Origin of the sequence: Frigoribacterium sp. CFBP9029 (assembly GCF_034045305.1) — a bacterium.
In the GTDB taxonomy this organism is placed as follows: Bacteria; Actinomycetota; Actinomycetes; order Actinomycetales; family Microbacteriaceae; genus Frigoribacterium.
In genome coordinates, this window is record NZ_JAXCWB010000002.1 from 1 (window position 1) to 113,904 (window position 113,904).

Here is a 113,904-nt window from a genome sequence, read left to right on the forward strand (position 1 = left end):
GCCCGCGCCTGCGCCCGCGCCAGCCCGCGCCTGCGCCCGCGCCGGCCCGGCCCGCCGGCCCGCCCTCCCGCGGTCGGGCCCGTCCAAGCTGTGTCCCGTCCCGCTCCCGCTTGCTCGCAGCCGTGCTGGGGTCGGTAACTCCTCCTCTTTGCCGCGTGGCGCCGTATCCGCTCGGGTCCCGACCCCTGCCTCGGCACGGGGCAGGAGTTCCCGACGGCGCGGCCCCGCGACCGGGCGCATCGGCGACTCCTCCTCCCTGTCCCGCCTGGCGCAGTCCGTCGGCCCGGCGCGTCGGCAACTCCTCCTCCGTGCCGCGCGCCACGCCAGCGCAGGCCGCCCAGCCCGCCCGCGCGCACAGGCGAGGAGTTCCCGACCCGGCGCGTGAGTGCTCCTCCTCCCGAACGCGCAGGCCCGCGGCCCGGCGCGTCGGCGACTCTTCCTCCCGCGCAGCCCGAGCCCTCGGCCCGTCCCGGTCGGCAACTCCTCTTCCGTGCCGCGCACCAGGCCAGCACAGGCCGCCCAGCCCCGCCCGCGCGCACAGGTGAGGAGTTGCCGACCCGGAGCGCAGCCGACGCACCCGCGGGAATGTTCCACCGCGCCCCGCCGTTCCCCCAACTGCATACATACGCATGAACAACAGGTAAGGTGGTCCGCATGCAGTTCGGAATCTTCTCCGTCGGAGACATCACGCCAGATCCCACCACGGGCCGCACGCCCACCGAGCACGAGCGCCTGCTCGCGATGGTCGCGATCGCCAAGAAGGCCGAAGAGGTCGGCCTCGACGTCTACGCCGCCGGCGAGCACCACAACCCGCCCTTCGTCAACTCGAGCCCCACGACGCTGCTCGCCTACATCGCGGCGCAGACCGAGCGGATCATCCTCAGCACCGCGACGACGCTGATCACGACGAACGACCCGGTCAAGATCGCCGAGGACTTCGCGCTGCTCCAGCACCTCGCCGGCGGCCGCGTCGACCTGACGCTGGGTCGCGGCAACACGGGCCCCGTCTACCCCTGGTTCGGCAAGGACATCCGCCAGGGCATCAACCTCGCCATCGAGAACTACGCGCTGCTGCACCGCCTGTGGCGCGAGGACGTCGTCGACTGGAAGGGCCATTTCCGCACACCGCTGCAGAGCTTCACGTCGACGCCGCGCCCGCTCGACGGCGTGCCGCCCTTCGTCTGGCACGGGTCGATCCGCAGCCCCGAGATCGCCGAGCAGGCCGCGTACTACGGCGACGGGTTCTTCGCCAACCACATCTTCTGGCCGGCCTCGCACACGAAGCAGATGGTCGAGCTCTACCGCTCGCGCTACGAGCACCACGGTCACGGTCGTGCCGACCAGGCGATCGTCGGCCTGGGCGGCCAGGTCTTCCTGGCGAAGAACTCGCAGGACGCCGTCCGCGCCTTCCGTCCGTACTTCGACGAGGCGCCGGTCTACGGCCACGGTCCGAGCCTCGAGGACTTCACGAGTCAGACCCCCCTCACGGTCGGCAGCCCGCAGGAGGTCATCGACAAGACACTCGGCTTCCGCGACTACGTGGGCGACTACCAGCGCCAGCTGTTCCTGATCGACCACGCGGGGCTGCCCCTGCAGACGGTGCTCGATCAGCTGGACATCCTCGGCGAGGAGGTCGTCCCGGTGCTGCGGCGCGAGTTCGCGACGAACCGCCCCGAGCACGTGCCCGACGCACCGACCCACGCCGCCCGGCTGGCACGTGCCGACGGGTCGGTCGACGTCGCGGCGGCTCCGGCCGTCGCCACCCGCTGAGCCGAGGAGGCGCACCATGGCATCCAAGAGCATCGTCGTCGTCTCCGCGGGGCTGGGTCAGCCCTCCTCCACGCGCCTCCTGGCGGACCGTCTCGCCGAGGCGACCGCCCGGTCGATGCTCGAGTCGGGCGTCCCCGCCGAGTTCGAGGTGGTCGAGCTGAGGGACCTCGCGCACGAGATCACCGACGCGATGCTGACGGGGTTCGCCTCGGAGGCGCTGGCCGGCGTGATCGACCGGGTCACCCGGGCGGACGGCCTCATCGCGGTGACCCCGGTGTTCACCGCGTCGTACAGCGGACTCTTCAAGTCGTTCTTCGACGTGATCGACAAGGAGGCGCTGGCCGGCACGCCGGTCCTCGTCGGGGCGACCGCGGGCACGGCCCGGCACTCGCTCGTGCTGGATCATGCGCTCCGGCCGCTCTTCTCGTACCTGAGGTCCGTGGTCGTTCCGACGTCGGTGTTCGCGGCGTCCGAGGACTGGGGTGCCGGCGACGAGACGACGACGGGGCTGCCCGAGCGGATGAGCCGCGCCGCCGGCGAGTTCGCCGACCTCGTCGCGATGCGCTCGACCGAGCGCGGCGACCCGTTCGCCGACGTCGTGCCCTTCGAGCAGCAGCTGAGCCGACTCGCCGGCGACGATCCGCTCTGAGCGGGCATGCCCGCACGGTGCGCCGTGTTGGACCCGCAGACGAGAGGAACGATCATGAGCAGCGCATCACCAGGACATGAGACGGGCGCGTCGCCGTCGGTCGAGTCGACGAGGTTCCACGCCCTGCGCCGCGCCCGGGTGACGTCGCCGACCGGGCCGCTGGCTCTGGTGAACACCCAGTGGGTCGACGGTGAGCAGCCGATCTGGGGGGTCGCCGGGGTCTGGGCTCCCACGCCGGCGGGCGTCTCGGGGCTGACGGTCACGGCCCGCGCCGCCGACGGGGTGACCGTCGACGACGTGCTCGTCGACGGCACGGCCCTGGTCGCGGGGGACGACGCGATGACGCCGGGCCGGGTGTCGTTCGCGGATGGTGCGACGGGCACGGTGATCGCGAACGACGACGGATCGTCGTACGCCCTCCGGGTGTGGGACTCCCGCTCCGACGCGGCCACGGCCTTCGGGTCGATCGACGCCTACCCCTACGACCCGTCGTGGGTGGTGACCGCGGAGTTCGTCACGACCGAGCCCGGCACCGAGATCGACATCCGGCACCAGAAGGACCTCGACCTCAGTCGGCCGAAGCCGCTCCCGGGACTCATCCGATTCCGCCGCGACGACGTCGACTACGAACTGGCGGCGTTCCCCAGCGGCGACCGCGATCGCCTCCAGCTCGTCTTCGCGGACGGCACGACGGGCGACACCACGTACTCGGTCGGGCGCTTCCTGTTCCCGACCCCGTCACCCGACGGCACGATACTCCTGGACTTCAACCGCGCGGTCCTGCCGCCCTGCGCGTTCTCGTACCAGTTCAACTGCCCCATCCCGCCCGCGCAGAACCGTCTGCGCGTCCGGGTGGAGGCGGGGGAGAAGAACGTGCTCGACCGGTCGGGCGCGCTCCTCCACTGACGCCCGCGGGGGGATGACGTCGCAGACACCCGGGTCGCCCTCTCCGACGTCGGTGGCCGGTGGCATGATCGACATCGTGTTCATCGTGCTCCGTCGTCTGCCCGACGGTCGAGTCGAGTTCACGCCCGTCGACCGTTACGCCTCCGACAGGGCCCCGGTGGCCGCGGCACCGATCGTGGTCGCCGAGAGCGAGCTGGGGATGGCCGTCGCCACGCGCGAGGTGGAGGAGTCCCCGCGCTGGGTCTGGGACGACACCCGCAGCTGGTACCCGCGCCTCCTGGGCCTCGGTGTCCGCGTGGCCCGCTGCGTCGACCTGCGGCTCTGCCACGCGATCCTGCGGCGCTCGGCCGCGACGACGGGCGGCGAGCTGCACGGGGCCCCGCCCGGGCCGTACGACGGCCCTCAGGCCGAGCTGACGCAGGGCGACGGCTTGTTCGACGTCGTGCCCGAGTCGCTGCCCGATCCGCTGGGCGAGTTCCTGCGTCAGCGTCGCGCGGTGGAGTCGAGCGCTCACCGCGAGGGGCTCGAGCTGCTGACGACCGCCGAGTCCACCGGTGCCCTCGTCGCCTGCGAGATGCACCACCGCGGCATCCCGTGGTCGGCTCGGGTGCACGACCGCCTGCTGACCGAGGCGCTGGGGCCCCGGCCCGCGCGCGCCGGAGACCGGCCGTCCGCGATGGCCGCCGACGTCGTCGAGATCCGCGGGGCCCTCGCCGCCCCCGACCTCAACCCCGACTCGCCCGCCGAACTGCTCAAGGCGCTCAACCGGGCGGGGCTGCCCGTCGCGTCGACGAGCAAGTGGGAGATCCAGCGGCACGAGCACCCGGTCGTCGAGCCGCTTCTGCGCTACAAGCGCCGACAGCGCCTCCTTGTCGCCAACGGCTGGGCCTGGGTCGACGCCTGGGTGCGGCAGGGCCGGTTCCGACCCGACTACGTGCCCGGCGGGGTCGTCACGGGCCGGTGGGCGACGAGCGGGGGAGGCGCGCTGCAGCTGCCGAAGGCCGTCCGCGCGGCCGTCGTGGCCGACCCGGGCTGGAAGCTCGTCGTGGCGGACGCCTCTCAGCTCGAGCCCCGCATCCTCACGGGGCTCTCGCGCGACGCCGCGATGGCGGCGGCCGGCGACGGAGACCTGTACGAGGGCATCGTGTCCAGCGGCGCGGTGGCCTCGCGTGCCGAGGCGAAGGTCGCGATGCTCGGGGCGATGTACGGCGCGACGCAGGGCGAGAGCGGTCGGCTCGTTCCCCGACTCGCCCGGCGGTTCCCGCGGGCCATGGAGTACGTCGAGGCCGCCGCCCGGGCGGGCGAGGCGGGCGGGGTCGTCAGCACCCTGCTCGGGCGCAGCTCGCCGCGGCCGGGCGACGATGTCGCTGCAGACCTCCCTCCGGAGATGGACCGGGGCCCGGTGGGTCGTGACGCCCGGGCCTGGGGTCGCTTCACGCGCAACTTCGTGGTGCAGGGCACGGCGGCCGAGTGGGCGCTCTGCTGGATGGGCGCCACGCGCGCCGAGCTGCACTCGCGGTTCGCAGGGGTCGGTGACGGGGCGCCGCACCTGGTGTTCTTCCTCCACGACGAGATCGTCGTCCATTCGCCGGCCGAGGTCGCCGACGAGGTCGTGGCGATCGTCGAGCGGAGCGCCGCCGCCGCCGGTCGGCTGCTCTTCGGGCAGGCGCCCGTGCGGTTCCCGGTGACGATCGCGGTCGTCGACGACTACTCGCAGGCCAAGTAGGGGCGCCAGGGCGAACTGGCAGGAGTTACACAGTTGTGATCCCGTGCATCCGTCTGCGATGATTCAGCGAGCGGACCAGTCCGCCCACACAATCTCATACAGCACGAGAAGCCACCGTTTCGCTCGTTCACCAGGTCGATGGGGAAGTCGCACCTAACCGAATGGAGTAATCGTGGCTGCTGCAATGACTCGGGGAGTGCTCTACGTGCACTCGTCCCCTCGTGCACTGTGCCCACACGTCGAGTGGGCGGTCGGTCGTGCCCTCGGGCACGCCGTCAACTTCGCGTGGGTCGACCAGCCCGTGCTCGGCGGTTCGCAGCGCACGGAGTTCTCGTGGCAGGGCGACGACGGTGCCGGTGCCCGCATCGCCTCGGCCCTCCGCGGCTGGGAGCATCTCCGCTACGAGGTGACCGAAGACCCCGATTCGCAGCACGACGGCGGTCGGTGGATGCACACGCCCGATCTCGGCATCTTCTTCGCCCAGACCGACACCGCGGGCAACACCGTCATCCCGGAAGACCGCGTCCGCTACGCGATGGAGGTCGCCGGATCGAACGCCCTCGAGCTGCACCGCGAGCTCCGTCTCGCCCTCGGTCAGGCGTGGGACGACGAACTCGAGCCGTTCCGCTACAGCGGCGAGGGCAACCCCGTCGTCTGGCTGCACAAGGTCGGCTGACCCGAGCGCGCGGCGGTCGGTGCGGTCGCGGCGCACGAAGGAGGCGCGGGTCGTGATCGTCACGACCCGCGCCTCCTTCGATGGTTCAGACCGAACGGAACCCGATGACGGCGTTGTGGCCGCCGAAGCCGAACGAGTTGCTCAGCGCGACGATCTCGCCGTCGGGCAGCGCACGAGGCTCGCCGACCACGACGTCCATGTCGATCTCGTCGTCCATCTGGGTGACGTTGATCGTCGGGGGAGCGAGGCGCTCGTGCAGGGCCTTCACGGTGAAGAGGGCCTCGATGCCGCCGGCGCCGCCGAGCAGGTGCCCGGTGGCCGCCTTCGTCGCCGAGACGATCAGCTTCGGGGTGTGCTCGCCGAAGACGCGCTTGATGGCGTGGTACTCGGCGATGTCGCCCACCGGGGTGCTCGTCGCGTGGGCGTTGACGTGCACGACCTGGTCACGGTCGACGCCAGCGTTCTCGAGGGTGGTGATGACGGCTCGGGCGGCCCCGTTGCCCTCGGGGTCGGGCGCGGTGATGTGGTATGAGTCGCTGGTGACTGCGCCGCCGATCAGCTCGGCGTAGATGCGGGCGCCGCGGGCGAGCGCGTGCTCCTCCGTCTCGAGGACGAGCGCCGCGCCTCCTTCGGCGAGGACGAAGCCGTCACGGGTCACGTCGTACGGCCGGGAGGCGGTGGCCGGGTCGTCGTTGCGCTTAGACAGCGCCTGCATGGCGGCGAACGATGCGAGCGGCATCGGGTGGATGGCCGCCTCGGAGCCGCCGGCGATGGCGATGTCGGCGAGACCGGACTGGAGGTGCTCGTAGGCCATCGCGATGGACTCGGTGCTGGAGGCGCAGGCCGAGACGACCGTACGGGCGCCGGCGCGGGCTCCGAGCGTCATCGAGATCGCGGCGGCGGGGCCGTTCGGCATGAGCATGGGGACGGTCATCGGGAGGACGCGGCGGGGCCCCTTCTCGCGGAGGGTGTCCCAGCCGTCGAGGAGGGTCCAGACGCCGCCGATGCCGGTGGCCCAGTCGACGATGAACCGCTCGGGGACGACCTCGGGCGAACCGGCGTCGGCCCAGGCCTCGCGCGCCGCGGTGAGGGCGAACTGGCTGGAGGGGTCGAGGCGCTTGGTCTCGCGACGGTCGAGCACGTCGGCGGACGGCACGCGGGCCTGCCCGGCGAAGGTGACGGGCAGCTCGTACTTGGCGACCCACTCCTGCTCGAGGGTGGTGATGCCCGACTGGCCGGCCAGCAGGTTCTGCCAGCTCTCGGTGGCGGTGCCGCCGAGGGGGGTGGTGGCACCGAGGCCGGTGACGACGATCTTCTTGGTCATGACTGTTCTCCTGAAGGGACTGCCCGGGACGGGCGTGCGGCCTGCCTGACGGGCGGTCCCGTCGACGTGGGCGCCCGGTCGGTCCCGGGAGGGAACGACCGGGCCGCTGACGTCTAGTCCTGTGCCTTGGTGATGAAGGTGACGGCGTCGCCGACGGTCTTGAGGTTCTTGACCTCTTCGTCGGGGATCTTGACGTCGAACTTCTCTTCGGCGTTGACGACGATGGTCATCATCGAGATCGAGTCGATGTCGAGGTCGTCGGTGAACGACTTGCCCATCTCGACCGTGTCGGTCGCGATGCCGGTCTCGTCGTTGATGAGCTCGGCCAGGCCGGCGAGGACTTCTTCGGTGGACAGTGCCATGGTGTTGTTCTCCTTGTGGGGTGTCGGTTGACCGGGGTAAAGCCTATACAGGCGGAAAGCGGGGGGAGGCGCGGCGCGCTACGGGAGCACGACGACCTGGGCGCCGAAGACGAGGCCCGCGCCGAAGCCGATCTGCAGGGCGAGACCGCCGCTGAGCTCGGGGTGCTCGTCGAGGAGGCGGTGGGTCGCCAGCGGGATGCTCGCGGCCGATGTGTTGCCCATCGTCGCGATGTCTCGGCCGATGACGACCGACTCGGGCAGACCGAGCTGCTTCGCGAACTCGTCGATGATGCGCATGTTCGCCTGGTGGGGCACGAACGCGGCCAGCTGGTCGGAGGTCACGCCGGCGCGCTCGAGGGCGAGCTTCGCGACCTTGACCATCTCCCAGACGGCCCAGCGGAACACGGTCTGGCCCTCCTGGCGCAGGGTGGGCCACGGCACGTCGCCGTTGCCCTCGCGGTACTCGACCATCGTGTTCGTCATGCCGATGGCGTCCCACTTGGAGCCGTCGGAGCCCCAGACGGTCGGCCCGATCCCGGCTGATTCGGCGGGGCCGACGATCGCCGCGCCCGCGCCGTCGGCGAGGAGGAACGAGATCGTGCGGTCGGTCGGGTCGATGACGTCGCTGAGTTTCTCGGCGCCGACCACGAGCACGTACTCGGCGAGACCCGACTTCACGAACGAGTCGGCCTGCGCGATGCCGTAGGTGTAGCCGGCGCATGCGGCGGAGATGTCGTAGGCCGCCGCGGGGTTGGCCCCGACGCGCTCGGCGAGCAGCGACGCGACCGACGGGGTGGCCACGCCGCCGCCGATGGTGGAGACGAGGACGGCGCCGATCTGGTCGGGGCGGATGCCCGACTTCTCGATCGCCTCCTTCGCGGCGGTCTCGGCGAGGTCGACGACCTTGACGTCCTTGCCGGCCCGACGGCGGGTGACGACGCCGGTGCGCTGCTGGATCCACTCGTCGGACGAGTTGATCGGCTCGACGATGTCGGCGTTCGGCACGACGTTCTCACCGCGGGCGGCGCCGATGGCGTAGATGCGGGTGAACTGCGCGCCGGTGTTCTGGCTGAGCTGGGGGGTGGTCATGCTGCTCCCTCGATGAGGTCGACGGCGGCCTGGAGGTCGTCGGGTGTCGTGATGGCGACGGAGGGGACGCCCCTCAGCGCGCGCTTGGCGAGTCCGGTCAGGGCGCCGGCGGGTGCCAGCTCGATCAGGCCCGTGATTCCGGCGGCGGAGAACGACTCCATCGTGGCGTCCCAGCGGACGGGCGACGACACCTGACCGACCATGAGGTCCACGAATCGTGCGCCCTCGGTGACGACGCTGCCGTCGTGGTTCGTCCAGAGCGTCAGATCGGGGTCGGCCGTGGTCACGGCGGAGGCCGCAGTGCGGAGTCGCTCGACGGCGGGCTGCATGTGACGGGTGTGGAACGCACCGGCGACCTGCAGGGGGATGACGCGCGCCTTGGCGGGCGGCTGCTCGGCCAGGGCAGCGAGGGAGGTGAGCTCGCCGGCGACGACGATCTGACCGCCGCCGTTGTAGTTGGCCGGCTCGAGTCCGAGCTCGTCGAGGCGGGCGAGCAGTTCGGCCTGGTCTCCGCCGAGGACGGCGCTCATGCCGGTCTCGGCCTGCGTGGCGGCTTCGGCCATGGCCCGGCCCCGTTCGGCGACGAGGGCGACGGCGTCGGTGTCGGTGAGGACCCCCGAGACCGCGGCGGCGGTGAACTCGCCGACGGAGTGCCCGGCGACACCGGCCACGCGTGCGCGGTCGACGCGGTCGAAGAGGGCGCGGGCCGTGAGGATGCCCGCGGCGACGATGAGGGGCTGCGCCACCGCGGTGTCGCGGATGGTGTCGGCGTCGGAGGTCGTGCCGTGGGCGACGAGGTCGACGTCGGCGGCGGCCGACAGGCTGCCGAGCAGCTCGGCGAGCTGCGGGTCGGCGAGCCACGGTTCGAGGAATCCGGGTTTCTGGGAGCCCTGGCCGGGCGCAACGACAACGATCACTGATCCATCATGCCGCCCCGAGGGGCCTCGCAGGTGTAGCAACTCGACCAAAGATCGGGGCGGGGCTTGTCGCTTCTCGCCAGGACGACTGCCGAGGAGGCGCGGGTCGGCCTCAGCGACGCCGCCCCGCCTGCCCGTCGTGGTCGGCTATCGACCCCAGGATGAGCGCCGATTGCAGGATGAGCGCCTCACGGGCGCCGGTGGCGTCCCAGCCGATGACGTCGGAGACCCGCTTGAGGCGGTATCGGACGGTGTTCGGGTGCACGAAGAGCTCGCGAGCGGTCGCCTCGAGTGACCGCCCGTTGTCGAGGTAGCACCAGAGCGTGGTCAGGAGCTCGGTCGAATGGTTCTTCAGCGGCTTGTACACGCGGTTGACGAGTGTCGAGCGGGCGACGGGGTCGCCGGCGAGGGCGCGTTCGGGCAGGAGGTCGTCGGCGAGTGCGGGGCGGGGGGCGTTCCGCCACGACCGGGCCACCGAGAAGCCGGCCAACGCGGTCTTGGCGCTCTTCGAGGCGTCGACGAGGCTGGGCACCTCGTGTCCGAGCACGAGGTGACCGTCGCCGAAGCCGGGCTCGAGGGCCTTCGCGATGTCGGTGAACGAGGGTCGGCTGGTGGAGGTCGGGGTGCCGTTCTCGTCGAGGGTCTCTTCGGCTCGGCCGATCACCAGCACGAGTCGTCGACCCTGGACGCCGATGAGCACGTCGGCGGCCAGGTGGCGCGCCGTGCGGCGGAGCATGTCGACGTCGAGCATCCGCGGCGTCGTCCCGACGAGGACGGACACCTCGCCGTGCCCGTGCCACCCGAGCGCGGCGATGCGGCTGGGCAGCTCGTCGTCGTACTCGCCGCTGAGGATGGAGTCGACGACCAGCGCCTCGAGACGGGCGTCCCAGAGACCGCGCGCCTCGGCGGCACGCGCGTAGACGTCGGCCGAGGCGAAGGCGATCTCGCGCGAGTAGAGCAGGATGGCCTCGCGCAGCGAGTCGTCGCCGTCTTTCACCCGTTCTTCGACGACCTCGACGGTGACGCGGATGAGCTGCAGCGTCTGCTGGAGGCTGATCGAGCGAAGCAGCTCGCGGGGCGCGGCCCCGAAGACGTCCGCCGCGATCCACGGGGTGGATCGAGGGTCGTCGAACCAGCTGATGAACGACGTGATGCCCGCCTGGGCGACGAGACCCACGGCCGAGCGCCGCCCCGGGGGCATGTCGCCGTACCAGGGCAGCGTCTCTTCCAGTCGCTTGATGGTCTTGGTCGAGAGTTCGCCCGAGACCGTCCGCAGCCACGCGAGCGTGCGCTCTTTCGTGGCTGCGGACGGCTCCATGGGCGAGCTCGGAACCCGCTCGGCGCTCACGGGGCCGGTCAGCTCTCCCCGCCGGCGTTGCCGCTGGTGCCGGCGGTCACGTCGTTCAGCCGGTACTTGTCGATGGCCTGCTGGACGACGCCCGGCTCGACGTCGCCGCGGCGGGCCAGGGCCTGCAGCGTGCGGACGACGACCGAGGGTCCGTCGATCTTGAAGAATCGACGAGCGGCGGCCCGGGTGTCGGAGAAGCCGAAGCCGTCGGCGCCCAGCGTGAGGTAGTCGCCGGGGACGTACTCGCGGATCTGGTCGGGCACGGCGGCCATGAAGTCGCTGGTCGCGATGAACGGACCCTCGGCTCCCTGCAGCTTCTCGGTGACGTACGGCGTGCGCTGCTCGGCCTCCGGGTTGAGGAAGTTGTGCTCTTCGGCGGCGAGGCCGTCGCGTCGCAGTTCGTTCCAGGAGGTGACGCTCCACACGTCGGCGGCGACGTTCCAGTCGTCGGCGAGCAGACGCTGGGCTTCGAGCACCCACGGCACACCGACGCCCGAGGCGAGCAGCTGGGCGCGGGGCCCCAGGTTCTCGGCGCCCTTGAGCTTGTAGATGCCGCGGACGATGCCGTCCGCGTCGACGTCGTCGGGCTCGACCGGTTGCTGCATCGGCTCGTTGTAGACGGTCACGTAGTACATGACGTTCGGGTCGGCGTGCGTCGGGGCGCCGTTCTCGTCGGTGCCGTACATGCGGTCCATGCCCGACTTGACGATGTGACCGAGCTCGTAGCCGAAGGCGGGGTCGTACGAGACGACCGCCGGGTTCGTCGAGGCGAGCAGCAGCGAGTGGCCGTCGGCGTGCTGCAGGCCCTCGCCGGTGAGCGTCGTGCGACCGGCCGTGGCGCCGATGATGAACCCGCGGGCCATCTGGTCGCCGGCCGCCCACATGGCGTCTCCGGTCCGCTGGAAGCCGAACATCGAGTAGAAGACGTAGACCGGGATGAGCGGCTCGCCCTGCGTCGAGTAAGACGTGCCGACCGCGGTGAACGCCGCGAACGCGCCGGCCTCGTTGATGCCGACGTGCAGGAGCTGACCCTGGGGGCTCTCCTTGTACGCCAGCAGCAGCTCGCGGTCGACCGAGGTGTAGTGCTGCCCGTTGGGGTTGTAGATCTTGGACGTCGGGAAGTAGGCGTCCATGCCGAACGTGCGGGCCTCGTCCGGGATGATCGGCACGATGCGGTGGCCGAAGTCCTTCGAGCGCAGCAGGTCTTTCAGCAGTCGCGCGAAGGCCATCGTGGTGGCGACCTCCTGCTTGCCGGAGCCCTTCTTGACGACGTCGTACGACGTCGACTCGGGGACGGAGATCTGCGTGTACTTCGAGCGACGCTCGGGCACGTAGCCGCCGAGGGCGCGCCGACGCTCGTGGAGGTACTGGATCGCCTCGTCGTCGTTGCCGGGGTGGTAGTACGGCGGCAGATACGGGTTCTCGTCGAGCTGCGAGTCGGAGATCGGGATGCGCATCTCGTCACGGAACTGCTTGAGGTTGTCGAGCGTCAGCTTCTTCATCTGGTGGGTCGCGTTGCGGCCCTCGAACGACGGCCCGAGACCGTAGCCCTTGACGGTCTTCGCCAGGATGACGGTCGGCTGGCCCTTGTGCTCGGCGGCGGCCTTGAACGCGGCGTAGACCTTGCGGTAGTCGTGCCCGCCGCGCTTGAGGTTCCAGACCTGGTCGTCGGTGAAGTCCTTGATGAGCTCGAGGGCGCGGGGGTCGCGACCGAAGAAGTTCTCGCGGACGTAGGCGCCGCTCTCGGCCTTGTAGGTCTGGAAGTCGCCGTCGGGCGTCGTGTTCATCAGGTTGAGCAGCGCGCCCTCGGTGTCGCGGGCGAGCAGGTCGTCCCATTCGCGACCCCAGACGACCTTGATGACGTTCCAGCCAGCACCGCGGAAGAAGCTCTCGAGCTCCTGGATGATCTTGCCGTTGCCGCGCACCGGGCCGTCGAGTCGCTGCAGGTTGCAGTTGATGACGAAGTTCAGGTTGTCGAGACCCTCGTTGGCTGCGACCTGCAGCTGACCGCGGCTCTCGACCTCGTCCATCTCGCCGTCGCCGAGGAACGCCCAGACCTGCTGGTCGGAGGCGTCTTTTATGCCGCGGTTGGTGAGGTACTTCGCGACCTGCGCCTGGTAGATCGCGTTGATCGGGCCGAGACCCATCGACACGGTCGGGAACTGCCAGAACGACGGCATGAGACGCGGGTGCGGGTACGAGCTCAGCCCGCCCGACGGGTGCGACTTCTCTTGGCGGAACCCGTCGAGCTGGTCGGTGCCGAGACGGCCCTCGAGGTAGGCGCGGGCGTACATGCCGGGGGAGGCGTGGCCCTGGAAGAAGATCTGGTCTCCGCCACCGGAGTGGTCCTGGCCGCGGAAGAAGTGGTTGTAGCCGACCTCGTACAGGGCGGCGGACGAGGCGTAGGTAGAGATGTGACCGCCGACCGAGACACCGGGGCGCTGGGCGCGGTGCACGGTGATCGCGGCGTTCCAGCGGATCCACCGGCGGTAACGGCGCTCGAGCTCTTCGTCGCCGGGGAACTCGGGCTCGTCTTCGGTGGCGATGGTGTTGACGTAGTCCGTCTTGGGGACCATCGGCACGCCGAGGTGGAGTTCGCTCGACCGGCTCAGCAGGCTCTTCATGATCTCGCGAGCCCGTTCGTGCCCCTGGGCCGCCACGAGGGAGTCGAGCGACTCCCGCCATTCGGCGGTCTCTTCGGGATCGCGATCGGTCGTGTCGACCGTGTACGGGTCTTGGTCGTTTACCGTCACCCTTGACCTCAATCAATCTCGTGGTGTTGATAGCACCGTGTGTGGGTCGCACCGTATGTGGTGGACAGACGAGTGTCAGGTCGTCCGCGTCCGGGTTCCGAACACGTTGCCACCTGACTCGCCAGAGTCTAGTGACCCCGACTGACACCGACCCTGCCTGAGAGAGTCTCCGCACGCGCTGAGAGCGGTCCTTGCGCTCGCCCGCGTGCGGCGTAGGATCACTGATCGTGTTTGTCGCCGGCCGCCCGGGCCGACGCGGAAGGATCGCACCATGGCACTGGAGAACGACATCCAGGCTCCCGACTTCGATTTGCCGAACCAGTTCGGCGAGCACGTCAGGCTGTCGGACTACCGAGGTGTGAAGCCCGTCGCGCTCGTGTTCTTCCCTCTCGCGTTCTCGAGCACCTGCACGAAGGAGCTGTGCACGCTCCGCGACAACCTGGCGATGTTCCAGGACCACCGCGTCGAGCTGCTCGTCGTCTCCGTCGACTCGAAGGCGACGCTCCGGGCCTTCGCCGACGAGAAGGGCTACGACTTCACGCTGCTCGCCGACTTCTGGCCGCACGGCGAGGTCTCGAAGGAGTACGGCGTGTTCCTCGAGCACAAGGGCTTCGCCACGCGGGCCACGTTCCTGATCGACGTCGACGGCATCATCCGCGAGCACTTCGTCACCGAACCCGGTCAGGAGCGCTCGATCGACGACTACCGCGCCTCCCTCGACACCCTGGTGCCGGCCACCGTCTGACGGGACACCGCCCAGGAGGCGCGACTCGCGCCTCCTCAGCCGCTAACCTGATACGACCCGCCCGGCCAGACCGGCGCAGGGGCCTTTAGCTCAGTTGGTAGAGCGCCACGTTTACACCGTGGATGTCATCGGTTCGAGCCCGGTAGGGCCCACCGGAGTAGTTGCCGGTCAGAGGCAAGTCTTTCCGAGAGCAATGCCTCGTATGCCGTTGCACAAGCATTCTCGTGTCGGTGTGGTGTTGGTGAAGGACGACCCACTTTCCTACGTCGTGGACGCCAATCGCATCTTGCTTGAGAGGACCCTCGCTCAGATCGTGGGTCTGGCTCCGGGCTTCCGCTGGTCAGTTCGGCTGAATGAGCTGCGGGCCGTGTCCCGGAGAGACAGAGCTCTGCAAGACCAGCGCTGCTGCTCCGATCGCGGCTGAGTCTCTCGGGTTGGTGGCCAACTCGACTCGGACGTCGTGCGATTGCCGAGCGAATGCGCTCTCCGTGAGACGTTCTCGGACGGCCCGGGCGTACACGGAACCCGCGACCGCGATGCTCGGACCGGAGAGCACGAGCCGGTCGACGTCGAGGACGTTGACGAACGACACGACGGCGGCGGCGAGATAGCGCGCGGACGTGGCGATCAAGCTCTCGGCGACTGGGTGCCCGCCCACAGCAGCGCGAGCCAGACGGTCGAAGTCTTGGGCAACGGTGTGATCCTCGAAGGCGAGCCCGAGGCCGGTCAAGCGTCCTGACTGCTCACGGGCTTGAAGCAGGACGGCGGCGGGCGCCGCATAACGTTCCACGCATCCTCGGTTGCCGCAGAAGCAAGGCTCGCCATCGAGGTCGACGGACGTGTGCCCGAGCTCGCCAGCGTTCGAGCTCGCACCGCGGTACAGGGCCCCGTCGATGATGATGCCGGCGCCGAGGCCCGTGCCCATGTAGATGCCGGCGAAGGTCTCGGTGCGGGGGACACGACGCGTCCAGAACTCGCCCACGGCCGCGGCCGCGGCGTCGTTGTCGATCAGGACGGGGACGTCGAGGCGTTCCGAGAGCCTGTCGCGGAGCGAGAAGCCCTCCCACCTGCGGAGCGTCGGCGAGCGGAGGATGGCGCCGTGGTCGGCCGACAGCGGGCCGGGGGCGACCACGGCGACACCAGCGATCGACGCCCGTGAGATGCCAGCGGCGTCGACGAAGGCGTCGAACTGCGCCACGAGGCGATCGGTCACCTCGTCCGGCGAATCGAGCGACGCACCGTCCACGAGCTGCCGAGCGACGATCCCCCCTCCCGCACCCGTCGCCACGAAGGTCATCGACTCGAAACCGAGCTGGACGCCCACCGCGTAGAGGGCCCCGGGATTGATCTCGACGAGGGTCCGAGGCTTGCCGCCGCCCGAGGCCACCCGACCGCTCTCTCGCACGATGCCCTCGACGAGCAGCTTGCGGACGATGTTGGAGATGCTGGGCTGGGTAAGACCGGTCGTCTCGGTCAGCTCGACCCTGCTGATGGGGCCGGACGAGCGGATGACATCGACGACGAGTGCCCTGCTGCCCGGACCGGACGCGGAGGACTCGGGTCTGGCCACGTCGTCCTCCGCACCTCGGGCGAGCCCTGGTGTGTTGCTGGCCCGCGTCGGTGACACGATAGCGGTCACGAGAGAGCGCACGGCACCATGATCGGGGCCGAGGAGGACGAGGCGATGAGAGACGCGACCCTGACCGAGAGCGACCGCCCGTCGCGCCTCCCGCGGCCGATCGGCCTGACCCTGGTGCGTCCCAGCGAGATCTACGGGGCCGAGCCGTACTTCCACGAGCTCACCGCCGGCCTCGACCGTGTCGTGCGGCCGCGCGGGCATGCGGTCTTGCTCCGGGTCCTTCCCGACCGTGAGGCCGAACTCGACCTGTGCCGCCGGTGGTCGGCCGGGGGCGTCGTGGACGCCGTGGTGCTCGTCGACCTGGGCGTGGACGACCCGCGGGTGTCACTGGTATCCGAGCTCGACCTGCCCGCGATCTCGGTGTCGTCGCCCGCCATCTCGAGCGGGCTCCCCGCCGTCTGGACGAACGACGACGTCGCCGTCGAGGAGGCGGTAGATGCGCTAGCACTATTGCACCACGTCCATCTCGCCCACGTGAGCGGTCCGCTGCGCCTCGCTCATTCCGTCGCCCGCCGGGACACCTTCATCGCGGTCTGCGAGGAGCGGGGCCTGACTGCGTCGACGATGACGGGGGACTACTCATTCGAGTCGGGTGAACGCGCCCTGTCGGCGCTCCTCGACGGGCAGGCCTGCCTTGACGACCCGACCATCGTGGGCGCCCTTGCTATTCCGACCGCGGTCGTCTTCGACAATGACCTCATGGCGCTCGGTGGACTCGCAGAGGCGCAACGCCGAGGTCTCAGCGTGCCTGGTGACCTCTCGATCGTCGCGTGGGACGACTCGGCCCAGTGCCAGCTCTCCGAGCCGCCGCTCTCCGCCCTCAGCCACGACGTCCAGCGCATCGGCGAGATGGTGGGCGAGACAGTGCTGGCAGTTCTCGACGGCCAGAGACCGCCCACCCTCGAGGCGCCTCCCATCGTCTTCGTGCCCCGGGCGACGACCGGCCCGCCCGCGCGCTGACGTCCCCGAGAGCGGACGCTCCTTGCCCGCCTGTCCGCTTCGGCGACAGTAAAGTGCATAAATTAATAATCAAAGTCTTGACACGGCATGATGCCGCGGGCGAAGCTGAGGCACCCGACCAGCTCGCACCCGCCGAGACCTGCCGGACAGAACGGCCGAGGCACCTCGCCGGCACCCACGAACGAAGGAGTTCGCACGCATGAAGAAGACAGCACTCATGGGCATGGCGATGGTCTCGCTCACCGCGATCAGCCTCAGCGGCTGCTCGTCGGCGTCCAACGACGACGGCGACCCCTCGGGCGAGATCACCGTGCTCACCAACCGCACCGACCTCGTCGACACGACCTTCGCCGACTACGCGAAGACGTTCGAGGACAAGTACCCGGGCACGAGCGTGAAGTTCGAGGCGCTGACCGACTACGAAGGCGACGTCAAGATCCGCCTGAACTCGAAGGACTACGGCGACGCGCTGCTCATCCCCAGCTCGAACGTCACGAAGGACCAGTACTCGAGCTTCTTCGAGCCACTCGGCACGGTCGACGAGATGAGCGAGAAGTACCGCTTCGTCGACGCAGGCGCCTACGACGGTCAGGTCTACGGCATCTCGACCTTCGGCTCGGCCATGGGCATGGTCGTCAACAAGAAGGTCTGGGCCGACGCAGGCGTCACCGAGGCCCCGACCACGCAGGAGGAGTACCTCACCGACCTGCAGGCCATCCGCGACAAGACCGATGCCGACCCGTACTACACGAACTACGCCGACGGCTGGCCGCTGGCGACCCTCGAGGGCAACCTCGGCGCCACCCAGGGGCCCGAGGTCCGCATGGAGATGGCCGAGGACGACGCCCCTTGGACCGAGGGCACAGACCAGTACAAGATCGACGACCTGCTCTTCCAGACCGTCGAGGCCGGCCTCAGCGAGGCCGACCCGACCACGACCAACTGGGAGGAGTCCAAGAACCTCCTCGCCCAGGGCAAGATCGGCTCGATGGTCCTCGGCTCCTGGGCTGTCAGCCAGATGCAGGACGCCGCCGAGGCCGCCGGCGCCTCGCGCGACGACATCGGCTTCTGGCCGATGCCCTGGCAGGTCGACGGCCAGTTCACCTCGGTGACGGCCAGCGACAAGGTGCTCGGCGTCAGCAAGAACAGCGACAACAAGGCGACCGCGAAGGCCTGGGTCGACTGGTTCACGAACGAGTCCGGCTACGCCGAGAGCCAGGGAGCCATCAGCCCCGTCAAGAGCGACCCCGAGCCCGACACCCTCTCGGACTTCACCGCCCTCGACGTCCAGTACCTCGAGCTGGCTCCGGACCCGGTCGGCAAGGAGGCGCTGCTCACCGACATCGCCAACGAGGCGGAGATCGACATCTTCGGCAACACCTACCGTCAGAAGCTGATCGACACCGCCCGCGGCGCCGCCGACGGCGACGAGGACTCGTTCTTCTCCGACCTCAACGACCGCTGGGCCGCAGCGCAGGAGAAGGTCTCCGAATGACCCAGCTCGCCTCGCCTCCCGAGGTCGCGGCGACCGTCACCGACGACGGCCGGCGCCGGGGCACCCGCCCCGGCGCCGGCCCGGCCGGGCGCGTGGGCCGTCGCGGCCTCCGCGTCACCCCGTGGCTCTTCCTCGTCGTGCCGCTGGCGTTCCTCGTCGTCCTGACCTACGTGCCGGTCGCGAACCTGCTCTGGTACAGCGTCACCGACTGGGACGGCCTGTCGCCGGTCAAGGAGTTCGTCGGCCCCGAGAACTTCGTCGAGATCTTCACCCGGCCCGAGATCTTCCAGGTCTTCTTCGTCAGCCTCTTCTACCTGGCCGGCGCCATCGCCCAGCTCGTCCTGGCCCTGTACTTCGCGACCCTCCTCAGCTTCAAGACCCGCTTCTCGAACCTGTTCAAGGGGATCATCTTCTTCCCGTACCTCATCAACGGGGTCGCGATCGGCCTCGTCTTCCTCTACTTCTTCCGCCCCGGCGGCACCCTCGACGCCCTCGCCGCCCTGGTCGGGGTCGAGAACACCCCGCAGTGGCTCGGCGACCCCGGCGTCGTCAACACCTCGCTCGCCGCCACGAGCGTCTGGCGCTACATGGGCCTGAACTTCGTGCTCTTCCTGGGCGCGATCCAGTCGGTCCCGTCCGAGCAGTACGAAGCGGCCGTCCTCGACGGCGCGACGTCGTGGCACAAGTTCCTCTACATCATCGTGCCCAGCATCCGACGCATCCTCGGCCTGTCATTCATCCTCGCGATCGCGGGCGCCCTCTCGGCGTTCGAGATGCCGTACATCATGACCGGAGGCGCCAACGGGTCGGAGACGTTCGTCATCCAGACCGTCGACACCGCGTTCCGCTTCTCGAAGGTGGGCCTCGCCTCTGCCATGGCCGTGGTCCTGCTCGTCATCGTGCTCGTCATCACCGCGGTGCAGCGGCTGCTGTTCCCCGACGAGAAGAAGGAGGAGGCCTCGTGACCACCGAGTCGCTCACCCGCTCGCGCGCGCTCGCCCGCACCGGGACGACCGTCAAGTACGTCAGCCTCGTGCTCGCGTGCCTCGCGGCCCTCGTCCCGCTCGTCACCATCGTCATGCTCGCGTTCAAGACGGACGAGGAGTACCGGACCACGACCCCGCTCACCCCGCCCGGCAACTGGCTCAACCTCGACAACTTCGTCACCGCCTTCACCCAGGGCGGCATGCTGATCGGCTTCGTCAACACGGGGATCATCCTCGTCGTGTCCGTCGTCGGGACCATCCTGATCGGCACGATGGCCGCCTACGCCATCGACCGGTTCCGCTTCCGCGGCCGGAAGCTCGTGCTCGGGGGGTTCCTGCTCGCGACCCTCGTGCCGTCGGTCACGACGCAGGTCGCGACCTTCCAGGTGATCAGCGCCCTCGACCTCTTCAACACTCGGGGCGCGGCGATCCTCATCTTCATGGGGACCGACATCGTCGCGATCTACATCTTCCTGCAGTTCATGCAGTCGATCCCCGTCTCGCTCGACGAGGCCGCGATGCTCGACGGCGCGAGCCGCTTCACCGTCTACTGGCGGATCGTCCTGCCGCTGCTCAAGCCGGCCATCGCGACAGTGGTCATCATCAAGGGCATCGCCGTCTACAACGAGTTCTACATCCCGTTCCTCTACATGCCCTCGCAGGACCTCGGCGTCATCTCGACCTCCCTGTTCCGCTTCATGGGCCCCTTCGGCGCGCAGTGGGAGGTCATCGCGGCCGGGACCTTGCTCGTGATCGTCCCCACCCTCATCGCCTTCCTCTTCCTCCAGCGATACATCTACAACGGCCTCACGGCAGGAGCCACCAAGTGACCACCACCCTCCCCACCACCGCGACCGAGACCCGCCGCCCGTTGCACGACGGCTGGTCCGTCCGCTCGACCCGCGGCCCGGTGCCCGCCGACATCGCCGCGGCGACCGTCCCCGCGACGGTGCCCGGCCTCGTCCACACCGACCTCCTCGCCGCCGGCCTCATCCCCGACCCCTACCTCGACCGGAACGAGCAGAAGGTCACCTGGATCGGCGAGAGCGACTGGGAATACCGCACCACGTTCGCGTGGAGTCCCGACGGCCACGACCGCCACGACCTCGTCTTCGAGGGCCTCGACACCGTCGCAACGGTCACCCTCAACGGCACCGAGCTGGCACGCACCGTCAACCAGCACCGCGCCTACCGCCTCCCGGCCGACGGGGTGCTCGTCGACGGCGACAACGACCTCGTCGTCCACTTCGCCTCGCCCGTCGCCTACGCCGACCAGGCCAGCCTCGACATCGGCTACCGGCCGCACACCTACTTCCACCCCTTCAACGCCATCCGCAAGGCGGCCTGCAACTTCGGCTGGGACTGGGGCCTCGACGCCGCCTCCTCGGGCATCCACAAGCCCGTCATCCTGCACTCCTGGTCGGGCGCCCGCGTCGACAGCGTCCGCCCCGTCGTGACGACCGACGGAGGCGCGGGCCACGTCCGTGCCCACGTCACGATCGAGAGGGCGGCCGGGTCCGACGCCGCGGTGACCGTCTCCGGCTCCGTGACGAGCCCCGACGGAGCCGAGGCAGCCACGGCCAGCGTCGACGTCTCCCCGGGCGCGACCGAGGCCGTCGTCGACCTCGACGTCGCCGACGTCGCGCTCTGGTGGCCCCGCGGCCACGGCGACGCCGTCCTCTACGACCTCGCCGTCGACCTCGGCGTCGACGACCAGCCCGCAGCCGCCTGGTCGACCCGCATCGGCTTCCGCACGGTCGTCGTCGAACTCGAGCCCGACCCAGAGGGCACCAGCTTCCGGGTCGTCGTCAACGGCCAGCCGGTCTGGACCAGGGGCGCGAACTGGATCCCCGACGACGCCTTCGTCACCCGCGTCACCCGCGACCGCGTCGCCGCCCGCCTCGACCAGGCCGAGTTCGCGAACATGAACCTGCTGCGCGTCTGGGGCGGCGGCTACTACGAGTCCGACGACTTCTACGAGCTGTGCGACGAACGCGGCATCATGACCTGGCAGGACTTCCTCTTCGCCTGCGCCTCCTACGCCGAGGAGGAGCCGCTCCGCGGCGAGGTCGAGGCCGAGGTCCGGGACAACGTGACGCGCCTCATGTCCCACCCGAGCCTCGTGCTCTGGAACGGCAACAACGAGAACATCTGGGGCTTCGAGGAGTGGGGCTGGGAGAAGCGCCTCCAGGGCCGCACCTGGGGCCTGGGCTACTACCTCGACCTGCTGCCGCGCCTCGTCGCCGAGCTCGACCCCGAGCGGTCCTACACGCCCGGCAGCCCCTGGTCGGGCGACCCCGAACGACCGGCGAACGAGATCGAGCACGGCTCGGTGCACCTCTGGGAGCTGTGGAACCGCGTCGACTACCCGCACTACCGCGACACCGTGCCCCGTTTCGTCGCCGAGTTCGGCTGGCAGGGCCCCGCGACCTGGTCCACGATCCAGCAGTCGATCTCCGACTCGCCCCTGACGCCCGAGTCGCCCGGCATGATCTGGCACCAGAAGGCGACCGACGGCAACGACAAGCTGACCGACGGCCTCGTCGCGCACCTCCCGCTGCCCGACGACACCGAGGACTGGCACTGGGCGATGTCGCTGAACCAGGCCCACGCCGTCGCCTTCGCCATCGAGCACTGGCGGTCGTGGAGCCCCACCACGATGGGGTCGATCGTCTGGCAGCTGAACGACTGCTGGCCCGTCACCTCGTGGGCCGCCGTCGACGGCTACGGACGCGCCAAGCCGCTGCTCTACGCCCTCAAGCACGTCTACGCCGACCGCCTCGTCACGATCCAGCCGCGCGGCGACGACCTCGTCGCCGCCGTCTCGAACGACTCGCTCGAGGCGTGGGAGGCGCAGGTCGTCCTCGAGAGGCTCTCCTACGACGGCGAGGTGCTCGCCTCCGCGACGGTCGACCTTGCGCTCGACGCCCGCACCACCAGCACGGTCGCGATCCCCGCCGCGGTCACCGCCTTCGGCGATCCGGCCCGCGAGCTGGTCGTCGCCACGGTCGGTGCCGAGCGGGGGCTGTGGTTCCCGGTCGAGCAGCGCGACTCGGCCCTGACCGCCGCCGAGCTGACGACGACCGTCACCGCGGTCCACGGCGGCTACGACGTCGTGGTGACCAGCGCCTCCTTGGCTCGCGACGTGACGCTGCTCGTCGACAAGGTCGACGTGCACGCCGTCGTCGACGACATGATGGTCACCCTGCTGCCCGGGGAGTCCGTGACGTTCCGCGTGAGCAGCGATGCCGACCTCACCCCCGAGCAGCTGACCTCGGCGAGCGTGCTCCGCACGTCGAACCAGCTCGTCGTCGACTGGGCCTGACGATGTCAAGGATCGCCCTGGCCGTCGACCTGGGCGGCACCAAAATCGAGGCTGCCCTCGTCGACGACGACGGCCGGATCGTCGGGGGCAGCCGGGTGCGCGCCGCCACGGGCGCGGCGGCCTCGTGGGCAGAGCTGCGGGGTGCCGTCGGCACCGTGGTCGACGGTGCCCTGGCCGCCCTCCCGGCCGGCGGCGAGCTGCGGGGAGCCGGCATCGGGTCGGCCGGTCCCGTCGACCTCGTCGCGGGCACGGTGAGTCCGAAGAACCTGCCCGTGCTCGCCGGGTTCGACCTGCGCCGAGAAGTCGAGGAGCGCCTCCCGGCCCTGTCGGTCCGGCTGCGCCTGGACGGCACCTGCATCGCTCTCGCCGAGCACTGGCTCGGAGCGACGGCCGGGCTGGCGAACTCGATGTCCATGGTGGTCTCGACCGGGGTCGGCGGCGGGCTCATCGTCGGCGGCGCACTGGTGTCGGGCAGGACGGGAAACGCCGGACACGTCGGCCAGATCCACGTCGCGGGCTTTGGCGGGCGCTCAGAGGACGCCGACTCGACCACGCTCGAGGCCGTCGCGTCCGGGACGAACTCCGTGCGCTGGGCCCGGAGCCACGGCTGGGCCGGGTCCACGGGCGAGGACCTCGCCCTGTCGTGCGCCGCAGGGGAGCCGACCGCCCTGGCGGCCGTCCACCGATCCGCAGCAGCCGTCGGCCAGGCGATCGCCAGCACGACCACGCTGCTCGACCTGGACGCCGTCGCCATCGGCGGCGGCTTCGCGGGGGTCGTTCCCGACTACGTCGACCTGGTGCGCCAGGCGGCCCGTCGAGCCACCGTGCTCGCCTACTCCACCGAGGTGCTCATCGTCCCGGCAGCCCTCGGATCCGCCGCTCCCTTGCTGGGAGCCGCCGCACTCGTCCACCGCCCCGACATGGTCGACCCGAACCGGGTCGACACGCGGCGGCTGGTCAGCACGACCTGACACCAGGCCGCCCGACCGGGGCGCCTTGATCACCGCACAGCCGAAGGAGCCTGAGCACCCATGACGACACCGACCGCCATCAGCGTCCCCAGCCACGACCATCCGTCCCGCACGACCCCGAGACCGACACGGAGGCGGTCGATCCGAGTGTGCGCCGTGGTCGCCACGGGCGTCCTGCTCGGCTCGCTCGCACCCCTCACTCCGCACCAGGCGGAGGCCGCGTCCGCCGCGCCCCGCGCCGAGTGGACGACCCAGAACACCGAGTTCGTCACCCGGGACGCCTCGCGGCTCCAGCTCGGGGGAGAGACCTTCCGGGCCAGCGGGGCCAACATCTACTGGCTCGGCCTCGACGAGAACGTCGGCGGGGTCGACTACCCCACCTTCTTCCGCATCAAGGACACCCTCGACTCGGCCCACCGTGCCGGCATCACCGTCGTCCGGTCGCACATGGGCACCTCGACCGGCCAGGACGACGCGAACACGCTCGCGCTGATGCCGAGCCTGGGCGAGTACGACGACGACGCCTTCGCCACGATCGACTTCGCCGTCGCGTACGCCGGGTCGCTCGGCATCCGGCTGATCCTGCCGCTCACCGACGAGTGGGAGTACTACCACGGCGGCCACCGCGACTTCACGACGCCCCTCGGCCTCGAGTCCGCCGACTTCTACACGGACCCGCGGGCGATCGCCGCGTACCAGGACTACGTCGACCACGTCGTCGGGCGCACCAACGCGCTGACCGGCGTCCCCTACGCCGAGGACCCGACCATCATGGCGTGGGAGCTCGGCAACGAACTCGAGGGAATGACCCTCCCGTGGATCGACGACCAGGTCGCCCACATCAAGCAGCTCGCCCCGTCACAGCTCGTCGCCGCCGGCCGACGGTTCGACATCGACCCCGACACCCTCGCCGCGACGGCACTCGACATCGTCGACGTCCACTACTACCCGCCGACGGCCGCCCGCGTCTCGGCCGACGCGGCGACCGTCACCTCCGCCGGGAAGGTCTACATCGCCGGCGAGTACGCCTCGACGGCGGCGACGCCCGCGCTGTTGAGCCCGCTCGCCCAGGACCCGGCCGTCTCCGGGATGTTCGCCTGGTCGCTGTTCGGCCACGACGACCGCGCCGGCCTCGTGCCCCACGACGACGGCTTCACCTTCCACCTGCCCGGAGGGACGCCGTCCGAGGAGTCTCGGGCCGAGGCGATCCGCCAGTACGCCCGCGACATCGGCATCGTGCTGCCCGCCCTGCCTCTCGAGGCCCCGCTCGTGACGAGCGTGCAGCGAGCCCAGGGCATCTCGACCATCACCTGGCGCGGAACGGCCGGCGCAGCCGGATACGTCGTCGAGCGACAGGTCGCCGACCAGCCGTGGACGACCGTCACCGAGGAGGCGCTGGGCGCGTCGGCCGGGACCGTCACCGACATCGAGTCCCCGGCTGGCGCCTCCTACCGTGTCCGGGCACTCGACGGCGCGGGGACGACCGGACCCGCGTCCGACGTCGTCCACCCGGACGGCGGCGACGTGCTCGTCGATCCCGTGCAGGACTGGCGCCTCTCGTCCGCACACGACGGCGTGACGGTCGCGGCCGACCCCGACGGAGGGTCCGTGATCGCGACGGACGACACGTCCGGTTCGGTGGCCTGGCAGCGTGCCGGGCTCACCCGTGCCGAGTTCCAGGTCGACGAGCCGCCCGCCGCCCGCGTCGAGACGAGCGCCGACGGCAGCACCTGGGTGCCCGCCGCCACGGTCGTCACCGACGAGGGCTCGGTCGTCGCCGACGGCCTCGCCGACGACCACGTCCGCGTCGTGTTGACCGGAGACGCGCACCTCACGCGGGCCACCCTGCGGTCCGCGGCCGTCGACCCCACCACGGCGCCCGGCGCGTTCTCGCTCCAGGCGCCCCTCGACGAGACGACGGGCACCACCTCGACGCCGGACTTCGCCTGGACGGCCGCGACCGATGCCGCCTACTACCGCTTCGCGCTCACGAACGCTGAGGGCACCGTCGTGGCCTCGGCCGACGGTCTCACGGGCACGTCGTACCGGCCCGACGTCATGCTCGAGCCCGGCACGACCTACCGCTGGTCGGTCGAGGCCGTGAACGGTGTCGGCACGACGACGTCGGTACCCACGACGGCGTCCTTCTCCACCCGTCCCCTCCCGACGGAGGCGCTCGTGGTGGAGGACTTCGAGGAGTACGCCGACGACGCCGCCCTCACCAGCACCTACGTGCGCAACACGGGGGGCGGAGCCGTCACGCCCACCCTCGGTGAGAACCCGTCCACGGGCTCGCAGGCGGGACAGTTCGCCTACGACCTCGCGGGCCCCGGCTACGCGGGCGTCGTCCGCACCCTCGCCGAGCCGCAGGACTGGTGGGGCTACACCGGTCTCTCGCTCTCGCTGCGTGCCCCGGCCGGAGACGACGTCACCGTGCAGATCGTGGCGGGCGGGTCGTACTTCGAGACCACCCTCGCGGTCGAGGGGGAGGGGTGGCAGCAGGTCGACGTGCCCTTCAGGGCGTTCGCGCCGCCTGCCTGGGCGGGCGACGCCGCCCTCGACCCGTCGACCGTGACGCAGCTCGCGTTCTACCTCGGCGGCGATGGCGCGGGCGAGCTGCTCGTGGACGACGTCGTCACGACGGTCGACCCTGCCGCGGTCCTGCCTGTCGACCCGGGTACGCCGGGCACGCCGGGCACGCCCGCTACGCCCGGTGGGGGTGCCGGACCGGGCGCAGGCCCGGAGTCCGGTGCAGGAGGCGCGGTGCCCGTCAGCGGGATCGGCACCGTCCCGGCCTCCGCGACCACCGCCTCCACAGGTCTCGCCTTCACCGGCTCGACCTCGACCACGGCACTCGCCCTGGCCGCCCTGGCATCGGTCATCGCCGGTGCCGTCGCACTCCGAGCCGCACGACGACGTCGGCTCGCATCGACGACCACCGCGGTGGTCGAGCGAGGAGAAGCATCATGACCACACGTCCGAAGCACACCGCCCTCGGGGCCGGCATCGCGTTCCTCCTGGCGGGGATCCTCGCCGTGGGCGCCCCCGCGGCGACCCCGGCCGAGGCGTTCAGCCCGACCGGCAAGAGCACGGTGCTGAACTACCTGGCGAGCATCAAGGGCCAGAAGACCATCAGCGGGCAACACAACAAGGAGCCCGCCGGGCAGCCGAGCCAGTACACACAGCGCGTCAAGGACATCACCGGGGTCTACCCGGCGCTCTGGGGCGGGGACTTCCTCTTCGCCGCCTCCGACGTGGCGAACCGGCAGCGGGTCGTCGACCAGGCCAAGACGGATTGGAAGAACGGGGCGCTCGTCTCGCTCACATGGCACGTCTGCCCACCGACGGTCGGCTCGTCGTGCTCCTGGAACGACGTCAACGCGAACCTCACCGACGCGCAGTGGTCGCAGCTGACCACGAACGGGACGGCGCTGAACTCGGCGTGGAAGTCACGACTCGACGAGGTCGTCCCCTACCTGCAGCAGCTGAGGGACGCGGGCGTTCCCGCAGTCTTCCGCCCGCTGCACGAGATGAACGAGCAGTGGGCCTGGTGGGGCGGACGTTCGGGATCGGCCGGCTCCGCGAAGCTCTACCAGATCACCCGCGACTACCTCGCTGGTACGAAGGGCATGACGAACCTCATCTGGGCCTGGAACGTGCAGGACAACCCGGCCGGCGGGCTGGCCGGCTACTACCCGGGCAGCTCGTACGTCGACGTCGTCACGCTCGACGCCTGGTACAAGACCTTCCCGAGTGCAGCCGAATACCAGACGATGCAATCGATCGCGGCGGGCAAGCCGATCGCTCTGGGTGAGGTCGGCAAGATGCCCACGTCGGCGCAGTTGGCCGCGCAGCCGAACTGGACGTGGTTCATGCACTGGTCGGAGCAGCTCGAGTCCGCGAACACGCAACAGGCGATCAAGGACACCTACGCGAACCCCCGCGTCCTGCACCAGGGTGACATTGCCATTCCCTAGCTCGAACCACGCCCGGCATCGGGCATGAGAAGGGCGTCTGCGCGCGATGCGCCGACGCCCTTCCTCTCCTGCGGCACTTGCGATGCGACTTGCCCCATGCGCCCCGGCTCCAAGTGCTTTGGCGAGTGTTCCGTGCGCCGGCGCGCTCAGCCTGGAGACGCGGCAGAGTGCTCGAGGTCCGGGTCCGACCGTGACGGCCCGGCACCGTGTCCCTCCTGCTGACTGACTCGCAAGCTACGGCACCGGGGCCGCCGACAACAGCTGTTGGCGCTGACGACTTCGCCCTGACAGGTGCGTCGTTGGCCCGGGTTCTCGCGTTGGCTCTGATGCTCCTGGCCATCGGGGCGGCCCTCGTCGTCCGCCATCGCCGCTCAGCCGCCTAGAAAAGATGCCGGCGGTCTTGCCCGACCACGAACAGCTGACTCCCGTCCGGCTGCCGGCTGTGCAGCGTTCGGCCAAGGTCGCATCTCAGTGAGCCGTGTCTCTGGCCCTCCGAATCCGCTCAATCGACAGCAGTCCCGACTGGCGTCAATAGATCCTGTTGGCGGCGTCCTCGTTCTTCGCACGGGAGCTCGACCCGCGACTGCCGTGTGATCCAGATCATCGACGAACATCGGGACCGCTTCGGGGTCGAGCCGATCTGTCGTGTGCTCACCGAGAACGGCGTCCCGATCGCCCGTCGGGCTACTACGCGTTCAAGATGCGGTCGCGATTTGCTCGAAAACTCGCTGACCAAGCACTGGTGACCGAGATCGAGCGGGTGTTCTGGGATCGGCACCTAGGTCGCGGTGCGCGGAAGATCTGGCGGTTGCTGCACCGTGCAGGCGAAGCCTGTCGACGCTCGCCATAGAGTTGTCAGACTGGATCAAGGCAACCCATGACTCGCCAGCGCCGGCCGTCCCAGAGGTGCAGGACTGGAGTCGCTCAGACGACGAGCTCGCCCCGGAGCAGGCCGCAGAGGCTGTCCGTGGTGCATTGGGACTCGGCGTGGCGACCATCAAGAACTTGCTGCAGCTCCTGGAATTGAAGGGTGCGAAGGTCTACTCCGATGGTGGCCCTCTGCAGGCCATCGACGCATTCTCGTTCCGTCACGGCGCAACGCCGGTCGTCTTCCTCAATGTTCACAGATCCGCCGAGCGTCTTCGATTCGACCTGGCACATGAGCTGGGCCATCTCGTCATGCACGGGGAATCGCTCAACGTTGAATCCGGCAAGGAGAAAGAGCTGGCGGCCAACGACTTTGCAAGCTCGTTCCTGATGCCGCGTTCCGATGTCATCGGCGCCATTCGCGGCAACAACCTGATGCTCGAAGACGTGCTGATGCTGAAGCGATGTTGGCGCGTCAGTCCAATGGCGCTCAAGCTTCGTGCCCACCGGCTCGGCGTCATCTCTGACTGGACTTACAGCACGCTCGCCAAGCAGCTCTCGATGGCCGGCTTCCGCCGCGGTGATCCGGGATCTGACCTTCGCCCTGAGTCGTCCAGTCTGCTCACCCAGGTCATGAGCGACATGCGCGGCCGCAGCCAGGCCTTCGCGGAGCTCTCCTGACTTCTCGACGTCCGTGCGTAGGACGTCCAGGACCCTATGCTCGGGATCGTTGCGTTCTCCATCCAGGGCGGTGGCGTCGTGCGGTTGAGGAGCACGGGCTACCTTCGCGATGCGTCGCTCGCGCCGGTCGCCGACCTGAATGCGTGACGCAAACGGTCCTAGTTCCGATTCAGCGCATGACGGTGCTTCGTGCGCCGTCAAAGCTCCGTGCTCGTGTTGGTGTGGTGTTGGTCAAGGGCTGCGCACCGCTGCTTTCTCTTGCACGCAGCTGCACTCCTCACCCCATAAAACCGGCACTTCTGCGCAACAGGCGGCAACAACGTAGGCCCCGCGCCACGTTTACACCGTGGATGTCATCGGTTCGAGCCCGGTAGGGCCCACCAGAGAAGTCCCTGGTCATCTACGTCATCGCGATCGGCGTCGATGCCGGTGGTCTCTTGACGGCGGCCCTTCGGCGAGAGACCGTAGAACCATGGATACCGACGACGGCCGACGCACGAAGCGGTCCGTGGCCCTGTTCCTGCTGATCGTCGCGTCGCTCGTGGCCATCGCTGCAGTGACACTGCTCGTGATCGATCCCTCTCGCACGAGCATGTACTTCACGTTGGTCGGCGCACTCGTCACGATCTATCTCAACGCGCGGATCCTCAAGGGCGATCCGACCGCCCGGTAGGCGGAGTCCGCAGCCTCGAGGCGGACGAGATCGCCGCCTCCTTGACACGATCGCTCCTGGTCAATAGGTTCATTACTGAACCAACTAACCAATGAGGAGGGTCGCCGTGTTCGAGGAGAGCAGCCCGATCTTCCAGCAGCTGGCCGACCGCATCGCGGACGACGTGCTCGCCGGCACCTACGCGGAAGAGCAGCAGGTGGCGTCGACGAACGAGTTCGCAGCGTTCTACCGCATCAACCCGGCTACGGCGGGCAAGGCGATGAACCTGCTCGTCGACCGCGGGGTGCTCTACAAGCGACGGGGCATCGGCATGTTCGTGGCCCCCGGCGCCCGTGACCTGCTCGTCGAGCAGCGTCGTGCCCGTTTCGCCGAGCAGTACGTCCGACCGCTCGTCCGCGAGGCCGCCGCGCTCGGCATCGACGCTGCAGCCCTCACGCGCATGATCAATCAGGAGGATCCGTCATGAGCACCGCCGTCGAAGTCTCCGGGGTGCACCGCACCTACGGGTCGACCACCGCCCTCCGGGGCGTCAGCACGACCGTCCGGGAGGGCGCCATCTGCGGCCTGCTCGGCCGCAACGGGGCGGGGAAGACCACCCTGCTCTCGATGATCGCCGGGCAGGAGCGTCCGAGTTCGGGCACGGTCCGCACTCTGGGGCACGACCCGGTCGAGAGCGTGGAGGTCCTGTCGCGCACCTCCTTCGTACGGGACAGCCAGCGCTGGCCCGACGACTTCCGCATCGGTCACGTGCTCTCGGTCGCCCCGGCCTTCCACGCCGGCTGGGACCCGGCACTGGCGCGCGACCTCGTGGCCGACCTGCGCGTTCCGACTCGGACACCGATCAAGAAGATGTCGCGGGGTCAGGCCTCGAGCGTCGCGATCGTGCTCGGGCTCGCATCGCGGGCGCCGCTCACGATCTTCGACGAGCCCTACCTCGGCCTCGATGCCACCGCTCGCCAGATCTTCTACGATCGCCTGCTCGCCGACTACGCCGAACACCCCCGCACCGTCCTGCTCTCCACCCACCTCGTCGACGAGTCGGAATCCCTGTTGGAGCAGGTCGTCGTGCTCGACGAGGGACGGGTCGTCCTCGACGCCGACGTCGACACGGCTCGCGCCTCGGCCTGGACGGCGGCAGGAGCCGCAGGTGCGGTCGATCGGGTCGTCGGCTCCCGGCGGGTGCTCGCCCGGCACGCCCTCGGCGGACTCGCCAGCGTCACCGTGGCGGGGAGCGTCGACGACGCCCTCCGGCGCGAGGCCCGCGAGGCCGGGGTCGAGCTGGGATCCGTGTCGCTCCAGCAGTTCGTCGCAGCGCTGGGCGCCGGTACGCCGTCGCCCGGCGTGGGCGACCGTGCCGAATCCGTCACCACCGAAGGAGCCCTGTCGTGAGCCGTGCCACCGCCGTCGTCCGACTCCAGCTCGTGCGCCGCACGACATGGTTCCTCGTGCCTCTCGCCATCATGCTCGTCGCAGGTGTGGCGACCGTGATCATCCAGCTCGCCATCCAGCGCGCCACGGGGATGTCTCCGAGCTCGCCCGGCTACGCCGACAGCGCTCGCAACAATCCGGCCCTCGCCTGGTCCGTCTCCGGGTACCTCGTGGCGACGGGGGTCGCCAGCATCTCGTCCGTGTTCCCGGTGGCGTCGTCGCTCGGCACCACACGCCGCGGCTTCGCGGCGGGCACGTTCCTCACTCACGCGCTGGTGTCCGCCTACCTCGCCGTCGTCGCGGCCGCGATGCTCGGCCTCGAGCTGCTCACCGGCCATTGGTTCGTCGGCATCTACGTCTTCGACACCGCCATCCTCGGCGCGGGGAACGTCGTCGTACTGCTGCTCGTGATGTTCCTCGGCTCGCTGACGGCGTTCACGGTCGGTGCGGTCTTCGGCGGGGTCTGGCTGCGGTTCGGCCCGCGCGGCCCTCTTGGAGTAGCCGTCGTCGCGGTCCTCGTGCTCGCAGGCCTCCTCCTGGCGCTCGCCCCGTCGCTCGCCGACATCGCTGCGGCGTTCGAATTCTGGTGGCTCGCCGTCGTGGGTGTCGCGCTGGTGCTCGTCGCCGCAGGAGGCACGAGCCTGTCGCTGCGCGGAGCGAGCGTCCGATAGATGGAGGGGGAGAGGCGCTCGTCACCCGAGGTCCCGACGGTGACGGGTGTCCGGCCGGTCGGCGATGCTCAGGGCGTGTCGTGGCCGCGAGCCGATGCCCTGCGATCGGCTCGTCTCTCGCTGGAGCCGCTCGCCGTGAGGCACGCGAGCGAGATGACGAGGGTACTGGCGCCCCTGGTGCTCTACCGGTTCACCGGTGGGGAACCCCCGACGTACGACGAGCTCGAGGCGCGCTACCGACGTCAGGCGAGAGGCCGGTCCGACGACGGACGCGCCGGGTGGTTGAACTGGATCATCCGGCCCATCGGCGGCGGGCCGGCCATCGGATTCGTCCAGGCGACGCTCACGCGCAGGGGCGTCGAGCTCGTCGCCGACCTCGCGTGGCTGGTCACCGTGTCGGAGCAGGGCCGGGGGCTGGCGCGGGAAGCGGGTTCGGCGGTCGTGGCGTGGTTGCCGTCGATCGGCGTCGGACGCCTGCAGGCTCACGTCCATCCGGACCACACGGCGTCAGCACGTGTGGCCGAAAGGCTCGGGCTCGCACCGACGACGACCCTCGTCGACGGAGAGGTGCTCTGGGAGGCCATCACTGCTCCATGACCCGATGGTGGGAACATGCCCGCCAGCCCACGGCCGAGCGTCCGGCTACGAGTCGGATGCGAGCACGAGTCCTGAGCTGCTAGCTTCCGGGCATGACCTGGCCCGCCGTCCACATCTCGCGCTCGCTCGTCCACGATGTCACCACGGTGTCCCGCGTCGCCGGGGACCCTGCGAACCTCCCCGAGTGGGCGGCCGGTCTGAGCACCGGTATGCGTCAGGAGGGCGGGCGGTGGATCACGGACTCGCCCCTGGGCGTCGTCGAGGTGACCTTCACCGGGCCGGTCGAGCTGGGGATCCTCGACCACGACGTGACCCTGCCCGACGGATCGGTGGTGCGGAACCCCTTCCGCATCGTCGCCAACGACCAGGGCAGCGAGGCCGTCTTCACCCTGTTCCGCCGTGACGGCATGTCGGAGGAGGAGTTCCAGGCCGATGCTGACGCGGTCCGCCGAGACCTCGACCAGCTCGCGGTGCTGCTCGCCGAGCGTTTCCCGCCCGCCCGGTAGACGATCGCGTCGTCGACCCAGTCGACGCTGACTGGACGAGGTCGGTCAGCGGGCGCGGCCCGTGCGCCGGCGGACGTAGTCCGCGAAGCCGGGGACGGAGAACTCGAGCTCGCCGTAGACGGGCGCGTGGATGATGCCCTTGCGGATGATGCGGTCGCGGGTGGTCGCCACCTGCGTCAGCGACTTGCCCAGCTCGGCCGCCACCGCACCGGACTGGACCCGAGGCGAGACGCTCGGCCGGGGACGGGCGTCGTGCCCACCGTCGGGCGACGCGTCGGCCACGGCGACCATGGTGTCGACGTACTCGCGTTCGCGCTCGGAGAGCCGGTCGTAGCGCGCGGAGTACAGCCCCGCGTCGAGCTGCCGCTGCACGGCCGGGATGGCTTCGTCGACGTGCGTCGACTCGATCCGAGCGGCGCCGGCGGCGCAGGTCCACGACTCGCTCGCGTAGAGCTGGAGGAAGTAGGGGTACCGATCGGCGAGCTCGAGGACCCGCTCGAGCGCGTCGTCGTCCCAGATGGTGCCGAGGTCGAAGGCGGGATCGGTGACCGCCGCGCGTGCGTCCGACTCGCCCAACCGGTCGATCAACTCGAAGCGGAACCGCTCGGCGTAGGTGTTCGCCTTCGACAGCTCGGACGCGAGGTAGGGCAGACCGGCGCCGATGAGCACGATCGGTTCGTCCTTGAGCGCCGACAGGGCCTGGACGAGGACGGCGATGTCCCGTTTACGGAAGACCTGCAGCTCGTCGATCAGAAGGGCCACGCCGACCCCGTTCTGACTGGCGTCCCGTCCGAGCAGTCGGAGGAACCGGACCAGTTCGGGGAACGGGTCGGAGTCGTCGCGTCGAGGTGAAGCGGCATCGACGGCGAAGGTGAAGCCGGTCGGCCCCAGCGACAGCTTCATGCCCCCGATCGAGTGCGCCCCCGAGGACAGCGCCTTCCGGAGTCTGCCCTGCGTGAGGTCGGCGCTGTCCCGGACGATGGACCTCACGGCGACACCCGGTTCGACGTCGCGCCGCACCTCGTAGTAGCCGGCGAGCCATCCTCTGGAGCGCAGCACGGCGCCGACCTCCTGGAGGAGCGACGTCTTGCCCACTCCTCGCAGGCCGGTGAACACGACGGGGTTCGACGAGCGGCCCGCCTCGACGAGCTCGGCGAGAGAGCCGACGACCGCCAGCTGGGACTCCCGACCGATCAGGGTCGGCGGTCGGGTGCCGGCGCCGGGCGTGTACGGGTTGAGAGTCACGGAGTCTCCTGAGCGAATTTGCTATAATATAGCAAATCTCCGCACTGCTCCCGGGTCAGTCGTTCGGGAGGGGGATCGGCGTCGGGTTCTGATCGTCGTTCGTGCAGAACGTCGTCTCGGTGGGGCTCACGTCGGGGTCGCAGATCCTGACGTCCACGTCCTCGCCGTCGATCTCGAGGGTGATGTGGAAGGCGCCGTACGCCACAGCCTCGTAATCCTCGCCGGAGAGGTCGGACCCGTAGGCCTCGTACGTCTCGTTCAGGTGCTTCGCCGCCTCCTGCGATTCCGGTTCGGACTGGTCCACCAGACCGCACGACGTGAGCATCGTGACGGTGGCGAGCGCCGCGGCGGCTCCGAGCGCGAGACGGGTCAGGCCTGCGGACCGGCGGGGGAGGGAGGCGGTGGTGGAACCATTCGTCGTCATGTCGATGACGCTAGCGCCTTCCAGACCGACAGGTCTGCACCGAGCACCAGGCGGTCTCCGCCCGATGCACGTCGCATCGCGGTCAGCCGGCGCCTGGCGTCGATGTGAGCCCCGTCAGCAGCACACCGCCCCCGGCGGCGATCATCACGACGGCCCACGCCGGCACCCGCCAGACGACCAGCAGCACGAAGCAGACCAGGGCCAGGCAGAAGGCGCCGACGTCGGTCACCGCCGTGACGAACACCGGGTCGTAGAGCGCCGCGGCCAGCAGCCCGACGACGGCCGCGTTCGCCCCGCGGAGGAGCGCGCCGACGAGGCGGCGCCCCCGCACTGCATCCCAGAACGGCAGCACGCCCGCCAACAGCAGCAGCCCCGGCGCGAAGATCGCGAGGGTGGCCAGCAGGGCGCCGAGCGCGCCTCCCGGCCCGAGATCGGCGACGGCCCCGAGGTACGTCGCGAAGGTGAAGAGCGGACCCGGCACGGCCTGCGCCACCCCGTAGCCGGTCAGGAAGACGCCGTCGTCGACCCAGCCGGGCTCGACCAGCCCCGCGTGCAGCAGCGGCAGCACGACGTGACCGCCACCGAAGACGAGCGCCCCCGCCCGGTAGAAGACGTCGATCAGGGCGATCGTCTCGGACCGCGTCGCGGCGGCCAGCACGGGCAACCCGGCGAGGAGGGCGACGAAGAGACCCAGGCAGACCGCACCCGCCCGCCGACCGATCGGGAACGGCGCGGACCCGACCCGCGCCTCCTCGTCCGACCGGCAGAAGAGCAGCCCTCCTGCGAGCCCGACCGCGATCGCGACCAGCTGCCCGGCCGGGCCGGTCAGCGCGAGGGCGGCGACCGCGGCGACGACGGCGAGGGAGGCGCGGGTCGGGTCGGGCGCCAGCGACCGCGCCATCCCCGTCACGGCGTGGGCCACGACCGCCACCGCGCCGATCGTCAGTCCCCTCACGACGGCCGAGCCCACGGGCCCGTCGAAGGCCCCGAGGCCGAGCGCCACCGCGTACATCAGCAGGGCCGACGGCAGGGTGAAGGCGACGAACGCCGTCAGCGCGCCGAGCGGACCGGCGCGCAGCAGACCCAGCCCGAAGCCGACCTGGCTCGAAGCCGGCCCGGGCAGGAACTGCGCCAGCGCGACCAGCTCGCCGTACCGCCCGTCGGCGAGCCAGCGCCGCCGCTCGACCAGCTCGGAGCGGAAGTACCCGAGATGCGCGACCGGCCCGCCGAACGACGTCAGCCCGAACAGAGAGAAGACCCGGGCGACCTCGAGGGGGTGCCCTCGGTCGCCCGGGTCTGCGCTGTCACGTCTCGTCACGGGGTCATGATGTCAAACGCCGGTGACGCGTCGGTGCCTCGCCGGCCCGACGCCGCGTCGACTCAGTGCCCGGCGACGTACAGCTCGGGCTCGGGCAGCCCCTTCGCCGAGCGGATCGACCGCGACAGGCGCTCGATCGACACGAGCGCGGCGACCACGTCGGCGGACGTCACCGGGAACGGCATGTTGTGGATGGTCTCCGTCTCGACGGTAGCGGCCTCGGCCACGGCGGTCAGCTCGTCGAGGTCGTCCACCGTCAGGCCGATCTCGGTGAGCGTGTTCGGCAGACCGACGCGGGTGGTGAACTCGACGAAGTCCTCGATCTCGTCGCGGGGCGCCCCCTCGAGCACGAGCTGCGTCATCGAGCCGATGTTGACCTTCTGACCGTGCGTCAGCCCGTGGGTCTGCGGCGCCGCGGTCAGGCCGTTGTGGATGGCGTGCGCGGCGGCGAGTCCGCCCGACTCGAAGCCCAGACCCGACAGCAGCGTGTTGGCCTCGACGAGGGCCTCGAGGGCGGGCGTGACGACGCCGTCCTCCGCTGCGGCGAGGGCCGAGAAGGCGTTCTCGTGGATGATCCGCCACGACAGCTCGGCGAGAGCCGTGCCGGCCTGCGTCGGGAGGCCGCCGGCCATCGTGGTCGCGTGCGAGCGGGCCGAGGCGCGGGCCTCGAGCCACGTGGCGAGGGCGTCGCCGATCCCCGCGACGAGGAACTTGACGGGTGCGTTCGCGACGAGCTGCGTGTCGATCAGCACGAGGTCGGGGTTCCGCGGGAAGAACCGGTACTCGATGAACTCGCCCTCGTCGGTGTAGACGACGGCGAGCGCGGAGGTCGGCGCGTCGGTGGAGGCGACCGTGGGCACGCTGACCCAGCGGATGCCGGCGAGGTGCCCGGCGGCCTTGGCGGCGTCGATGGCGCTGCCGCCGCCGATCGCGACGACGACGTCGGCGGACGTCCCTCGGATGGTCTCGACGAGCTCGTCGATCGAGGCGGGTGTCGCGAAGCGGCCGAATCCGACGCGCTCGATGCGCAGGTCGGCCGACTCGAAGCTGGTGGTGACCGACTGCTCGACGAGACCCCAGACGACGTCGTCCGACACGATCAGCGGCTTCGAGCCGATCGGGGCGACGAACTCGCCGAGCCGGGTGATGGCGTCCTTGCCTTGGACGTAGCGGGCGGGGCTCATGACGGTGCGGATGGGAGTGGTCATCGTGCGGTCCTCTCTGGTGGTGCGTGTCGTCCCGACGGTACGCGCGCCTCCTTCGCGGCCCCTCCGTGCCCGCGTCACGGCCGGGGTGCGCGGGGTACGGTCGGCGCATGAGCACCCGCGGCCGTCGCCCAGCCCTCTCGTCCGACCTCCGTGCGAAGGTGCCGACGGCGGCGCGTCTCGTCGTGCCGCAGTCGGTGGTGGTGGGGTTCCTGCGTCTCACGGCGGCGAACCGGACCTTCGTCAGCGCGGCGGGCGCCCGTCGTCGCATCCGTGCGCGGTCGCTGCGCCCTGCGCCGTTCGGTCCGCCGAGCGCCCTGCGGTCGGACGTCCGCGTCGACGTCGAGCAGCGCGCCGGCTGGCCGGTGTACCGCGTCTCACGCCGCGACGGAGCGTCCCGCGGCACCGTGGTTTACGCCCACGGCGGCGGCTGGGTCGGCGAGATCGTGTCGCAGCACTGGCATCTCGCCGCGCAGATCGCGGCAGAGGCGGGCACCGCGGTCGTGCTCCCGATCTACCCCCTCGTCCCGTTCGGGACCGCCGAGGAGGCGCGGGTCGGCATCGTCGACCTCGTCACCACGGCGGATGGTCCCGTGGCTCTCGCGGGGGACTCCGCCGGCGGTCAGATCGTCCTCTCGGCGGCGTTGTCGCTGCGCGACGAGGGCGTCGTCGTGCCTCGGACGGTGCTGATCGCCCCCGCGCTCGACCTCACCTGGAGCAACCCGCGGATCCCCGAGGTCCAGCCGAGCGACCCGTGGCTCGGCACCCCCGGCGGGCGGGTGCTGTCCGAGCACTGGCGGGGCGGTCTCGACCTGCGCGACCCCACGGTCAGCCCGCTGTTCGGCGATCTCGCCGGGCTGGGTGCGCTGACCGTGTTCTCGGGGACGCGCGACGTCCTGAATCCCGACGCGCACCTCCTGCGCGACCGTGCTCGCACCGCGGGGGTCGACCTCGACTGGCACGAGGGTCGGGGGCGGATCCACGCGTACCCGCTGCTGCCGACACGGGCCGGCAGGGAGGCGCGGGTCGAGATCGTGCGGACGCTCCGGGAGACCCTCGCCGGGTGAGCCGCGGCCTACTGGACGGCGGCCGTGAGCCGGGCGACGTTGTCCAGCACCTGCAGCCCGGCGGGTCGTGACAGCCAGGCGGCGAGGGTGAGCTCGTGCGACCGCGAACGGTAGTCGTCCTCGATGAGACGCACCTCGTCGACGAAACCCGACCCGCGCACCATCAGCGAGACCTCGAAGTTGAGGCTGAACGAGCGCATGTCCATGTTGCTCGACCCGATGACGGCCACGTCGTCGTCGACCGTGAAGTGCTTCGAGTGCAGCACGGTCGGCTTCTCGTAGAGGAAGATGCGGACGCCCGCACGAAGCAGCGTCTCGTAGTACGAGCGCTGCGCGTGGTAGACCATGAACTGGTCGGCCACCTCGCAGGCGAACAGCTGCACGTCGACGCCCCGCTCGGCCGCCGTGGTGATCGCGTAGAGCATCGACTCGTCGGGCACGAAGTACGGGCTGGCGATGATCAGGCGCTCCTGGGCGCCGTAGACGAGCGCGTTGAAGAGGCGCAGGTTGTTCTCGCCGTCGAACCCGGGGCCGCTCGGCACGACCTGGCACTCGATGGTGTCCGGGCCCGTGCGCTGCTCGACGATCGGCTCGGCCTCCGCGTCGGTCGGCAGCTCGTCGGTCTCGCTGTACCAGTCGGTGATGAAGAGGGCGTTGAGGCCGATGGCGGCGGGCCCGTCGAGTCGCACCATGAGGTCCTTCCACTGCAGGCCCCGGCGCATGTTGCCCCGCTTGTTGTAGCTCGGGTCGATCATGTTCTGCGACCCGGTGAAAGCCACGTGACCGTCGACCACGACGATCTTGCGGTGGTTGCGGAGGTCGGGACGCCGCCACATGCCCTTCGTCGGGTGGAACGGCAGCATCTCCTCGAAGCGGATGCCGGCGTCGCGCAGCCAGCGGCGGGTGACTCGGCCCTGGGGGTTGCGGATGGTCGCCCAGTGGTCGTAGAGCACCCGCACCTTGACCCCGCGGTCGTGGGCGCGCTTCAGCGCGTCGAAGAAGAGGTAGGTCGTCTCGTCGCGGGTGAGGATGTAGAACTCGACGTGCACGTAGCGCTCGGCGTCGTCGACCGCCGCGGTCATCGCGGCCACCGAGTCGGCGTAGTCGGGCAGCAGCGTCGCGGTGTTGCCCGGGATGAGCGGCATGGCGCCGAGCGTGCGGTTCAGCTGCACGACGGTGCCGAACCACGGCGGCTGGGTGACCGTGGGCACCCGCGAGTCGAGACCCTGCGTGTTCTCGAGGATGAGGCTGTTGATCTCGCGCTGCTTGTCGCGGCGGTCCTGTGGCAGCTTCGTCGAGCCGATCAGCCCGAAGAGGACGCTGCCGGGGATGGGCGCGACGAAGATCGCCATCAGCCACGCCATCGCCGAGCTCGGGCGCCGATTGCGGGGGACGAGCACCACGGCCACCACGCGGATGACGATGTCGACGACGAGCACGACGGTCGGGAAGGCCTTGAGGACTCTGCGCCAGGTCATGCGTCGATCCTCGCAGGCCCGGAGGTCCGGCGCGTCTGCCTGGCCGACTTCGGCTGTTGCACTCTGGCGCCCAGAGTGCAATAGTGCATCTCGGGCATTCCGCCCTCGGCATCGGCGCCGCACCATCGGGACGACGATCGAGCAGGAGGCGCGATGACCGACACGAGCACCGGGGCCGCCCCCGAGACGATCGGCAAGACGGCCCTCCGGCGGGTCCGCGTCCGTGCCGAGCTGATCGCCGAGGCCCGCCGACGGACGGCGGCCGACGGGCTGGCCGGCTTCACCCTCGACGAGCTGTGCGCCACCGTGGGCATCTCGCGTCGCACGTTCTTCAACCACTTCGCCTCGAAGGACGACGTCGTCGTGGGCACGGCCATCGACGACGACGACCACGCCCTCGAGGCGTACGCCGCCTCGTCACGCGACCCGCGCCTCCTGCCCCTCTCGTCCGTGTTCGACGACCTGTCGCGCCTGATCGTGGCCCGGATCGAGCAGGTCGGGCTGACACGCGAGCGCGCCGCGGCCTTCCGCGCCGTCCTCGAGCGCGAGCCCAGGCTCTTCGCCGCGATCATGCGCCAGGGCGACGAGCAGAAGCGCCGGGTGATCGCCGCCATCGCCCGCCACGAGGGGCTCCCGGTCGACGACCCGCGCGTCGACGCCGCGTTCACGCTCGCCACCGCGCTGACCCAGCGCGCCGTCGAGCAGTTCTTCTTCGAGCTCGACGCCCCGTCGCGCCGGTTCGACGACGTCCTCGCGAGCTGGTTCGACCTCGCCCGCGATCTGCTCGCCGTCTCGAGCACGACGGCCGCCGCGAGCCCCGCCGCGACCCCCATCACGACCCCCGCCATCACCGAACCGTCCGACCGAGAGGCCCGTTGAGTCGACCATGACCACGTCCACCACCGCCACCGCCACGAAGGGCGACGCGCCGTTCCTCCTCACCAAGAGGCGGATCTGGATCATCTTCGGCGCCCTCATCTCGGGCATGCTGCTCTCGAGCCTCGACCAGACCATCGTGTCGACCGCCATGCCGACCATCGTCGGCGAGCTCGGCGGCGTCGAGCACCAGGCCTGGATCACCACCGCCTACCTGCTCGCCACGACGATCGTCATGCCGATCTACGGCAAGTTCGGCGACGTGCTCGGTCGACGCAATCTGTTCCTGGCCGCCATCGCGATCTTCACGCTCGCCAGCATCGGCTGCGCCTTCGCCGACGACTTCTGGATGTTCGTGGTCTTCCGCGCCATCCAGGGGCTCGGCGGCGGCGGGCTCATGATCCTGTCGCAGGCGATCATCGCCGACATCGTGCCCGCCTCCGAGCGCGGCAGGTACCTCGGCCCGCTCGGTGCCGTCTTCGGCCTCTCGGCCATCGGCGGCCCGCTGCTCGGCGGCTTCTTCGTCGACCACCTCACGTGGCAGTGGGCGTTCTACATCAACATCCCGGTCGGCGTCGCCGCGTTCATCATCGCGTGGATGGCGCTCACCCTGCCCGGGAAGAAGGCCACCAAGCGGATCGACGTGCTCGGCGTCGTGCTGCTGTCGGCGGCGACCACGTGCCTCATCTTCTTCACCGAGTTCGGCGGTCAGGCCGACCACGGCTGGGGCGCCGGCGAGACCTGGCTCTGGGGCGCGGGCGTGCTCGTCGCCGTCGGGCTGTTCGTGTTCGTCGAGTCGCGGGCCGACGACCCGATCATCCCGCTGTCGTTCTTCCGCAACAAGGTGTTCGTGCTCGCCACGGGCATCGGCTTCGTGCTCGGCATCGGCATGTTCTCGGCGATCGCCTTCGTCCCGACGTTCCTGCAGATGTCGTCCGGCGCCTCCGCGGCGGTGTCGGGACTCCTGCTGCTGCCGATGATGGCGGGTCTGATCGGCACGTCGATCCTCTCGGGCAACCTGATCTCCAAGACCGGCCGATACCGCATCTTCCCGATCGTCGGCACGATCCTCACGGGCATCGCCATGCTGCTCTTCACGACTCTGACGGCCGACACCCCGCTGCCGCTGATCTGCGTGTTCCTGTTCGTCTTCGGCGCGGGGCTCGGCCTCATCATGCAGGTCGTGGTGCTCGTCGTGCAGAACTCGGTCGACGCCGCGAACGTCGGCACCGCGACCAGCACGAACAACTACTTCCGCGAGGTCGGGGCGGCGCTCGGCGTCGCGGTCTTCGGCGCCATGTTCACCAGCCGCCTGACCTCGAACCTGACGACGGTCTTCACCGACGCGGGGGCGTCGCCGAGCGACGCGTCGTCCGCGACGGCGACCCTCGACCCGGCCGCGCTCAACGAACTGCCCGAGGCCATCCGCCGCCTCGTCGTCGAGGCCTACGCCGACTCGCTCGCGCCGGTGTTCGCGTACCTGGTGCCGTTCATCGCGGTGGCGCTGATCCTGGCGCTGTTCCTGCCGCAGATCGCGCTGAGCGACGTGGCCGGGATGGTCGCGCGGGGCGAGGCCGTCTCGGGGGACGAAGCGGAGGAGCTGGAGGCGGCGAGCCGCGGTCGCTCGACACCTGCTCCGTCGGCCGCGACGTCCGCCGCGACCTCCGCCGCCGGCGAGTCGGCCACGGCCGCCGCGGTCGCGTCGGGTGCTCCCGTGGTGCCGCCGGCCGATGCGGATGCCGACACCGCGCCTCCTCGGGAGCCCCGCGGCGACTAGGCGCCGCTGCGTCCGGCGGGGCGCGGACCGCCCGACATCGGGTGCAGTCTGCGCCCCGCCGTCCGCAGGACCGCCTCCGTCACGGCGTCGAGCAGGGGCGACCCGAGCGTCCAGCGCTGCCAGAACAGCGTGACGTCGACGGGGGAGTCGGGGGCGAGCTCGACCAGACGGCCCGCCTCGATCTCGGGCCGCGCCTGCTCCTCGGGCAGCATGCTCCATCCGAGTCCGAGCACGGTCGCCCTCGCGAAGTCGGCCGAGGCGGGCACATGGTGGCGAGGCGCGCGGGCGTCTCGCCCGGTGACGCGTCGGACGAACTCGTGCTGCAGCGTGTCCGTCCGATCGAAGACGACCATCGGCACCCGGTCGACGATGTCCAGGTCGACTCGGCCGTCGAACCGGCGCTCGACGAAGGCGGGGCTCGCCACGGCGCGGTAGCGCATGACGCCGAGCGGTTCGACGACGCAGCCCTGCACGGGCGCCCGGGTCGCCGTGACCGCGGCCAGCACGTCGCCCGACCGGAGCAGCGCCGAGGTGTGCTCCTGGTCGGCGCGGCGGAGGTCGAACACCACCGGATGACTCGCCGCCACGTCCGCCAGCGCGTCGAGGAACCACGTCGCCGACGAATCGGCGTTGACCGCGATCGGCAGGGTGGACGGTCCGTGGTCGGTGCCCGCGCCTCCCAGCTCGGAGGCGACGTCGGCGGACAGCAGGTCGATCTGCCGGGCGAGACGGAGCACGACGTCCCCCGCCGGGGTCGTCGCGACCGGGCTCGTCCGTCGGAGGAGCACCGCGCCGGCCGCCGTCTCGAGCAGCTTGATGCGCTGCGAGACCGCCGACTGGGTCATGTGCAGCCGCTGAGCCGCCGCCTCGAACGTGCCCTCGTCGACGATCGTCCGCAGGGTGTCGAGCTGATCGAGGGTGAACCGGGCCATGAGCTGAGCTTATGCGCCATCGGAAACATGAGCTAGATAGATGCCGACGGGGCCCGTACCGTCGACGTCGTGCACCTAGAGACCAGCCTTCCGATCGCCCTCCTCGGCTTCGGCACCAGCCTCGCCCTCATCGTCGCCATCGGTGCGCAGAACGCGTACGTGCTGCGGGTCGGTCTGACCGGGGTGACCCGCGTGGTCGTGCCCGTCGTGGTGGTCTGCGCGGTCAGCGACGCCGTGCTGATCAGCGCCGGAGTGGCCGGCGTCGGCGCCCTCATCACGGCCGTGCCCGAGGTCGTCGTCGTGGTGCGACTCGTGGGTGCCGGGTTCCTCCTGGTGTACGCGGCGTTCGCGGCGGCCCGCGCGCTGCGGCCGGTGGGTGCGCTGGTCCCCGTCGCCGCCCCGGGCGGTGCTGACGGTCGCCAGCCGGTACAGACGGTCCGCGTCTCGACGGCCGTGCTGACGGCCCTCGCCTTCACCTGGTTGAACCCGCACACCTATCTCGACACGATCGTCTTCCTCGGTTCGGTGGCGAATCAGCAGCCGGGGGAGCTCCGCTGGTGGTTCGCGGCGGGTGCGGTGGTGGGCAGTCTCGTCTGGTTCTCGGCCCTGGGATTCGGCTCGCGCCTCCTGCGTCCCGTCTTCGCGAGGCCCGGGGCCTGGCGGGTGCTCGACGCCATCATCGCGGTGGTGATGACCGTGCTCGGTCTGCGCCTCCTCCTTGGCGCCTGACCCCGCCCCGCTCCGCCCCACTGGCTATGGGGTTGATGAGTCACAACACGCCGCGCCCCCGGACGCCCCCACGGCGTGTCGTGACTCATCGCCCGCCCCGACAGCCCGAGCCCGAGCCCCCGAGCCCGTGCCAGAGCCCCCGGGCCCGAGCCCCCGAGCTCCCGAGTCCAGGTCCAGGAGTCACGACACGCCGCGGTACCCTAAGCCCCGCGGCGTGTCGTGACTCCTCGTCGCCCCTGCTCGCCCCTGCTCGCCCCGGCTCACCCCTGCACAGAAGCCGCGCATCCCGTTCCCTGTACAGGTCGCCCCGAGCAACCCCCAGGCGCGGTGCCAGTAGCGCGACCCTGTCCGCATGCCTCCACCCGAGCCCCTGCCCGCCGCCCTCGTCGGCCGCCCGTTCTCAGTCACGGAAGGCCGGGCGCTCGGGATCGGCCTCGCTCGACTTCGGCGGAGCGACCTCGTGGCGCCGCACTGGGGCGTGCGCGCCTGGTCCACCGGCGTCGCACTCGACGATCGGTGTCGCGCGCTCGCCCCCGCCCTGGGCCACGGCACCGCGTTCAGCCACCTGACCGCCTTGGCCCTCTGGGGGCTGCCTCTCCCGCGAGGGCACGATCCCGCGCGGGGCCCGCTGCATGTCGTGTCCCCGCGAGGCAGACGTGTTCGGCGACCAGGAGTCGTCGGGCACACGGCGACGGCGGCACGCCTCGGACCCTCGGTCGATCTCAGGGGGCTGCCGGTCGTCGATCCCGTCACGGCGTGGTCGCAGTCCGCGGCCTCGATGACGCTGGACGACGTGGTCACGATCGCCGACGCCCTGATGGGGAGGTGGTCGACGCATCCGCAGGCGAGAGAGCTGGACCGGGAGGTGCTCTCGTCCGCGATCAGGGCAGGCGGTAGACGGCGCGGGGCGACGACGGCGCGTTCGGCGCTCGAGTTGGCGGTGCCGAATGTCTGGTCGCCTCGCGAGACCGACCTGCGACTGCTCCTCGTGCGTGCGGGGATCACCGGCTTGTCGGTCAATGAGCCCGTCCACGACTCCGACGGGCGGCTCATCGGGTACGTCGACGTCGCTCATCTCGGGGCCAAGGTCGCGCTCGAATACCAGGGAGACCACCACCGCACCGATCGCTTCACGTACCGCGACGACATACGGCGCCGCGAGGCGTTCGAGGACGCCGGCTGGCGGCAGGTCCAGGCGACGGACGACGATCTGGGACCTCTCGCCGACGCCTTCGTAGCTCGCGTCAGGCGCCTGATAACCGAGCGCGGGGTCGATGAGTCATGACACGCCGCGGCTCCAAGAGTCCTGCGGCGTGTCTCGACTCATCGACCGGACTGCGAGCGCCCAGCCCCCAGCCCCCACCCTCCATGAGTCGCAACACGCCGCGCCCGCAGACGGACCCGCGGCGTGTTCCGACTCATCGACCCCTCACGGGCCCCGAGGAGGCGCGGGTCGACTCAGCCGCGCCGCGTCGACTTCCAGAGACGGCCGGCCAGGCGCCCCACCGCGACGAGGGCGAACGACAGCGCGATGAGGGCGAGCAGCAGCACCCCGACGTAGATCGCCACGCCACCCGCGCCGCCCTGGGCCGCCGGGTCGTAGAACGGGTACGGGTAGAAGCCGATGAGGGCCCCGCGCACGATCGTGTAGACGCTGTAGACCACCGGGGTCACGAGGCCGACCAGGGCGGCCGACCAGGGGAGTCGTCGACCGGCCGGCAGCACGAGCCAGTCGATCAGCGCGGCCACGGGCACGAGCATGTGCACGACCACGTTCACCCACGGGATGACTCCGCCCCCGACGCCGGCGAGCAGCAGGTTGAAGACGAGACCGACGAACACCATGTTGACGACGTTGACGAGTCGAACGGTGTCCCAGGCGCGACTGCCGGGTCTCCGTCGCAGGGTGCGCACCGCCCCGACGGTGAAGACGACCACGGCGAACAGATTGCTGAGGTTCGTGTAGTACGAGAAGAAGTTGACGATGCCGTAGTCGTTCGTCAGGGTGACGCCGAACTGCGTGCCGACGGCCGCGAGGCCGAGCACGGCGAGGACGAGTCGGAAGGGGACCATCAGCCGGGCGCGCGTCATGGCGACAGCCTACTGAGCGGCGCTCCGGTCGCCGCTCCCGACCCGGAGCCGCCGATGCCGTCGAGGAGGCGCGCCCGGCCGCTCCCGTTCAGACGTCGTCGACGACGGTCAAGGAGGCGCGGGCCGCCTCGATCGTCGACAGGATCGACCTCGAGTCGGCCAGCGAGTGCAGGGGCGAGTCGCGGAGCCCGGCGTCGACGAAAGAGGCGAGCGCCGCGGCCTGGTAGGCGAGCCCCTCGCGTCCGGTCGGCACGGACGGGTCATCCCAGATCGCCGTGCCGCTCGCCGTGGTGAGCTCGAACGAGGTCGGGAAGACGAGGTTCCGCAGGGTGCGGAGCGACCCGCCCGACCCCAGCACGGCTCCGATGCCCGGCGATGTGGCCCGCAGGCTCGTGGCCGCCGTCGCGAGCACCCCGTCGGCCGTGCGCGTGACGACGGCCGCGTCGAGGTCGACGCCGTCGGCTCGTGTCGACCCCGAGGCCCGTCGTTCGACGGGGTGGCCGGTGGCGAACTGGGTGAACCAGAACGCGTACACGCCGATGTCGAGCAGCGCCCCGCCGCCGAGGGCGGGGTCGGTCATGCGGCCGGGCGCCGAGAGGTCGTTCGCCCACGCGACGTCGGCCGTCGCGAGACGCACGTCGCCGATCGCGCCGTCGGCGAGGAGGCGCGCCATCACCGTCGTGTGGGGCAGGTAGCGCGTCCAGAGCGCCTCCATGGCGAGCACCCCGGCGTCGCTCGCGGCGGCCCCGATGAGGTCGGCCTCCGCCGGAGTCGTCGCGAGCGGCTTCTCGATCAGCACGTGCTTGCCGGCGGCGATGGCGATCAGCGCGTCGGGCAGGTGCCGGGTGTGAGGAGTCGCGACGTAGACGACGTCGACGTCGGGGGAGGCCGCCATCGCCTCCGCGCTGTCGAAGGCGGACCCGACGCCGTGTGCTCGGGCGAACGCCTCGGCCCGATCCAGGCTGCGCGACGCGACGGCCACCACCCGCTGATCGGTGTGAGCATGCAGGGCGTCGGTGAAGTCGCCGGCGATCTCGCCGGGGCCGATGACCCCCCAGCGCAGAGTCGGCCCCCCGCGGAGGGGCGTGTGCGTCGCAGTGGGGAACGCTGGTGCGGGCATGGCTGCTCCTCGGGGTCACGTCGTCGTGCGCCCATCATGCCGTGCCCCGCGCCGTCGCCGGCGGACGCCCCGCCTCCTCACTCCACGAAGCGCTGGCTGCCGATCACACCGAGCAGTCGCAGCTTCTCGGCGTCCGGCGACCCGGGGCGAGCGGTCAGGACGAGCAGGGTCTGCGACTGATCCTCCGTGAAGAGCGCCTGGCAGTCGACCTCGATGAGCCCGAGCTCGGGGTGCACGAGGGTCTTGCGGTCGTCGAAGCGCTGGTGGACCTCGTGCCGCCGCCACAGCGCGGCGAACTCGTCGCTCGCGTCCAGCAGCGCCTCCACGAGCTCGCGGGGTCGGCCGCCGCCGCCCGCCATGCTCAGGGCGGCACGCAGACCCGACGCCTGCAGCGCGAGCTGGTGCTCATGGTCGTCGGCGGGGTAGGAGGCGCGCTCGGCCGGATCGGTGAACCACCGGTAGAACGCGCTGCGGGCCAGCCCCTCGTGCCGACGCTGATCGCCGAGCAGGGCCACCGCGAGCGGGTTCTGCGCCAACGTCTCGGCGAGGTCGCTCAGCACGAGCGCCGGGGTGTCGTCGAGCCGGTCGAGCACCCGCAGCAGGGCCGGGCTGACGTGCTCCCCGCCCCTGGTGCGACGCGGCGGATGGTGCCCGGTCAGCCGGTAGAGGTGGTCGCGCTCGTCCAGACCGAGGCGCAGCCCGCGGGTCAGGGCGATCAGCATCTGCTCGGACGGCTGGGGCCCGCGCTGCTGCTCCAACCGGGCGTAGTAGTCGGTCGACATGCCGACCAGCGCGGCGACCTCCTCCCGACGGAGACCGGCGGTGCGCCGACGCTCTCCGTCGGGCAGACCGACGTCGGACGGGCGGAGCGACTCGCGTCGGTGACGGAGGAAGTCGGCGAGCTCGGCACGGTCCATGCCGCCATGCTGTCAGCCCCGGTGGCGCCCGACCAGGGAGCGTCGATCCCTGGACAGGCGCGCTCTGCCGCGCCGCGCCTCCTCGGGTGAGGGTGGTGTCACATCCACCCCGAGAAGGAGCACCTCATGAAGATCAGCGGCAACACCGTGTTCATCCCCGGCGGCACGTCGGGCATCGGTCTGGGGCTGGCGCTCCGGCTGCAGGCGGCGGGCAACACCGTCGTCGTGGCGGGCCGCCGTGCCGCGCTGCTCGACGAGATCGTGCGCGACCACCCCGGCATCGAGTCGATCGTGCTCGACACCACCGACCCCGAGGCCGTGGTCGCGGTCTCGCGCGAGGTGCAGCGGCGCTGGCCCGAGACGAACGTCGTCGTCGCGATGGCCGGCATCATGCTGCCGGAGGACGTCACGACCGCCGCGTTCGTCGAGACGGCCGAGGCGACGGTCACGACCAATCTGCTCGGGCCCATCCGACTGCTCGCCGCCTGGACCGTGCATCTGCAGGCGCGACCAGCGGCGGCGTTCGTCACGGTGTCGTCGGGGCTCGCGAGCGTGCCCCTGCCGATGACGCCGACCTACAACGCGACGAAGGCGGCGATCCACTCGCTGAGCGAGGGCATCCGCGTCCAGTTCGCCGACACGTCGGTGCAGATCGTCGAGCTCGTGCCGCCGGCGGTGCAGACCACCCTGCTCGGTCAGCAGGACGACCCCTCGGCCATGCCGCTCGACGAGTACCTCGACGAGACGATGATGCTGCTCGAGTCGCAGCCCGAGGCCCACGAGATCCTCGTCGAGCGGGTCGGGTTCCTCCGTCATGCCGAGGCCGAGGGGCGCTACGCCGATGTGCTCGCGTTGCTGAGCGGCGTGCACTGAGCGGCACGCACTGAGCGGTGTGCGCGGAGCGGTGTGCACGGATCGGCACGCCCACCGGGCGGCACCCGTAGTCTGTCGGCATGAGCGGATGGGGCGAATGGGGCACGGTGGTGCTCGCGGTGGTGGCCGTGGCCGTCTACGCGGCGATCGTGCTGAGCATCGTGCGGGCCGTCCGGCGACGAGCCGACACGACGCCGCTCGAGCAGACCATCTGGACCATCGCCGTCGTGCTGTTCCCGATCGGCGCCGGGGCCGTCTGGCTGCTGCTCGGGCCGCACCCGCTCGGCCTCCGCGTCGACCGAGAGCTCGACTGACCGCTCGGCCGGGAGCTCGACTGACCGCTCGGCCGGGAGCTCGACTGACCGCTCGACCGCGAGCTCGACCGGCAGCTCGACCGCGACCCCGACCGCGACCCCGATCGGCGCGCGGCCCCGGCTGCCGACTGTCGGTGGCCCCGCCTACCGTGCCGACATGGACACCTCCGAGCTCGGACCCGTCGACACCTGCCGAGGAGGCGCGGGTCGACCCGCCGAGGCAGCCTGCGATCACCCCGTGGTCGCAGGCAGCCCCGTCGCCCTCTGCGAGCGCCATCTCGTCGTCGCGACCGAGTGGGCGGCGGCCCGCGCCGCCGTCGTCGACGGCGCGACCGACCTCCTGCCCTCGCCCTGCGCGGCCTGCGGGTCGCGGCTCGGCGTGCACTGGCCGTCGGGGTGGCTCTGCGCCGTGTGCGAGTGGCGGCAGGGCGACGTGCCCGACCGCGACCTCGCGCCTCCTCGGGTCGACGTCGTGTACTACATCCGCTTCGACGACCGGATCAAGATCGGCACGACGGCCAACCCCCGGCAGCGTCTCGGGCGCCTCTGGCATCACGAGGTCCTCGCGTTCGAGCGCGGCGACCGGGGTGTCGAGCGCCGTCGCCACGAGCAGTTCGGGGCCTGGCGGTTCGGACGCACCGAGTGGTTCGCCGTCAACGAGGTGCTCGACGTGCACGTGGCGACCCTCGCCGCCGGCACAGACGACCCGTGGAGTCGACACGCCCGCTGGACGAGCGAGGCGCTCGCGCTGCAGGGCTGAGACGCGCAGGGCTGAGACGCTGCAGGGCTGAGACGCGCAGGGCTGAGGCGCGCAGGAGTCACCCCCTCAGGTAGGCGTCGACGAACAGCGACCCGCGGATGACCCGCAGCTCGTCGAGCAGTCTCGGCACCGTCTGGCGGGTGAACCCCGACAGCTCCAGATCGTGGGGGCCGAGCATCGGCAACCTGCCCGTCCTCAGCCGGACGACCTGCCAGCCCGCCGCCCGCAGCGCCGCGTCCTTGCGGCGGTCGGCGACCTCGCGCCGGCCGACGTGCTCGAGTCCGTGCCGGCCGGTGGAGTCGTACTCGATCGCGACCCGCAGCTCGGAGAGGACGATGTCGGGCCACACCTCGACGTGGTCGAAGAACGGCCGACCCACGCGCACGGCGTTCAGTCCCGGTTCGAACTCGAGCCGGGCGGTCAGCTCGGCCCGCAGCTCGGCCTCCACCGCCGAGGCCGGTCTCGGCGCGCAGACGCTGACGAACGGGGTGCCGGTCGGCACGGCGGGGGTCTTGTCGCAGATCGGCTGGGAGGCGCGGGTGGGCTTCGCCCGTCGAACCGCGGTCGGGCGCACCGGCGGATCGGCGCGCACCGGCGGATCCGAACGCACGGGCGGATCCGGACGCACGGGGGGAGCGGGGCGCACGGGCGCGAGCTCGGCCGGCGGCGGCCCCGCCGTCTGCGCGACGCGAGGCGACCCGACCACCGGCGCCGCGCCTCCCAGGCTCGCCGCCTGCTCCCGTACGGCGGCTGCCGGTGCCATCGGCGGTCGCATCGGCAGAGCCCGCGGCTTCGCCTGCTCGCTGCAGTCGGGGCACCACGACGAGCGGCGCCGTTCGCGCCCCGGTCGGTTCCGCTGCTCGTCGGGAGTGGCCACGAACAGGTGCCCGGCGTCGCACAGCCAGCAGAGGTACACGTCGGCGGCGGGCGGGATCTGACTGAGCACGATGCCGCCGTTGTGCTCGGGTCGGTACTGCCGCACGAGCACCGGGAACGACGCCCACGCCTCGCGGTACGTTCCCACCGCGTAGGGCACGGCGAGCCCGCGCGACGTCCGCCGTCGCGCCCACCAGCTGTCGATCGGCTCAGGCACGCTGCCACGCTAGAAGCGACCACCGACATCCGAGGGCACGCCGGTGGCCCCCCGCCGCCGTGCACCTCTACCATCGACCGGATGCCCGACACCGCGCCTCCCGACCTGCCCCGCTCCGAGATCGACGTGCACGCGCGGGGCTTCGTCAGGGTCCGCGGCGCCCGCGAGAACAACCTGCGGGCGGTCGACGTCGACGTGCCGCGCGACAGCATCGTGGCCTTCACGGGCGTCTCCGGCTCGGGCAAGTCGTCGCTCGCGTTCGGCACGATCTACGCCGAGGCGCAGCGCAGGTTCTTCGAGTCCGTCGCCCCTTATGCGCGTCGACTGATCGCGCAGGGCGGGTCGCCCCACGTCGACGAGATCACCGGCCTGCCCCCGGCCGTCGCCCTGCAGCAGCGCCGCGGGGCCCCGAGCTCGAGGTCGACCGTCGGCACCGTCACCACCCTCTCGAACTCGATGCGCATGCTGTTCTCGCGGGCGGGCACCTACCCCGCGGGCGCGGCGCGCCTCGAGTCGGACTCGTTCTCGCCCAACACCGCCGCCGGGGCCTGTCCTCGCTGCCACGGGCTGGGCGTCGCCCACGAGGTCACCGAGGCCTCAGCGGTGCACGATCCCGGTCTGAGCATTCGCGACGGGGCCATCACCGCCTGGCCGGGGGCGTGGCAGGGCAAGAACCTCCGCGACGTGACGGCCGGGCTCGGATACGACATCGACCGCCCGTGGCGCGAGCTGCCGCAGGCCGACCGCGACTGGCTGCTCTACACCGAGGAGCAGCCCGTCGTCGAGGTCGTCCCGCAGCGCGATCGTGTCGCCAAGCCGTACAAGGGCCGGTTCTGGAGCGCCCGGGCGTTCGTGCTGCACACCCTCGCCGACTCGCAGAGCGAGACCCAGCGGACCAAGGTGCTGCGCTTCGTCGAGAGCGGACCCTGCACGCTCTGCGGCGGCAGCGGTCTCACGCGCGCGGCCCTCGCCGTCACGTTCGCCGGTCGCACGATCGCCGATCTGAACGCGCTGCCCCTGGCCGAGCTGGGCGAGGTGCTGCGCCCGACCGCGACCCTGACGTCGGCGACGGCGGCCGTGTCGAACGCGTCCTCCGGCGAGGTCACCGAGGTCGCCGTGACCCTGGCCGCCGACCTCCTGGCCCGCACGGCCGTCCTCGACGGTCTCGGGCTCGGCTATCTCAGCCTCGGGCGCGCCACCCCGACGCTCTCGCCCGGCGAGATGCAGCGCCTGCGCATCGCCACGCAGCTGCGCTCCGGTCTCTTCGGCGTGGTCTACGTGCTCGACGAGCCGAGCGCGGGTCTGCATCCGGCCGACGCCGAACCGCTGGTCGCCGTGCTCGAGGAACTGCGCGAGAGCGGCAACTCGGTCTTCGTCGTCGAGCACGACATGAGCATCGTCCGTCGCGCCGACTGGGTCGTCGACGTCGGACCGGGTGCCGGCAGCGAAGGAGGCGCGGTGCTCTACAGCGGCCCGGTCGCCGGCCTCGCCGGGGTCGACCGCTCGGTGACGCGGAGGTTCCTCGACCCGGCGCCCGATCCCGCGTCCAGGGCGCGCCCGCGGCGTGAGCCCACCGGGGTCCTGGCGCTGCGAGGCGTGTCGCGGCACAACCTGCAGGGCGTCGACGTCGACGTGCCGCGCGGCGTCCTCACGGCGGTGACCGGCGTGTCCGGCTCCGGCAAGTCGACGCTGGTCGGCGGCGTCCTCGCCGAGACGGCGGTCGACCACGAGGGCGTGGATCGCGTGGTGCAGGTGGATCAGCGTCCGATCGGTCGCACGCCGCGCTCGAACCTGGCGACGTACACCGGGCTGTTCGACGCGGTGCGCTCGGTCTTCGCGGCGACCGACGAGGCGCGGGCCCGCGGCTACACGGCGGGGCGCTTCTCGTTCAATGTGGTGGGCGGCCGGTGCGAGGTCTGCCAGGGCGAGGGGGCCGTCTCGGTCGAGCTGCTCTTCCTCCCGGGCAGCTACGCGCCGTGCCCCGAGTGCCACGGCGCCCGGTACAACGCCGAGACCCTCGAGGTGACCTGGAACGGGCGCAGCATCGCCGAGGTCCTCGCGATGACCGTCACGGAGGCCGCCGCGTTCCTCGGCGAGGTGCCGGCCGCCTCCCGCGCCCTCGAGACCCTGCTGCAGGTGGGGCTCGGCTACCTGCGCCTCGGGCAGCCGGCGACCGAGCTCTCCGGCGGCGAGGCGCAGCGCATCAAGCTGGCGACCGAGCTGCAGCGCGCCCGCACGGGTCACACCCTGTATCTGCTCGACGAGCCGACCACGGGTCTCCACCCCGCCGACGTCGAACTGCTCGTGGCGCAGCTGCAGGGGCTGGTCGACGCGGGCAACACGGTGGTGGTCGTCGAGCATCACATGGGCGTCGTGGCGGCCTCCGATCACGTGGTCGACATGGGTCCGGCGGGCGGCGACGCCGGCGGCCGGGTCGTCGCGGTCGGCACCCCGGAGGAGGTCGCCGCCTCGTCCGAGAGCCGCACCGCCCCCTACCTCGCCGAGGCGATCGCCGGGCGCTGAGCGCTTCGTCGCCCGCGGGGGCCGCGCCGCGCCTTCTGCGGAACGCTTTTGTCCCGGTCGGCCCGGCGAGCCGCTCGGATATCACGCTCCCGCGGACGTACCATCCACGCATGACCGAGAATGCGAACCTGCTGTGGACGGCCGCCGACGCGCCTCCCGAGGGCGATCCGCATCGGTTCCGCTCGTCGTTCGTCGAGCCCACCCCCACCCCGGCGCCGTTCACGACGCCGACCCCGCAGGAGCTCCACCCCGTGTCCCAGACAGTCCTCCCGGAGGCGCGCGAGAGCATCGCCCCGCGCCCCGCCTCGATCCCCACCCACCGTGCCGACGTGCCCGCGCCGACCGTCGTCGAGAACGACGTGGCCGACTCCCGTCCGGCCAGCGCGCCCCGGCACTCCGTCGCCACCTCGGCGATCACCATCCCCGTCTTCGCCGTGCCCGTCGGCCCCGACCTGCCCCAGCCGCCCGAGCGCGTGACTCTCGACGACGACGTGCTCGCACGGCTGGTCACCAGGCGGTTCGACGACACCGCCACCGTCGACCTGATGGCCGTCGTCCAGGCCCAGATGCTCGCGCGACGTGCCGAGGCGGCCCGATTCGCCCGGTGGGAGAACGAGATCAGCCGAGTCGGGACGGACGAGGCGGCACTCGTGCTCGAGCGCACCCGTCTGCGTTTCACCGGCGTCATCGACGTCATCGGAGGAGGCGCGGGTGCAGCAGGTGCGCCGGGTGCCGCCGCACCGGTCGCCCCCGATCTCGACGACAGCGACACCAACCTGATCCCGATCGTCACCCCGGAGGAGGTCGCGGCCGATCTGGCCGCCCGCCAGGAGACCGCCCGCATCGCCGAGCGCGAGCGGCTGGCCGCCGAGTCGACGGGGGAGACGGCGGTCGCCGCCGCTGCCACCACCTCGACCGGCTCCGCTCCGGCCGTCGTCCCGCCGTCGCCCGTCGTCGGCACCTCCGACGTCGCCTCCTCGTCCGAGGTCGCCTCAACCGGTGCCGTCGCCTCCACAGGTGCCGTCGCCTCCACAGGTGCGGTCGCCTCCACCTCCGATGCGGCCGCCGCCTCCGACACCCCCGCCGTCGCCCCGTCCGCCGCGGGCGAAGGCCGTCTGGCGACCCTCCGGGCGTCGATCACCCGGGCCAACCCCGTGCTGACGATCTCGGCCGGTGCCGTCGTCGTCGTGATCGCGCTCACCCTCGTGCTCGCTCTGGTCGCGGGGGAGTCGCTCGGCACGGCCGTCGTCGCCACCCTGGCCGTCCCGCTGATCGGCGCCCTCACAGCCTTCGTCGGAGTCGTCGCGGTCTCGCGCCGCGCCGGCGACGCCGGGCTCGTCGACCGCCGCGGCCCGATCGCCGTCGTCGCGGCCGTCGTGATCGCCGCGGCGCTCGGCTTCGGCATCCTGTCGCCGGCGGCCGCCGCGCTCGGCTGGCAGGGCTACCTCGTCTCCGGCGTCGGCGCATCCGGCCCCGCCGCCGGGGTCGCCGTGGTGCTGGCGCTGCTCGTCGCCGCAGTGTCGGCGCTCGTGGTCGCCGTGCTGCTCACCGGGGTCCGCCGCTCCGCTCGCGACTAGGCTGACGGGGTGTCCACCCTCGCGTCCGTCTCCGCCGTCATCGAACGTCTCTGGCCCCTCAGCGGCGCCGAGTCGTGGGACTCCCCAGGTCTCGTCGTCGGCGATCCCGAGCGGCCGGTGACGCACATCCACCTGGCCGTCGACGCCGTGCTCGACACCGCCGACGAGGCCATCGCCCAGGGCGCGGACCTCCTGCTCGTCCATCACCCGCTGCTCTTCCGAGGTGCGCGCACGGTGTCCGAAGACACGACGAAGGGCGCGGTGATCGCTCGGCTGATCCGAGCCGACTGCGCTCTGGTCGCCGCCCACACGAACGCCGACGTGGTCGAGACCGGCACCTCGAGGGTGCTCGCCCACCAGATCGGTCTCCTCGACCAGCGGCCGATCACGGCGGGCGGCAGCGAGACGACCGGGCTCGGCGTCGTCGGCCGGCTGTCCGAGCCGATCCCGCTGGTGGCCCTCGCGACGCGACTCCGCGACGTGCTGCCGCCCACCGCCTCCGGCATCCGGGTCGCCGGTCACGCCGAGCATCTCGTCCAGACCGTCGCGCTCTGCGCCGGCGCGGGCGATTCGCTGCTCGACGACCCGGCCGTCCGCGCGGCCGACGTCTACATCACCAGCGACCTGCGTCACCACCCCGCCTCCGACGCCCGAGAGCTCATGCTCCTCGGTCGCGGCCCGGCCCTGGTCGACATCTCGCACTGGGCGGCCGAATGGCTGTGGCTCGACACGGCCGCCGCCCAGCTCCGCGAGGCCCTCGACGACGTCGAGGTCACGCTGAGCGATTTGCGGACCGACCCGTGGGACTTCGCCGTCGTCCAGTGACGCCGACCCGCCCGCCGGCACCGCGCCTCCTCGGCACCTCCATCCCAGACCATCTGCACCGACACGAAGAAGGCCACGCATGCCGTTGACCGCCAGCCCCGACGACCAGGCCCTGCTGCTCGATCTCCAGAAGCTCGACACGACCCTGCAGCAGCTCGCCCACCGGGCGCGCAACCTCCCCGAGACCGCCGTCCTCGCCACGATCGACGGCGACGCCTCGCGACTGCGCAGCCGACTCGCCTCCGAGCAGGGCGCCCTCGAAGACGCCGAGGTCGAGCTGAAGCGCATCGAGTCCGACGTCGCCGTGGTGCAGGCACGGGTCGCGCGTGACCAGCAGCGTCTCGCGTCGACGTCGTCGGTCAAAGACGTCCAGGCGCTCGAGGGCGAGCTGGCGGCGCTCTCGAAGCGGACCTCCGACCTCGAAGATCTGCAGATGGACGTCATGGAGCGCGTCGAGAGCCTCGGCGCCGTCGCCCGACTGACCCAGAGCGAGCTCGACCAGATCGACGGTCGGCGCGACGAGGCGACCACGTCGCGCGACGAGTCGCTGGCCGGTCTCGAGCGCGAGCGCGTTCAGGTGGCCGCCGACCGCGACACCATCGCCGCGCGCGTGCCCGCCGACCTCCTGGCCCTCTACGAGCGCCAGCGCGAGCGCTACGGCGTCGGGGCGTCGCTGCTGCGCGGTGGCGTGTCGAGCGCCAGCGGGGTCACTCTCACCGGCAGCGACCTCGCCGCCGTCCGGGCCGCGTCGGCGTACGACGTGCTGCTCTGCCCCGACAGCGACGCCGTGCTGGTGCGCACGCAGGAGTCCGGTATCTGACCCGAGGGCCACGACGGCCGCGGTCGCCGCTAGGCTGGGTGCGCGAATGGGTCGGCAAGACGGTCGCGTCGGCACGGGTCCGCCCGTGCCGCCGAGGAACGTCCGGGCTCCACAGAGCAGGGCGGTGGGTAACACCCACCCGGGGTGACCCGCGAGACAGTGCAACAGAGAGCAGACCGCCACGGTCGTCGCCGCGAGGCGCGACCGGGGTAAGGGTGAAACGGTGGTGTAAGAGACCACCAGCGGTTCGGGTGACCGACCGGCTAGGTAAACCTCGCCCGGAGCAAGGTCAGACAGAGGGCGTCGAGGTTGCTCGCCGAGTCCTCGGGTAGACCGCTGGAGGGCTGCGGCAACGTAGTCCCGAGAGAGATGGCCGTCCACGGTGCGAGAGCATCGAGACAGAACCCGGCGTAGCAGCCGGCCCATTCGCACCACGTGACATGCCCTGCTGCAGGAGGCGCGCCTCCTGCAGCAGGGCATCGTCGCGTCCGGCCCGGCTGCCCGCACCGCCCTGACTGTCGGTGCTGGTCGCGACCCGACGTGTGTGCAGATCGCGACCGGTCAGCCGGTGCTTCGTGTGCAGATCGCGACCGCTCAGCCGGTGCTCCGTGTGCCGAACCCGACCTGAGGCCCGCGACACGCCGTCTGCACGCGAACGTGAGCGGCGTGCCGACCTCCCCTGGTCGCGAATTGCACACCCGGGGAGGGCGGGTCGGGAGGCGCCGGGCGGAAGGCGCGCCCCGGGAGGCGCGGGTCGCGAGGCGCGCCCCGGCTCAGGCCGCGGGGTGGGACGACGCGGCGAGGGCCGCGGCGCCCATGATGCCCGCGTTGTTGCGGAGCGTCGCCGGCACGATCTCGGCGCGGAGGTCGAGCAGTGGCAGGAACTCGGCGTGGTGCTTCGAGACGCCGCCGCCGACGATGATCAGGCGCGGGTAGAGCAGCGCCTCGAGGTGCGAGTAGTACTTCTGCAGGCGCTTCGCCCAGTGCTTCCAGGTGAGGTCGTCGCGCTCCTTGGCGGCGAACGAGGCCTTCGTCTCGTAGTCCTTGCCGCCGATCTCGAGGTGCCCGAGCTCGGCGTTGACGATCAGGACGCCGTCGTTGATGAGCGCCGTGCCGATGCCGGTGCCGAGGGTCGTCATGATGACCAGCCCCTTGACGTCGCGGGCCGCACCGAAGCGCGTCTCGGCGTAGCCGGCGGCGTCGGCGTCGTTGACGAAGTGGATGTCGCGGCCGAGGGTCTCCTCGAAGAGCTTCTCGGCCTCGAAGCCGATCCACCTCTTCGAGACGTTCGCGGCCGAGAGGGTCGTGCCGTCCATGATCGCGGCGGGGAAGCACACGCCGACGGGCATCGAGTCGTCGTCGACCCCGAGCTCGTCGACGATCTGCTTGACGACCGCGACGATGTCGTCGGGCTCGCCGCCCTCGGGGGTCGGCTTCTTGATCCGGTCGGTGAGCAGCTCTCCCGACTCGAGATCGACGATCGCCCCCTTGATGCCGGTGCCGCCGATGTCGATGCCCACTGCCTTCTGTGCCACGGGTGGGTCCTTCCTAGAGGGGTCGAGAGGTGAGCGTCAGCTCAGGGTGAGGATGTCGGCACCGCGTTCGGTGACGACCAGGGTGTGCTCGAACTGGGCCGTGAGGCTCTTGTCGCGCGTGGTGACCGTCCAGTCGTCCGACCAGACGTCTGCCTCGATGCCGCCGAGGGTGAGCATCGGCTCGATCGTGAAGACCATGCCGACCTCCATGACGTCGTCGAACTGGGGCGCGTCGTAGTGGGGGATGATCAGGCCCGAGTGGAACGCGCGCCCGACGCCGTGCCCCGTGTAGTCGCGGACGACGCCGTAGCCGAAGCGCTTGGCGTACGACTCGATGGCGCGGCCGATCACATTGACCTCGCGGCCGGGGGCCACCGCCTTGATGCCCCGGCGGAGGGCCTCGCGGGTGCGCTCGACGAGGTCGACCGTCTCGGGTGCGCCCTCGCCGACGATGAACGTGCGGTTGAGATCGCCGTGCACCCCGTTCGCGAAGGCGGTGATGTCGATGTTGATCAGATCGCCCTCGACCAGCTCGGTGTCGTCGGGGATGCCGTGGCAGACGACCTCGTTCACCGAGGTGCAGACCGACTTGGGGAACCCCCGATAGCCGAGCGTCGACGGGTAGGCGTCGTGCGAGACGACGAACTCGTGCGCGATGCGGTCGAGCTCGTCGGTGGTGACGCCGGGGCGGAGGGCCGCCTCGACGGCGTCGATGGCCTGCGACGCGATGCGACCGCTCGCACGGATCAGCTCGACCGTCTCGGCGTCGTAGACGTCGCCGCCCGTGTAGGGGGCCGGCCCCTTCTTGCCCACGTACTCGGGGCGGGGGATGGACGCGGGGACCGGACGCTGCGCTGAGACCCGGCCCGGAGTCAGGGTTCCGTTGCTGTCCCGGGGCATGGGGTCAAGCTTAGGGGGAGTGTCCGACGACGGGGCGCCTCCTTGCCGTCCCGCGCCCGACACGCGAGAATCGACGGCATGGTCGCCATCGTCATCGCCCTCATGGTCGTGGGCTCACTCGTCATCATCGCCGGCATCCTCGTGATGCTGCTGTCGCCGGTCGTCTCGGCGCTCCTCGCCCGACGCGCGGGTACGGCGGCCGGGCCGCGGCCGCAGGTCCGACCGCGGTCGGTCGGCGGGCGGTAGCCTCCACGCATGTCAGAGTTCTGGTTCAACACGAAGACGCACGAGGTCGAAGAGGGCAAGGTCTCGCCCGCGATCGACCGCGCCGGCCCCTACGCCACCCGCGAGGAGGCGGCGAAGGCGATCGAGACCATCAAGGCCCGCAACGCCCGACTCGACGCCGAAGAGGCCGCAGACGACTGATCGCCGTCGGCCCGGCGCCCCTCGCGACACCCGGCTCGTCCAGTAGCCTGGACGCCGAGCAGAAAGGCCGTGAATGGACAAGCAGAGAGACTTCGTTCTTCGAACGATCGAAGAGCGCGGCATCAAGTTCATCCGCCTCTGGTTCACCGACGTGATCGGCACCCTCAAGTCGGTGGCCATCGCCCCGGCCGAGGTCGAGGGCGCATTCGCCGAGGGCATCGGGTTCGACGGCTCCGCCATCGAGGGTCTCACCCGGTCGTACGAGGCAGACGTGCTCGCGCAGCCCGATCCGACCACGTTCCAGATCCTGCCCTGGCGGGGCGAGATCGACCCCACGGCGCGGATGTTCTGCGACATCACGACACCCGACGGCCAGCCCGCCGTCGCCGACCCCCGCAACGTCCTGAAGCGCACGCTGGCCCGCGCAGGAGACCGCGGCTTCACGTTCTACACGCACCCCGAGGTCGAGTTCTACCTCCTGAAGAGCGCCCAGATCGGCGAGCAGGGGCCGCAGCCCGTCGACTCGGCCGGTTACTTCGACAACGTCCCCGGGGGCACGGCGCACGACTTCAGGCGTCGCTCGGTCCGCATGCTCGAAGACCTCGGCATCTCGGTCGAGTTCAGCCACCACGAGGCGGGCCCCGGTCAGAACGAGATCGACCTCCGTTACGCCGACGCCCTGACGACGGCGGACAACATCATGACCTTCCGCACGGTCATCAAAGAGGTCGCCATCGAGCAGGGCGTCTACGCGACGTTCATGCCGAAGCCCTTCAGCCAGCACCCCGGTTCGGGAATGCACACCCACATGTCGCTCTTCGAGGGCGACTCGAACGCCTTCTACGAGGCGGGTGCCGAGTACCAGCTCTCGACCATCGGGCGTCAGTTCATCGCCGGTCTGCTCAAGCACGCTCCCGAGATCACGGCCGTGACGAACCAGTTCGTCAACAGCTACAAGCGTCTCTGGGGTGGCGACGAGGCCCCGAGCTTCGTCACCTGGGGGCACAACAACCGCTCCGCTCTGGTGCGCGTCCCGCTCTACAAGCCCAACAAGGGCAACTCGAGCCGGGTCGAGTACCGTGCGATCGACTCGGCGGCGAATCCGTACCTCGCCTTCTCGCTCATGCTGGCCGCCGGTCTCAAGGGCATCGAAGAGGGCTACGAGCTGCCCGCCGAGGCGGAGGACAACGTCTGGGGCATGAGCGACGCCGAGCGTCGCGCCCTCGGCTACAAGCAGCTCCCCGCCAGCCTCGACCACGCGCTGTCGATCATGGAGGACAGCGAGCTCGTCGCCGAGACCCTGGGCGAGCAGGTCTTCAACTACGTCCTGCTCAACAAGCGTCAGGAGTGGAAGGCCTACCGGGCACAGGTGACGCCGTTCGAGCTCAGCTCGAACCTCGAGATCCTCTGAGCCCACGACAGATGCCCCGTCCCGCCGCAGCTCTCTCCGAGCTGGCCCGACTGGGCTTCGCCGAGCTCGGCGAGGCGCGTGACCGCCTCGCCGAGCTCTCGTCGCGGGTCCCCGCGGTGGCCGAGCTGCTGCCCGCCTTCGCGAGCAGCGCCGACCCCGATTCCGCCCTGCTGCAGCTCGAACGTCTGGTCGACCGTGACAGGTCGGCGGTCGAGTCGCTGCTGACCGACGGCTACGGGCCCCGTCTCGTCGTCGTGCTGGGCGCCTCCTCGGGGCTCGGCGACTTCGTCGTGCGTCGCCCCGCCGAGCTCGAGGCGCTCCGCGATCCGCTCGTGCAGCCGCCGTCGGTGGGCGAGTACACCGCCGACCTGCTCGAGTCCGTCGGCGAGCGGGTCGGCGACGAGGCGCGTGTGGCCCTCAGGGTCCGCTATCGGCGGCACCTGCTGCGACTCGCGTCGTTCGACCTCGACTCGCCCGACCCGCTGGCGGTCCTGCCGGTCGTCGCCACCGCCCTCGCCGATCTCGCGGGTGCGGCGCTCGACGCGGGTCTCGCCGTCGCCCGTCGCGAGGTGGCGTTCCCCGCGGAGGACGTCGACCGCACCCGACTGGCCATCATCGGGATGGGCAAGGCGGGGGCGCGCGAGCTCAACTACCTGAGCGACGTGGACGTCGTCTACGTGGCCGAAGGCGCCGACGGCCTCGAGAACGGCCGCGCGGTCGAGATCGCCACCCGCCTGGCCGTGCACACCGTCCGTGTCGTCTCCGAGCTGTCCCTCGAGACCGAGCTCTGGGAGGTCGACGCGAACCTCCGACCGGAGGGCCAGGCCGGGGCGCTGGTCCGCACCCTCGAGTCGCACGTCGCCTACTACGAGCGGTGGGCGAAGGGGTGGGAGTTCCAGGCGCTGCTCAAGGCCCGGCCCCTCGCCGGCGACACCGAGCTGGGCGACCGGTACGTCGAACGCGTCGCGCCCTTCGTCTGGGCCGCCGCGTCGCGGGAGAACTTCGTCGAGTCGGTGCAGCGGATGCGCGAGCGCGTGACCGACCTGATCCCCGCCGACGAGGTCGACCGGCAGCTGAAGCTGGGCCCCGGGGGTCTCCGCGACATCGAGTTCACCATCCAGCTCCTCCAGCTCGTGCACGGTCAGGCCGACGACGGGGTGCGTCAGCGCGCGACTCTCGACGCGCTCGGGGCGCTGGCCCGTCGAGGATACGTCGGTCGCGCCGAGGCCGCCGAGTTCGACCGCGACTACCGCCTCCTGCGCCTCCTCGAGCACCGCATCCAGCTGTCCCGGCTGCGGCGCACCCACCTCATGCCGGTCGACGAGGGGGCGCTGCGCGTGCTCGCCCGCTCGTCGAGGCTGGGCGCCACGGCGGCCGAGCTGGTGACGACCTGGCACGACGTGCGTCGTCGCGTCCGCACCCTGCACGAGCGGCTCTTCTACCGGCCGCTGCTCTCGGCCGTCGCGGCGCGTCCCGAAGAGGAGCTCGCGCTCAGCAGCGACCAGGCGGCGGCGCGGCTCGCGGTGATCGGCTTCGTCGACCCTCGGGGTGCGCTCGGACACATCGCCGCGCTGACCGCGGGGGTGTCAAGACGGGCGAGCATCCAGCGCCACCTGCTGCCGGCGATGCTGCAGTGGTTCGCCGACGGCACCGACCCCGACCTCGGTCTGCTGGCCTTCCGGCGGTTGAGCGACGGCCTGGGCGAGTCGTACTGGTTCCTCCGCATGCTCCGCGACTCCTCCGGCGCGGCCCACCGGCTCACCACCGTGCTCTCGAGCTCCCGCTTCGTCGCCGATCTGCTCGACCGGATCCCCGAGGCGGCGGCCTGGTTCGAGAACGACCACGAGCTGCGGCCCCGACCCCTCGCCAGCCTGCTCGACGAGGCGCGGGCGACCGTCGCCCGGCACTCCTCCGTCGACGCCGCGGCGGCCGTGCTGCGGCAGTCCCGTCGGCGCGAGATCCTCCGTCTCGCCATGGGCGGCATCCTCGGCCTGCTGAGCATCGACGAGCTCGCTCGCGGACTCTCGGCGGTGACGACGGCCGCCATCTCGGGCACGCTCGCCCTCGCTCGCCGCGACGCCGGCGACCTCGAGTTCGCCGTCATCGCGATGGGTCGCTACGGCGGTGAAGAGCTGGGCTTCGGCTCGGACGCCGACGTCCTCTACGTCTACCGGGCCGAGGGAGACGACGGCACCGCGCACCGGCGTGCCCTGGCCGTGGTCGCCGAGCTGAACCGTCTGACCTCCGACGCCCTCGTCCCGCTCGACCTCGACACCGGGCTCCGCCCCGAGGGCAAGAACGGCACCGTCGCGCGCTCATTGTCGTCGTATCGCGCCTACTACGCGCGCTGGTCGCTCACCTGGGAGGCCCAGTCGCTGCTGCGTGCGCGCCCGGTCGCCGGCGACGAGGGTCTGGCGGCCGAGTTCATGGCCGTCGCCGACGGTGTCCGGTACCCGGAGGCCATATCCGACCAGGAGGTGCGCGAGGTCAAGCGCATCAAGGCCCGTGTCGAGGCGGAGCGGCTCCCGAAGGGCGCCGAGCCGTCCCGTCACCTCAAGCTCGGGCGCGGATCGCTCAGCGACGTCGAGTGGTACGTGCAACTCCTCCAGCTGCAGCATGCGCACGACACCCCGGGTCTGCGGACGCCGTCGACGCTGGAGGCGCTGGCAGCGGCCGCCGAGGCGGGTCTGCTGTCGAGCGACGACGCTCAGAAGCTGCGGGACGCCTGGACCATCGCCTCCCGGGCTCGCTCCGCCGTCGTGCTGTGGACGTCACGGACGTCCGACGTCCTGCCGACCGACCGGCGCCTCCTCGAGGGGGTCGCCCGGCTCATGGAGTACCCACCGGGCTCGGCGACCCGGCTCGAAGAGGACTACCTCGCGGCGACCAGGCGGTCGCGGGCCGTCTTCGAACGCGGCTTCTACGGTCTCGACGAGACTCCCGAGCCCACCGGCTGAGTCCCGCTCGGCTGTCTGCCCCGCTCGGCCCTGCGCGAGCCCGCCCGAGCCCGCTCGAGTGCGCCGTCCTCCGACCGGCTCTGAACGGCACGAGGCCCGCACCCCGAGAAGGGGAGCGGGCCTCGTGCGGTGCTCGGAGGTCAGACGCCGAAGTACAGCTCGAACTCGAACGGGTGGGGACGCTGCGCCATGGGCAGGATCTCCTTCTCGCGCTTGTAGGCGATCCAGGTCTCGATGAGGTCTTCCGTGAAGACGTTGCCCTTGGTGAGGAACTCGTGGTCGGCCTCGAGCGCGTCGAGCGCACCGTCGAGCGACGCGGGCACCTGGGGGATGCCCTTCGCCTCTTCCGGGGGCAGCTCGTAGAGGTCCTTGTCGACCGGCTCGTGCGGCTCGATGCGGTTCTGGATGCCGTCGAGGCCGGCCATCAGCTGAGCCGCGAACGCGAGGTACGGGTTCGAGGCGGCGTCGGGGACGCGGAACTCGATGCGCTTGGCCTTCGGATTCGTGCCGGTGATCGGGATGCGGATCGCGGCCGAGCGGTTGCCCGCCGAGTACACGAGGTTGACGGGGGCCTCGAAGCCGGGGATCAGACGGTGGTACGAGTTGATCGACGGGTTCGTGAAGGCCAGGACGGCGGGGGCGTGCTTGAGCAGGCCGCCGATGTACCAGCGGGCGAGGTCGGAGAGACCGCCGTAGCCGTTCTCGTCGTAGAACAGGGGATTGCCGTCGCTCCACAGCGACTGGTGCGTGTGCATGCCCGAGCCGTTGTCGCCGAAGAGGGGCTTGGGCATGAAGGTCGCGACCTTGCCCCACATCTCGGCGGTGTTCTTGACGATGTACTTGAACTTCAGGATGTCGTCGGCCGCGTGGACCATCGTGTCGAACTTGTAGTTGATCTCCTGCTGACCGCCGGTGCCCACCTCGTGGTGCGCGCGCTCGAGCTCGAGGCCGGCGTCGATCAGCCGCAGGCTGATGTCGTCGCGGAGGTCGGCGGTCTTGTCGACCGGGCTGACCGGGAAGTACCCACCCTTGTAGGCCGTCTTGTTGGCGAGGTTGCCGCCTTCTTCGACGCGACCGGTGTTCCAGGCGCCCTCTTCGCTGTCGACGCTGTAGAAGCTGGCGTTCTGCTTCACCTCGTAGCGGACGTCGTCGAAGATGTAGAACTCGGCTTCGGGGGCGAAGAACGCCGTGTCCGCGATGCCCGTCGATGCAAGGTACTTCTCGGCCTTCTTGGCCACCTGACGCGGGTCGCGGCTGTAGAGCTCGCCGTTGCGCGGGTTGAAGATGTCGAAGACGAGGATGAGCGTGCGCTCGGCACGGAACGGGTCGACGTATCCGGTCGTGACGTCGGGGATGAGCTGCATGTCCGACTCGTGGATGGAGGCGAAGCCACGGATGGACGATCCGTCGAAGAGCTGCCCTACGGAGAAGAACTCCTCGTCGACCGTGGAGGCGGGGATGTTGAAGTGCTGCTGGACACCGGGAAGATCGGTGAAGCGGATGTCAAGGAACTTGACGTCGGTGTCCTTGATGAACTTCAGCACCTCGGAAGAATCAGTGAACATACGAGATGTCTCTCCAATGGGCTTGACTGGAACGGATCGGCCACGGCTGCAGCCTGTACCGAGGGTATTGAGGGGCCGTTTCGCCGCAGTGTCCCTGATGTTTCCGGCATGTTACGGCTGCCCTGATCGGTAGGCTCATGGGCATGCCTCAGACCCCTCGAACACCGCCCGGCGGCCCCGACAGGGCAGGAGGCGCGGCGGGCGGACAACAGGCCTGGCCCGGTCGTCGACTCGGTCTCCCCGAGAGCGGACCGCGGTCGATCGCGAGACTCGGGCGCCGCGTCGCCGCCATCGCGATCGACTGGGCTCTCGCCTACATCGTGGCCTTCGCGTTCTTCGGGGGCGAGGGCATCGCCATCACGATCGTCTTCGTCCTCGTGCAGATCGTCTTCCTGATCACGCTCGGCGGCACGATCGGTCATCTCGCCCTGCGGATGCGGGTGGTGCCGATGGCCGGCGGGTACCTCGGCCTCTGGCGCCCTGTCGTGCGGACTCTGCTGGTCGCCCTGGTGATCCCCGCCGTGGTCTTCGACCTCGACCAGCGCGGTCTCCACGACCGGATCGCCGGCACCGTGCTCGTCCGCGTCTGACCGTCCGGTCACGACGAAGCCGCCGCCGTTCCCGAGGGGGAGCGGCGGCGGCTTCGTGATCGCAGGAGGCGCGGGTCAGCGCGGTCGACCGGCGCGGGCCTTGAACGGGTCGACGCCCTTGGGGATGGGCAGGCCGTTCTGACCGAGCGACTGCAGGCGGTTGCCCACCGCCAGGACCTCGTTGCGGTTGATGGCCTTCTTCAGCTTGTTCATCCGACCGGCCAGCTTGTGCAGCGGCACGGCGTCCGAGTCGGGGCCCACGTGGAGGACCGTGATCGGGACGTTGGGGAGGACCCGGGCGACCTTGCGGCGCTCCTCGTCGACCAGGCGCTTCGTCTGGCCGGCCGCGCCCTCGGCGATGAGCACGACTCCCGGCTTGCCGACCGCGCGGTAGACCGCGGCCTGGCTCCGGCCCTGGACGGCGACGGGCATCTCGTTGGCACGCCAGGCGCGGCGGAGGCCGCTCTTCATGACCGCGCCCACGGCGCCGGGCTGACCCTCGATCTGCGAGTAGGCCGCGCGCTCCGCACGACGACCGAGCACGAGCAGCAGCAGCAGGATGCCGAGCATGACGCCGACCACGATGTAGAGGACGAGCGCGAGGACGTTCCCCTCGGAGAGCAGGATGCCCGCGGCCACACCGAGCAGGATCGGGACGATCAGCACCGCCAGCATCAGCGGCAGCGCCGTCTTGTCGATCCGGCGGGTCATCTGGAAGACCTGCCACATCTGCTTGAAACGGCCCGGTTCCTTGGGCGGTTTCGGGGTCGTGTTCTCCGGAGACTTACGTGCCATGCTCACAGGATACGGGTTCGCCCGCCGTCACGAGTCCTCCCCGAGACCGCCGTCCGCGAACGCGTCCCCAGACGGCCGCCGGCTCCGCCGTGCCCGTGCCGGCGTGCACGACTCTCGAGTCATGTCGAGCACCCGTGTCGGGCCCTACGAGGCCGAGCCCGTCGACGGGCCTCCGCCGTTCCGGTGGTGGACCTCGACGTGGTCGTCGGGCGAGCCCGTGCTGCTCCGCGCCTCCCCCTCCTCGACCCGTGAGGCCCTCGTCGAGGCAGCGGCCCTGTGCTGCGCCGACCACCCCCATGTGGTCGAGGTGCTCGATGTCTTCCACTTCGACGGTCGACCGGTCGTGGTGACCCGGGGTGTCCCGTCGATCCGGCTCGACGCCTGGCTCGCGGGCCGCGGGGCGCTCGCGCGCGGCGAGGCCGTCACCCTCGTCGTGCCCCTGGCCTCCGCACTCGGGCACCTGGCCGCTAGGGGCGTGGTCCCCGCGGTGCTGCCGCCTCACTGCATCGGGATCGACGATCGCGGTGCACCGGTCATCATCGGTCTGAGCTCCGGCGACGTCGCGGTCTCGACCGCGCCGCCGGATGCCCTCTCCGGCACGCTCTCGACCGCGGCTCTCGCCGGACACCCCGGGGTGGCCGATCTCTGGTCGCTGGTCGTCGACCGCCTCGACGATGAGTCGTGCCGGGGCGTGCCGCCGACCACTCCCGACGAGCTGCTCGAGTGGGCTCATGACCTCGGCGAGCCCCGGCCGTTGCCGACGGTGTTCCTCACCCCATCGGTCGGTGCGGTGGGGGAGCAGTCGACGGCGACCCTGCGGGCGGCGCCCCGCGAGACACCTGCCTGGCTGGCCGTGCTGCCCGAGAGCGCCCTGATCGACCGGGCCCTCGCGTGGTGGCACGATCGACCGCGGGCTCCGCTGCGGGATCGACTCCGAGTCGTCCGCCCACGCTTCTGGGTCGTGGCCGGCGTGCTCGTCCTGTCTCTCGTGGGGGCGTCCCTCCTCTCTTCGAGGGAGGATGCCACGACGGACGCCGACGGGCTTCCCCGCCCGTCGACGTCCCCGCTGCGGGCGGATGCGTCGGGAGGGCCGCCGCCGGGCATGTCGCCGACCGTCACCCCCTCCGCCGAGGAGGCCGTGCTGCGAGGGGACGACGCAGCAGCCGCGACGGCCGTCCTGCTGGAGGCGCGGGTCGAGTGCCTGAGAGACCCCACCCCCTCCTGCATCGCCGCGGTCGACCACCACGGGTCACCCCTCGCCCGGTCGGATTCGGCACTGGTCGACGACCCCGCCGCCACCGCCCAGGCGCTCCTGCCGACCCGCCTGGGCCCGGAGACCCAGCGTCTCGGCGAGAGCGTGCTGTTCGAAGCTCACACCGCGGACGACGAACCGGCCTCGGTCCTCGTGGTGAGGACCGAGGCCGGTTGGCGGCTTCGCGAGATCATCGCCCGTCAGTGACGGGCTGCGGATCAGATGCCGAGCTTCGCGGTGAAGTCGCCGGCCTCGAGGCGGTCCTTGACGGCGACCAGGAATCGCGCAGCGTCGGCACCGTCGACGATGCGGTGGTCGTACGACAGGGCCAGGTACACCATCGAGCGGACGGCGATCGCCTCGCCACCGTCGGTCTTGACGACCACGGGGCGCTTGACGACGATGCCTGTACCGAGGATGGCGACCTGAGGCAGGAACACCACCGGCGTGTCGAACAGCGCGCCCCGCGAACCCGTGTTCGTCACGGTGAAGGTGCCACCGGCCAGCTCGTCGGGCTTCAGCTTGTTGTCGCGGGTCCGCTGCGCGAGATCGGCGATCTGGGCGGCGATGCCGGCCAGGTCGAGATCGGCGGCGTTCTTGATGACCGGAGTCAGGAGACCCCGTTCGGTGTCGACCGCCATGCTGATGTTCTCGTGGTCGGGGTAGACGATCGAGTCACCGTCCACCGTCGCGTTGAGCTTCGGGTGAGCCTGGAGGGCCTCCGCCGCCGCGAGGGTGAAGAACGGCAGGAAGGACAGCTTGTTGCCGGTCTTCTCCAGGAAGGCGGCCTTGTTCGCGTCGCGGAACGACGCCACCTTGGTGACGTCGACCTCGACGACGCTGGTCAGCTGGGCCATGGCCTGCATCGACTGCACGGCGCGCTCGGCGACGACCTTGCGGAGTCGCGTCATCGGGACGGTCGTTCCACGGAGGGGCGAGATCTCGAGGGGCGCCGGCGCTGCGCTCGTCGACGCCGTGCTCGACTCGGCGGTCTTCGCGGACGCGGCCTCAGCGGCTGAGAGGACGTCCTCCTTGCGGATGCGCCCGCCGACACCGCTGCCCGAGAGGGACGACAGGTCGACGCCCTTCTCGTTCGCGAGCTTGCGGACCAGAGGCGTGACGTAGCCCGCGGTCGAACCGGAGTCCGACGACGGGGCGGCGGCGGGTGCCGCGGCAGCGGGAGCAGCAGCGGCCGGCGCGGCTGCGGCCGGCGCGGCGGGAGCCGACGGCGCTGCGGCGGGGACGGCCGGAGCGGCCTGCGGTGCCGCAGCCTGAGGAGCCGCCGGGGCCGGGTCGACGGCGGGAGCGGGCTCGGGGGCCGAAGCCTCGGCCTCCTCGCCGGGTGCCGGAGCAGCGGACGAGGGCAGCTCGGCGTCCCCGGCGTCGTCGCCATCTTCGGCGGCGGCTTCTGGCTCGTCGGACTGCTCGGCGTCGTCGCTCGACTCGCCGGCGTCCTCGGCCGGTGCGTCGGACGAGCCGTCGCCGATGCGGACGAGTGCCGTGCCGACCTCGACGGTCTCGTCTTCCGGCACGAGGATCTCTTCGATCACACCGGCCACGGGCGACGGGATCTCGGTGTCGACCTTGTCGGTCGAGACCTCGAGCAGCGGCTCGTCGACCTCGACGCGGTCACCGACATTCTTGAGCCAGCGGGTGACCGTGCCCTCGGTGACGCTCTCACCGAGTGCCGGGAGGTTGACGGATTCGCTCATCTGTGGAACTCCTTTGACGACATTGCGTGTCTTTGTGTGTGTAAGTGCGGTGGGTGCTACATCGCGTGAAGCGGCTTGCCGGCCAGAGCCAGCATCGCCTCACCGAGAGCTTCGTTCTGCGTCGGGTGCGCGTGGATCAGGGGCGCGACGTCCTCGGGGTGGGCCTCCCAGTTGACGGCCAGCTGAGCCTCGCCGATCAGCTCGCCCACGCGGGCGCCGATCATGTGGACGCCGACCACGGGCCCGTCGACGACGCGGACGACCTTGACCGAACCCGCAGTGCCGATGATGTGGCTCTTGCCGTTGCCGGCGAGGTTGTAGTCGTAGCTGGTGATCTTGTCGGAGCCGTGCTTCTCCGAGGCCTTCGCCTCGGTGAGACCGACTGAGGCGACCTCGGGGTCGGAGTACGTGACCTTGGGGATGTTGACGTCCTCGATCACGACGGGCTTCAGGCCCGCGATCTCCTCGGCGACGAAGATGCCGTGCTGGAAGCTCCGGTGCGCGAGCTGGAGTCCGGGGACGATGTCGCCCACGGCGTAGACGCCGGGCACCGAGGTGGCGAGGCGCTCGTTCGTGATGACGAAGCCGCGGTCGACCGTCACTCCGGCCTCCTCGAAGCCGAGACCGGCCGTCGAGGGGCCGCGACCCACCGCGACCAGAAGGAGGTCGGCGTCGAACGTCTTGCCGTCCTCCAGCGTCACGACGACGCCATCGTCGTTCTGGGTGACTCCCTGGAATCGCACACCGAGCGAGAATTCGATGCCGCGTTTGCGGAACGCGCGCTCGAACTGCTTGCTGATCGATTCCTCCTCGTTGGGGACGAGGTGGGGGAGCGCCTCGATGATGGTCACCTCGGCGCCGAAGGACTTCCAGACGCTGGCGAACTCGACGCCGATCACGCCGCCGCCCAGGATGGCGACCTTGTTCGGGACGTGGTCGAGGGCGAGAGCCTGCTCGCTCGTGATGACCTTCCCTCCGATGTCGAGCCCGGGGAGGCTGCGCGAGTACGAACCGGTGGCGAGGACGATGTTCTTCGCCTTCAGGGTCGTGTCGCCGACCTGGACGGTCGACGGCGACGTGAGTCGACCCTCGCCCTCGACGGTCGTGATCTTGCGCGCCTTCAGCAGACCCTGGAGACCCTTGTACTTGCTGGCGACGACACCCTCGCGGTAGGTCGTCACGGCCGGGATGTCGATCCCGTGGAAGTCGGTGTGCACGCCGTACTTGGCCGACTCGCGCGAGACGTCGGCCACCTCGGCCGAGTGCAGGAGCGCCTTGGTGGGGATGCATCCCCGGTGGAGGCAGGTCCCGCCGACCTTGTCCTTCTCGACCAGCGCGACGCTCAGCCCCAGCTCGGTCGCCCGCAGCGCCGCGGCGTATCCGCCGCTCCCGCCACCGAGCACCACCAGGTCAAAATTCTGTTCCGACACCCAGCAACTCCCTCGTGCGTTCGGAGGTACCCCGCGCCGGGTGGGGAGGCGCCGTCGTGGTGACGACGACACGTCGCCCGCTTCGCCTCCGACGTGTCGTGGAGGCGGACCGGCGTTCAGGGACCGTTCTCGACGGGATTCTCCCGCCTCGTCGACCCTACTACGCGGCCGAAAAGTCGGAGGCCAGCTCTAGCAGGGTTCTCACGGAAACGCCGGTAGAGCCCTTGCCGGTGTAGCCGTAGCCGCCGGCCTTGTTGTTCGACGGGCCGGCGATGTCGAGGTGGACCCACGGGAGTGCGGTGTCGGCGCCGTCCTTCTTCCCCACGAACTCGTTCAGGAACACCCCGGCGAGCAGCATCCCCGCGGCGGTGTTGCCGGGGGTCGCATTCACGAGGTCCGCCACGTCGGACGCCAGGCGCGCCTTGAGCTCGCCGGGCAGGGGCATGCGCCAGAACGTCTCGCCGATCGAGTCGGCCAGCTCGACCACGCGGGAGGCCAGCGCGTCGTTGCCCATGACTCCGACGGTGCGCATCCCGAGTGCGACCACCTGGGCGCCGGTCAGGGTCGCCACGTCGACGATCGCGTCCGGCTGCTCCTCGCTGGCCGCGACGAGACCGTCGGCCATGACCAGGCGGCCCTCCGCGTCGGTGTTCGTCACCTCGACGGTGGTGCCGCCCTTGATGGTCAGGACGTCGTCGGGCCGGATCGCCGTGCCGCTCGGCATGTTCTCGGCGACGCACAGCCAGGCGGTCAGACGCACGGGCAGCGCCAGCTCGGCGGCCGCGACGGTGACGGCGAGCACGGTGGCCGCACCCGTCATGTCGTCCTTCATGCCGAGCATCGAGGCTGCGGGCTTCAGCGAGAGCCCGCCGGTGTCGTACGTGATGCCCTTGCCGACCAGGGCCAGGTGCTTCGTCGCCCCCTCGGGGCGGTATTCGACCTTGACCAGGCGCGGGCCCCGGCTCGAGCCCTGGCCGACGCCGAGGATGCCTCCGAAGCCGCCCGCCAGCAGTTCGTCCTCGGCGAGCACGGTGACCTCGAGGGCGGTGCCCTCGGCCAGCGAGACGGCCTTGTCGGCGAGCGCCTGGGGGAACATCTGCTGCGGGGGAGTGTTCGAGAGGTCACGGACCGTGTGCACGGCGGTCGCGACGATGCGGGCCCGCTCGGCGGTCGCCGGATCGACCGGCACGTCGGTGGCGAGCACGATGTCGTGTGCGTGTCGACGGGAGTCCGACGCGGTCGTGGAGCGGAACGCGTCGAATTCGTACGAGGCGATGGCGGCTCCCTCCAGCGCGGCCAGCGCCTCCTGGGTGCCGGTCACGGGGAGGGCGATCACGACGCGGTCGACGCCCGTCAGCTGACGGACGGCCGATCCGGCCGCGTAGCGCAGCGATTCGGCGTCGACGGTGTCGCCGAGTCCGATCAGTGCGATTCCGGAGGCGCGCACGGCCGTGCCGGGCAGCCGGACCAGCTCGTCGCGCGCCCCGGTCACGCCGACGGCGGAGAGGACGTCAGCCAGGCCCTCGACCGGAGTGGTGAGCTCCGGGCCCGACGAGGTCTTGCGGACGCCGACGACGAGGACGTCCCCCTCGATCTCGGCGGGGGTGGTCGTGCTGGTGGTCAGAGTCGAAACGGTCATGCCTCGATGGTAGCCACGGCTCTGTTCGCTCTCGGCACGTGGCGACGGCCTGCGGAGCACCTCGCCGGTATCTAGGCTTGTCGACATGCACGACCCCGCCGGACTCTACGACCTCTCGATCGACGCCCCGAACGTCCCCGACGGGCTGCCCCTCGTCGCGGGCCTGACCGGTTTCGCCGACGCCGGCTCGGCGGTGAGTCAACTCGCCGAGTACATGATCGACACTCTCGACAGCACGCTGGTCGCTTCGTTCGACACCGACGAGCTCCTCGACTACCGGGCGCGTCGTCCGGTCTTCACCTTCGACCAGGACCACGTGAGCGAGGTCTCGGTCGCCCGTCTGTCCCTGCACCTGATGAGCGACGACATCGGTCAGCCGTTCCTCCTCCTGTCGGGCTTCGAGCCCGACTTCCAGTGGAACCGCTTCACGGCGGCCGTCGTCCAGCTCGTGGAGCGCTACCGGGTCTCGACGACGACCTGGGTCCACTCCATCCCGATGCCCGTGCCTCACACCAGGCCGATCGGCGTCACGGTCAGCGGCAACCGCGCGGACCTCATCGAGTCGCTCTCGGTGTGGAAGCCCGTCACGCAGGCGCCGGCAAACGCCCTCCACCTCATCGAGCACCGTCTCGGCCAGGACGGTCACCCCACGGCCGGGTTCGTCCTCCTCGTGCCGCACTACCTCGCCGACACGGAGTTCCCCGACGCGGCGGTCGCCGCGCTGTCGAGCATCAGCGCGGCCACCGGGCTCATCTTCCCCACCGACCGTCTCCGCGAGGAGGGGCGCGAGTTCCTCGTCAAGGTGGAGGAGCAGGTGCACGGCAACACCGAGCTGTCGAGACTCGTCGCGACCCTCGAAGAGCGCCACGACACGTACATGGAGGGCAACCCCCTGCCGTCGCCGCTCACCGACCAGGACGGCAAGGTGCCGACGGCCGACGCGCTGGCGGCCGAGCTCGAGAAGTTCCTGGCGCGCCGGACCGACGGCGACACGTCCGCCTGACCCGCGCCTCCTCGGCCGTCGTCCCGTCCACGGGCACGCGTGGTCGGCGGCGTATGCGCTCGTTCGCTCGGGTAGATTCGTCGGGTGAACTCGAAGCGCGCCTGGCTCGTCTGGGGCGCGGCCGTCTTCGCCTACATCGTCGCGGTGATGCAGCGATCGTCCCTCGGGGTGTCGGGCGTCGAGGCCCGCCAGCTCTTCGACGTCTCCGCATGGACCCTCTCGACCCTGGCCGTCGTCCAGCTGGTGGTCTACGCCGGTCTGCAGATCCCGGTGGGCGTCATGCTCGATCGGGTCGGACCGAAGGCGCTGATCGTCACCGGAGGGGTGCTGCTCGGCGTCGGACAGCTCGTGGTCGCCGTCTCACCCCCGACGATCGGCTTCGCGATCGTCGGCCGCATGCTCGTGGGCGCGGGCGACGCGATGACCTTCATCTCGGTGATGCGGTTGCTGCCGTCGTGGTTCCGGGGGCCGATCCTGCCGCAGGTGTCGCAGTGGACGGGGAACATCGGTCAGTTCGGTCAGATCCTCTCGGCCGTGCCGCTGTCGATCGTGCTGCACGGCGTGGGATGGTCGCCGGCCTTCATCAGCGCCGCGGCGCTCTCCGTCATCGCGGTCGCCGTCGTGGTCATGCTCGTGTCCGAGGCGCCCGAGGGCGTGATCCCGCGCTCTACGACCACGACCTGGCGATCCGCCGGGCGTCAGCTGGTCGAGAGCGCCCGCCGCCCGGGGACCCGTCTCGGATTCTGGTCGCACTTCGTCACGCAGTCCTCCGGTACGGTCTTCAGCCTGCTCTGGGGCGTGCCGTTCCTGGTCGGGGGCCTGGGGCTGAGCTCGGGCGAGGCGTCCGGTCTGCTCGCCGTCCTCGTCGCCTCGGGTGTCGTCGCCGGCCCCATCCTCGGCCTGCTCGTCGCCCGGTTCCCCCTCCGGCGCTCGAACCTCGTGCTCGGCATCGTGTTCGCCATGGCCGCCGTCTGGACCCTCGTGCTGGCCTGGCCCGGGACCCCGCCTCCCTGGCTCGCCGTCGTGCTCGTCGTCGTCCTGGGCGTGGGCGGACCGGGGTCGATCATCGGCTTCGACTTCGCACGGACCTTCAACCCCCTGCGCAGTCTCGGCGTCGCCAACGGCATCGTCAACGTCGGAGGTTTCCTGGCGAGCTTCGTCATGATGTTCCTCATCGGGGTGGTGCTCGATCAGCTCGACTCCGCCCGCGTCGCCTCCGGGGCCCCGAGCGACATCTTCGCGTTCGAGTCGTTCCGGATCGCGTTCCTCGTCCAGTACCTCGTCGTCGGGACGGGCGTCGCCTGCCTCGTCGTCGAGCGACGTCGGACCCGCCGGGGCCTGCGACACGAGGAGGGCATCGAGGTCGCGCCCATCTGGGTCGCGGCTCTCCGGCGCTGGCGGATGCGGCGCGGGCCACGGGGCTGAGAGCCGCCTCCGCGGTGTCGGGCCGTGGGCGCGGGGCGTGTAATAATGGATCACGGACCCGTTCGTTTCTCGTTCACCCCGTCGTCGCTGTCGCGATCGACTTCCGGCACGAGACTTGACATGGGTCCTAGTACTGCCCGAAATCGACCGACGCCATCCGTTTGCCGGTCGAGGTCCGACGAGCACGGTCCCACCGATCACGCTGGTCGCACCCGGACCCGAGCAATAGAGATGTGAAAGGTGTTCGCATGGCTACCCGCAGCAAGGCGACCACGGCCTCAGACGAGTCCGTGACCGACGAGACGAAGGTCGCGGCCGACGTCCCCGCGAAGAAGGCGCCCGCGAAGCGCGCTCCGGCCAAGAAGGCCGCCCCCAAGGCTGCCAAGGCCGCCGACGAGGCTCCGGCCGACGACGACGCCGAGTCGCAGGAGGCCCCCGCCGAGACGGACGCCGACGCGACCGACAAGGCCCCCGAGATCCTGCCCAAGGGCGCACTCGTCATCTCTCAAGACGACGACGACGAGATGCCGGTCTACTCGACGACCATCACGGGCGCCACGGCCGACCCGGTCAAGGACTACCTGAAGCAGATCGGCAAGGTCGCCCTTCTGAACGCCGCCGAAGAGGTGGAGCTGGCGATGCGGATCGAAGCCGGTCTGTTCGCCGAAGACAAGCTGGCGGCCAGCTCCGGTTTGAGCAAAGAGCTCGAGCGCGAACTCCGCTGGGTCGCGCGCGACGGACAGCGTGCGAAGAGCCACCTGCTCGGTGCCAACCTCCGCCTCGTGGTCAGCCTCGCCAAGCGCTACACGGGCCGTGGGATGCAGTTCCTCGACCTGATCCAAGAGGGCAACCTCGGTCTGATCCGCGCCGTCGAGAAGTTCGACTACACCAAGGGATTCAAGTTCTCGACCTACGCCACCTGGTGGATCCGTCAGGCCATCACCCGGGCCATGGCCGACCAGGCCCGCACCATCCGCATCCCCGTGCACATGGTCGAGGTCATCAACAAGCTCGCCCGCGTGCAGCGTCAGATGCTGCAGGATCTCGGTCGCGAGCCCACGCCCGAAGAGCTCTCGCGCGAGCTCGACATGACCCCCGAGAAGGTCGTCGAGGTCCAGAAGTACGGGCGCGAGCCGATCTCGCTGCACACTCCTCTCGGTGAAGACGGCGACAGCGAGTTCGGCGACCTCATCGAAGACACGGAGGCTGTCGTCCCGGCCGACGCCGTGGGCTTCACCATGCTGCAGAAGCAGCTCGAGTCGCTGCTCGACAGCCTCTCCGAGCGTGAGGCGGGCGTCATCCGGATGCGCTTCGGCCTGGGTGACGGCATGCCCAAGACGCTCGATCAGATCGGCGACACCTTCGGCGTGACGCGCGAGCGCATCCGCCAGATCGAGTCCAAGACGATGGCCAAGCTGCGCCACCCGTCCCGATCGCAGTCGCTCCGCGACTACCTCGAGTAGAGACATGAAGTACGTCGTCCCCGTCCTGGCGGGCCGGATCGTCCGCGCCCTCGCGCGCCTCCGAGGCGGGGGATCCGCCTATCCGGGGCGCACGGTCCTCGCCCTCGCCCCCGACTTCCTCACCCATGTCTCGTCGCAGTTCGAGCGCGGGGTCGTCTTCGTCCTCGGTTCGAACGGAAAATCGACGACGACGATGATGCTGACCGAGACGCTGCGGGCTCACGGTCTCACGGTGTTCACGAACCCCACCGGCGCCAACCTGCCGCAGGGGATCGCGTCGGCGTTCCTCCGTGAGGTCACGCCGTTCGGCGACGTGAAGCACGACATCGGCGTGATCGAGGTCGACGAGGCCTTCGCCGTCGAACTGACGAAGTCCCTGAACCCCTCGACCGTGCTCATGCTGAACGTGCAGGTCGACCAGCTGTACCGCTTCTTCGAGACGGAGCGCGTCGGCACGATGATGACCGACACAGCCGCCCTGGCGACGTCGTCGGTGATCACCAACCGCGACGACCAGCACCTCGGGCCGTACACGGCCCGTCCCGGTCAGTCGGTCTCGCGTTTCGGCGCCGCACCGGCGGTCGTCGCGGCATCGCCCAACGGGCTCCAGAACGCCAACGACTTCACCAGGCGGGCCGACGACTCGCTCGACGCGCAAGCCGAGGTCCTGACTCTCGACGGCGCGGGTGCGACCATCCGGGTCGGCGACGTCACGGTCGACGTGCAGCTGCCGGCCCGCGGTCTGCACTACGCAGTCGACGCGGCGGCAGCTCTGCAGACGGCCTCCGTCGTGCTGGGCGGGCCGGTCGACGCCGTGGCCGTCTCTCGCGCCTTCGACGGCATGAAGCCGGCCTACGGACGGGGTGAGCGCATGTCGCTCGGCACCGACGAGGCCGAGTTCATCATGTTCAAGAACGCAGCGAGTCTGCAGATGAACCTCGACGCGCTTCCGCAGGGGGTCGAGCAGGTGATGCTCGCCATCGACGAGGGCACGCCCGACATCTCGTGGATCTACGACATCGACTTCTCCCACCTCGATCACGTCGACGTGCTCGCGGGCGCCAAAGCCTGGCAGCTGGCCCTCCGGCTCGAGCACGAGGGGATCCCCGTGCACGTCATCGAGGAGGACATCTCGAAGGCCATCCGCCTCATGCGCGCTCTCCCGTCGCCCGGTGATCGCACCAAGCACTTCGTGACGAACTACGAGCAGATGATGCTCGCGCGCCGCATCCTCGGCCACCCCGATCTGGAGAAGAGCGCGTGAGCGACGACGTCCTGAGAATCGTCCACGTCTACCCCGAAGAACTCGGGGTGAGCGGTGATCGTGGCAACGTGACGACCCTGGTCGAACGTGCACGACGCGCCGGGATCGACTCGGAGGTCACCGAGTACCGCATCGGGGACGACGTCCCCTCGGTGGCCGACGTGGTCGTGCTGGGCCACGGTCCGCTCTCGGGCGTCCGCTCAGTCAGCGTCGACGCCGTCCGACTCCGCGACGCCTTCGAGGGCTTCGCCCGGTCGGGGGTCCCGGTCGTCGCCGTCGGCGGCGGCATGGAGCTCCTCACACGAGGCGTCGTCACGGTCGAGGGCGACACCGTCGAAGGCGTCGGGTTCTTCGATGCGCTCGTCCGTCGCGGCGCACCGCGACGCACGAACTACTTCCAGGTCACCACCCAGTACGGGGGAGACGACCTCACCCTCTTCGGCTTCGAGGACCACGCCGCCCACCTCGAGCTCGGCGCGGGCTCGCGTCCGTTCGCGACCGTCGTCCACGGCGGCGGCAACGGGTCAGACGGCGCCGAGGGTGTCGTCCGGGGCACGTCGTTCGGCACGCAGCTGAAGGGCCCCCTGCTTCCCCTCAATCCCGGTCTCACGGACCGGATCCTCCGGACGGCGCTCTCGCGTCGCGGCATCTCGTACGGTCTCACCCCGGCCCACGAGAAGCTCGATCAGTACGCGGCCGCGTCGCAACGGGTGATCGCCGAGAACCTGGAACGGTCGTTCAAGGCGATGTGACCACGAAGAAGCCCGCACCCTCTCGGAGGGTGCGGGCTTCTTCGTCGAACAGGGCGCCTTGAGGCGCCGAGAGTCCGGTCAGTGCTCGGAGAGCTTGGCGCTCTCGTCGAGCCACTCGATCGCGGTCGGCTCCAGCTTGTCTTTCAGCTTCGCGCCGTGGTGGGCGCAGAAGAAGAGTTGACCGGTGGCCAGGGTCGCACGGATGTACGCCTGGGCTCCGCAGCTGTCGCAGCGGTCGGCTGCGCTCAACTGGTAGCGGGAGCCGAACTCGTCGACGGCTGTCTGGTCGGTGGCCATCTGAGTCATAGGGGTGCTCCTCCTGACGGTGGTGCTGTGGATACGTGTCCTCATCAAAACACGGCTGTGGAGTGATGGTGAGACATTCGGGGTGATTTCGCTCATCGCGTAGACGCTCGACGACGAGAGAGTGTCGGGGTCTCCGTGTCGGTGGCCCTCGTTACCATGGAACGCGACCACCGCCTCCGGAATTCCCCGCTCGTGGTCGTCCGCAACGCGTCAGGAGCACCCATTGGCCACGTCCGACTACTCGGCCCGTCATCTGTCCGTCCTCGAGGGGCTCGAGGCCGTGCGCAAGCGCCCGGGCATGTACATCGGCAGCACCGACTCCCGAGGTCTGATGCACTGCCTCTGGGAGATCATCGACAACTCGGTCGACGAGGCTCTGGGGGGTCACGGCGACTCGATCGACGTCCTGCTGCACGCCGACGACAGCGTCGAGGTCCGCGACACAGCCCGGGGCATCCCCGTCGACATCGAGCCGAAGACGGGCCTGACCGGGGTCGAGGTCGTGTTCACGAAGCTGCACGCCGGCGGCAAGTTCGGCGGGGGGTCCTACGGGTCGTCGGGCGGGCTGCACGGCGTCGGCGCGTCGGTGGTCAATGCGCTCTCCGAGCGTCTCGACGTCGAGGTCGACCGGAACGGCAAGACCTACGCCATGTCCTTCCGGCGCGGCGAGCCCGGCACCTTCGACGACTCCGGCGAGCCCACCCCCGACGCTCCGTTCACGCCGTTCGTGTCGGGCAGCGTGCTGCGCGAGGTCGGCAAGGTCAAGCGAGGCGTCACAGGCACGCGCATCAGGTACTGGGCCGACCGGCAGATCTTCACACGCGGCGCGACCTTCCAGCCCGACGACCTCACGGCGCGTGCCCGTCAGACGGCCTTCCTCATCCCGGGACTCACCCTGCGCATCCGCGACGAGCGCCCCGGCTCGCTCACCGACGGCGGGTTCCCGCTCGAGAGCACCTTCCGCTTCGACGGCGGCATCAGCGAGTACGTCGAGTTCCTCGCCCCCGACGCCCCGGTCACCGACACCTGGCGCATGACGGGCACCGGCTCGTACACCGAGACCGTGCCGGTCCTCACCGACGGCGGCGCCATGGTCGCCACCGAGCTCACGCGTGAGTGCGAGGTCGACATCGCCCTCCGCTGGGGCAGCGGCTACGAGACGGTCTTCCGGAGCTTCGTGAACATCATCTCGACACCCAAGGGCGGTTCGCATCAGGCCGGGTTCGAGGCGGGGCTGCTGAAGTTCCTCCGTCAGCAGGTCGAGCAGAACGCCCGTCGGCTGAAGGTCGGCACCGACAAGATCGACAAGGACGACGTGCTGGCAGGGCTCACGGCCGTGCTCACGGTCCGCCTCCCCGAACCGCAGTTCGAGGGTCAGACCAAGGAGATCCTCGGCACGCCGGCCGTGAGGGCCATCGTGGCCAACGTCGTCGCGCAGCAGTTCGCCGAGCGCTTCGCTTCGACGAAGCGCGACGACAAGACGCAGACGGCGCTCGTGCTCGACAAGGTCGTCGCGGAGATGAAGTCACGCATCGCGGCACGCGCCCACAAAGAGACCCAGCGGCGCAAGAACGCCCTCGAGAACTCGTCATTGCCCGCGAAACTCGTCGACTGCCGGTCGAACGACGTCGCCAACAGCGAGCTGTTCATCGTCGAGGGTGACTCCGCGCTCGGCACGGCCAAGGTCGCCCGCAACAGCGAGTTCCAGGCGCTGCTGCCGATCCGGGGCAAGATCCTGAACGTGCAGAAGGCCTCGGTCAGCGACATGCTCTCGAATCTCGAGTGCGCCTCCATCATCCAGGTGCTCGGCGCGGGGTCCGGGCGCTCCTTCGATCTCTCGTCCGCCCGGTACGGAAAGGTCATCATCATGAGCGACGCCGATGTCGACGGCGCCCACATCCGCACTCTGCTGTTGACGCTGTTCTTCCGCTATATGCGACCGATGATCGAGGCCGGGCGTGTCTTCGCGGCTGTGCCGCCCCTCCATCGCGTCGTGGTCATGCACCCCGGCAGCAAGCCGAACGAGACGATCTACACGTACTCCGAGAAGGAACTGCACGGCGTGCTCGCCGGGCTGAAGCGGACGAACAAGAAGTTCCAGGACCCGATCCAGCGGTACAAGGGCCTCGGCGAGATGGATGCCGAGCAGCTGCGGACGACGACGATGGAGCGGCAGCATCGCATGCTCCGCCGCGTCAAGGTCGACGACGCAGAGAACGCCGCCCGGGTCTTCGAGCTGCTGATGGGCAACGAGGTGGCTCCGCGCAAGGAGTTCATCATCGACGGCTCGGGTATCAGCCGCGACCGCATCGACGTCTGAGACAGGGGGCGCACGGAGGCCTCAGGCGGCTTGCCGGCCCCCTCGGCACCGCGGCGCATGATCGTCGCGTGAGGCGGGCACAGCGCGGCTCGGCGCGGTCAGGCGCGTGAGACGGGCGAGCGGACCACGCGGTCCGCTCGCCCGCCGTCACTCTGCGGGGGCCGACTGGACGGCGCCGGCCGCCGAGTCGTCACCCGCGTCCGCGCCTGCCTCCGCGCCGGTGGCGGAGTCCGCGATGTGCGCGACGGACGCCCCGATCGAGCCGATCTCCGCGGCGAGGGGCGTGCCCGACGCATCGCGTCGCGACAGCTCGGCCGGGAGCTCGCGGACTGCGCCGTCCGCACCGACGGCACGAGCGGGCGCGGGTCCGACCCAGGCGAGGGTGAGGCCGTCCTCGCCCTTGAGCAGGGCGTGCGACCGGACGCCGCCGGTGGCCCTGCCCTTGCCGGGGTACTCGTCGAACGCGCTGGTCTTGCCGCGCCCCGGGTCCGTGCCGGCGATGGTGGAGGAGCTGGTCGACACCGTCACGACGACCGCCTCGTGCCCGGCGGCCACGGCGCCGAAGAACAGCACGGTCGACGACTCGGGGAGGTTGATGCCGGCCACGCCACCACCCGCCGGGCCCTGCGGACGGACGGCTGACGCCGGGAATCTCAACAGCTGCGTCGACGACGAGACGAAGACGAGCTCGTCGTCGTCGCCGCCCTGCGCCACTCCGACGACCGAGTCGCCCTTCTTCAGACCGATGACCGGGAAATCGGGGCGGGAGGGGTACTGACCCGGGGCCACGCGCTTCACCACGCCTCGTGCGGTGCCGAGGGCGATGGGCCGGTCGGCCGTCAGGGAGACGAGGGCGAGCACCCGTTCGGTGCGATCGGTCAGTCCGATGTAGTCGCGGACGGGCACACCCGCACCGAGCTGCACCGAGGTCGGCGGAACCGACGGGAGGTCGACCGGGGTGAAGCGGATCAGACGACCATGGGTGGTCACCGCCCCGATCTCGGTCCGACTCGTGGTGTCGATCGACGACAGGACGGCATCGTGCTTCGTCCGACGCGGTGGGGGAGTGGGCAGCCCCGAGTCCGGGTCCTGGTGGTCGACGCGGAGGATGCGACCCGTCGTCGAGAGGAAGACCCTCGTGGGGGTGTCCGCGATCTCGAGCACGGGCGACTTCTTACTGCCTCGACCCACGGTCGCCACACTGGGCGCGGCTTCGGTCAGGAGGGTGCGGCGGGGCGTGCCGAACTGCTCGGCGATCTCGCCCAGCTCGCTCGAGACGAGGGCGCGCAGGCGGCGCTTGTCGGCGAGCAGCGCCTTGAGGTCGGCGATGGCGGCGAGCAGTTCGTCGCGCTCGGCCTCGAGCTCGATGCGGCTGAACCTCGTGAGGCGGCGCAGCTGCAGATCGAGGATGTACTCGGCCTGGATCTCGCTCAGGTCGAAGACCTCGCGCAGACGAGCCCTGGCCGCGGCGGTGTCGTCGCTGCTGCGGATGACCTGGATCACCTCGTCGATGTCGACGATGGCGACGAGCAGCCCCTCGACCAGGTGGAGGCGGTCCTCCTTCTTCGCGAGCCGGTACCGCGTGCGCCGGGTCACCACGTCGATGCGGTGGGCGACGTAGACCTCGAGCATCTCCTTCAGCCCGAGCGTGCGCGGCTGCCCCTCGACGAGGGCGACGTTGTTGATGCTGAAGCCGTCTTCGAGCGGCGTGTAGCGGTAGAGCTGCTCGAGCACGGCCTGCGGGCTGAACCCGGTCTTGATGCCGATCACGAGTCTCAGGCCGTGCTTGTGGTCGGTCAGATCGGTGACGTCGGTGATGCCGGTCAGCTTCTTGGCCTGCACGCCGTCCTTGATCTTCTCGATCACCTTCTCGGGCCCGACGAGGTACGGCAGCTCGGTGACGACGAGCCCGTTCTTCCGGGCAGTGATGCTCTCGACCGACACCTTCGCGCGGGTCTTGAAGCTCCCCCGGCCGGTGGCGTAGGCGTCACGCACACCGGCGAGCCCCGAGATGGTGCCACCCGTCGGCAGATCGGGACCGGGCACGAAGGCCATGAGGTCGTCGAGACTCGCGGAGGGGTGGTCGATCAGATGCCGAGCCGCCCCGACGACCTCGATGAGATTGTGCGGGGCCATGTTGGTCGCCATGCCGACGGCGATGCCGCTGGCGCCGTTGACGAGGAGGTTCGGGAACGCGGCGGGCAGCACCTCGGGCTGCATCAGCTGGTTGTCGTAGTTGGGCACGAAGTCGACGACGTCCTCGCCGAGCCCCTGCGTCATCGCCAGCGACGCCTCGGCGAGTCGGGCCTCCGTGTAGCGGGGGGCGGCCGGCCCGTCGTCGAGCGAGCCGAAGTTGCCGTGCCCGTCGATGAGGGGCACCCGCATGGTGAACGGCTGCGCCTGGCGCACCATGGCGTCGTAGATGGCGGTGTCGCCGTGCGGGTGCAGCTTGCCCATCACCTCGCCCACCACGCGCGCGCTCTTGACGTGCCCGCGGTCGGGACGCAGCCCCATCTCCGACATCTGGTAGAGGATCCGCCGCTGGACGGGCTTCAGCCCGTCGCGGGCGTCCGGCAGGGCCCGCGAGTAGATGACCGAGTACGCGTACTCGAGGAACGAGCCCTGCATCTCGAGCGAGACGTCGATGTCCTCGATGCGTTCGCCGTCGTCGGGAGTGGAGAGGGTGTCGGTCGTCGTCATGCACTTCTCGGGGGCAGGAGGCGCGAAGCACCTCGGATGGATGGTTCGGCTATGGCAGACTGGTGCCGATGACGTCCATCGTACCGGGGCGCCCCCCGCACGCCGTGAGCCTGGCCGACGTGCTCCCCTCTTCGGTCGCCTCGCTCTCGGGCGCGGCGAACCCGCTCGCTCTTCCCCCCGCGCGGTCCGCCGTGGTCCTCCTCGTCGACGGTCTCGGCAGCTCCTCGCTCGGTGCTCGGAAGGGCCACGCCCGCACGCTCGCCTCCGCCCCGGGCGGCAGCATCTGGTCGGGCTTCCCCACGACGACGGCGGCCGCGCTCACCACCTTCGCCACCGGGGTCCTCCCCGGCGCGCACGGGCTCGTCGGCTACTCGGTGCTCGACCGCGACCGCGATCGCGTCGTGAAGCAGCTCTCGGGCTGGGACGCCGGCATGCGGCCCGACACCTGGCAGCGCAGCAGCACGGTCTTCGAGCGAGCCGCCGACGAGGGAGTCACGAGCTTCTCGGTCGGCCCGAAGCGCTACGCGACGTCCGGGCTGACGGAGGCCATCCTCTCCGGCACGACCTATCTGTCGGCGGAGTCGATGGCCGACCGATTCGACGCGGCTCGCGACGCCGCTCAGGCGACCCGCGCCTCCCTGGTGTATCTGTACGTCCCCGAGCTGGACATGATCGCGCATCGCGCCGGCTGGGAGTCGCCGGAGTGGACGACCGCGCTCGAGCAGGTGGACGCCGAGATCCGCCGCCTCGACGCCGGGCTCGGGCACGACACCGGGCTGCTCGTCACGGCGGATCACGGGGTGCTCGACATCGGCGAACGCCGTCGCATCGTCTTCGGCGGGAGGGCCGAGCTCGTCGACGGCGTCCGGCACGTGGCGGGCGAGCCGCGCTGCCTGCAGCTGCACTTCGGCGACGAGGTGTCCGACGACCGGCGAGCGGCCACACTCGCGGCCTGGCGCGAAGCGGAGGGCGGACGGGCCTGGGTGATCACGCGCGAGGAGGCCGTCGAGGCGGGCTGGTTCGGACCGGTCGACGCCGAGGTGCTGCCCCGGATCGGCGACATCCTCGTCGCCGCGCGTCGCGGCGTCGTCTACTACGACGGGCGCGGTACCGGCGGTCTGGCCGGCTCGATGATCGGGCAGCACGGCAGCTGGTCGACGGACGAGACGCAGGTCCCGCTCAGACGATTCGGCGCCTACGCGCGCTGACGCCCCCCGGTGGTCGGACCACTCACTTGTCGTCGTCCGAACGCGCTCCGAAGACGATGTCGTCCCAGCTCGGCATCGACGCCCGGCCGCGGCCCTTCTTGCCGCTCGACGAGAGCGGCGTGACCACGGGGGGCATCGGGTTGGCACGGCGGGGTCGGCCGGTGCGGGCTGCGCCCGGCAGGGGATGCGCAGCAGCCGACGAGTCGTCGTCGCGGCCCTGCTCGGCGTCGGGTCGGGCGGCGGTCGTGTCCGTCGAGCCCTCGGGCAGTCCGAAGTCGTCGAGAGGCACGTCGATGACGCGGATGGATCCCGCCGCCGGATGCTGCGGGGCGTCGTCGTCGGAGAAGCGCGCGGACTCCCGCTCGCCCCGTCGGCGACGGAGGGCCTCGAGCAGATCGGCCGTCTGGTTGTGCGACGTGGCCGGGTCGGGCGAGCGGTTCGTGGCCGCGAGCGAGGCGGCCGAGCGGGCGTCGCTCCGATGACGCTCGGGCTCGACGACCCGGGGGACCTCGATCTCCACGTCGGTCTCGGGGGTCGTGTCGACCATGAACGCGCCGCTGTCGAAGCGACCCGGGGTCGATCCCGAGTCGCGGTCGACGGCCCGGAGGCGCGGTGCGAGAGGGCCGACGTCCTCGCGATGCTGAGAGAGGGTGTTGGCGTCTCCGCCGGCGGGGGCGAGGAGGAGCTTCTTGGGGTCGAACCGCCAGGTCGCGTCTCGCGAGACCTCGCGGGTCACGTACGAGACGTGGACCAGCCAGCCCTGCTCGACGTCCTTGTAGCTGGTCCACGAGCGGTCCGATGCCTCCGCCGTGTCCAGGCGGGCTTCGATCACCCCTCCGAAGGTGGACGGGCCCGAGTCGCCGTCGTCGTCGCCGGCCACCGTCACCGGGACGGCCATCGCGGTCTCGAGCACGAACGCGCGCTCGGCGAGGACGGGACCCTCGAATCGACGGATGTAGTCGAGGTCGGCTCCGGTGACCGCGGAGGTCTGCTCGGACGAGAGGCCGGCGCGGATGTGCGCCTGGATCTCGCGAGGTGGCGCCTTGCGCTGGGCGGGGGAGCCGTCGGGCGCGGCGGCGCGCAGATGCGTGTGGAGCGAATGCGTGACCGGGAGGCGGTACTCGCTTCCGCCGTCGGTCGCCACGAGCAGCGCACCGCTCTCGACTCCGATGACCCTCAGATCCTGCATGTAGCACGCCTTTCGCCGTCGTGATTCGCCCGTAAGACTCGCACGTCGAGGGCCTCCGACCGGGGAATAGAACGGGCGTGCCGCCAGTTCTTTCGAGGCGCCCGGGAGGCCCTGCCGACCGGTTTGCTATTCGGGAACGAGTCATGCAAACTGTGCGCGCCGAATTGGGTACACGAACGTAATAGAACTGGATGGGCATGGCAACCGACTACGACGCACCTCGCAAGAACGACGACGACTCGGAGTCGATCGAGGGGCTCAAAGAGCGGGTCCCCGACAAGATGACCGGTGTCGTCGACGACGACGCCGACAACCCGGGCTCGTTCGAGCTCGCCGGTCAGGATCTCTCCGACCTCGATCTCGACGTCGTCGTCCTGCCCCCGCAGCTCGACGAGTTCACCTGCGTCGAGTGCTTCCTGGTCAAGCACCGTTCGCAGCTCGACCACGAGACCAAGCTCGGGGCTATCTGCCGGGAGTGCGCCGCCTGACGGCCGTCAGCCGGTCGACGATCTCGTCGGGCCGACGGGTCGAGACCAGCCAGTAGGGAGCCGGGTCCGACACGTCGGTCAATTCGATCCTGACGACCGGCTTCACCCATCCCCGGAAGAGGGTCCATGCTCGTGCATCGAGCAGGGGCCCTCTTTGTGCTGTGGCGGCGGCCCCGCGGTAGGCGGTCACGTCTCCGATCTCGTGGGCGTGGAGGCGCGCGCGACCCGCCGAGAACCCCTCGTCGTCGATGGTCAGCACGGGCGAGCCGAGGAGCAGCGCCAGCACGGCCGCCACGTAGAAGACGATCGCCATCACCACGCCCACCCCGACATTGATGGGCAGGAAGACCAGGAGCGTCGCCGGCAGCAGGAGCGCCGAGGCCAGGAAGACGGTGACCGGCGGCGACAGCCGCTCGCGGTAGTTGTGCATGGGTCCATTCGACCAGACTTCTGGACTACCCTCGACACGTGACTCAGACCCTCGACGTCCAGATCGCGGTCGACGGGGCCCTCGGCTCCGCGTTCGTCCCGCGCTATTCGCACCCCGGCGACGCCGGCGCGGACCTCCTGTCCACCGAGGCGATCACCCTCCGGGCCGGTCGCCGGGCTCTCGTCGGAACGGGGGTCCGGATCGCCCTCCCCGACGGCCACGCCGCCTTCGTCGTCCCGCGCAGCGGCCTCGCGGCCAAGCACGGCATCACGGTGGTGAACAGCCCCGGGACGGTCGACGCCGGCTACCGCGGCGAGATCAAGGTCGCTCTGCTCAACACGGATCTCGACGCCGATCACGAGATAGCGGTCGGCGACAAGATCGCCCAGCTCGTGATCGTGCCGGTCGTCCGAGCGGACTTCCTCACGGTCGAGACCCTCCCGGAGAGCGTCAGGGGCGACGGCGGCTTCGGATCCACGGGATACGCACACGAGACAGGAACGGCATCAGCATGAGGAAGTCCAAGCGCGCGCAGCAGGCCGCCGAGGTCGCCATCGACATCGAGCAGGTCGACGGAGACGACGTCGAGATCGATGTGAGCGGTCTCGACGAGGTCGAGGTCTTCGACGACTCGAAGTCCGCACCGGCCGATCGCGCCGAAGAGGGTCCGCTCGACGAGACCGAGGCGATCCCGGTCAGGCCCTACGTCGATCTCGGCGGTGTCAAGATCGTGCCCCGTGAGGGCCTCCACCTCCGCCTCGAGGTCGAGGAGGGCAGCAAGCGGGTCGTGGCCGTCGGGCTCGACTTCGCGAAGTCGACCCTGCAGGTGCAGCCGTTCGCGGCCCCGCGCAGCGCAGGTCTCTGGAACGAGATCCGCGGTCAGATCTCCGAGCAGATCCAACGCCAAGGAGGCGCGACCACCGAGATCGACGGACCCTTCGGTCCCGAGGTGCGCGCCGAGATCCCGGTCATGGGCGGCGACGCCGGGCACACGCGTCTCGCGCGCTTCGTCGGGGTCGACGGCCCCCGCTGGTTCCTCCGAGGGGTCATCGCCGGCGAAGCGACCGTCGACGACGACGCCGCGGCCAAGATCGAGGAGCTCTTCCGCAGCATCGTCGTGGTGCGCGGCTCGAACCCGATGGCGCCCCGCGATCTCATTCCCTTGTCGATGCCCAAGGCCGGGCCGACCGACGCACCGGGCACCACGCCCTCCCAGGTCTGAGGCCGGCATGACCGACGACGACCGCACCGGGATCGGCGCGGAGTCCCCGTCCGACGATCCCCGCGTGTCCCTCGCCGCGCAGCTGCGGGCGGCGGCGAGCAAGGCCGGCATCGGCCAGGTCGCGCCGGGGGAGGTCCCCACGGCCGGAGCCCTGCTCTCGGCCATCGGAGGCGTCCGCGGGCTGGCCGAGTCGATCCTGCCGGGTCTCGGATTCGTGATCGTGTACACGCTGACGGGGAGCCTCGTACCCTCCGTGCTCATCCCGGTCGGCGTCGCGGTCCTGTTCGTCGTCGCCCGCATCGTGCAGCGCGGCCCCGTGGCCCAGGCTCTGGCCGGCGTGTTCGGGATCGCGATCTCGGCTGCCATCGCCCTCCTCAGCGGACGGGCCGAGGGCAACTTCATCCCCGGTCTCGTCGTCAACGTCGTGTCCCTCCTGGCATTGCTGGTGAGCATCGCGGTGCGGTGGCCCGTCATCGGCATCATCGTCGGGCTGCTGACGAACGAGGGGAGCGCCTGGCGAGACGACAAGGCCAAGCGCCGGGTCCTGGTGCTGACCACGTGGCTCTGGTGCGGGCTGTTCGCGGCACGACTCGCCGTGCAGCTGCCTCTCTTCTTCGCCGGGCAGATCACCGCCCTGGCGACGACGAAGCTCGTCATGGGCGTCCCGCTGTACGCGGCGGTCCTCTGGGTCACCTGGCTGCTGGTGCGGACGGTCTACCGGGCGCGTCTCGAGGCCGACGCGGCCCCGGGCAGGCTCTGAGCGGCAGCCGCTCAGCCACTCGGTGGTAGGTTTATCTTGACATCGAGATAAATCGACGACGTCGGTCATCGGACGGTCCGCGGACTTAGGCTTGCCTCGCTGGTGCGGCATCTGCCCAGCGACCATGATGACGACGGAGTCAGCAAGGGAGACGGCACGTGTCTGCAATCAACAGTTTCGGTTCGAAGGATTCACTGAGGGTCGGCGACACCGACTACGAGGTCTACCGCATCGACGCGGTCGACGGGGCCGACAAGCTCCCGTTCAGCCTCAAGGTCCTCCTCGAGAACCTGCTCCGCACCGAAGACGGTGCCAACGTCACAGGCGACCAGATCCGCGCCCTGGGCTCGTGGCAGCCCTCGGCCGAGCCCGACACGGAGATCCAGTTCTCACCCGCACGCGTGGTGATGCAGGACTTCACCGGGGTCCCCTGCATCGTCGACCTCGCGACCATGCGCGAGGCCGTGTCGGCTCTCGGCGGTGATCCGACCAAGATCAACCCCCTCGCGCCGGCCGAGCTCGTGATCGACCACTCGGTCATCGCCGACCTCTTCGGCAGCGAGAACGCCCTCGAGCGCAACGTCGAGATCGAGTACGAGCGCAACGGCGAGCGGTACCAGTTCCTCCGCTGGGGGCAGACGGCGTTCGACGACTTCAAGGTCGTCCCGCCCGGAACGGGCATCGTCCACCAGGTCAACATCGAGTACCTGGCCCGTGTCACCTACAGCCGCACGGTCTCCACGGCGGACGGCGGCAGCGTGCTGCAGGCCTACCCCGACACGCTCGTCGGAACCGACTCGCACACCACCATGGTCAACGGCCTCGGCGTGCTCGGCTGGGGCGTCGGCGGCATCGAGGCCGAGGCCGCGATGCTGGGTCAGCCGGTGTCGATGCTCATCCCGCGCGTCGTCGGCTTCAAGCTGAGCGGCTCGATCCCCACCGGCGTCACCGCGACGGACGTCGTCCTCACCATCACGCAGCAGCTGCGGAAGCACGGGGTCGTCGGCAAGTTCGTCGAGTTCTACGGCGAAGGGGTCGCGCAGGTGCCCCTGGCCAACCGAGCCACGATCGGCAACATGAGCCCCGAGTTCGGCTCGACCGCGGCCATCTTCCCGATCGACGACGTGACGCTCGACTACCTGCGTCTCACCGGTCGCAGCGAGGAGCAGATCGAACTCGTCGAGAAGTACGCCAAGCTGCAGGGGCTCTGGCACGACCCGTCGACCGAGCCCGTCTTCAGCGAGTACCTCGAGCTGGATCTCGCGACCGTGGTCCCGTCGATCGCCGGGCCGAAGCGCCCCCAGGACCGCATCGAGCTGACCGAGTCGAAGTCGCAGTTCGAGATCGACCTGGGCTCGTACGCGACCACCGACCACACGAGCGTCGACGCCGCGGTCGAGGGCACCTTCCCGGCCTCCGACCCGGTCGGTCTCACGGCGGAGGACGACGCGACGGAGCCCCCGACGCACATGCACACCTCGCACGCCCCCGCCAAGACCTCGAAGCCCACGCCGGTGACGCTCGAAGACGGTCGCGAGTTCACCCTCGATCACGGCGCCGTCGCGATCGCGGCCATCACGTCGTGCACGAACACGTCGAACCCCTCCGTCATGCTGGCCGCGGGTCTCCTGGCACGCAACGCCAGCCAGAAGGGCCTGAAGGCGAAGCCGTGGGTCAAGACCACCCTCGCGCCGGGTTCGAAGGTCGTCACCGACTACTACGAGAAGGCCGGCCTCACGACCTACCTCGAAGACCTCGGCTTCTACACGGTCGGCTACGGCTGCACGACCTGCATCGGCAACTCGGGCCCCCTGATCGACGAGATCTCGTCGGCCGTGCAAGACAACGACCTCGCCGTGACGGCGGTCCTGTCGGGCAACCGCAACTTCGAGGGGCGGATCAACCCCGATGTGAAGATGAACTACCTGGCGAGCCCGCCGCTCGTCATCGCCTACGCGCTGGCCGGGTCGATGAACTTCGACTTCGAGAACGACGCCCTCGGCACCGACGAGGCCGGCGGAGACGTCTTCCTCCGAGACATCTGGCCCGATGCCGCCGAGGTCCAGAAGACCATCGACGAGTCGATCGACACCGAGATGTTCACCCACGAGTACGCCGGTGTCTTCGACGGAGACGAGCGCTGGCGTTCGCTTCCGACGCCCACCGGCGCCACCTTCGAGTGGGACGACGAGTCGACCTACGTGCGGAAGCCCCCGTACTTCGACGGCATGACGATCGAGACCACGCCGGTCACCGACATCGTCGATGCTCGCGTCCTCGCCAAGCTCGGCGACTCGGTCACGACCGATCACATCAGCCCGGCGGGCTCGATCAAGGTCGACAGCCCGGCGGGTCACTACCTCGCGGAGCACGGTGTCGACCGCAAGGACTTCAACTCCTACGGATCGCGTCGCGGCAACCACGAGGTGATGATCCGCGGCACCTTCGCCAACATCCGTCTGAAGAACCAGCTGCTCGACGGCGTCGAGGGCGGGTACACGCGCGACTTCACGCAGCCCGACGCCCCGCAGTCGTTCATCTACGACGCGAGCGCCCGCTACCAGGATGCCGGCACGCCGCTCGTGATCCTGGGCGGCAAGGAGTACGGCTCGGGTTCGTCGCGCGACTGGGCGGCGAAGGGCACGAGCCTCCTGGGCGTCAAGGCCGTCATCACCGAGAGCTTCGAGCGCATCCACCGCTCGAACCTGATCGGCATGGGTGTCGTGCCCCTGCAGTTCCCGGCGGGTGAGAGCTGGGAGTCCCTCGGGCTCGACGGCACGGAGTCGATCAGCATCTCGGGGCTCACCGAGCTCAACGAGGGCACGACGCCCAAGACCGTCCACGTGGTCGCGACGCCGAGCGACCACTCACCCGAGGGCAAGTCGGTCGTCGAGTTCGACGCCGTCGTCCGGATCGACACCCCCGGCGAGGCGGACTACTACCGCAACGGCGGCATCCTGCAGTACGTGCTGCGCAGTCTGGTCTGATCCCTCACCCCGCGAGACCCCCGGGCCGCCGCCGATCCGCGGCGGCCCGGGGGTCTTTCCACGCTCCGCACACCCCTCGTGCCTAGACTGGACCGATGCCCTCCGGGGCGTGGAAGGGAAGCCGGTATGAGCCTGCTCGAAACGATCAGAGGACCTCGCGACCTCGACCGCTTGACCGACGACGAGATGATCGAGCTCGCGGGCGAGATCCGCAGATTCCTCGTCGCAGAGGTCTCCAAGACCGGCGGTCATCTCGGCCCCAACCTCGGGGTCGTCGAGCTCACGTTGGCTCTGCACCGGGTCTTCCACTCGCCGCATGACGCCATCGTCTTCGACACCGGCCACCAGTCGTACGTGCACAAGCTCCTCACCGGGCGCCAGGACTTCAGCATGCTGCGCCTCCGGGGCGGTCTCGCGGGCTATCCGCAGCGCTCCGAGTCCGAGCACGACATCGTCGAGAGCTCGCACGCCTCCAGCTCGCTGTCGTGGGCCGACGGCATCTCGCGCGCCTTCCAGCTCACCGGCCAGTCCGACCGCCACGTCGTGGCCGTCGTCGGCGATGGCGCTCTGACCGGCGGCATGACGTGGGAGGCCCTCAACAACATCTCCGACGACAACGACCGTCGGCTGATCATCGTCGTGAACGACAACGGCCGCTCGTACGCGCCCACCATCGGCGGCATGGCGCGGTTCCTCAACACGGTGCGGACGAGGAGCACGTATCGCGACATGCATCGGGGCAGCCGTGCCGTCTTCGATCACCTCGGGCACCCCGGTCGGGCGTTCTACCGCGGGGTGAGGGGCGGGCTGCACGGGTTCCTCAGTCGATTCACCAACAACGAGGCTCTGTACTCGAACCTCGACATCAAGTACGTCGGCCCGGTCGACGGTCACGACCAGTCGGCCATGGAGGAAGCTCTCCAGCAGGCCAAGAACTACGGCACCCCGGTGATCGTGCACGCCATCACCGAGAAGGGCCGGGGCTACGATCCCGCGCGGGCCGACGTGGCCGACCAGTTCCATGCGGTGGGGCAGATCGACCCCGAGACGGGTGAGCCGCTCGCTTCGGCGGGCGCCCCGTCGTGGACGTCCGTCTTCGCCGAGGAGATCGTCTCGATCGCCGAGCGGGACGAGACGGTGGTCGGCATCACGGCGGCCATGCTCCGACCGGTGGGCCTGCATCTCCTCGCCGAGCGGTTCCCCGGCCGGGTGCTCGACGTCGGCATCGCCGAGCAGCACGCGGTCACCAGCGCCGCCGGGCTCGCGTTCGGCGGGCTGCACCCGGTGGTCGCGCTCTACGCGACCTTCGTCAACCGGGCGTTCGACCAGATCCTCATGGACGTCGGGCTGCACCAGGCCGGCGTCACGTTCGTCCTCGACCGGGCGGGCGTCACGGGCCCCGACGGGCCGAGCCACCATGGCATGTGGGATCTCGCACTGCTGCAGATCGTGCCGCACATCCGTCTGGCGGCCCCGAGAGATTCGACGCGCCTCCGCGAAGAGCTCCGCGAGGCTGTGGCCGTCACCGACGCGCCCACCGTGGTCCGTTTCTCCAAGGGCAGCGTCGGCACCGAGCACGACGCCATCGAACGGCTCGACGACGGTGTCGACGTGCTGCATCGCGGTGACCGGGCCGACGTCCTGCTCGTCTGCGTCGGTCCGATGGCCTCCGTCGGTCTCGACGTCGCCGCGCGCCTCGCCGATCAGGGCATCGGCGCCACGGTCGTCGACCCGCGGTGGGTCGTCCCCGTGGCGCGTTCGGTGATCGATCTCGCGGCGGAGCATCGACTCGTCGTGACCATCGAGGACGGCGTGCGCGTCGGCGGCATTGGGACGCGCATCCGACAGGATCTCCGTCAGGCAGGCGTCGACACTGCGGTCACCGAGCTGGGTCTCCCAGACGAGTTCCTGGCGCACGGTTCACGAGCCGAGATCCTCGAGGAGGTGGGGCTCACCCCGCAGGCCATCGCCCGCGACGTGGTGGCTCAGGTCCTCGGGAGCAAGATCCCCGTGGCCCGACCGCTGACGGACGGTGCGCAGGCCGACGCCACCGGTTCCGGTCGCCTCCGCGACCAGTAAGCGACACGCGGGCGTCCCCGCCTCGACCGACGACGCGGAGGCTCAGCCGGCCACGCCGCGGATCACGGGTGAGTGGAACGTCGTGCCCCGGACGCGCTCGGTGGCGCCGACCCGGTCGAGGTACGGCGTGAGCCCGCCCATCTGGAACGGGTAGCCCGCCCCGAGGATCAGACACAGATCGATGTCCTCGGCTGCGGAGACCACGCCGTCGTCGAGCATGCGCCCGACCTCGTCGGCCAGGCCGTCCTCGATGCGGATCCGGAGCTCGTCGGCGGACAGCGCTGTGCCCTTCCCCGCTGTCAGCGCGACGGCCTTCTTGTCGAACCCCTGGCGTCGGCCCTTGGAATCGCGGTCGAGGATCCGCCCGTGGTCCGCCAGCCGGTGGAGGGCCTCGCTGGCGTGGAACCTGTCCGGGAACGCGGCGTGATGGGTGTCGAGCACGTGCGCGCCGACGGTCAGCCCGACGAGCTCGAGCAGCTCGAACGGGGTCATCGGGAGCCCGAAGGGATCCATCGACCGGTCGACGACCTCGAAGGGGGTGCCCGTCTCGACCGCGTGCATGGCCTCGCCGAGGACCTTCGCGAGTATGCGGTTCACGACGAACCCCGGGGTGTCCGCCGTGATGACAGCGTTCTTGCGGAGGGCCTTGGCCGTCACCATCGCGGTGCTGAGCGTCGCCTCGTCGGTCTTCGGCGTCTTGACGACCTCGATGAGCGGCATGACGGCGACCGGGTTGAAGAAGTGGAAGCCGACCAGACGCTCGGGGTGCTGCAGCTCGGCGCCGATGGCCTCGACGCTCAACGACGACGTGTTCGTCGCCAGGATCGTCGTCTCGGAGACGATCGCCTCGACGTCGGCGAAGACCTTCTGCTTGACGGAGAGCTCTTCGAAGACGGCCTCGATGACCCAGTCGCAGTCGGCGAAGTCGCGGAGGTCGGTGGTGCCGGTGACCAGCGCCTCCAACCGGTTCGACTCGTCGCTCGTGATCCGGCCCTTCGCCGCCAACTCGGCGATGTCGGCTCGGATCCGTGCGACACCGGCGTCGACGCGCCCCTGGTCGAGGTCGGTGATGACGACGGGCACGCGCAGACGTCGGACGAAGAGGAGGGCGAACTGGCTGGCCATGAGCCCCGCGCCCACGACCCCGACCTTCCCGATCGCGCGGGCGACCTCGGGGGAGGGGGCCCCGGCGGGCTTCTTCGCGCGCTTCTGGACGAGGTCGAACGCGTACATGCTCGCCTGGAACTGATCGCCCGAGACGAGATCGGCCAGCGCCTCGTCCTCCGCCGCGAAGCCGGTCGCCCGGTCGGTGTTCTTGGCGGCCTTGAGCAGGTCGAGGGCCGCGTAGGGCGAGGCCGCCACGGTGCCGATCTTCGACTGCAGCGACTTTCGGGCGATCGAGATGGCGGCATCCCACTTGACGGCCCTCTCGAGCCGCCCGGGGACGTTCGGACGCTTGACCGTGATGCGCCCGGTCACCACGCCGTCGGCCCAGCGGATGCTGTCTTCGAGGAACGACGAGGGTCCGAACATCTCGTCGACGATGCCGAGCTCGAGAGCCTGCGCGGGCTTGAGGGTGCGGTTGTTCTTGAGGGGGTTCTCGACGATCACGCGCAGGGCGTTCTCGATCCCGATGAGGTTGGGCAGGAGCCACGCGCCGCCCCAGCCGGGGATGAGCCCCAGGAACACCTCGGGCAGCGCGATCGCCGCCGCCGACGAGTCGACGGTGCGGTAGTCGGCGTGCAGCGCGATCTCCACCCCGCCGCCGAGCGCCAGTCCGTTCACGAACACGAACGTGGGCACACCCGCGTCGTGCAGCTTGCCGAGCACCGCGTGGCCCTGCCGGGCCAGCTCGAGCCCGACCTCGCGGCTCGGGATCTGCCCGACCTTGCTGAGGTCCGCCCCCGCGGCGAGGAAGTACGGCTTGCCGGTCACGGCGATGGCGGCGATCTCACCCCGGGAGGCGCGGGCCCGGAGGGCGTCGAGGGTCGCGCCGTACTCGGCCAGCGTCGCCGGCCCGAGGGTGCTCGGTCGGGTGTGGTCGCGGCCGTTGTCGAGGGTGACGAGGGCCAGCACGCCACCGGACGGCATCGGCACGTCGCGGACGTGCGAGTGCGTCACGACCTCGTCGGCGGACAGGGCTGTCAGGGTCTCGAGGGCCGTCGTCATGCGCGGGCCGCCTTTCGCGAGTAGTGCGGGTTCTCCCAGATGACGCTGCCGCCCTGACCGAGACCCACGCACATGGCCGTCAGGCCGTAGCGGACGTCGGGTCGCTGCTCGAACTGGCGCGCGAGCTGGATCATCAGGCGGACCCCGCTGGAGGCCAGAGGGTGCCCCACGGCGATCGCACCGCCCCACGCATTGACCCGCGGGTCGTCGTCGTCGATGCCGAAGTGGTCGAGGAGCGACAGCACCTGCACCGCGAAGGCCTCGTTCAGTTCGAAGAGCCCGATGTCGTCGATCGACAGGCCCGCCTTGCGGAGGGCCTTCTCGGTGGAGGGGACGGGTCCGATGCCCATGATCTCGGGTTCGACGCCGGCGTAGGCGAAGCTCACGAGTCGCATCTTGGGGGTGAGGTCGAGCTCGTCGGCCGCCTGCTGCGAGGCGAGGAGGCTGACGGTCGCTCCGTCGTTCAGCCCGGAGGAGTTGCCGGCGGTGACGCGGCCGTGCGGCCGGAACGGCGTGCGGAGCGCGGCGAGACCCTCGAGGGTCGTCTCGGGGCGCGGCGCCTCGTCACGGGTGGCGAGACCCCAGCCCTCGTCGGTGGCCACGGCCACGGGCACGAGGTCGGGTTGGATGTGGCCGGCGTCGTAGGCCGCGGCCAGCTTCTGCTGAGACCGCATGGCGTAGCGGTCCGACCGCTCCTTCGTCAGCTGCGGGAACCGATCGTGGATCCGCTCAGCCGTGTTTCCCATGTTGAGGGCCTCGCCGCTGACGATCCTCTCGGCGACGAACCGCGGGTTGGGGTCGGCGTTGAAGCCCATCGGGTGGCGGCCCATGTGCTCGACGCCCCCGGCGATGGCGACGTCGTAGGCGCCGAACGCGATGCCCCCGGCGAGAGTCGTGACGCTCGTCATGGCCCCGGCGCACATCCGGTCGATTGCGAAACCGGGGACGGACTTCGGCAGACCGGCCAGGAGCGCGGTCGTCCGCCCGAGGGTCAGACCCTGATCGCCCTGCTGGGTCGTCGCCGCGATGGCGACGTCGTCGACGCGGTCGAGCGGCAGGGACGGGTTGCGTTCGAGCAGACCCCTCATCGCCTTGACGACGAGATCGTCCGCCCGGGTCTTCCAGTACATGCCTTTGTCGCCGGCCCGCCCGAACGGGGTGCGTACCCCGTCGACGAAGACGACATCTGTTCTCTCGGCCACATTGCCTCCAGTGCTCGGATCTGGTCCGATCCTAGGGACGACGCCTGCCGGGCGGAGAATCCTTCGCGGATGTCTACGAAGTCGCGCCGTCGCCGTCCTCGGGCTCTTGGTGGGCGTCGACAAAGGCCTCGGCGAGCGGTTCGGCCACGGCGTCGATCTGCCAGCGTCGGGCGCCGAGCGCCTCGAGCGCCGCCGCGACGGCGTCGGTCTCGAACGGGATGGGCGGCTCCCAGGCGAGACGCCGCAGGTGCTCGGGGGTCAGCAGGTTCTCGACGGGCATGTCGAACGTCTCGGCGATCTCGGCGATGCGCGGGCGCGCGAACCGGTAGCGGGCGTCGGCCATCGGGTTCTTGTCGGCCCAGCTGCGGGGCGGCGGCAGCGTCTCCGCCGCGGGACCGCGGGTCGACGGGAGGTCGGTCGTCGCGAGGCCGCGCTCGATGGCGCCCCACCAGCGGTCGAGCTCGCTCCGGCTCGCGCGTCCGACGAACTCCCGCAGACCCGCCAGGGCGCGCTTGTCGGCGGGCATCGCCTTGGTCGCCGCCACCAGCGACGAGTCGGGCACGAGTCGACCGGGTGCGGTGTCGATCTGCCGCGCGTACTCGTCGCGGGCCAGCCACAGCTCACGGGCGACGGCCAGACCGCGCGTGCCCCGCACGGTGTGCAGTCCGGTGAGACGACGCCAGGGGTCGACCTTCGGCGGCTTCGCCTCGCGCGCGACCGTGGCGGCGAACTCCTCACGCGCGATCTCGAGCTTGCCGGCGTCGACGAGCCGCGCCTCCATGGCGTCCCGCAGGTCGACGAGCAGCTCGACGTCGAGGGCGGCGTAGACGAGCCAGCTCTGCGGAAGCGGACGCGTCGACCAGTCGGCGGCGGAGTGCTCCTTCGCCAGGTGGACGCCCAGCAGCTGCTCGACCACGGCGCCGAGCCCCACCTTGGGCAGCCCCGCGATCCGGGCCCCGAGCTCGGTGTCGAAGACGGTCGCGGGGTCGAGCCCCACCTCGCGGAGGCACGCGAGGTCCTGGCTGGCGGCGTGCAGCACCCACTCCTCGTGGCCGATGACCTCCTGCAGCTCGGCGAACGAGCCGATCGCGGGCGGGTCGAAGAGGAAGACCCCGGCGCCGCGACGGAACACCTGGATGAGATAGGCCCGCTGCGAGTACCGGAAGCCGGAGGCGCGCTCGGCGTCGATCGACACCGGCCCCGTGCCGGAGCGGATCGCCTCGACCGCTGCGAGGTACCCCGGCCGGTCGGCGATGACGTCGACCCTGCCGTGGAGGTCGTCGGCGGTCGTCAGGACGCTCGGCGACACGGAGACCACGGGCTGATCGCCCCCGGACGGGTCGCCTGCGCTGCCGACGACGCCGGAGTCGACGCTGCGGGATTCGGATGCGGCGGGGTTCATGGTCGTGTCCTTCTGGTTCAGTCCCGACCGACACGCCGCGACGCGAGGAGGGTGACGCCCTCGACGGTCGGCGGGAGGCCCGCGAGCGTGCAGATCAGTTCGCCCCAGGCCTCGATGTGGGGGCCGAGGTCGGTGCTGGTGGGGCTCCACGAGGCGCGCAGCTCGAGCAGGGCGCCGTCGCCGTGACGGGCCAGCTCGCCGTAGCCGGTCGAGAGCAGCTTCGTGGCAGTGCCCGAGGCCGAATCGTAGGCGGCGCCGCGGGCGTCGAGCGAGTCGACCAGCCACGACCAGGCGACGTCGGCGACGAAGGGGTCGAGGGCGAGGTCGGTCTCGAGGGGAGCCTGGGCGAAGCAGACGACCCGGAAGGGCCCGCCCCAGGCCTCCGGTTCGGACGCGTCGTGGAGGAGGGTGAAGCGTCCGGTGCCGAGGTCGGAGTCGGCCCGGCCGTTCGCCCCGACCACGTCGCCGGCGAGAGCCAGCGAGTTCGGAGCGATGCCGCCGGGTGCGGGGATCTCGGTCACGGCGAGGTCGTCGCGGGTGGCTGCTCGACGCACCGCGTCGACGGCGTCGAGGAACGCGGGCGCAGGCGACGGCGTCGAGGGATTGTCGGACACGTGTGCAGACTAGGCTCCGAGCAGACCGTCAGGCAGACGGCACGCCGCGTCGGGCTGCACGACGGGCGTCGGCCGTCCGCGCCGGTCGCCCCGTGCCCGCGTCGAGTGTCCGGAGTCCGTCGTGACCAGCAGAGCGTCCCGTCCACCCGCCGGGGGATCGAGGGCCGCCCTGGCCGTCACCGCGATCGTGGTCGGTTCGTCCGTCACGCTCTCGCTCGTCGCCATCGCGGGGGGCGTCGTGGCTGTGATGCGCAAGATCGTCACGCCCGAGCGCCGGCGCCGCGACGACCTGCGCATCGTCGGTCACGATGCCGCCTCGTCGACCGTGAGCCTGACCTCGACGGCCGACACGCGCCTCCCGGGCCGCTACAGCCTCTGGTTCGACGGCGGTCGTGGTCATGCGCGTCTGGGCGAGGTGCTGAGCGACGACGGGCGGGTCGTCGTCCGGCGGGTCGAGCAGGTGACCGCCGGCTCGCTCGACGGGGCCCGTTCGGGGCGCATCGGCGGCTGGCTGTGGTCGGACCCCGGCGAGGCCGATCTCGATGCCGAGGAGGTGCGGGTCGACACCGAGGTCGGCCCGGCCCCCGCCTGGCTGGTGCCGGCCGAGGGCGGGGAACCGGGCCCCTGGATGATCGGCGTGCACGGTCGCGGCGTCACCCGCGCCGAGACGATCCGGTCGGTGCCCGTGTTCCGCCGGCACGGCTACACGTCGTTGCTCGTCTCGTACCGGAACGACGGCGACGCGCCCCGATCGCTTGATGGCCGCTACGCCCTGGGCGACGACGAGTGGGCGGACGTCGAGTCGGCGATGGCCTACGCCCTGCTGCACGGGGCGACGTCGCTGGTGCTGATGGGCTGGTCGATGGGCGGGGCGCTCGTGCTGCAGGCGGCCACGCGGTCGACGCTGGCCGGTCGGCTGTCGGGCGTCGTGCTCGAGTCACCGGTCGTCGACTGGCGCACCACCCTCCGATTCCAGGGGGCGGCCATGCACGTGCCGCGGGTCGTCCAGGATCTCGTGCTGCGCCTCCTGATGTCTCCCGCGCTCTCGCGTCTGAGCGGGCGGCGCGGCCCGATCGATCTCGATCGACTCGACCTGGTGGCCGGCGCCGACGCCCTCGACGTGCCCGTCCTGCTGCTGCACAGCGACGACGACGGGTTCGTCCCGTCGACGGCGTCGCACGCCCTCGCGGATGCACGACCCGATCTCGTGCGTCTCGAGGTGTTCCGCACCGCGCGCCACACGAAGCTCTACAACTTCGACCCGCAGCGTTTCGAGGGGGTCATCGACGGGTGGCTGGGCCGTCTTCCACGAGCCAGCGGGCGTACAGCGCGCTCTGCTCGTCCATCAGCAGCTGACTGAGCGTCAGACGCGACGGGTCGAAGCGCTCGCGTCCGAAGACCGGCAGACCGCTGCCGATCACGATCGGCGAGGTGGAGAGGCAGAGCTCGTCGACCAGTCCGTCGTGCAGGAACTGCCCCGCGAGCGACGGCCCGCCCTCGCAGACGAGCGACAGCAGGCCGTGGGCGTGCAGCCGGTCGAGCACCGCGGCGGGCTCGAGGCGGCGGGACTCGTCGGCGCAGGTCAGGACGGTCGCGGCGCGGGCGACCTCGCCGCCGAGCGTGCGCCGGACCTCCGCCACCGCGGCCTCGGGGCAGACGACGACGACGCGCTCGGCGGCCTCAGGGTCCATCCGGTGCCCGGAGAGGTCGCCCGAGGACGTCACGACGACCAGCCGGGAGGTCTTGGGCACCCGGTAGCCCTCGGCGCGGACGCTGGCCGCTCCGACGACGACCCCGTCGGCGACCGCCCGGATCGCCGCGAGGATGGTGCGGTCCGTCGGGTTGCTGAGCGTCTCGGAGGTGCCGTCCGACCCGGCGGCGTCGCCGCTGACCGCGGTGATGAGGTTGAGGCGGGTCCAGGTCGCGGCCGGAGGCGCGTACAGGTCGCGCAGGCGACCGGGCGTCGCCTCGTGCTCGATGTCGAGCTCGAGACCGGTCTCGAGGGGACGCCCGGTCGTGTGCAGCACGCGCAGGGTCACGCGGTGGCGATCCTGTCGCGGATCTGACGCTTGGCGCGCGCGAGGAGGGCGGTCATGCCCCGGATGCGCAGCGGGCTGACGGCCTCGGTCAGGCCGATCGTCTGCGGGTAGTCGTCGGGCACGGCGTCGAGCACCTCGTCGACGGTCAGGCCGTCGAGGCCCTGAGCGAGGATCGAGGCGAAGCCGCGGGTCGTCGGGGCCTCCCGCGGGGCGGTGGCGTGCAGGTGGACGCGACCGTCGACGACCTCGACGAAGAGGTAGACGGGGCTCTGGCACTCCACCACCCGTTCGAGCAGGTCGGGGTGGTCGGCGAACCGGGCCGGCAGGTCGGGCAGCTCGTTCGAGAACTCGAGCAGCAGCTGCAGGCGGTCGCGCACCTCCAGCGCCGTGAATTCCTCGCGGATCTCGACGAGCGCGGCGGGCAGCGTGGTCCCGGTCACCGGGCGGGGACCTCTCCGGGTTCGCTGCCCTGCACGATGGGCACACGGACGGCGCTGCCCCATTCGGTCCACGAGCCGTCGTAGTTGCGGACGTTCTCGAAGCCCATCAGGTGGTGCAGCACGAACCAGGTGTGGCTCGACCGCTCGCCGATGCGGCAGTAGGCGACGACCTCGTCGCCGGTCTCGAGGCCGGCGCCGTCGCGGTAGATGGCGTCGAGCTCGGCGACGGGACGGAACCGCCCGTCCTCCGCCGCGGCCTTGCCCCAGGGGACGTTCGCGGCCGAGGGGATGTGCCCGGCGCGGAGGGCTCCCTCGTCGGGGTAGGCGGGGGCGGTGGTCCGCTCGCCCGAGTACTCCTCGGGGGAGCGGACGTCGATCAGGGGCTTGCCGAGGTGCTCGAGCACGTCGTCCTTGTAGGCGCGGATGACCGTGTCGTCGCGCTCCACGACCGGGTAGTCGCTCGTCTCGGGCTCGGGGGAGTCCGTCGTGTACTCGCGTCCCTCGGCCTCCCAGGCGGCGCGGCCGCCGTCGAGCAGCCGCACGTCGTCGTGACCGAACAGCGAGAACACCCAGAGCGCGTAGGCGGCCCACCAGTTGTTCTTGTCGCCGTAGACGACGATCGTCGTGTCGCGTCCGATGCCCTTCGACGACATCAGCCGGGCGAATCCCTCGCCGTCGATGTAGTCGCGGCGGACGGGGTCGTTGAGGTCGAGGTGCCAGTCGATCTTGACGGCGCCCGGGATGTGGCCCGTCTCGTAGAGCAGGACGTCCTCGTCGGACTCGACGACGACGAGACCGGGGGAGCCGAGGTGCTGCGCCAGCCAGTCGGTGCTCACCAGGCGTTCGGGGTGCGCGTAGTCGCTGAAACGGGCGGACGTGTCGTGCTCGACGACCATGGACTTACCTCCGGGTGTGTGTCTCCGCCTGCTGCGGAGCGCCGCGTGAGCGGCTGATGTTCGGGTTGCCGGTGAGCACTAAACTCAGGGGCAGTACGACCCCGTCGAGGCTACGCACCGCGCTTTGGCCTCGCACAGGGACTCCAGAGACTCTTCCACACATCGCTCGGCGGACGCCGGGCGTCACCGCGCTCCGTGCCCGATCGACCGTGAGGCCGCCCCGATGTCACCCGATCCCACCGCCAGCGTCGTCTCGCTGGTCGACCGCACCCCCTCGATCACGGGTGCCGAGATCGTCACCGCGCTCGTGCCTCCTCGGCAGTTCGTCGACGCGTCGCTCGAGAACTACCGCCCCGACGACGCCTTCCCCTCGCAGCACGAGGCCGTCGAGGCCGTGCGCTCGTTCGACGCGGCACCCGCGGGCGGCGCCCGACGAGGCCTGTTCAGGAGGCGCGCCGAGACTCCGGCCGTGCTGCCCGGCCTCTATCTCGACGGCGGGTTCGGCGTCGGCAAGACGCATCTGCTCGCCGCGCTCTTCAACCGCAGCGGCGGACGCCGCTACTTCGGCACGTTCATCGAGTACACGGCGCTGGTCGGGGCGGTCGGCTACGCCGGTGCGGCTGCCCAGCTGAAGGGCGCGTCGCTCGTCTGCATCGACGAGTTCGAGCTCGACGACCCGGGCGACACGATGATGATGACGCGACTGCTCGGCGATCTCGCCGACGACGGCACCCGGATCGCCGCGACCTCGAACACGCCGCCGAACGCCCTGGGCGAGGGGCGCTTCGCCGCCGCGGACTTCCTGCGCGAGATCCAGGGGCTCTCCGACCGGTTCCGCACGCTGCGGATCGACGGCGACGACTACCGGCGCCGCGAGGTCGAGGCGTCCGCCTCCGTGACCGACGACGTCGACGCCGCGCTCGCCACCGTGACCGGGCCGGTCTCCGTCGACGACTTCGGCGCGGTCGTGGCCCACCTGTCGACGGTCCACCCGAGCCGGTACGTCAAGCTCGTCGCCGGGCTCGAGGCCGTCGGGCTCCGCGACGTCTCGCCGCTCACGAGTCAGACCGACGCTCTGCGCTTCGTCGCCTTCGTCGACCGGCTGTACGACGGTCAGGTGCGCGTGGTCGCCTCCGGCACCCCCCTCGACTCGGTCTTCGGCGAGGAGATGCTGGCCGGCGGGTACCGCAAGAAGTACCTGCGGGCCGTCTCGCGGCTGGTGGCGCTGACGTCCCTCTGACGTCGGCCCGACGCCCTTCCAGAGCCGCCCCGACGTTCTTCCGACATCGCTCCGATGACCTCCACAGGCCGTCGGCGGTCGTTGCGGGCCGGTGTGAAACACGTTGTTTACACGCGCCCGAATCGCGTTACATTCCCGAAACATCGGTGCACACGCAACGAAACCTCACCCCACGACACTGAGAGCCGCACCCCGGTCCCGCCCCCGCAGCCCGTGAACCCTCACGGTCGGGCGGCCGACCGTTGCCCCTGGCTCCCGAATCGAGAGGTGACTCACAGATGGATCAAGGCAATACCGCCTTCATGCTGATCACAGCAGCACTAGTGCTGCTCATGACCCCCGGCCTGGCGTTCTTCTACGGCGGCCTGGTCAAGGCCAAGAGCGTCATCAGCATGATGATGCTGAGCTTCGGGGCCATGGGCCTCATCGCCGTCCTCTGGGTCCTGTTCGGCTACTCGATCGCCTTCTCGAACGGACCCGAGGGGCCCGCCGGCACCGACACCTACATCGGCTGGGACGGCGTCTTCGGCTTCGACCCCTCGATGTTCAGCCTGAACTCGCTGTTCGTCGACAGCCTGGACCCGGCCGGCGCCTACCCGACCATCGCGTTCGCGGCGTTCCAGGCGACCTTCGCGATCATCACGGTCGCCCTCATCTCGGGTGCCATCGCCGACCGCGCCAAGTTCGGCGCCTGGATGATCTTCGCCGGGGTCTGGGTGACCATCGTCTACTTCCCGGTCGCCAGCTGGGTCTTCAACTTCACGCTCGGTGAGGACGGCTCGGTGGTCGACGGCGGCTGGATCGCCAGCATGGGAGTGATCGACTTCGCGGGCGGCACGGCGGTCCACATCAACGCCGGAGCCGCGGCCCTCGCGCTGGCCCTCGTGCTCGGCAAGCGGGTCGGATTCGCCAAGGGCGCCGACAAGCCGCACAACCCGCCCTTCGTGCTGCTGGGCGCCGGTCTGCTCTGGTTCGGCTGGTTCGGCTTCAACGCCGGCTCCGAGCTCGCGGCCGACGGCGTCGCCGCCCTCGCCTTCCTGAACACGATCGCCGCGCCGGCGGCAGCCATCCTCGGCTGGCTCGTCGTCGAGAAGATCAAGGACGGCAAGGCGACCTCCATCGGCGCCGCCTCGGGTGCCGTAGCCGGTCTCGTCGCGATCACCCCCGCCTGCGCCGCGCTCACGCCGTTCTGGGCCATGGTGCTCGGCGTCGTCGCCGGTGCGGTCTGCGCCCTCGCGATCGACCTCAAGTTCAAGCTCGGCTTCGACGACTCGCTCGACGTCGTCGGCATCCACCTCGTCGGCGGTCTGATCGGAACCCTCTACCTCGGCTTCTTCGCCAACGGCAGCGGTCTGATCTTCTCGGGTTCGCTCGACCAGCTGGGCATCCAGGCCGTCTCGGCCCTGGCCGTCATGGTCTACTCGTTCGTTCTCGCCTACCTGATCGGCTTCGTCATCGAGAAGACCATCGGGTTCCGCGTCAAGAACGAGGACGAGGTGGCCGGCATCGACCTCGCCATCCACGGCGAAGAGGGCTACGTCCTCGAGAACTCGCGCCAGTAGGCGCACCCCACCAGCACCACACGCACCACGAGGACGGCCCCGGTCAGACGACCGGGGCCGTTCCGCGTCCCCCAGCTCGCTCGTCTGTGCGGACACGCCCGTGCACCGCACTCGAGCCGGGTCGAAGCGACCGGAACGAGAACAGGGCCCCGCATCTGCGGGGCCCTGCACTCGTCTGCCTGGTGGGCGATACCGGACTCGAACCGATGACCTCTTCCGTGTGAAGGAAGCGCGCTACCAACTGCGCCAATCGCCCCTACGGGACTCGTCGATGCTAGTGCATACGGGTGCCGGAGCGCCATTCGACACGGCCCCGAAGGAGGCGCGGTGCGGCCGGATGGGCCCCAGCAAGACACGAGGGTGACTCGATTTGGTATCTGGTCCGGGGTGTGGGTATTGTTCTTTTGCACGCAGAAATGCAAAGCGAAATGCGGATGTGGCGCAGTGGTAGCGCATCACCTTGCCAAGGTGAGGGTCGCGAGTTCGAATCTCGTCATCCGCTCGAGTGTCAAGCTCACCAGAGGGTGGTCCACCGACTGGTGGCCTCCTTCTGGGGGGCTGCTCGTATGGTGGAGTGGCCGAGAGGCGAGGCACCGGCCTGCAAAGCCGTTCACGCGGGTTCAAATCCCGTCTCCACCTCCAATCGATGCAGACCCAGGTCTACACTCGATGCAGTAATTCGCAACAGATGTGAACACAGTTTTGAGCGATTGGCGCAGCGGTAGCGCGCTTCCCTGACACGGAAGAGGTCGCTGGTTCGATCCCAGTATCGCTCACACACCGAAAGCCCCGGCATCCGCCGGGGCTTTCGTCATGTCCGGGTGTGGTCGGCCCGTCGGGCTGTCCGCGCGGCGGCCCATCGGGCTGTCCCTGCGCAGGCCGCCCATGCGGGCGTGTCCGGTCGAAGCGGGCGGCTCGCGACGACCGTCTCGGCCGCACTCGCCCGGACTCGGCGCCGATCTCCCCACGCCTCGCCGTCACGCACTACCCGACCAGGCGCTCCGCCACCGCGTCGAGCAGGGCGTCGGCGACCTCCCGCTTCGACCCGCGGGCCTCGGCGACCTCCGCACCCTCACGGTCGATGACGATCACCGAGGTGTCGTCGGCGCCGAAGCCGGTCGTCCATCCCACCGAGTTCAGCACGAGCAGGTCGGCGCCCTTCCGCAGCTGCTTCGTCCGACCCAGCGCCACGAGCTCGTCGCGGTCCTCCGTCGTCTCGGCGGCGAACCCCACCACGACCTGACCGTCGCGGCGAGCGGCGACGAGACCCGCGAGCACGTCGGGGTTCCGGACGAGTCGCACGGTCATCTCGTCGCCGGTGTCGTCCTTCTTGATCTTGCCGGGGGCGACCTCGGCCGGCCGGTAGTCGGCCACCGCGGCGGTCATCACGACGACGTCGTGCGCGGCCGCCTCGGCGCCCATGGCGGTCTCCAGCTCGAGCGCGGACGAGACCGGGACGACGCGGATCGTCGGTGCTGCGGCCAGCGACTGCAGCACGGCCCCGTCCAACTCGGCAGCGACGACGGTCACGTCGGCGCCTCGTCGAGCCGCGGCGAGGGCGATGGCCGCACCCTGCTTGCCTGTCGAGCGGTTTCCGATGAACCGCACCGGGTCGAGGGGTTCGCGGGTGCCGCCTGCCGATACGACCAGGCGGACGCCGGCGAGGTCGGCGACCCGCGCCTCCTCGGCTCCCGCCGGATCAGTCGAGGAGGCGTGGGTCGCCACCGCGAGGGCCGCCGCGACGATCTCGTCCGGCTCGCTCAGTCGACCCGGCCCCGAATCGCCGCCGGTGAGCGGTCCGTCGGCGGGTCCGACCACCGTCACCCCGCGTGCGCGCAGCAGCTCGACGTTGGCGACGGTCGCCGCGTTGCGCCACATCTCGGTGTGCATCGCGGGGGCGACGACGAGCGGCGCGGTGCTGGCGAGGATCGTCGTGCCGAGCAGGTCGTCCGAGAGGCCGTGAGCGATCTTGGCGAGGGTGTGAGCCGTGGCGGGGGCGACGACGATCAGGTCGGCCTGCTGCCCGAGCGCGACGTGCCGCACCTGCGCCACGTCGTCGAAGACCGAGGTGTGCACGGGGTTGCGGCTGATCGCCTCGAGGGTCGGTGCGCCGACGAATCGCAGGGCCGCCTCGGTCGGCACGACGTGCACGTCGTGACCCTGCAGCACGAGCCCGCGGACGACGCCGACGGCCTTGTACGCCGCGATCCCGCCGGAGATGCCGACCACGACGTTCAGCCGCCGCGACGATCCGGTCGAGTCGGTCGCGACGGTCGCGACGGTCGCGACGGTCGAGTCGGTCGGGTCGGCGGGGGAGTGCGGGGAGGAGTCGTGCGTCACGGGAGTGCCCTGTCGATCGGTGGCGGACGGTCGGCCGACCCGGGGCCCCGGTCGGTAGCGTTGCACTCCCACGATGCCGCATCTCGTGGCCGCCCGTCTGATCGTCGTGCGCGTCGCCGCACGGCGACCCCACGCGAGACACCCACCCGGAGGACCCTCATGTGCACCGTCGTCGTCTCGATCGCACCCGACTCCGACTGGCCCGTGGTGTTCTTCGGGCTGCGCGACGAATCCCCCGACCGCCCGTGGGACGAGCCCGGCGCCTGGTGGCCCGAGCACGGCGACCGGGTCACGGGCGTGCACGACCGTGAGGCCGGGGGCGCCTGGCTGGCCGTCGCCACGCGGCCGAGCCGGGCGAGCGTCGTGCTGAACCGCCACGAGGAGCCGCCCGCGCCCGAGGGCGGCTGGGCCACGCGGGGTTCCCTCCCTCTGCGGGCCGCGGCCGACGGCGCCCTGCCCGTCGGACCGCAACGGACTCGGACCTTCAACCTGCTGACCGCGGACCGAGGAGGCGCGACCCACTCCATCTGGGACGGCACGGCCACCCGGTCCACCCGTCTCGACCCCGGCGTCCACATGCTGACCCACGCCGCACCCGACGATCGGAGCGTGCCCCGCGTCGATCGCTGGCTGCCCCGGTTCCGCGACGTCGCGCCTCTTTCAGGGCCTCTCGCATCGGCCGCCGCTGCCGACGCCGGCGGCGAGGGCGACTGGGCTCCGTGGCTCGATCTGATCCGCGAGAGCAGCGCCCTCGCGGCGGACGACGACGACGCGCTCATCCGCTCCGACCTGGTCGACGGGAAGCTCTTCTCGTCCCTGTCGCTGAGTGCCGTCGCGGTCTCGGCGACGAGCGTCGCCCACCGGCACATCCGGCTCGACGGCGCCCCGTCGGTGACCGAGGCGCTGGCCCGCCGCTGACCCCCCCCCCGAGCTCACCACCGGGCCCACCACCGGTCCCGCCCGGAGAGTCCGATCGCAGCCGTCCCGAGGTCATGCGAGGACATCGGGAATCCCACCGCCGCCGTCGGCGTTAGGGTCGGGTGGCTCGTCCGACCCCGAGTCTCCGCAAAGGAACCCCGTGAAGATCACCGCCCCCCGCTCCGTCCGTCGCCTCTCCGTCGCCGGCGTCGTCGCCGCTGCAGCCCTCGCGCTGACGGCCTGCGCCCCCGCCTCGACCGACGGCGTCGTCACGCAGACCGGCGATGCGACCGCCGACACGAGCGCGGCGAAGAGCCTCGACGACATCCAGGAGTCCGGCGAGCTCGTCATCGGCACCGAGGGCACGTACCAGCCCTTCACCTACCACGAGGGCGGCTCCGGGGCGCTCACGGGCTACGACGTCGACGTCGCCACGGCCGTCGCCGAGAAGCTCGACCTGACTCCGAAGTTCGAGGAGACCCAGTTCGACGCCCTGCTGGCCGGGCTCGACGCGGGGCGGTTCGACATCGTCGCCAACCAGATCTCGATCACCGACGAGCGTGAGGCCGGCTTCGACTTCTCGACGCCGTACACGGTGAGTCGCGGTGCGGTCATCACGGCCGCCGACAACACCGACATCACCTCGCTGGCCGACCTCGAGGGCAAGACCACCGCGCAGTCGCAGTCGAGCAACTTCTACACGACGGCCAAGGACGCCGGCGCCGACGTGCAGGTCGTCGAAGGCTGGGCCCAGTCGGTCGCCCTGCTCGAGCAGGGCCGCATCGACGCGACGGTGAACGACGAGCTGACGTTCCTCGACTACGTCAAGACGAACCCCGACAAGGCGGCCGCGATCAAGATCGCGGCGACGACCGACGACGTCTCGAACTCGGCGCTGGTCACCACCAAGGGCAGTGACGACCTCGTCGCGGCCATCGACGACGCCCTCGCCGAGCTGAAGGCCGACGGCACTCTCGCGGAGATCTCCGACCAGTACTTCGGCCAGGACGTCAGCGAGTAGTCGTGCAGTCCACCCTCGACCTCTTCGCGCGGTCGCTCTGGCCGATCGTGTCGGGAGCGCTCGTGGCGTCGATCCCGCTGGCGCTGATCTCGATGGCCCTGGGCCTCGTGATCGCCATCGTGATCGCGCTGATGCGACTGTCGGGGCGGATCTGGCTGGCCGGCATCGCCCGGTTCTACACCTCGGTCATCCGCGGAACCCCGCTGCTGGTCCAGCTGTTCGTCGTCTTCTACGGTCTGCCGTCGCTCGGCATCCGACTCGACCCGTGGCCCAGCGCCATCATCGCGTTCTCGTTGAACGTGGGCGGGTACGCCGCAGAGGTCATCCGCGCGGCCATCCTCTCGGTGCCGAAGGGCCAATGGGAGGCCGCGCACACGATCGGCATGTCGCGGGGGCTGGCGCTCCGGCGGATCATCCTGCCGCAGGCGGCCCGGGTGTCGGTGCCGCCGCTGTCGAACACGTTCATCAGCCTCGTCAAGGACACCTCGCTCGCGAGCGTCATCCTCGTCGTCGAGCTGTTCCGTCAGGCGCAGCAGATCGCTTCGGTCTCGAACGAGTTCCTCCTGATCTACCTCGAGGCAGCCCTGGTCTACTGGGTCATCTGCCTCATCCTGTCGTTCGGACAGGATGCCCTCGAGAAGAGATTGGACCGCCACGTTGCCCGCTGACGTCACCCCGCCTCCGGCATCGGGCGCCGATGCCACCGTCCTGACCGTCCGTGGTCTGCGCAAGAGCTTCGGCGAGAACGAGGTCCTCCGCGGCATCGATCTCGACGTCCGTCGTGGTCGGGTCGTCGCCATCATCGGGCCCTCCGGCTCGGGCAAGACGACCGTCCTGCGGTCGCTGAACAGCCTCGAGGTCCCCGACGCCGGCACGGTGACCCTCTCCGACGGCCGATCGATCGACTTCGGCTCCAAGGTCGGCAAGCGAGACCTCACGGCCCTCCGCGACCGCTCGTCGATGGTCTTCCAGCACTTCAACCTGTTCCCGCACCTGACCGTGCTGCAGAACGTCGTCGAGGGCCCGGTGCGCGTGCAGAAGCGCGACCCGGGGGAGGCGCGGGCCGAGGCCGGAACGCTGCTCGCCCGGGTGGGCCTCGCCGAGAAGGCCGACGCCTACCCCGCCGAGCTGTCCGGCGGGCAGCAGCAGCGCGTGGGCATCGTCCGCGCCCTGGCGCTGCGCCCCGAGCTGCTGCTCTTCGACGAGCCCACCTCGGCGCTCGACCCCGAGCTGGTCGGCGACGTCCTGACGGTCGTCAAGGAGCTGGCCGACGACGGCTGGACGATGATCGTCGTCACCCACGAGCTCGAGTTCGCCCGGCGCGTCGCCGACGAGCTCGTCTTCATGGACGCCGGCGTGGTCGTCGAGCGCGGACGCCCGGCAGACGTGCTGAGCCGCCCGCGCGAGGCCCGCACGCAGCAGTTCCTCCGGCGCGTGCTCAAGCCGCTCGACGACTGAGGCGACCGCCCGGTTACGACGACCCGCGCCTCCTCGGCCCTGTGACCGCAGGAGGCGCGGGTCGTTCCGGTCGAGCGGCCTCAGCCGAAGAGGCGGTGCGACGCGATGCGGGCGCCCTCCCCGAGCGACGCGAGCTTCGCGACGGCGATCTGAGGGTGGATGCGTCCGCCGAGACCGCAGTCCGTCGAGGCGACGACCCGGTCGGGGCCGACCGTCGACGCGAACGCCTCGATGCGGTCGGCGACGAGCTCGGGATGCTCGACGACGTTGGTCGCGTGACTCACGACCCCGGGGGCGATCGTCTTGCCGGCGGGCAGCTCGACGTCGCGCCAGATCTTCCACTCGTGCTCGTGGCGCACGTTCGCGGCCTCGAACGAGTACGAGCCCGCGTCGATCTCGAGCATGAGGTCGACGATGTGCCGGAACTCGATGTCCGTGGTGTGCGGGCCGTGCCAGGAGCCCCAGCAGAGGTGGAATCGAACCAGCTCTGGCGGGATGCCGCGGAGGGCGTGATTCAGCGCCTCGACCCGGATGCGGGTGAACGCCCGGTAGTCGTCGATGCTCGGCTCTGGGTTGATCTGGTCCCAGTTCTCCGCGATCGAGGGGTCGTCGATCTGCACGACGAGGCCCGCGCCGGTGATGGCGAGGTACTCCTCCCGCAGCACCTCGGCCCAGGCCCAGATGTGCTCCTCCTCGGTGGCGTAGAAGTCGTTCGCGATGCGTGCTCCGCTGCCCGGCGAGAGCGAGGTGATGAAGGCCGACGTGGCGTCGCCGGCCGCGACGCCGGTCGTGAGATTGGCGATGTCGGAGGCGATGGCGCTCTGCCCGACGTAGGTCAGCGGCCCGGTCGTGCTGGGGAAGGGCGTCGCCCCCGAGCCCGTGCCGATGCCCGACGTCGGGTCGGTGTACGCGTCGTGGAACCTCTGCCAGTCGCGTCGGTCGGGGAACGAGGTCAGGCGCACATCGCCGGGGCCCGAGCGCACCGGCTGCTGGCTGAAGATGTCCGAGCCGGTCAGCGACAGCCCGCCGACCCGCTGGAACGAGTACGACCACCAGGCGCCGTAGTCGACGGCGCTCGTCATGGCCTTGCCGTACTCGCCGTCCCCGACGATCGTGATGCCGAGGTCCTCCTGCCGGCGGACGAGGTCGGCGACGGCCGCGGTCAGCAGTTCGTCGAACTCGGGGGTCCGTTCGAGCGTGAAGCCGTCGGGCCCGAGGGCACGGGCGTCGTTGGCGGCGATGAGTTCGGGGGTGCGCGGCAGACTGCCGGCGTGACTGGTCTCGATGCGGTCAGGGCTCATGCCCTCATGCTGGCCGGGCTGCGGACCCGGCGCCACCCCCTCCGCGGCGCGCGTCACACGGCGTCATGCTCCGGAGTGGTGGGAACACGCGGGGCGGCCGGGCCGTTGGGTCGTCGTACCGTCGGCGACGCTCATTAAGATCGACGGGAAAGGACATCGTGACCCAGACCTCCGCAAGGCCCAGCCCACCCGACTCGACCGGCGCTGCCGACGCGATCAGCGCTGTCGACGCGACCCGCGCCTCCTTCGCTTCGGGGCTCTCCGAGTCCGAGGTGCAGCGTCTCCGTGCCGACTTCCCGCTGCTCGACCAGACGGTGAACGACGAGCCGCTCGCGTACCTCGACTCGGGGGCCACGGCGCAGCGCCCGTCGAGCGTGCTCGACGCGGAGCGGGTGTTCCTCGAGACGATCAACTCGGCTGTGCACCGCGGTGCGCATACGCTGGCCGGTCTCGCGACCGAGGCCTTCGAAGACGCCCGGGCCACCGTCG

The 113,904-nt window shown here is 70.6% G+C and carries 97 protein-coding genes, 5 tRNA genes and 1 other RNA gene (1 of these 103 only partly in view); 65 read left to right on the forward strand and 38 right to left on the reverse strand.

All coding sequences use genetic code 11. The annotated features are described in order from the left end of the window. Positions 1-654: 654 nt before the first annotated feature. The 5 genes from SOM11_RS02545 to SOM11_RS02565 all read left to right on the forward strand — a co-directional run bounded on the left by SOM11_RS02545 (position 655) and on the right by SOM11_RS02565 (position 5,727). Positions 655-1,770, forward strand: a complete 1,116-nt coding sequence (locus tag SOM11_RS02545; protein ID WP_192057913.1) for an LLM class flavin-dependent oxidoreductase — start codon at positions 655-657, stop codon at positions 1,768-1,770. A gap of 16 nt (positions 1,771-1,786) precedes the next feature. Further along, positions 1,787-2,419, forward strand: coding sequence for an FMN reductase (locus SOM11_RS02550; protein ID WP_320477108.1), 633 nt, complete (start codon positions 1,787-1,789; stop codon positions 2,417-2,419). A 54-nt stretch (positions 2,420-2,473) separates the two neighbouring features. Then, positions 2,474-3,325 (forward strand): DUF1684 domain-containing protein, encoded by an 852-nt coding sequence (locus tag SOM11_RS02555; RefSeq protein ID WP_320477109.1) that lies wholly within the window; start codon positions 2,474-2,476, stop codon positions 3,323-3,325. A 64-nt stretch (positions 3,326-3,389) separates the two neighbouring features. Next, the gene (locus SOM11_RS02560; RefSeq protein ID WP_320477110.1) at positions 3,390-5,051 is read left to right on the forward strand and encodes a bifunctional 3'-5' exonuclease/DNA polymerase; all 1,662 of its coding nucleotides are present in this window, start codon (positions 3,390-3,392) and stop codon (positions 5,049-5,051) included. Positions 5,052-5,235: 184 nt separating this feature from the next. Further along, positions 5,236-5,727 carry a DUF3145 domain-containing protein gene (locus tag SOM11_RS02565; protein WP_192059171.1) on the forward strand — a complete coding sequence of 164 codons (492 nt, stop codon included), beginning with the start codon at positions 5,236-5,238 and terminating at the stop codon, positions 5,725-5,727. Between the two features lie 85 nt (positions 5,728-5,812). Here the strand turns inward: SOM11_RS02565 and SOM11_RS02570 are convergent, their stop codons facing one another. From SOM11_RS02570 to aceE, 6 genes are all read right to left on the reverse strand, one after another. Next, the gene (locus SOM11_RS02570; protein ID WP_192057907.1) at positions 5,813-7,051 is read right to left on the reverse strand and encodes a beta-ketoacyl-[acyl-carrier-protein] synthase family protein; all 1,239 of its coding nucleotides are present in this window, start codon (positions 7,049-7,051) and stop codon (positions 5,813-5,815) included. A gap of 113 nt (positions 7,052-7,164) precedes the next feature. Beyond that, positions 7,165-7,413, reverse strand: a complete 249-nt coding sequence (locus tag SOM11_RS02575; RefSeq protein WP_055797067.1) for an acyl carrier protein — start codon at positions 7,411-7,413, stop codon at positions 7,165-7,167. Positions 7,414-7,491: 78 nt separating this feature from the next. Continuing rightward, positions 7,492-8,502 (reverse strand): beta-ketoacyl-ACP synthase III, encoded by a 1,011-nt coding sequence (locus SOM11_RS02580; protein ID WP_192057905.1) that lies wholly within the window; start codon positions 8,500-8,502, stop codon positions 7,492-7,494. Further along, the gene (locus SOM11_RS02585; protein WP_320477111.1) at positions 8,499-9,419 is read right to left on the reverse strand and encodes an ACP S-malonyltransferase; all 921 of its coding nucleotides are present in this window, start codon (positions 9,417-9,419) and stop codon (positions 8,499-8,501) included. The genes SOM11_RS02580 and SOM11_RS02585 overlap by 4 nt, the downstream gene beginning before the upstream one ends. Before the next feature lie 112 nt (positions 9,420-9,531). Next, on the reverse strand, positions 9,532-10,737 hold the full coding sequence (locus tag SOM11_RS02590) for a PucR family transcriptional regulator (RefSeq protein WP_192057901.1): 1,206 nt from the start codon (positions 10,735-10,737) through the stop codon (positions 9,532-9,534). A gap of 38 nt (positions 10,738-10,775) precedes the next feature. Next, a complete protein-coding gene (gene aceE / locus SOM11_RS02595) occupies positions 10,776-13,520 on the reverse strand; it encodes a pyruvate dehydrogenase (acetyl-transferring), homodimeric type (RefSeq protein WP_320477112.1) in 2,745 nt (914 codons plus the stop codon). A 271-nt stretch (positions 13,521-13,791) separates the two neighbouring features. Between aceE and SOM11_RS02600 the strand changes: the two genes are divergently transcribed. Continuing rightward, entirely contained in the window at positions 13,792-14,265 is a 474-nt protein-coding gene (locus SOM11_RS02600) for a peroxiredoxin (protein ID WP_192057889.1), read from the forward strand. A gap of 79 nt (positions 14,266-14,344) precedes the next feature. Continuing rightward, positions 14,345-14,417, forward strand: a tRNA-Val gene (locus tag SOM11_RS02605). A 188-nt stretch (positions 14,418-14,605) separates the two neighbouring features. Here SOM11_RS02605 and SOM11_RS02610 read toward each other — a convergent pair. Then, positions 14,606-15,835, reverse strand: a complete 1,230-nt coding sequence (locus tag SOM11_RS02610) for an ROK family protein (RefSeq protein ID WP_320477113.1) — start codon at positions 15,833-15,835, stop codon at positions 14,606-14,608. Between the two features lie 114 nt (positions 15,836-15,949). On the opposite strand from SOM11_RS02610, the gene SOM11_RS02615 reads away from it, so the two are divergent. The 15 genes from SOM11_RS02615 to SOM11_RS02690 all read left to right on the forward strand — a co-directional run bounded on the left by SOM11_RS02615 (position 15,950) and on the right by SOM11_RS02690 (position 33,041). Next, on the forward strand, positions 15,950-16,864 hold the full coding sequence (locus SOM11_RS02615; RefSeq protein WP_320477114.1) for a substrate-binding domain-containing protein: 915 nt from the start codon (positions 15,950-15,952) through the stop codon (positions 16,862-16,864). A gap of 199 nt (positions 16,865-17,063) precedes the next feature. Then, a complete protein-coding gene (locus SOM11_RS02620; protein ID WP_320477115.1) occupies positions 17,064-18,359 on the forward strand; it encodes an ABC transporter substrate-binding protein in 1,296 nt (431 codons plus the stop codon). Beyond that, a complete protein-coding gene (locus SOM11_RS02625; RefSeq protein WP_320477116.1) occupies positions 18,356-19,324 on the forward strand; it encodes a sugar ABC transporter permease in 969 nt (322 codons plus the stop codon). The genes SOM11_RS02620 and SOM11_RS02625 overlap by 4 nt, the downstream gene beginning before the upstream one ends. Further along, entirely contained in the window at positions 19,321-20,175 is an 855-nt protein-coding gene (locus tag SOM11_RS02630; protein WP_320477117.1) for a carbohydrate ABC transporter permease, read from the forward strand. The genes SOM11_RS02625 and SOM11_RS02630 overlap by 4 nt, the downstream gene beginning before the upstream one ends. Beyond that, positions 20,172-22,670 (forward strand): beta-mannosidase, encoded by a 2,499-nt coding sequence (locus SOM11_RS02635; RefSeq protein ID WP_320477118.1) that lies wholly within the window; start codon positions 20,172-20,174, stop codon positions 22,668-22,670. The genes SOM11_RS02630 and SOM11_RS02635 overlap by 4 nt, the downstream gene beginning before the upstream one ends. 2 nt (positions 22,671-22,672) lie before the next feature. Further along, on the forward strand, positions 22,673-23,641 hold the full coding sequence (locus SOM11_RS02640) for an ROK family protein (protein WP_320477119.1): 969 nt from the start codon (positions 22,673-22,675) through the stop codon (positions 23,639-23,641). 60 nt (positions 23,642-23,701) lie between these two features. Next, positions 23,702-26,611: a carbohydrate binding domain-containing protein gene (locus SOM11_RS02645; RefSeq protein ID WP_320477120.1), complete on the forward strand. Its 2,910-nt coding sequence runs from the start codon at positions 23,702-23,704 to the stop codon at positions 26,609-26,611. After that, a complete protein-coding gene (locus SOM11_RS02650; protein ID WP_320477121.1) occupies positions 26,608-27,618 on the forward strand; it encodes a glycosyl hydrolase in 1,011 nt (336 codons plus the stop codon). Before SOM11_RS02645 ends, SOM11_RS02650 begins: the two co-directional genes overlap by 4 nt. A gap of 987 nt (positions 27,619-28,605) precedes the next feature. Next, positions 28,606-29,166, forward strand: a complete 561-nt coding sequence (locus tag SOM11_RS02660) for an ImmA/IrrE family metallo-endopeptidase (protein WP_320477122.1) — start codon at positions 28,606-28,608, stop codon at positions 29,164-29,166. Positions 29,167-29,638: 472 nt separating this feature from the next. Continuing rightward, positions 29,639-29,839 (forward strand): hypothetical protein, encoded by a 201-nt coding sequence (locus tag SOM11_RS02665; protein WP_320477123.1) that lies wholly within the window; start codon positions 29,639-29,641, stop codon positions 29,837-29,839. 106 nt (positions 29,840-29,945) lie between these two features. Further along, positions 29,946-30,305 (forward strand): GntR family transcriptional regulator, encoded by a 360-nt coding sequence (locus tag SOM11_RS02670; RefSeq protein ID WP_320477124.1) that lies wholly within the window; start codon positions 29,946-29,948, stop codon positions 30,303-30,305. Continuing rightward, positions 30,302-31,228 carry an ABC transporter ATP-binding protein gene (locus tag SOM11_RS02675; protein WP_320477125.1) on the forward strand — a complete coding sequence of 309 codons (927 nt, stop codon included), beginning with the start codon at positions 30,302-30,304 and terminating at the stop codon, positions 31,226-31,228. Before SOM11_RS02670 ends, SOM11_RS02675 begins: the two co-directional genes overlap by 4 nt. Beyond that, positions 31,225-31,938 carry a hypothetical protein gene (locus tag SOM11_RS02680; RefSeq protein WP_320477126.1) on the forward strand — a complete coding sequence of 238 codons (714 nt, stop codon included), beginning with the start codon at positions 31,225-31,227 and terminating at the stop codon, positions 31,936-31,938. Before SOM11_RS02675 ends, SOM11_RS02680 begins: the two co-directional genes overlap by 4 nt. Before the next feature lie 75 nt (positions 31,939-32,013). Next, positions 32,014-32,535 carry a GNAT family N-acetyltransferase gene (locus SOM11_RS02685; RefSeq protein ID WP_320477127.1) on the forward strand — a complete coding sequence of 174 codons (522 nt, stop codon included), beginning with the start codon at positions 32,014-32,016 and terminating at the stop codon, positions 32,533-32,535. 92 nt (positions 32,536-32,627) lie between these two features. Further along, positions 32,628-33,041, forward strand: coding sequence for an SRPBCC family protein (locus tag SOM11_RS02690; RefSeq protein ID WP_320477128.1), 414 nt, complete (start codon positions 32,628-32,630; stop codon positions 33,039-33,041). A 45-nt stretch (positions 33,042-33,086) separates the two neighbouring features. On the opposite strand, the gene SOM11_RS02695 is transcribed toward SOM11_RS02690, so the two are convergent. The 4 genes from SOM11_RS02695 to SOM11_RS02710 form a co-directional block, all read right to left on the reverse strand. Then, positions 33,087-34,286 (reverse strand): ATP-binding protein, encoded by a 1,200-nt coding sequence (locus SOM11_RS02695; protein ID WP_320477129.1) that lies wholly within the window; start codon positions 34,284-34,286, stop codon positions 33,087-33,089. Between the two features lie 55 nt (positions 34,287-34,341). Further along, the gene (locus SOM11_RS02700) at positions 34,342-34,710 is read right to left on the reverse strand and encodes a hypothetical protein (protein ID WP_320477130.1); all 369 of its coding nucleotides are present in this window, start codon (positions 34,708-34,710) and stop codon (positions 34,342-34,344) included. Positions 34,711-34,792: 82 nt separating this feature from the next. Then, a complete protein-coding gene (chrA, locus tag SOM11_RS02705; RefSeq protein WP_320477131.1) occupies positions 34,793-36,028 on the reverse strand; it encodes a chromate efflux transporter in 1,236 nt (411 codons plus the stop codon). Between the two features lie 62 nt (positions 36,029-36,090). Next, on the reverse strand, positions 36,091-37,236 hold the full coding sequence (locus SOM11_RS02710; protein WP_320477132.1) for a glycerol dehydrogenase: 1,146 nt from the start codon (positions 37,234-37,236) through the stop codon (positions 36,091-36,093). Positions 37,237-37,343: 107 nt separating this feature from the next. Here SOM11_RS02710 and SOM11_RS02715 point away from each other — a divergent pair, with 107 nt between their 5' ends. Beyond that, on the forward strand, positions 37,344-38,300 hold the full coding sequence (locus tag SOM11_RS02715) for an alpha/beta hydrolase fold domain-containing protein (RefSeq protein ID WP_320477133.1): 957 nt from the start codon (positions 37,344-37,346) through the stop codon (positions 38,298-38,300). An 8-nt stretch (positions 38,301-38,308) separates the two neighbouring features. Here SOM11_RS02715 and cls read toward each other — a convergent pair whose 3' ends face one another. Then, entirely contained in the window at positions 38,309-39,778 is a 1,470-nt protein-coding gene (gene cls, locus SOM11_RS02720) for a cardiolipin synthase (RefSeq protein WP_192060233.1), read from the reverse strand. A gap of 153 nt (positions 39,779-39,931) precedes the next feature. Between cls and SOM11_RS02725 the strand changes: the two genes are divergently transcribed. Both SOM11_RS02725 and SOM11_RS02730 read left to right on the forward strand, forming a co-directional pair. Next, positions 39,932-40,657, forward strand: a complete 726-nt coding sequence (locus SOM11_RS02725) for a TetR/AcrR family transcriptional regulator (protein ID WP_192060234.1) — start codon at positions 39,932-39,934, stop codon at positions 40,655-40,657. 7 nt (positions 40,658-40,664) lie between these two features. Further along, positions 40,665-42,431, forward strand: coding sequence for an MDR family MFS transporter (locus SOM11_RS02730; protein WP_192060235.1), 1,767 nt, complete (start codon positions 40,665-40,667; stop codon positions 42,429-42,431). Here SOM11_RS02730 and SOM11_RS02735 read toward each other — a convergent pair. After that, the gene (locus tag SOM11_RS02735) at positions 42,428-43,363 is read right to left on the reverse strand and encodes a LysR family transcriptional regulator ArgP (RefSeq protein WP_320477134.1); all 936 of its coding nucleotides are present in this window, start codon (positions 43,361-43,363) and stop codon (positions 42,428-42,430) included. The genes SOM11_RS02730 and SOM11_RS02735 overlap by 4 nt on opposite strands. Positions 43,364-43,432: 69 nt before the next feature. On the opposite strand from SOM11_RS02735, the gene SOM11_RS02740 reads away from it, so the two are divergent. Beyond that, positions 43,433-44,092 carry a LysE/ArgO family amino acid transporter gene (locus SOM11_RS02740; RefSeq protein WP_320477135.1) on the forward strand — a complete coding sequence of 220 codons (660 nt, stop codon included), beginning with the start codon at positions 43,433-43,435 and terminating at the stop codon, positions 44,090-44,092. Positions 44,093-44,885: 793 nt separating this feature from the next. Beyond that, a complete protein-coding gene (locus SOM11_RS02745) occupies positions 44,886-45,377 on the forward strand; it encodes a hypothetical protein (RefSeq protein WP_320477136.1) in 492 nt (163 codons plus the stop codon). Between the two features lie 173 nt (positions 45,378-45,550). On the opposite strand, the gene SOM11_RS02750 is transcribed toward SOM11_RS02745, so the two are convergent. From SOM11_RS02750 to SOM11_RS02760, 3 genes are all read right to left on the reverse strand, one after another. Then, complete coding sequence (locus SOM11_RS02750; RefSeq protein WP_192060238.1) at positions 45,551-46,183, reverse strand: Pr6Pr family membrane protein; 633 nt, start codon at positions 46,181-46,183, stop codon at positions 45,551-45,553. Positions 46,184-46,271: 88 nt separating this feature from the next. Continuing rightward, complete coding sequence (locus SOM11_RS02755) at positions 46,272-47,303, reverse strand: Gfo/Idh/MocA family oxidoreductase (protein ID WP_320477137.1); 1,032 nt, start codon at positions 47,301-47,303, stop codon at positions 46,272-46,274. A gap of 77 nt (positions 47,304-47,380) precedes the next feature. After that, on the reverse strand, positions 47,381-48,220 hold the full coding sequence (locus SOM11_RS02760) for a helix-turn-helix transcriptional regulator (RefSeq protein WP_243214054.1): 840 nt from the start codon (positions 48,218-48,220) through the stop codon (positions 47,381-47,383). 126 nt (positions 48,221-48,346) lie between these two features. Here SOM11_RS02760 and SOM11_RS02765 point away from each other — a divergent pair, with 126 nt between their 5' ends. The 3 genes from SOM11_RS02765 to SOM11_RS02775 all read left to right on the forward strand — a co-directional run bounded on the left by SOM11_RS02765 (position 48,347) and on the right by SOM11_RS02775 (position 50,167). Continuing rightward, complete coding sequence (locus SOM11_RS02765) at positions 48,347-49,093, forward strand: SDR family oxidoreductase (RefSeq protein ID WP_320477138.1); 747 nt, start codon at positions 48,347-48,349, stop codon at positions 49,091-49,093. 80 nt (positions 49,094-49,173) lie between these two features. Next, on the forward strand, positions 49,174-49,407 hold the full coding sequence (locus SOM11_RS02770) for a hypothetical protein (protein ID WP_243214052.1): 234 nt from the start codon (positions 49,174-49,176) through the stop codon (positions 49,405-49,407). Positions 49,408-49,564: 157 nt separating this feature from the next. Continuing rightward, a complete protein-coding gene (locus SOM11_RS02775; protein ID WP_320477139.1) occupies positions 49,565-50,167 on the forward strand; it encodes a GIY-YIG nuclease family protein in 603 nt (200 codons plus the stop codon). A 58-nt stretch (positions 50,168-50,225) separates the two neighbouring features. Here the strand turns inward: SOM11_RS02775 and SOM11_RS02780 are convergent, their stop codons facing one another. Continuing rightward, entirely contained in the window at positions 50,226-51,260 is a 1,035-nt protein-coding gene (locus SOM11_RS02780) for a hypothetical protein (RefSeq protein ID WP_320477140.1), read from the reverse strand. 81 nt (positions 51,261-51,341) lie between these two features. Here SOM11_RS02780 and SOM11_RS02785 point away from each other — a divergent pair, with 81 nt between their 5' ends. The 5 genes from SOM11_RS02785 to rnpB all read left to right on the forward strand — a co-directional run bounded on the left by SOM11_RS02785 (position 51,342) and on the right by rnpB (position 57,434). Continuing rightward, the gene (locus SOM11_RS02785) at positions 51,342-53,783 is read left to right on the forward strand and encodes an excinuclease ABC subunit UvrA (RefSeq protein ID WP_320477141.1); all 2,442 of its coding nucleotides are present in this window, start codon (positions 51,342-51,344) and stop codon (positions 53,781-53,783) included. Between the two features lie 110 nt (positions 53,784-53,893). Beyond that, positions 53,894-55,360 carry a hypothetical protein gene (locus SOM11_RS02790; protein WP_320477142.1) on the forward strand — a complete coding sequence of 489 codons (1,467 nt, stop codon included), beginning with the start codon at positions 53,894-53,896 and terminating at the stop codon, positions 55,358-55,360. Between the two features lie 9 nt (positions 55,361-55,369). Then, on the forward strand, positions 55,370-56,185 hold the full coding sequence (locus SOM11_RS02795; RefSeq protein ID WP_320477143.1) for a Nif3-like dinuclear metal center hexameric protein: 816 nt from the start codon (positions 55,370-55,372) through the stop codon (positions 56,183-56,185). Positions 56,186-56,264: 79 nt separating this feature from the next. Then, positions 56,265-57,005 carry a zinc ribbon domain-containing protein gene (locus SOM11_RS02800; RefSeq protein ID WP_243215311.1) on the forward strand — a complete coding sequence of 247 codons (741 nt, stop codon included), beginning with the start codon at positions 56,265-56,267 and terminating at the stop codon, positions 57,003-57,005. Between the two features lie 47 nt (positions 57,006-57,052). Continuing rightward, positions 57,053-57,434, forward strand: an RNA gene (gene rnpB / locus SOM11_RS02805) — RNase P RNA component class A. Positions 57,435-57,778: 344 nt separating this feature from the next. Here the strand turns inward: rnpB and ppgK are convergent. Next, entirely contained in the window at positions 57,779-58,540 is a 762-nt protein-coding gene (ppgK, locus tag SOM11_RS02810; RefSeq protein ID WP_192060247.1) for a polyphosphate--glucose phosphotransferase, read from the reverse strand. 36 nt (positions 58,541-58,576) lie between these two features. Beyond that, a complete protein-coding gene (map, locus tag SOM11_RS02815; protein ID WP_320477144.1) occupies positions 58,577-59,440 on the reverse strand; it encodes a type I methionyl aminopeptidase in 864 nt (287 codons plus the stop codon). A 78-nt stretch (positions 59,441-59,518) separates the two neighbouring features. Here map and SOM11_RS02820 point away from each other — a divergent pair, with 78 nt between their 5' ends. The 4 genes from SOM11_RS02820 to SOM11_RS02835 all read left to right on the forward strand — a co-directional run bounded on the left by SOM11_RS02820 (position 59,519) and on the right by SOM11_RS02835 (position 64,234). Then, on the forward strand, positions 59,519-59,686 hold the full coding sequence (locus SOM11_RS02820; protein ID WP_320477145.1) for a hypothetical protein: 168 nt from the start codon (positions 59,519-59,521) through the stop codon (positions 59,684-59,686). Between the two features lie 9 nt (positions 59,687-59,695). Then, the gene (locus tag SOM11_RS02825; protein ID WP_192060250.1) at positions 59,696-59,866 is read left to right on the forward strand and encodes an SPOR domain-containing protein; all 171 of its coding nucleotides are present in this window, start codon (positions 59,696-59,698) and stop codon (positions 59,864-59,866) included. Between the two features lie 73 nt (positions 59,867-59,939). Further along, positions 59,940-61,277, forward strand: a complete 1,338-nt coding sequence (locus SOM11_RS02830) for a glutamine synthetase family protein (RefSeq protein WP_192060251.1) — start codon at positions 59,940-59,942, stop codon at positions 61,275-61,277. Between the two features lie 11 nt (positions 61,278-61,288). Next, on the forward strand, positions 61,289-64,234 hold the full coding sequence (locus SOM11_RS02835) for a bifunctional [glutamine synthetase] adenylyltransferase/[glutamine synthetase]-adenylyl-L-tyrosine phosphorylase (RefSeq protein ID WP_320477146.1): 2,946 nt from the start codon (positions 61,289-61,291) through the stop codon (positions 64,232-64,234). A 140-nt stretch (positions 64,235-64,374) separates the two neighbouring features. Here the strand turns inward: SOM11_RS02835 and glnA are convergent, their stop codons facing one another. Further along, entirely contained in the window at positions 64,375-65,799 is a 1,425-nt protein-coding gene (gene glnA / locus SOM11_RS02840; protein WP_320477147.1) for a type I glutamate--ammonia ligase, read from the reverse strand. 143 nt (positions 65,800-65,942) lie between these two features. Between glnA and SOM11_RS02845 the strand changes: the two genes are divergently transcribed. Next, positions 65,943-66,389, forward strand: coding sequence for an RDD family protein (locus SOM11_RS02845; RefSeq protein WP_192060254.1), 447 nt, complete (start codon positions 65,943-65,945; stop codon positions 66,387-66,389). 75 nt (positions 66,390-66,464) lie between these two features. Here SOM11_RS02845 and SOM11_RS02850 read toward each other — a convergent pair whose 3' ends face one another. After that, complete coding sequence (locus tag SOM11_RS02850) at positions 66,465-67,184, reverse strand: DUF4191 domain-containing protein (RefSeq protein WP_192060255.1); 720 nt, start codon at positions 67,182-67,184, stop codon at positions 66,465-66,467. A 121-nt stretch (positions 67,185-67,305) separates the two neighbouring features. Between SOM11_RS02850 and SOM11_RS02855 the strand changes: the two genes are divergently transcribed. Then, positions 67,306-68,643: a hypothetical protein gene (locus tag SOM11_RS02855; protein ID WP_320477148.1), complete on the forward strand. Its 1,338-nt coding sequence runs from the start codon at positions 67,306-67,308 to the stop codon at positions 68,641-68,643. Between the two features lie 11 nt (positions 68,644-68,654). On the opposite strand, the gene sucB is transcribed toward SOM11_RS02855, so the two are convergent. From sucB to SOM11_RS02870, 3 genes are all read right to left on the reverse strand, one after another. Next, a complete protein-coding gene (gene sucB / locus SOM11_RS02860) occupies positions 68,655-70,148 on the reverse strand; it encodes a 2-oxoglutarate dehydrogenase, E2 component, dihydrolipoamide succinyltransferase (protein ID WP_192060257.1) in 1,494 nt (497 codons plus the stop codon). A gap of 56 nt (positions 70,149-70,204) precedes the next feature. Continuing rightward, positions 70,205-71,578: a dihydrolipoyl dehydrogenase gene (gene lpdA, locus SOM11_RS02865; RefSeq protein ID WP_320477149.1), complete on the reverse strand. Its 1,374-nt coding sequence runs from the start codon at positions 71,576-71,578 to the stop codon at positions 70,205-70,207. A gap of 160 nt (positions 71,579-71,738) precedes the next feature. Next, on the reverse strand, positions 71,739-73,217 hold the full coding sequence (locus tag SOM11_RS02870) for a leucyl aminopeptidase (RefSeq protein WP_192060259.1): 1,479 nt from the start codon (positions 73,215-73,217) through the stop codon (positions 71,739-71,741). An 85-nt stretch (positions 73,218-73,302) separates the two neighbouring features. Between SOM11_RS02870 and SOM11_RS02875 the strand changes: the two genes are divergently transcribed. The 5 genes from SOM11_RS02875 (at position 73,303) to SOM11_RS02895 (ending at position 79,124) form a co-directional block, all read left to right on the forward strand. Further along, entirely contained in the window at positions 73,303-74,220 is a 918-nt protein-coding gene (locus tag SOM11_RS02875) for a proteasome assembly chaperone family protein (RefSeq protein ID WP_192060260.1), read from the forward strand. 84 nt (positions 74,221-74,304) lie between these two features. Beyond that, positions 74,305-75,645, forward strand: coding sequence for an MFS transporter (locus tag SOM11_RS02880; protein WP_320477150.1), 1,341 nt, complete (start codon positions 74,305-74,307; stop codon positions 75,643-75,645). A gap of 248 nt (positions 75,646-75,893) precedes the next feature. Further along, entirely contained in the window at positions 75,894-77,108 is a 1,215-nt protein-coding gene (locus SOM11_RS02885; RefSeq protein ID WP_192060262.1) for an RNA polymerase sigma factor, read from the forward strand. A gap of 4 nt (positions 77,109-77,112) precedes the next feature. Further along, positions 77,113-78,372, forward strand: coding sequence for a MurT ligase domain-containing protein (locus SOM11_RS02890; protein WP_320477151.1), 1,260 nt, complete (start codon positions 77,113-77,115; stop codon positions 78,370-78,372). After that, the gene (locus tag SOM11_RS02895; protein ID WP_320477152.1) at positions 78,369-79,124 is read left to right on the forward strand and encodes a hypothetical protein; all 756 of its coding nucleotides are present in this window, start codon (positions 78,369-78,371) and stop codon (positions 79,122-79,124) included. The genes SOM11_RS02890 and SOM11_RS02895 overlap by 4 nt, the downstream gene beginning before the upstream one ends. 78 nt (positions 79,125-79,202) lie before the next feature. On the opposite strand, the gene SOM11_RS02900 is transcribed toward SOM11_RS02895, so the two are convergent. After that, positions 79,203-79,430 (reverse strand): DUF7455 domain-containing protein, encoded by a 228-nt coding sequence (locus SOM11_RS02900; RefSeq protein ID WP_192060265.1) that lies wholly within the window; start codon positions 79,428-79,430, stop codon positions 79,203-79,205. 223 nt (positions 79,431-79,653) lie between these two features. Here SOM11_RS02900 and SOM11_RS02905 point away from each other — a divergent pair, with 223 nt between their 5' ends. Further along, positions 79,654-81,750: a DNA gyrase/topoisomerase IV subunit B gene (locus SOM11_RS02905; RefSeq protein ID WP_243215735.1), complete on the forward strand. Its 2,097-nt coding sequence runs from the start codon at positions 79,654-79,656 to the stop codon at positions 81,748-81,750. Positions 81,751-81,897: 147 nt separating this feature from the next. Here the strand turns inward: SOM11_RS02905 and SOM11_RS02910 are convergent, their stop codons facing one another. Next, positions 81,898-84,450, reverse strand: a complete 2,553-nt coding sequence (locus SOM11_RS02910) for a DNA topoisomerase IV subunit A (protein WP_320477153.1) — start codon at positions 84,448-84,450, stop codon at positions 81,898-81,900. 68 nt (positions 84,451-84,518) lie between these two features. Here SOM11_RS02910 and SOM11_RS02915 point away from each other — a divergent pair, with 68 nt between their 5' ends. Then, positions 84,519-85,658: an alkaline phosphatase family protein gene (locus SOM11_RS02915; RefSeq protein ID WP_320477154.1), complete on the forward strand. Its 1,140-nt coding sequence runs from the start codon at positions 84,519-84,521 to the stop codon at positions 85,656-85,658. A 22-nt stretch (positions 85,659-85,680) separates the two neighbouring features. Here the strand turns inward: SOM11_RS02915 and sepH are convergent, their stop codons facing one another. Further along, positions 85,681-86,847, reverse strand: coding sequence for a septation protein SepH (gene sepH, locus SOM11_RS02920; RefSeq protein ID WP_320477155.1), 1,167 nt, complete (start codon positions 86,845-86,847; stop codon positions 85,681-85,683). 197 nt (positions 86,848-87,044) lie between these two features. Here sepH and SOM11_RS02925 point away from each other — a divergent pair, with 197 nt between their 5' ends. After that, a complete protein-coding gene (locus SOM11_RS02925; RefSeq protein ID WP_192060270.1) occupies positions 87,045-87,335 on the forward strand; it encodes a DUF4193 domain-containing protein in 291 nt (96 codons plus the stop codon). On the opposite strand, the gene SOM11_RS02930 is transcribed toward SOM11_RS02925, so the two are convergent. Beyond that, the gene (locus SOM11_RS02930; RefSeq protein ID WP_192060271.1) at positions 87,310-87,765 is read right to left on the reverse strand and encodes a DUF3093 domain-containing protein; all 456 of its coding nucleotides are present in this window, start codon (positions 87,763-87,765) and stop codon (positions 87,310-87,312) included. The two genes, SOM11_RS02925 and SOM11_RS02930, sit on opposite strands and share 26 nt — an antisense overlap. Before the next feature lie 38 nt (positions 87,766-87,803). Between SOM11_RS02930 and dut the strand changes: the two genes are divergently transcribed. The 5 genes from dut (at position 87,804) to dxs (ending at position 94,813) form a co-directional block, all read left to right on the forward strand. Further along, a complete protein-coding gene (dut, locus tag SOM11_RS02935; protein WP_414655440.1) occupies positions 87,804-88,280 on the forward strand; it encodes a dUTP diphosphatase in 477 nt (158 codons plus the stop codon). Continuing rightward, positions 88,277-88,987 carry a DUF3710 domain-containing protein gene (locus SOM11_RS02940; protein ID WP_320477156.1) on the forward strand — a complete coding sequence of 237 codons (711 nt, stop codon included), beginning with the start codon at positions 88,277-88,279 and terminating at the stop codon, positions 88,985-88,987. Before dut ends, SOM11_RS02940 begins: the two co-directional genes overlap by 4 nt. 7 nt (positions 88,988-88,994) lie before the next feature. Further along, positions 88,995-89,747, forward strand: coding sequence for a DUF3159 domain-containing protein (locus SOM11_RS02945; protein ID WP_320477157.1), 753 nt, complete (start codon positions 88,995-88,997; stop codon positions 89,745-89,747). 158 nt (positions 89,748-89,905) lie between these two features. Continuing rightward, positions 89,906-92,734, forward strand: a complete 2,829-nt coding sequence (acnA, locus tag SOM11_RS02950; RefSeq protein WP_320477158.1) for an aconitate hydratase AcnA — start codon at positions 89,906-89,908, stop codon at positions 92,732-92,734. 126 nt (positions 92,735-92,860) lie between these two features. After that, a complete protein-coding gene (gene dxs, locus SOM11_RS02955) occupies positions 92,861-94,813 on the forward strand; it encodes a 1-deoxy-D-xylulose-5-phosphate synthase (RefSeq protein ID WP_243215066.1) in 1,953 nt (650 codons plus the stop codon). Between the two features lie 42 nt (positions 94,814-94,855). Here dxs and SOM11_RS02960 read toward each other — a convergent pair whose 3' ends face one another. The 4 genes from SOM11_RS02960 to SOM11_RS02975 form a co-directional block, all read right to left on the reverse strand. Continuing rightward, on the reverse strand, positions 94,856-96,982 hold the full coding sequence (locus SOM11_RS02960) for a 3-hydroxyacyl-CoA dehydrogenase NAD-binding domain-containing protein (RefSeq protein WP_320477159.1): 2,127 nt from the start codon (positions 96,980-96,982) through the stop codon (positions 94,856-94,858). Further along, entirely contained in the window at positions 96,979-98,184 is a 1,206-nt protein-coding gene (locus tag SOM11_RS02965; RefSeq protein ID WP_320477160.1) for a thiolase family protein, read from the reverse strand. Before SOM11_RS02965 ends, SOM11_RS02960 begins: the two co-directional genes overlap by 4 nt. Positions 98,185-98,257: 73 nt before the next feature. Then, positions 98,258-99,586 carry an HRDC domain-containing protein gene (locus SOM11_RS02970; protein WP_320477161.1) on the reverse strand — a complete coding sequence of 443 codons (1,329 nt, stop codon included), beginning with the start codon at positions 99,584-99,586 and terminating at the stop codon, positions 98,258-98,260. Between the two features lie 17 nt (positions 99,587-99,603). Continuing rightward, a complete protein-coding gene (locus SOM11_RS02975; RefSeq protein WP_192060280.1) occupies positions 99,604-100,200 on the reverse strand; it encodes a DUF3000 domain-containing protein in 597 nt (198 codons plus the stop codon). Positions 100,201-100,321: 121 nt separating this feature from the next. Here SOM11_RS02975 and SOM11_RS02980 point away from each other — a divergent pair, with 121 nt between their 5' ends. Beyond that, a complete protein-coding gene (locus tag SOM11_RS02980) occupies positions 100,322-101,560 on the forward strand; it encodes an alpha/beta hydrolase family protein (RefSeq protein WP_320477162.1) in 1,239 nt (412 codons plus the stop codon). On the opposite strand, the gene SOM11_RS02985 is transcribed toward SOM11_RS02980, so the two are convergent. From SOM11_RS02985 to SOM11_RS02995, 3 genes are read right to left on the reverse strand one after another with little or no spacing between them, the layout of a single operon-like run. Further along, positions 101,481-102,239, reverse strand: a complete 759-nt coding sequence (locus SOM11_RS02985; protein ID WP_192060281.1) for a dihydrofolate reductase family protein — start codon at positions 102,237-102,239, stop codon at positions 101,481-101,483. The genes SOM11_RS02980 and SOM11_RS02985 overlap by 80 nt on opposite strands. After that, entirely contained in the window at positions 102,236-102,679 is a 444-nt protein-coding gene (locus SOM11_RS02990; RefSeq protein ID WP_243215059.1) for a SufE family protein, read from the reverse strand. The genes SOM11_RS02985 and SOM11_RS02990 overlap by 4 nt, the downstream gene beginning before the upstream one ends. Continuing rightward, positions 102,676-103,575, reverse strand: a complete 900-nt coding sequence (locus SOM11_RS02995; protein WP_192060283.1) for a sulfurtransferase — start codon at positions 103,573-103,575, stop codon at positions 102,676-102,678. Before SOM11_RS02995 ends, SOM11_RS02990 begins: the two co-directional genes overlap by 4 nt. A 223-nt stretch (positions 103,576-103,798) precedes the next feature. Between SOM11_RS02995 and zapE the strand changes: the two genes are divergently transcribed. Together zapE and SOM11_RS03005 are read left to right on the forward strand one after the other, a co-directional pair. Further along, the gene (gene zapE / locus SOM11_RS03000; RefSeq protein WP_320477163.1) at positions 103,799-104,815 is read left to right on the forward strand and encodes a cell division protein ZapE; all 1,017 of its coding nucleotides are present in this window, start codon (positions 103,799-103,801) and stop codon (positions 104,813-104,815) included. A 278-nt stretch (positions 104,816-105,093) separates the two neighbouring features. Further along, the gene (locus tag SOM11_RS03005) at positions 105,094-106,377 is read left to right on the forward strand and encodes an ammonium transporter (RefSeq protein ID WP_192060285.1); all 1,284 of its coding nucleotides are present in this window, start codon (positions 105,094-105,096) and stop codon (positions 106,375-106,377) included. A 180-nt stretch (positions 106,378-106,557) separates the two neighbouring features. On the opposite strand, the gene SOM11_RS03010 is transcribed toward SOM11_RS03005, so the two are convergent. Next, a tRNA-Val gene (locus tag SOM11_RS03010) sits at positions 106,558-106,633 on the reverse strand. Between the two features lie 174 nt (positions 106,634-106,807). Between SOM11_RS03010 and SOM11_RS03015 the strand changes: the two genes are divergently transcribed. From SOM11_RS03015 to SOM11_RS03025, 3 genes are all read left to right on the forward strand, one after another. Further along, a tRNA-Gly gene (locus tag SOM11_RS03015) sits at positions 106,808-106,879 on the forward strand. A gap of 66 nt (positions 106,880-106,945) precedes the next feature. Continuing rightward, positions 106,946-107,019: transfer RNA gene (locus tag SOM11_RS03020), tRNA-Cys, on the forward strand. A gap of 62 nt (positions 107,020-107,081) precedes the next feature. Further along, a tRNA-Val gene (locus SOM11_RS03025) sits at positions 107,082-107,153 on the forward strand. A 208-nt stretch (positions 107,154-107,361) separates the two neighbouring features. Here SOM11_RS03025 and coaBC read toward each other — a convergent pair. Further along, positions 107,362-108,615, reverse strand: a complete 1,254-nt coding sequence (gene coaBC / locus SOM11_RS03030) for a bifunctional phosphopantothenoylcysteine decarboxylase/phosphopantothenate--cysteine ligase CoaBC (protein ID WP_320477346.1) — start codon at positions 108,613-108,615, stop codon at positions 107,362-107,364. Positions 108,616-108,876: 261 nt separating this feature from the next. On the opposite strand from coaBC, the gene SOM11_RS03035 reads away from it, so the two are divergent. The 4 genes from SOM11_RS03035 (at position 108,877) to SOM11_RS03050 (ending at position 112,114) form a co-directional block, all read left to right on the forward strand. Beyond that, positions 108,877-109,635, forward strand: a complete 759-nt coding sequence (locus SOM11_RS03035) for an NRDE family protein (RefSeq protein ID WP_320477164.1) — start codon at positions 108,877-108,879, stop codon at positions 109,633-109,635. 160 nt (positions 109,636-109,795) lie between these two features. Beyond that, positions 109,796-110,656, forward strand: a complete 861-nt coding sequence (locus tag SOM11_RS03040; protein WP_414655441.1) for a transporter substrate-binding domain-containing protein — start codon at positions 109,796-109,798, stop codon at positions 110,654-110,656. A 2-nt stretch (positions 110,657-110,658) separates the two neighbouring features. Next, a complete protein-coding gene (locus tag SOM11_RS03045) occupies positions 110,659-111,324 on the forward strand; it encodes an amino acid ABC transporter permease (RefSeq protein ID WP_243213352.1) in 666 nt (221 codons plus the stop codon). After that, positions 111,284-112,114, forward strand: a complete 831-nt coding sequence (locus tag SOM11_RS03050; protein WP_414655442.1) for an amino acid ABC transporter ATP-binding protein — start codon at positions 111,284-111,286, stop codon at positions 112,112-112,114. The genes SOM11_RS03045 and SOM11_RS03050 overlap by 41 nt, the downstream gene beginning before the upstream one ends. Before the next feature lie 80 nt (positions 112,115-112,194). Here SOM11_RS03050 and SOM11_RS03055 read toward each other — a convergent pair whose 3' ends face one another. Beyond that, a complete protein-coding gene (locus SOM11_RS03055) occupies positions 112,195-113,415 on the reverse strand; it encodes a cobalamin-independent methionine synthase II family protein (protein ID WP_320477166.1) in 1,221 nt (406 codons plus the stop codon). A 272-nt stretch (positions 113,416-113,687) separates the two neighbouring features. On the opposite strand from SOM11_RS03055, the gene SOM11_RS03060 reads away from it, so the two are divergent. Beyond that, positions 113,688-113,904, forward strand: partial view of a SufS family cysteine desulfurase gene (locus SOM11_RS03060; RefSeq protein WP_320477348.1) — the 5' portion only. Its footprint extends 1,049 nt past the window's final position; 217 of the gene's 1,266 nt are visible here — the first part of the coding sequence; the start codon lies at positions 113,688-113,690; its stop codon lies off the right edge, out of view.

What these genes read in the sequence shown, in the direction of transcription:
- SOM11_RS02545 (WP_192057913.1), top strand. Translation starts at nt 655, where the DNA reads ATGCAGTTCGGAATCTTCTCCGTCGGAGACATCACGCCAGATCCCACC.
- SOM11_RS02550 (WP_320477108.1), top strand. Translation starts at nt 1,787, where the DNA reads ATGGCATCCAAGAGCATCGTCGTCGTCTCCGCGGGGCTGGGTCAGCCC.
- SOM11_RS02555 (WP_320477109.1), top strand. Translation starts at nt 2,474, where the DNA reads ATGAGCAGCGCATCACCAGGACATGAGACGGGCGCGTCGCCGTCGGTC.
- SOM11_RS02560 (WP_320477110.1), top strand. Translation starts at nt 3,390, where the DNA reads ATGATCGACATCGTGTTCATCGTGCTCCGTCGTCTGCCCGACGGTCGA.
- SOM11_RS02565 (WP_192059171.1), top strand. Translation starts at nt 5,236, where the DNA reads ATGACTCGGGGAGTGCTCTACGTGCACTCGTCCCCTCGTGCACTGTGC.
- SOM11_RS02570 (WP_192057907.1), bottom strand. Translation starts at nt 7,051, where the DNA reads ATGACCAAGAAGATCGTCGTCACCGGCCTCGGTGCCACCACCCCCCTC.
- SOM11_RS02575 (WP_055797067.1), bottom strand. Translation starts at nt 7,413, where the DNA reads ATGGCACTGTCCACCGAAGAAGTCCTCGCCGGCCTGGCCGAGCTCATC.
- SOM11_RS02580 (WP_192057905.1), bottom strand. Translation starts at nt 8,502, where the DNA reads ATGACCACCCCCCAGCTCAGCCAGAACACCGGCGCGCAGTTCACCCGC.
- SOM11_RS02590 (WP_192057901.1), bottom strand. Translation starts at nt 10,737, where the DNA reads ATGGAGCCGTCCGCAGCCACGAAAGAGCGCACGCTCGCGTGGCTGCGG.
- SOM11_RS02600 (WP_192057889.1), top strand. Translation starts at nt 13,792, where the DNA reads ATGGCACTGGAGAACGACATCCAGGCTCCCGACTTCGATTTGCCGAAC.
- SOM11_RS02615 (WP_320477114.1), top strand. Translation starts at nt 15,950, where the DNA reads ATGAGAGACGCGACCCTGACCGAGAGCGACCGCCCGTCGCGCCTCCCG.
- SOM11_RS02620 (WP_320477115.1), top strand. Translation starts at nt 17,064, where the DNA reads ATGAAGAAGACAGCACTCATGGGCATGGCGATGGTCTCGCTCACCGCG.
- SOM11_RS02625 (WP_320477116.1), top strand. Translation starts at nt 18,356, where the DNA reads ATGACCCAGCTCGCCTCGCCTCCCGAGGTCGCGGCGACCGTCACCGAC.
- SOM11_RS02640 (WP_320477119.1), top strand. Translation starts at nt 22,673, where the DNA reads ATGTCAAGGATCGCCCTGGCCGTCGACCTGGGCGGCACCAAAATCGAG.
- SOM11_RS02645 (WP_320477120.1), top strand. Translation starts at nt 23,702, where the DNA reads ATGACGACACCGACCGCCATCAGCGTCCCCAGCCACGACCATCCGTCC.
- SOM11_RS02650 (WP_320477121.1), top strand. Translation starts at nt 26,608, where the DNA reads ATGACCACACGTCCGAAGCACACCGCCCTCGGGGCCGGCATCGCGTTC.
- SOM11_RS02665 (WP_320477123.1), top strand. Translation starts at nt 29,639, where the DNA reads ATGGATACCGACGACGGCCGACGCACGAAGCGGTCCGTGGCCCTGTTC.
- SOM11_RS02675 (WP_320477125.1), top strand. Translation starts at nt 30,302, where the DNA reads ATGAGCACCGCCGTCGAAGTCTCCGGGGTGCACCGCACCTACGGGTCG.
- SOM11_RS02690 (WP_320477128.1), top strand. Translation starts at nt 32,628, where the DNA reads ATGACCTGGCCCGCCGTCCACATCTCGCGCTCGCTCGTCCACGATGTC.
- SOM11_RS02700 (WP_320477130.1), bottom strand. Translation starts at nt 34,710, where the DNA reads ATGACGACGAATGGTTCCACCACCGCCTCCCTCCCCCGCCGGTCCGCA.
- SOM11_RS02710 (WP_320477132.1), bottom strand. Translation starts at nt 37,236, where the DNA reads ATGACCACTCCCATCCGCACCGTCATGAGCCCCGCCCGCTACGTCCAA.
- SOM11_RS02715 (WP_320477133.1), top strand. Translation starts at nt 37,344, where the DNA reads ATGAGCACCCGCGGCCGTCGCCCAGCCCTCTCGTCCGACCTCCGTGCG.
- cls (WP_192060233.1), bottom strand. Translation starts at nt 39,778, where the DNA reads ATGACCTGGCGCAGAGTCCTCAAGGCCTTCCCGACCGTCGTGCTCGTC.
- SOM11_RS02725 (WP_192060234.1), top strand. Translation starts at nt 39,932, where the DNA reads ATGACCGACACGAGCACCGGGGCCGCCCCCGAGACGATCGGCAAGACG.
- SOM11_RS02730 (WP_192060235.1), top strand. Translation starts at nt 40,665, where the DNA reads ATGACCACGTCCACCACCGCCACCGCCACGAAGGGCGACGCGCCGTTC.
- SOM11_RS02735 (WP_320477134.1), bottom strand. Translation starts at nt 43,363, where the DNA reads ATGGCCCGGTTCACCCTCGATCAGCTCGACACCCTGCGGACGATCGTC.
- SOM11_RS02750 (WP_192060238.1), bottom strand. Translation starts at nt 46,183, where the DNA reads ATGACGCGCGCCCGGCTGATGGTCCCCTTCCGACTCGTCCTCGCCGTG.
- SOM11_RS02755 (WP_320477137.1), bottom strand. Translation starts at nt 47,303, where the DNA reads ATGCCCGCACCAGCGTTCCCCACTGCGACGCACACGCCCCTCCGCGGG.
- SOM11_RS02760 (WP_243214054.1), bottom strand. Translation starts at nt 48,220, where the DNA reads ATGGACCGTGCCGAGCTCGCCGACTTCCTCCGTCACCGACGCGAGTCG.
- SOM11_RS02765 (WP_320477138.1), top strand. Translation starts at nt 48,347, where the DNA reads ATGAAGATCAGCGGCAACACCGTGTTCATCCCCGGCGGCACGTCGGGC.
- SOM11_RS02770 (WP_243214052.1), top strand. Translation starts at nt 49,174, where the DNA reads ATGAGCGGATGGGGCGAATGGGGCACGGTGGTGCTCGCGGTGGTGGCC.
- SOM11_RS02775 (WP_320477139.1), top strand. Translation starts at nt 49,565, where the DNA reads ATGGACACCTCCGAGCTCGGACCCGTCGACACCTGCCGAGGAGGCGCG.
- SOM11_RS02785 (WP_320477141.1), top strand. Translation starts at nt 51,342, where the DNA reads ATGCCCGACACCGCGCCTCCCGACCTGCCCCGCTCCGAGATCGACGTG.
- SOM11_RS02790 (WP_320477142.1), top strand. Translation starts at nt 53,894, where the DNA reads ATGACCGAGAATGCGAACCTGCTGTGGACGGCCGCCGACGCGCCTCCC.
- SOM11_RS02800 (WP_243215311.1), top strand. Translation starts at nt 56,265, where the DNA reads ATGCCGTTGACCGCCAGCCCCGACGACCAGGCCCTGCTGCTCGATCTC.
- map (WP_320477144.1), bottom strand. Translation starts at nt 59,440, where the DNA reads ATGCCCCGGGACAGCAACGGAACCCTGACTCCGGGCCGGGTCTCAGCG.
- SOM11_RS02820 (WP_320477145.1), top strand. Translation starts at nt 59,519, where the DNA reads ATGGTCGCCATCGTCATCGCCCTCATGGTCGTGGGCTCACTCGTCATC.
- SOM11_RS02825 (WP_192060250.1), top strand. Translation starts at nt 59,696, where the DNA reads ATGTCAGAGTTCTGGTTCAACACGAAGACGCACGAGGTCGAAGAGGGC.
- SOM11_RS02830 (WP_192060251.1), top strand. Translation starts at nt 59,940, where the DNA reads ATGGACAAGCAGAGAGACTTCGTTCTTCGAACGATCGAAGAGCGCGGC.
- SOM11_RS02835 (WP_320477146.1), top strand. Translation starts at nt 61,289, where the DNA reads ATGCCCCGTCCCGCCGCAGCTCTCTCCGAGCTGGCCCGACTGGGCTTC.
- glnA (WP_320477147.1), bottom strand. Translation starts at nt 65,799, where the DNA reads ATGTTCACTGATTCTTCCGAGGTGCTGAAGTTCATCAAGGACACCGAC.
- SOM11_RS02845 (WP_192060254.1), top strand. Translation starts at nt 65,943, where the DNA reads ATGCCTCAGACCCCTCGAACACCGCCCGGCGGCCCCGACAGGGCAGGA.
- SOM11_RS02850 (WP_192060255.1), bottom strand. Translation starts at nt 67,184, where the DNA reads ATGGCACGTAAGTCTCCGGAGAACACGACCCCGAAACCGCCCAAGGAA.
- SOM11_RS02855 (WP_320477148.1), top strand. Translation starts at nt 67,306, where the DNA reads ATGTCGAGCACCCGTGTCGGGCCCTACGAGGCCGAGCCCGTCGACGGG.
- sucB (WP_192060257.1), bottom strand. Translation starts at nt 70,148, where the DNA reads ATGAGCGAATCCGTCAACCTCCCGGCACTCGGTGAGAGCGTCACCGAG.
- SOM11_RS02870 (WP_192060259.1), bottom strand. Translation starts at nt 73,217, where the DNA reads ATGACCGTTTCGACTCTGACCACCAGCACGACCACCCCCGCCGAGATC.
- SOM11_RS02875 (WP_192060260.1), top strand. Translation starts at nt 73,303, where the DNA reads ATGCACGACCCCGCCGGACTCTACGACCTCTCGATCGACGCCCCGAAC.
- SOM11_RS02885 (WP_192060262.1), top strand. Translation starts at nt 75,894, where the DNA reads ATGGCTACCCGCAGCAAGGCGACCACGGCCTCAGACGAGTCCGTGACC.
- SOM11_RS02890 (WP_320477151.1), top strand. Translation starts at nt 77,113, where the DNA reads ATGAAGTACGTCGTCCCCGTCCTGGCGGGCCGGATCGTCCGCGCCCTC.
- SOM11_RS02900 (WP_192060265.1), bottom strand. Translation starts at nt 79,430, where the DNA reads ATGACTCAGATGGCCACCGACCAGACAGCCGTCGACGAGTTCGGCTCC.
- SOM11_RS02910 (WP_320477153.1), bottom strand. Translation starts at nt 84,450, where the DNA reads ATGACGACGACCGACACCCTCTCCACTCCCGACGACGGCGAACGCATC.
- SOM11_RS02915 (WP_320477154.1), top strand. Translation starts at nt 84,519, where the DNA reads ATGACGTCCATCGTACCGGGGCGCCCCCCGCACGCCGTGAGCCTGGCC.
- sepH (WP_320477155.1), bottom strand. Translation starts at nt 86,847, where the DNA reads ATGCAGGATCTGAGGGTCATCGGAGTCGAGAGCGGTGCGCTGCTCGTG.
- SOM11_RS02925 (WP_192060270.1), top strand. Translation starts at nt 87,045, where the DNA reads ATGGCAACCGACTACGACGCACCTCGCAAGAACGACGACGACTCGGAG.
- SOM11_RS02930 (WP_192060271.1), bottom strand. Translation starts at nt 87,765, where the DNA reads ATGCACAACTACCGCGAGCGGCTGTCGCCGCCGGTCACCGTCTTCCTG.
- SOM11_RS02940 (WP_320477156.1), top strand. Translation starts at nt 88,277, where the DNA reads ATGAGGAAGTCCAAGCGCGCGCAGCAGGCCGCCGAGGTCGCCATCGAC.
- SOM11_RS02945 (WP_320477157.1), top strand. Translation starts at nt 88,995, where the DNA reads ATGACCGACGACGACCGCACCGGGATCGGCGCGGAGTCCCCGTCCGAC.
- dxs (WP_243215066.1), top strand. Translation starts at nt 92,861, where the DNA reads ATGAGCCTGCTCGAAACGATCAGAGGACCTCGCGACCTCGACCGCTTG.
- SOM11_RS02960 (WP_320477159.1), bottom strand. Translation starts at nt 96,982, where the DNA reads ATGACGACGGCCCTCGAGACCCTGACAGCCCTGTCCGCCGACGAGGTC.
- SOM11_RS02970 (WP_320477161.1), bottom strand. Translation starts at nt 99,586, where the DNA reads ATGAACCCCGCCGCATCCGAATCCCGCAGCGTCGACTCCGGCGTCGTC.
- SOM11_RS02995 (WP_192060283.1), bottom strand. Translation starts at nt 103,575, where the DNA reads ATGGTCGTCGAGCACGACACGTCCGCCCGTTTCAGCGACTACGCGCAC.
- zapE (WP_320477163.1), top strand. Translation starts at nt 103,799, where the DNA reads ATGTCACCCGATCCCACCGCCAGCGTCGTCTCGCTGGTCGACCGCACC.
- SOM11_RS03005 (WP_192060285.1), top strand. Translation starts at nt 105,094, where the DNA reads ATGGATCAAGGCAATACCGCCTTCATGCTGATCACAGCAGCACTAGTG.
- SOM11_RS03035 (WP_320477164.1), top strand. Translation starts at nt 108,877, where the DNA reads ATGTGCACCGTCGTCGTCTCGATCGCACCCGACTCCGACTGGCCCGTG.
- SOM11_RS03050 (WP_414655442.1), top strand. Translation starts at nt 111,284, where the DNA reads ATGCCCTCGAGAAGAGATTGGACCGCCACGTTGCCCGCTGACGTCACC.
- SOM11_RS03055 (WP_320477166.1), bottom strand. Translation starts at nt 113,415, where the DNA reads ATGAGCCCTGACCGCATCGAGACCAGTCACGCCGGCAGTCTGCCGCGC.